We start from the raw sequence: 115,343 nt of genomic DNA on the forward strand, positions 1-115,343 counted from the left end.
AGGCCGCCGACGCCGCACTGCGGGCCGCCGTCGAGGCGCAGATCGAGGCCGAGTCGCTGCCGATGTTCCTGTCCGGCCGGTTGTACGACGACGGGGTGATCGATCCCCGGGATACCCGCACCGTGCTGGGAATGTGCCTGTCCGCCATCGCGAGTGGCCCGATCGAGGGGACGTCGAACTTCGGCGTCTTCAGGATGTGAGCGAACAGTGATTACGAGAGTCCTCGTCGCCAACCGCGGCGAGATTGCCCGACGAGTCTTCGAGACCTGCCGCCGTCTGGGGATCGGCACCGTCGCGGTCTACACCGACCCTGACGCCGGTTCCCCACACGTCGCCGAGGCCGACGCCCGGGTACGTCTGGAGGGCAACAACGGCTACCTCGATTCCGCCCAGATCATTGCCGCGGCCCAGGCTTCCGGTGCCGATGCGATTCACCCCGGTTACGGGTTCCTCTCGGAGAACGCCGATTTCGCCGCCGCGGTGATCGATGCCGGGCTGACGTGGATCGGTCCGCCGGTGAATGCCGTGCAGGCCATGGGCTCCAAGATCGAGGCCAAGAAGATGATGGCCGCTGCCGGCGTTCCGGTGCTGGCCGAACTCGATCCGTCGACCGTGACGGCCGATCAGCTGCCGGTCCTGGTGAAGGCATCCGCCGGTGGTGGTGGCCGAGGTATGCGCGTCGTGCGTGAACTGTCGGATCTGCCAACCGAAGTGGCCGCCGCCCAGCGTGAGGCGCAGTCGGCGTTCGGCGACCCGACGGTGTTCTGTGAGCGCTATCTGGCCGCCGGTCACCACGTCGAGGTGCAGGTGCTGGCCGATCAGCACGAGACGGTCTGGGCGGTCGGCGAGCGCGAGTGCTCCATCCAGCGTCGCCACCAGAAGGTGATCGAGGAGGCCCCCTCTCCTCTCGTCGAGCGCACCCCGGGGATGCGGGAGAAGTTGTTCGACGCGGCCCGCCTCGCTGCCGAGGCGATCGGCTACGCCGGTGCCGGCACGGTCGAGTTCATGGCGGACGAGAAGGGTGACTTCTTCTTTCTGGAGATGAATACCCGCTTGCAGGTGGAGCATCCGGTCACCGAGGCCACCACCGGCCTTGATCTCGTCGAACTTCAGATCCTGGTCGCCGACGGCGGCCGGCTGGACAGCGAGCCCCCGTCGTCAAAGGGTTCTGCCATCGAGGCCCGCCTCTACGCCGAGGATCCGGCCAAGGGCTGGCAGCCGCAGGCCGGCTCGGTGCACCGGTTCGACGTGCCCGGGCGGGTGCGCGTCGACACCGGTATCGAGGACGGTTCGGTGGTGTCGATCTTCTACGACCCCATGCTGGCCAAGGTCATCTCCTACGCCCCCACCCGGCGTCAGGCCGCGACCGTGCTCGCCGATGCGTTGGCCCGCACCCGGATCCACGGGCTGCGCACCAACCGGGATCTGCTGGTGAACGTCCTGCGGCATCCGGCGTTCCTGGACGGCGCCACCGACACGGCGTTCTTCGACACGCACGGTCTCGACACCCTGGCCGCTCCGCTGGCCGATGCGGGAGTGGTGACACTCTCTGCGATCGCCGCCGCCCTGGCTGGCGCCGCGCACAATCGCAGCAGCGCACGAGTTTTCGCCCCCGCCCCGAGCGGTTGGCGCAACCTGACCTCGGGCTACCAGTCGCGGACCTACCGCGACTCCGCCGGCGATGACGTCCCGGTGCGCTACCGGTTCAACCGCGCCGGCGTCGAGTTGCCCGACGACGACAACGTTTCCCTCGTGTCGGCGACACCGGACCGCGTGGTGCTGGCCATCAGCGGCGTTGAGCGTGCGTTCGAGGTGGCGACGTACGACGATCAGGTGTTCGTGGACTCGCCGCTGGGCCCCGTGCAGCTCACTGCACTGCCCCGCTTCCCCGATCCGGACGACGCCGTGGCGCACGGCTCACTGCTGGCCCCGATGCCCGGTTCGGTGGTGCGGGTCGGCGCCGCTGTCGGCGATACCGTCACGGCCGGACAACCCCTGATCTGGCTCGAGGCCATGAAGATGGAACACACCATCGCCGCCCCCGAAGACGGGGTGCTGGCCGAACTCAATGTCGCCGCAGGCCAACAGGTCGAGGTCGGCGCCGTACTTGCCCGGGTAGAAACAGCTGAAGGAGAACAGTCATGAGCTTCATCGAGACCGAAGAACAGAAGGCACTGCGCCAGGCGGTGGCCGCGATGGCCGCCAACTACGGGCAGGACTACTACCTGGAGAAGGCCCGATCGGGCCAGCACACCACCGAATTGTGGGACGAGGCAGGAAAACTCGGCTTCATCGGGGTAAACCTCCCCGAGGAGTACGGCGGCGGAGGTGCCGGCATGTACGAGCTGTCCACGGTGATGGAAGAGATGTCAGCAGCCGGGTCGGCGCTGCTGATGATGGTGGTCTCCCCCGCGATCAACGGCACGATCATCTCCAAGTTCGGCACTGAGGAGCAGAAGAAGCGCTGGATCCCGGGTATCGCCGACGGGTCGATCACCATGGCGTTCGCAATCACCGAACCTGACGCGGGTTCCAACAGCCACCGCATCACCACTACCGCGCGCCGCGACGGCAGCGACTGGATCATCAAGGGCCAGAAGACGTTCATCTCCGGCATCGACCAGGCCCAGGCCGTCCTCGTCGTCGGCCGCACCGAGGACCACAAGACCGGAAACCTCAAGCCGGCGCTGTTCGTCATCCCGACCGACACCCCGGGCCTGAGCTGGACCAAGATCGAGATGGAGATCATCAGCCCGGAAAGCCAGTTCCAGGTGTTCCTCGATGACGTGCGTCTGCCCGCCGACGCGCTGGTGGGTTCGGAGGACGCCGCGATCGCGCAGCTGTTCGCCGGGCTGAATCCCGAACGCATCATGGGTGCAGCCAGCGCGGTGGGTGTGGGCCGGTTCGCCATCAACAAGGCCGTCGACTATGTGAAGACCCGCCAGGTCTGGAAGGTGCCGATCGGCTCGCACCAAGGTATCTCGCATCCACTGGCGCAGAACCACATCGAGGTGGAGCTGGCCAAGCTGATGATGCAGAAGGCCGCGACGTTGTACGACGCCGGCGATGACTTCGGTGCGGCCGAAGCCGCCAACATAGCCAAGTATGCGGCAGGTGAGGCGTCGGTGCGGGCGGTCGATCAGGCCGTGCAGTCCCTCGGAGGCAACGGCCTGACCAAGGAGTACGGCATCGCCGCCGCGGTGACGGCATCGAAGCTGGCCCGCATCGCACCGGTGAGCCGGGAGATGATCCTGAACTTCGTTGCGCAGACCTCGCTGGGTCTGCCTCGCTCATACTGACAGGCCGTACTGACGATGACGTCTTTAGTCCACTACCGGGTCCACGGCGCCGTTGCGCGCCTGACGCTGGATTCCCCGCACAACCGCAACGCGCTGTCCACGGCCCTGGTCGAGCAGTTGCTCCAGGGCTTCTCCGATGCCGCCGACGAGCCCGACGTCCGGGTGGTGGTCCTCGATCACACCGGTGGAACCTTCTGTGCGGGAGCCGATCTCGCTGAAAGTTCGAGTGGCAGCCGTCCTTCGAATCCCGGGGACATCGCTGTTGACCGAGCCCGGGAGATGACCAAGCTGCTGCGGGCCATCCTGGAGTTACCGTTGCCCGTGATCGGTGCGATCGACGGACATGTGCGGGCCGGCGGGATGGGGCTGATCGGTGCGTGCGATCTCGTCGTCGCCGGTCCGAAGTGCACGTTCGCGTTGACCGAAGCCCGTATCGGCGTTGCGCCGTCGATCATTTCGCTGACGCTGCTGCCGAAGATCTCGCCGCGGGCAGCGGGACGCTACTTCGTCACCGGCGAGAAGTTCGGCGCCGCCGAGGCGGCCGAGATCGGGCTGATCACCGTAGCCGCCGATGACGTCGAAGACACCGTGGCCGCACTGGCGGGTGAGATCGCGAAGGGTTCACCGCAGGGCCTGGCTGCGTCGAAGGCGTTGACGACGGCCTCGATCCTGCGTCGGTTCGACGAGGACGCCGAAGCCCTGACGCGGCAGTCGGCGCAGTTGTTCGTCTCCGATGAGGCACGCGAAGGCATGACGGCGTTCCTGCAGAAGCGTCCGCCGAATTGGGTGGGCTGAGATTCAGCACTCCGGCCAGAGTTGGACGCTGAACCACGCGCGTTTGTGCCGCTCGCGTGAGGTCATCAGCGTCGAACTGCCCGCGCAGGCTCCGCCGCACGTGGTGAAACCGCGCATCGCGTGGGAGCAGAACTCTCAGTCATTCCCGGCGGGTCAGCTGTCCCGTGCAGCGATGCCGTTGAGCAGCCTCTCAAGGGCAGCAATCGAATCCCGGCTCTCCCGCTCGGGGTCCGCGGAGCGGGCGACTGTCATCGCGGCCTCGCACATCGCGCCGTGGAGGAGATGCGCGAGGGGTTCCACGCGCTGCTCGGGTAGGTGACCGTCGGCGATCACCTGGGTCAAGCCCAGCCGTAGCAGTGACGTGACGTGCTCATCTTCGAGGTCCCGCATGGCCTCCCACCCCAGCACCGCGGGCGCGTCGATCAACGTGATGCGCTGAACTCCCGCATCAAGGACCGCGTCGAAGAACCCGCGACAGCCCCGCAGGAATCGCTGCCAGCTGTCTTTGGTGCCACCTGCCGCACGGTTCACCGCTTCACCGATTGCCCGCTGCTCGTTCTCGAAGACCGCGGCGAAAAGACCGCGCTTGCCCTCGAAGTGGTGGTACAGCGCACCTTTGGTCATGCCGGCGCGTTCGGCGACGTTGTCGACGAACGTGTTGTCGTAACCATCGGCGGCGAACAGATCACGTGCCACCACCAGGATCTGGTCGATGGTTGCGCGCGTGCGTTCGGCCTGGGTGCGCGGTCCGGGCATATCGCCAATCTACACGATTCATACTTGAAGTACATACCTCGCGTATGTTAATACTCGAGGTATGCAAGTTCAGCGGCACGTCTGCCCGCTCTGCGAGGCCGGATGCGGGCTTGAGAGCAGCGTGGAGGCCGGTGAGGTCCTGACCATTCGGGGCAACCGCGAGCACGTCCTGAGTCACGGTCACTTGTGCCCGAAAGCGTTCGGGCTCAAGGAACTTCACTCCGATCCCGACCGGCTGCGCACGCCCCTGGTGCGCACGCCAGACGGGCGACTCCAAACCGCGTCCTGGGATGACGCCTTCAGCACGATCGATCTACGCCTCACCTCGATCATCGATCGCCACGGTGCCGATGCCATTGCGGTATATCTCGGCAATCCCGTCGCGCACGACTTCGCGACGACGCTCTACGCCAGTGCCATGATGCGGGCGCTGGGATCGCACAATGTCTATACGGCGAACACGGTCGATGCGATGCCCAAGTTCGTCTCCTGCCAGCTCATGTTCGGCGGGATGTACACCGTGCCGCTCCCCGACATCGACCGCTGCTCGTATCTGCTGATCCTGGGCGCTAATCCGCTGGTGTCCAACGGGAGCCTGCTGACTGCACCGGGCATGCGGGCCCGGCTACGCGCACTGCGTCATCGCGGGGGACGTCTGGTCGTCGTGGATCCAAACCGAACGCAGACCGCACAGGAAGCCGACGAGCACCTCCCCATTCGCCCCGGCGCCGATGCCCTGCTGCTGCTCGGTCTGATCCACGTGTTGGCCACCGAGGACCTCATCAATCTCAGGGGCCTGGAGCCTCATGTTCGCGGCGTCGCGACCGTCAAAGGACTGGCTCGTGACTTTTCCCCCGAAGTCGTTGCGCCGCACTGCGGAATCGCAGCCGAAGCGATCCGCCGCCTGGCCCGCGACCTGGCAGCGGCGCCGGTCGCCGCCGCCTACGGCCGCACCGGCACCTGCACCCAACGATTCGGCACCGTGACGAACTGGCTGATCGATGTGCTCAACATTCTGACCGGCAACCTCGACCGGCCGGGCGGCGCCATGTTCGCCCGGCCGGCCGCCGACCTCCGGCGGCTGAACACCCGTCCGGGCACCGCAATCGGACGCTGGCACAGTCGGGTCCGCGGCGCTCCCGAATCTCTGGGTGAGCTCCCGCTGGCCTGCCTGGCCGAGGAGATCGACACACCTGGACCGGGCCAGGTGAAAGCGTTGATCACCGTGGCCGGCAACCCGGCGCGGTCGGCCCCGGACAGCGCACGGCTGACTGCCGCGTTGGACCACCTGGACCTGATGGTCAGCCTGGATCTCTATCGCAGTGAGACCTCGACGCATGCCGACATCGTGCTGCCGGCACCGTCACCGCTCACAAAACCGCACTACGACCTGTTCTTCGGGCACTTCGCGATCCGCAACACCGCGACGTATTCACCCCCGGTCCTCCCGTCGGGGCCCGACGACACACCGGACTGGCAGTCCCTGCTGCGGCTGATCGGAATCGTTGCCCGGCAAGGCGCTTCGGCAGATCTCGACGCGATCGACGAGATGGTCGCAGGGGCACTTGCCCAAACCCTCGGCGTTGACCGTGACACGGATACCGCCGCACCGCGCGGCCCTGAACGTCTCCTGAACCTGTTGCTGCGGGCCGGGCCCTACCGCGACGCCGGTGCGCCGCTGACCGTCGCTCGCTTGCGTGAGTATCCCGACGGGCTCGATTTCGGGCCCCTCGCTCCGCAACTGCCCGACGTGCTGAACACCCCGTCGGGGCTCATCGAGCTGGCGCCGGACCTGCTGGTAGAGGACGTCGCCCGGCTGCGTTCCTGCCTTGGCGCGCCCCGGTCAGACAGCATGGTGTTGATCGGTCGACGTCATCTGCGCTCCAACAACTCCTGGATGCACAACCTGCCGACGTTGGCCAAGGGGCCGGAACGCTGCACACTGCACGTCCACCCCGTCGACGTCGCGCGCCTGAAGCTCGGGCCGTACGCCAGGGTGACATCGCGTACGGGCGTGATCGAGGTCGCCGTGGAGGCCACCGACGCCGTCTCCCCCGGAGTCGTGTCCCTTCCGCACGGCTGGGGACACGACGAGCCCGAGGCATCCGTGCACGTCGCCGCACAACGTCCGGGCGTCAACAGCAATGTGCTGGCCGACGGCACGGAGCTCGATCCGCTGTCCGGCACCGCGGTGCTCAACGGCATCCCGGTCCAGATCTGTACGGCACCAGTGAAAGGAAAGTTCGATGAGTACTGACAACGCCGCCGCTCTGCGCAACTACGCCGAGGCCAAGAACCGACATGACGTGGACGCCATCGTCGCTGCGTATACCGCTGATGGGTGGTACCGGGATTCCGCTGTTCGCCAGCCGGTTTCCGGCCACCCTCAACTGAGAACGTTCTACGAGGCGGTGTTCGGCTCGATCCCCGACTATCGGGGCCTGTTCGACGGCGCGGCGTTCGGTGAAGACACCGCGGTGGTGTGGGGCCGGATGACCGGCACGGTCGGCGACGAACTTCTCGGATTGCCCACGACTGCGGGGAGCCGCATCGACATTCCTGTCACCTTCGTCTGCACCTTCCACGACGGTCAACTGGTCAGTGACACTGGATATTTCGACACCCGCCGCCTCCATCAGCAAGCAGGGGTCCGCTCGTCGGACCCCGGGATCGAGTCCTTTGTCGCAGGCTGGGCTCGGTTCTGGGCAGCACCAGGAGATGCCAGTGGGGTTCATGATCTCGTCACCGACGATGTAGCCCTGCACTGGCCGGCAGCCACCGAGCCACTCCGCGGACGTGACGCGTACGCCGGCCAACTGGCCGCCGCCGTGCAGCTCATCCCGGATCTGACGTTGTCGGTCGTAGATCATGTCTATCGCGACGGACTCCTCATGCTCGCGTGGGAAGGCCACGGAACGATCGACGGCGAGCTGCGCCACTGGCCGGGGGTCGACCGGTTCCGACTACGCGGAAACCGAAGCGCCGAAACCACTGTCGTGTTCGATAGCCGGGCCGTGGTGTCCGCCGGTACCTCAACCCGTCACTGATCGAGGAGGCATTGATGCGCGCCATCATCCAGCACGAATGGGACGGCCCAGACTCCGTGCGCCTGGTCGAGGTGCCGGAACCTCATCCCGCCCCCACCGAAGTGAAGGTTCGGGTCCACGCCGCGGGAGTCAACCCCGTCGACTACTACACAAGCGGAGGCCTGGCCTACAACCGCGTGCTCGACCTGCCCTTCATCCACGGTTGGGACGTGGCCGGGGTGGTCGAAGAGGTCGGCTATGGCGTCAGTCGGTTCCGGGTCGGCGACCGCGTGTTCGGAATGCCGTGGTTTCCCCGGCAGGCCGGCGGGTACGCCGAATTCGTCACCGCGCCGTCCCGCCACTTCGCCTCCATCCCAACCGGACTCAGCTTCGCCGAGGCAGCGGCGCTCCCGCTGGCCGGGTTGACCGCGTGGCAGATGCTCATCGACGTGGCCCGCCTGGCACCCGGCGAGCGTGTTCTGGTCTCCGCGGCTGCGGGCGGCGTGGGCCATCTTGCAGTGCAGATCGCCAAGGCGCACGGCGCGTACGTCATCGGCACCGCCCGCGCTGCCAAGCACGACTTCATCCGCAGCATGGGCGCCGACGAGGTGCTGGACTACACGACGACTCCGGTCCACGAAGTCGTCACCGACGTGGATGTCGTGATCCAGATGTTCGGCGGCGCTGCCGGACGTGACGCCTTGCACTGCCTCCGCGAGGGTGGCTCCCTGGTCAGCGCTCAAGCCGCCTGGACACCCGGTCTTTTCGACCAGGCTCGCGAGTCGCATGTCCACGCATACGACTACCTCGTCGAGCCCGACGCGGCCGGCCTGCAGTCCATCGCCGAGCTCGTGACGGACGGGCGACTACGGGTACACGTCGCCGCCCAGTACCCGTTATCGGAAGCGGCACAGGCACTGAAGGTGATCGGTGATGGCCGCACCAGCGGCAAGATCGTGCTCATCGTCGAGCAGTAGAACGGACGGGCCGAAGCGATGCCATCCGGCAGTGGCGACGACGGGAACAGCGCAGGTCAGCCGGTGCACGCGGGGTCATCGTTAATTGCCAGTGCCAGCACACGCCACGGCGCGTCTGTCGGATCAGCGGCCGCAGTTCTACCGTTTCCTGTGCGGACGTTATCTGCCGTGCGGTGACCCCCGGAAAGGCCGGAATCATGGCCGATAATCAGAACAAGGCGATTTCCCGACGAGTGTGGGAGGTATTCGCCTCCGGTGAACTGAGTGAGCTGGACGATCTCGTCGCTCCAGGTGCCGCCTATCACGACACACAGGATCCCTTCGGGGACCAGCGTGGCCCCCAGCACATGAGGAGCCTCATCGAGATGTATCGGAAGTCGTTCTCCAACATGAAGTTCGACATCAAGATGCAAGTCGCCGAGGGCGATTACGTCTGCACGATGATCGAGGCGCAGGGCGACAACACCGGTGAGATCATGGGACAGCCGGCCACCGGCAAGCACGCCCGTATCAACCTGACCGACACCACGCGGATCGAAGACGGCAAGATCGCCGAGAATTGGGTCACCTGGGACACCCTCGGCATGCTGCAGCAGCTCGGCCTGATCCCCGCAGGCGCGCAACAAACAGCGCCCGCCTGAGCTGGTTGCAGAGAAAAGGGTCCAGGGCCGGCCGCGGCCCTGGACCCGCATCCGGGCGGGGCGTCAACCATCCGCACGCCCGGTGATCCAGCGCTCCGGATGGTGTTAGTCGTTGACCCGTTACGGCCCATCCCCGTCGCCCGACTCGTTGCTGTCGAGGTTGAAGTGCAGGGTGCGCACTGTGTCAGAGTGAGCGCGCAACCGCTCACCGACAGCAGCGTTCCGTGACCGATCAGGCAGTTTGTGGCGGTTGTTGCCGACGTGCGAAAAATTCTTTCGCATTTGCAATCAGATGGCTATTTCCGCAATCAAACCGGTCGGACGAGATCAGGTCGACGGGTGCAACACCCCCCGGAGTGCCTGGGGTGGAACATCCTGCCCCGCTGGCCATACGCGTCGATCGACGACGGATTCCGCAGCAGACACCGCCGGGAATTGAATTCAAGATCGCCATCTGGGCAAATTTGTCACGTGCGAAAAATGTGTTGCTACAGTATGCAAGCACTTTGTCGGCCAGATCACACATTGAAGGCGGCGCGCTTGATGTCACAGCCCACTCCTCCCCGTCTGCACACCGCCAAAACAGCAGCCACCGCGGCGGCAATCGTCGCGACTACGGCAGCGCTGACCGCGGGCGTCGCATCCTCCGCGCCAGAGGCGTTGGCAGCCCACAACCGCAGTGTGCAAGCGGATGTCGAGCTGACGGCCGGCGTCGGCCAGGTCCCCGATATCGTCGGGATCTACGGGGTCGGCCCGATCTTCTGGACCGCGCAAGCCCTCGGAATCACGCCCGAGAACGTGATCAAGGCCGCCGGCGGGCTGACCGGCAACACGGCGTTGGCCGACACCGTCATCGGGCTGCTGAACTTCCTCGACGCCGTGTCGCCGGTCGAGGCCGGCGTCAAGGGCCCGCTGCCCAGTGATGCGTACGACGCGGTCAAGGATCTTGACTACACCACCACCGGTTTGGCTCAGATGCTCGGCCTGGACGACAACGTCATCACAAAGAAGTTTCTCGACTGGGTGGTCAACCAAGCCCCCATATTGAATCAGCGTCGCGACATCATCCTGTCCGAGAGCCTGGGTGGGCTCACCACCTCACTCGCCTACCGCGACATGATCGAGGCCGTCACATCCGACAGCGACGATTGGGAGGTCGGGGTCACCGGCCAGTGGCTGATCTTCGTCAACAACCCCAGCCGGCCGGGTGGGGGATTATTCGCGCTGGCAACACCTTTCACCAACCTGTTCGGAGTCAACTTCACCACGCCGGACGCGGGCAGCTACACCAACGCTGATGTGACCAAGGTCCTCAACACGTCGATCCTGGACATCACCTGGGCCTACAACCCGCTCTCGGATGTACCCACCACGCTGAATCCATTGTCGTGGGCCAACTCGGCCGCCGCCGGGGTGTTCCTGACCTATCTCCTGCCCGACGAGGACAACAACATCGGCAATCACGTGCTGCCGCAGCTCGTTGCCGGAATCCTCGACGGCACGAAAGTAATGATCGACCCTACTGGGGGTCAGGGCCTGGACATGCTTCCAGGGTGGAAGAAGTTCGTCGACAGCCTGGACTGGATCCCTGTCGTCCGCGATTTCCTGAACGATGTCACCAACGCCACCAAGTTCCCCGGCAACGCCACGTACATCACCTATGACTCGGGCAATCTCCCGTTGCTCGAGCCGTTCCGGATGGCCCCGCATCTACTCAACCTCGTTCCGGGCGTTGACATCCCGACCCCGCTGACCGACAGCATCGAGCCTGCGCTGCGGAAGCTGGTCAACATGGGGTACCAGGACGTCGACCCCAACACCCTGGAGCGCACATTCGGTGAAGCCGGCGACCAGGCGTACCTGTGGCACTCCCCGCTCACCCCGACCCAGCAGCTGGCCGCCAACCAGATTGTGTTCGACGCGTTGATCGACGGTATCCAGGACAACGCCCTGAACCCGGACGCCTGGAGCGCAAAACTGCCGGGCGCGAACCTCGAGCCGATCGTGAAGAACGCGGTGTCGGTGGCAGTCGCCAAAGCGCTGTCTGACGCCTTGGAGGCCGTGCAGAAGGGTGCCGACCCGGTCTTCGATGCCGTCGAGAAGGGTCTGGCCCCGGTCACCCATGCGCTCGATGACGCGAATGCTCAGATGGAAGCCGCCATCGACAACATGCTGAAGGTCAACGGCTCCACCGCCAACAAGAAGTCGGGCACCCAGTCGATCAACTCCCTCCCGTCGACCGGCAGCCAGTTGAAGACGTTGAGCATCGAGGCGCCCGATACGGACACCGATGCCAAGCCCGCACCGCTCAAGGACGCGCTCAACAACCTTGGTCTGGACCAGGATTCGTTGAAGGACAACGAGGTCTCCAAGAACATCACGAAGCTCTCGGACTCCGTGAAGACCAAGGCCAAGGCCCGTCATGCCACCGACGCGAACAATCCGCTCAAAAAGTCGGTGAAAGAGACCATCGCCAAAGTGGACAAGGCCGGCAAGGACACGGTCAAGAAGCTCGACAAAACGGCCGATGACACCAAGGCGAAGGTCAAGGAGTCGAAGAAGCAGGCCAACAATGCGAAGGCCGAGAAGAAAGCCAAGTCGGCCGCGTAATCGCTGACAGCCCCGGTAACGCGTCGGTAGCGTGGCCAACATGCCACGCACTGTGCTCGTCACCGGGGCGACCGGCAGTCTCGGTCACCATGTGGTGCCTGAGGCGATCGATGCCGGTCATCAGGTCCGCGCATTGAGCCGCCGTGAGCGGGTCGGTTACACGGGCGTGCACTGGCATCAGGCCGACCTGCTGTCCCCCGGCAGTTTGGATGCCGCACTCGACGACGTGGACGTCGTCGTCCATTGCGCCACGCAACCCACCGGAGGCAAGGACGTCCGTGCGGCCAGGAACCTGATCGAGGCCGTACGACGCAAAGGCGTCGAGCATCTCGTCTATATCTCGATCGTGGGTGTCGACGACATCCCGTTGCCCTACTACAAGACCAAGCTCCGGGTCGAGCAGGCGCTCGAGACGTCCGGGGTCGGGCACACGATCCTGCGTGCGACGCAGTTCCACGAGCTAATCGAAAAGATGTTCTCGGCGCAGCGATTTTCGCCCGTTTTGTGGGCGTTACGCGACGTCCGATTCCAGCCGATCGACACCCGGGATGTGGCCGCCCGACTGGTCGCGCTGATCGATTCCGAGCCGTCCGGGCGGGTGCCCGACATCGGCGGCCCCAGCGTCCACAGTCACCCAGAATTGGGACAGATGTATCTGTCAGCACACAACAGCGTGCGCCGGGTGGCCAGATTCACGATCCCCGGCCGGATCGTCGCCGGTTACAGGTCGGGGGCCAATCTGACCCCGGAAAATGCGGTCGAGGGCGTTTCCTTCCAGGACTATCTGGGCACCGGCGGATAGATCACCGGCGCCGGATAGCGGCAACTACCGCACCCCCGGCGACGCAGTTTGGCTACTGGTCTTGCATGTGACAGCGATCGTCGTAGGCTCGACAGCGATGAGCACTTCAGCGCCGCAGGACCGGTCGATGCGGGCTGCCGACACCGACCGCATCCAGGTGGCGCAGCTGCTCACGGATGCTGCCGCCGCGGGCCGGCTGCCGATGAACGAATACGAGGACCGGCTAGCAAAGGCCTACGCGGCGCAGACCTATGACGATCTGGCCCGGCTCAGCCGCGACCTTCCCGGCGCGGTGAACTGTTCGGCCAGCCAGTGTCGCCCCGCCCCGTCGACGCTGCTACTGGCGATCATGAGTGGGTTCGAGCGCCGCGGCCGATGGAACGTGCCGAAAAAGCTGACGACGTTCGCACTCTTCGGTGGCGGAGTGGTCGATCTGCGCTACGCCGATTTCACCGCACCCGACGTCGATGTCCGCACCTATTCGATCTTCGGCGGGCAGACCATCCTGGTACCATCCGAGGTGAATGTGGATGTCGATGGTGTGGGCGTGATGGGGAACTTCGATCACAGCGTCGACGGGGCCGGCACGTCCGGGGCACCGCGGGTCCACATCCGCGGTTTCTCCCTGTGGGGCAGCGTCAGCGTCAAACGCAGGAAGCGCCGTAACCAGATCGATTGAAAGACAGAACGGGCGGGCCAGAAGGCCCGCCCGTCGTGGTATCCGGTAACTGTCAGCAGCTGGCTGCCTGTGCGCTCACCTTCATGCCGCCCGCCGCAACGCAGTTCGACGGCTTGACGGTGGAACCCAACTTGGCCGCGACCGTCGAGGTATTACCACCGGCCAGCTTGGGCAGGACGCCCGGCAGGTTCTTCTCCTCAGGCAGCGCAAGGCCGCGCGCCTGGAGGTCGTCGTAGTAGTACTTGCCGGCGTTCACGTTCAGCTCGCCCTTGACGACCCCGTTGGTGCCGGGATCGACCTTGCCGGTCTTGGGGTCGACGACGCCCGTGCTCGTGGTCCCGTAGTTCAGGTGGTAGACCTTGCCCAGATCGCTGTCGTCGAGGGCCTTGTTGACAGGGGTCTTCTGGTTGAAGATGTGATCGCCGACGGCCTGCGTGACGCGGACGCCCGGCGCCGGGTTACCCAGATCGGGACGCCCGACGGAATCAGCGGACGGGTTACCGGTGTGGGTGGGCACAGCGAGCGCCATCCCGGCCGGCCCGGTCATCGCCAGCGCACCGCCCGCGAGGATCCCACCTACCAAAGTCCGGCCCCGTACCGACCGCTCGGAGATCTTCCGATGTTTTGCCATGCCTGTAACCTCTCGTGATTGGCGTTGCGCCACAGCTGAATTGGAGCCCGCCGCTGAACATTGCCACTGGCCCGCCAGCGAACCTAAGTCACCGCGAGCAGGCGCGATAGGTACTGGCGACGTTGTTCATTTGCTGTTCGACGCTCGATCATGAGAATTCACAGGGCCTACACAGGTACCGGCCAAGCGTGTGAAAACGCAACGGCCCCCTCCGTTTTGGAGGGGGCCGTGACGTAAAGGAGCTGTTGCTAGTCCTTCTTATCCTTGCTGCCGCTGCTGTCGCTGCCGGTATCGCTGGACCCGGAGCTGGAGGTGTCAGTCTTCGACTTGCCCTTCTGGTCCGCACCGGCCTTGGTCTTGGGCTTGAAGGCCTTCGTCAGATCCTTGGTGGCCTTCTCGACGAACTTCTCACCGGCCGACTTCTTGCGCTCGGTGGTACGCGACTTGGGCGTGAACTTGTTGGCAGACCCGCGGGTGGCACCGGCGCCAGCCGACTCGGTATCGCCGGCCTTCTGTTCGGTCTTGCCCGACGTCTCGTCGGTCGCGCTTGGCTTCGGCTCGGCTTCACCGGTCTTCTCTTCAGTCTCACCGGACTTCTCTTCGGACACAGGCTCTTTGACCTCTTCGACCGCTGCGGGCACCTTGACGGCGGTCGCGGGGTTGAGAGTCAATTTCAGGTTCGACAGCTTGGGAAGCTCGAACTTCGGCGCCTCAGGCTGTGAAACATCCGTGGCCGGCGTGGTGGTCTCGGCACCGTCCTCGGTGGCGCTCTCGGTCTTGTCGACCGTGGCACTGTCTTCGACGGCCTGCTTACCGTCCTCGGTGTCGAGTTTGAGGTTGATGAGCTTGTCCAGAGCCGGCAACGCCTTGCGAGCCGAGGCAAGGACCGCGGTGCCACTCTTGGTGCTCGCGGCGTCCGCGCCCTCCTCGTCGGGATCCGCAGGTTCCGCGCCGGGCGCCGGTGCACCGAGAACCCGATCGACGACGTAGTTGATGATGCCGTCGATCCCCTGGTTGTATTCCTTGCCGTCGGTCTCCACGGGACCGCCGAAGAAGAAGATGCTCGTCGCGGCGGCCAGATCAGGGCCGGCCAGGGGGACACCGCTTGCGGCCAGAGTGAGTATCGCCCCGGTGTAGGTGAGCCAGTTGTGCGACAGATCCTCCACGGTGGCCAGCGCCTGGCCGACCAGACCATTGGCTCCGCCGGTCAGCTCGGAAGCGACAACCTTGATGGTCTCTTCGATTCCCGCCTCGAACAGGTAGCTGGTGAAGTTGAGGTAGGCAAAATCGGCGGCATCCGAGATCAGCGGCACACCGGCACTCGCGATCTCGTCCAGGATCTGGTCGCCCAGGTAATAGGCAACGCCCACTAGCCCATCACGGGTGATATTGCCCGGAATGTATCCGGTTCCGTAGTTCGGCTCGTCTCCCTCCCCGTTAACGAGCTTGAGGTTGCCGTTTTCATCCTCCACGTACACGGGGATTCCGACATAAGGAACCCCGTCCGCATCCAGCTGCGTAGTAAGCGCTTGCCCGTTCGCATTCAGCGCTCGCACCCAACGAGGCTTGCCGTCCTCGCCCACTCCGTCTTGAACGTAAAGCTCGTACGAGCCTCCGTAGTACGGGTCGTACGAGCTGCCGACGTGGCCGCCATAGCCGTCAACCCGGAAGAAGATGTCGGAAAGATAGTTGATATCTATATCGCTGAGCCCGAGCAGGTTCAGCTCACTGACAGTGACCGACTTCTTCGACTGCATCGCCGCCGCATCGCTGGCGGCGATCGCGATGTTCGGCGGGGTCATCAGCCCTGGTGTCGCCGCGATAATGGCACCAGCACTCGCGAGCACAACGCCGGTGGTGAGGAGCGGACGGACTGCCATGTGGGTGTGGCCCCTTATCTCAAGCGCGAGCCGGATTCCTGAGAATCCGGCTCGGTATCTGCGTACTACCTTAGAAGTCTTTGAGAAGGGTAATTCCCGTCACCACCTCCCGCAACCCGTCTCGAGGCCGGACAGGAGCTTCCGATGCGCCCCCGCAGCGCCGTTTTTGCGGGGCGACTCCGACAAATATTTGGATACCGAACGAGGCATTCCGGAGCGGTTCACTTTCAGCTAATTTCGAATATCGTTGCCGCCGCGCTCACTGGACCCAAAAGTGCGTGTTACGGCGGGTGGAATCCGTTGCGTGACCGCCGGGCGTACCGGTCCGGCACACTCGCGCGCGTGGTTCGATCAAGTCGGCGCAAACCCGCGGCGCGCCCCTCATATCCCTAGGTCAACGCGCTTGATTCCGGTGGAAGGCCGCCACCGATCCACCGGAACTCGACGTGGGCCGTCCCAGGCGACGCGGCCGCGGTGCGGAACTACGGACCACGTCGATCGGCCTGCCAAAAGCCATCCGCTTAAAGTCGTTGCCCGCCGCCTCGAAAAACGATCGCTGCTGCCATTGATTTGGGTCGAGGTTTACCGAGTGAGAACGGCCCCGAGAAACGCCGTCCAGGCTTCGCCTTACGAATCGGTCAATAAGACCAGGTCACGGGCCCGAGCGAACATCCTGACCGTCGTCACACCCTGAGAAAAAACTGAGATCGCACTCAGGTTCCCGGCCGTGGCTACTTGTCGCCGCTGCCGCCGTCGGTCCCCTTGTCCTTGCCGCCGCCAGTGGCATTCTGGACGGCCTCGCCCAACTTCTTCAGGAACTTGCTGCCGTTGGACTCGCCCTTCGGCTTGCCGTCACCGAACAAGATGGGCGGCGTGAACTTGTTGCCGGTCTTGGTGTCGGTACCGGCTTTCGCGTCGTCGTCCGCAGTGATCTCTTTGTCCCTGATCGTGCTCTTGGGAGTGAGGGCGGGCTTCAACTCCGGCGCCTTCAACTCGGGGACCGTCACCTCGGGCGCCTTAACCTCAGGCAGCTCAACCTCGGGCGCCTTAACCTCGGGAAGTTTGACCGCGGGCGCCTTGAACTGAGGCAGCTTGAACTCAGGCAGCTTGGGCGCCTCGAACTTCGGGGCTTCCGGCGTAGGAAGCTCGACACCCAGCGGGGTGGTTTCGGTGCCGCCCTCGACCGAGTTCTCGGTGCCGTCGGTCACGAGTCCTTCGGTGGCGTCGAGATCTTCGACAAGTTTCGTCTCGTCTGCAGCGGGCGCCTTGAACGGCAACTTCACCAGGCCCTTGAACGGCGAATCGAACTTCGTCGACAGGTTCAGCAGCGATGCCGGCCCGGGCAGGCTGGTCAAGGCCGGGCCCGTCTCCTTCTTGGCCAGCAGCGTGGTGCTCTCAGGGCCCGACTCATCGAGCGTCTGAACACCGGGGCCGGAGTCGAGTGGGTTGATCAGGTTCGGGTTGGGCGTGGGGGTGCCCTGCGCGATCGCATCCACCACATAGGTGAACGCCGCGTAGATACCGGTATTGGCGCCGTACCCGAAGAAGAACGAGTTGGTCAGCCCGTAGGCGTAGCCGTCCTGTGGCAGGTTGTCGAGCAGCAGGTTGCCGACGAGTTGTGTTGCGCCGCCCTCGAAGAAGTCGTCGACACGGTTGGTCAGATCCAGCCGACCGGTCGGGTCCACCGCATCGATGGCAACGGCGACGGTGCGGATGGCTTGATGCGCGAGCTCGGTGAAGCCGCCCTCGAAGAAGATGTTGTCGATATCACCCAGAGGCAGGATGTTGTCACTGAGGTAGTACGCCAGGCCGGTGAAGCCCTTCTGGCACACCGCGCCTTCTGCGGTGCAGTTGCCGGGATCGTCCTGCGTGACGATCTCGCCGTCCTCACCGATCTCGTAGACGGGGGCGCCGGTGTTGTTGTAGTACTGGGCGCCGGGGACGACGGGTCCCGTGGCACGGGTCCCGTCTGCGTTGTAGAGCGGCGTGCCATGCGCGTCGACGAGGTTCCCGGTGTCTGGGCCAGTTGTGACGAGGATGCCCTCGGCCGGCTTGGGGCTTTGGCCCGGGAACCAGAGACCGCCGTAGCCCTGGGTAAAGGACTGCCAGGCACCCTGCAGGGACAGCGCGAGCAGATTGATCTGCTCCTGCGTCAGCCTGGTCGGCGCCGGGACCACGGTCGTGGCGGCCACGGTGATCTCGTCACGGGGGACGAACAGTGCCGGAGTCGCGGCGACGATTGCGCCGGCGCTCAGGAGTGCCGCACCAGTAGTGACAAGCGGACGTACAGCCATGTGCATCGGCCCCTGCCTAGAAGTTGACCAGTGGATTTCCGAGCACTCCGGCACCGGTAGGCAACTTAGAAACTCCCGAGAAGACTAAGGGCAGGTACCACCCGTCGCAACCGATATCGACCAATTCTGAATTGGCCGATCCGTCAAAGGACGGGCCTTTGTTGTAAACGCAAGAACTACGAAATGTAGCGATACAGAAACCTCCGGATGCCGCTCGGCCGATGTCCCATCGGTCGCACCAGCAAGAAGTGTGCTGGCTATCGATACAGACCTCATCAAGATCCGCCAATCGGGTAGCCCTGATGGCAGACTCCGAACGCGGCCAGATTCGGACAGCCAGCAGGTCACGGCTTGTTTACGGTCACCATGAATACGCACTCCCGCCGCGGCCACCGCGAGCCCGATCAGGTTCGGCAGCAACCATGGCAGCCGCTGCTACCGCCCGGCGGTCCGCGGCAGTGCACCCGTTGCACGGTCTCGGCAATGAACTTGCGTATTCACATTTCATCTCCCGAGAAAAGACCCTTGCCTGATCAAGGTTTATCACCGCGCAATGATTTGAATAGATCTGGGCCGAATACCCGCATTCCCGCATTTGCCCACACGCCGCCCACACCTTATAAGCGGCTGAGTTTGGCTCAGCGCGGCATCGCGATCCGCAATCCCGCCAGCATCACCTGCGCGTCAGCCATGAAGGTCGGATTGTTGGGCGCCGTGCTCTGCGCCAGCGCCACAATGTTCCAGACCTTCGCCCCGAGGGGCACCATCACGGACACGGAGGTGACGTAGCTCGTCTTGCTGATCTTGTCGTCGGGCGGGGTCGTGTAGTTGACCATCAACGCGGGGAAGCCACAGATCTCGGACGGCACCTGGGTGATGTTCTGCGCGCCAATGGATTGGAAGCCCTTGATGGTCTCATTCAGCAGGTCCTTGGGCGGCCGATCCCCGTCCGTCGCGTCTCCGATCGACACCGAGATGGCCGGATTCGTCACACCGTCGGTGAGGGATTCATTGCGTAGCACCAATTTGACTGGGCCCTTGGCGAACTCAGGCACAGGCACCCAGCCCGGCGGCTGCGCGACACGCACCCGCGGCTCGTCGGGCCCGGTCCCGGGAACTTCGATCCAGGCATCCGAGTGCAACTGCTCGCAGGTTTGGGCCTTGTACCCGGGTTCTCCCGACGCTGCCCCCGACGACCCCCCGGGTGGTTCGAATCCGGCCGTTACGGTGCCGTCGGTCATCTGCGTGCACCCACTGAGGATCAGCCCGGCTGCCAACACGACCACACCCGCAACGCGCTTCATGACCCCCATCGCCCCCAGAGACTACGCGAGCGGCAAGAAGCTAGCGGCGACGCGAGTGCAGGTAGTCGCCGACGACGGCTGCGCCCAGGCCATCGAGATCAGGCACCACCACCCGGCCCTGCACGCGGCGGGCCACCTGGTCGATGAACCGGGCCAGACCGGGATCGGAGCCCAGCCGGAAGATCGTCACCTGTGCGCCGAGGCGGGCCACCTCGTCAAAGCCACGCACGGTATGGGCAATGGTGCGCGGGTGGGGCGGGTAATCAAAAAACACGGACGAACCCTCGCCATTCCCGAAATCCTCCAGATGTGCGGTGGGCTCGCCATCGGTCACCACCAGCACCACCGGCTGGGCGTTGGGGTGGCGACGCAGATGCCGCGACGCCAGGGCCAGCGCGTGGTGCAAGTTGGTGCCCTGCTCGTACACGCCCTCCAGACCCGTCAGCTCACCCGCGGTCACGGTGCGGGCGTACCGGCCAAAGGCGATGATCTGCAACTCATCTGACCGGAACCGGGTACTGACCAGATGGTTGAGCGCCAGCGCCGTGCGCTTCATCGGCAGCCAGCGGTTCTCCATCACCATCGAGAACGAGGTGTCCACCAGCAGCGCCACACACGCCTGGGTGCGGGTCTCGGTCTCCGAGATCTCCACATCCTCGACCGCGAACCGAATGGGCCGTTCCACCGTCCCGGTGCCCGCTTGGCGCAGCACCGCGTTGGTCACCGTGCGGGTGACGTTCCACGGCTCGGTGTCGCCGAACTGCCAGGGCCGGGTGGCCCCGGTCAATTCCCCGGCCGCGCCGGCGCGACGGGTGTCCCGCTCGCCGTGCCGGCCCGAAAGCTGTTGGGCCACATCACGCAGAGCGGTCTGGCCGAGCTGCCGCATGGCCTTGGGCGAAAGCCGCCACTGCCCATCGGAGCCGCGGTCGATGAAGCCCTGGTTGACCAGGGCCTTCTCCAGCTCGGACAGGGTGCGGGCGTCGATCGCGGCGTCGTCGCCGAGCTGGCGGGCCAGCGCCTCCAGATCGACGTCGTCCATCGACGCCCCGGCGTAGCTCTGCGACAGTGCGTCGGCCAGCTGCTCCAACTCGCCGATGTCGGACAGCGCCTGAGCGCCCTCCCCCATGCCCAGCGGGTCGCCGCCGGAGAACCGTTCCGAACCGTTCCAGTCCTCACCGGGGCGGGCAGCCTGGAGGTGCGAGTCGAGCCGGTTCAATGCGTTCATCAACGACGGTGAACCGAAAGCCTGCTGCGCCAAGGCATCCAGCTCGGCTCGCTGCTCGGCCGACAGGCTGTTGCGGAACCGCTGCGCGGCGGCGGCGCGCTTGGCCAACGCATCCAACAGTTCGTCGATGTTCTGCGGATCTTCCGGGAAGTACTCGCCGTGCTTGTCCATGAAGTTCTGAAAGTCCTCAGGCGAGTCATTCCCCTGAGCGTGCTTGTCCAGCAGATCGTTGAGGTCATCGAGCATGTCGTTGACCCGCTGCCGGTCCTCGTCGGTGGCGTTCTCCAACGCATCCTTCATGCCGGCGAAACGCTGATCCAGCATCTCGCGGCCCAGCAGATCCTTGATCTGCTCGTACTTCTGTCGCGCCTCGGGGCTGCGCCAGTCGTAATCGGCGAGCTCCTGTACGGCCTTGGCCGGTGACGGCGAGAGCGCCTCCATCTGCAGTTCGCCGAACCGTGCGTTGTCGTCGAGGGCGCGGGCCAGCTCCTTGCGCTCGGCGAGCACAGCCTCGTCGAGCAGCTTCTTGATCTCCTGCAGGGTGCCGTCAAGGTTGTGCCGCTGCAACAACTCCCGGCGTTTGCGGTTGGCCTCGGCGGCCAGCCGATCGGTGCCACGCATGCCCTCGGTGCCGCGACGCATCAGCTCCGAGAGCGCGCGGCGCGGCGAGCTGCCCTCCATGACGCTCTGACCGATCTGCTCGAGCGCATCGCGCAGATCGATCGGCGGTGCCAGCGGGTCGGGGCCACCTGTGTATCGCGAATACCGCGAGGTGTGCCCGTGCGCCCGACCGGGATCAGCCATAGACGGTCTCGCCCTCCCCGGTCACCTTGTCGACACGCTTGGCCAGATACAGCGCCTCCAAAGCCAATTCGATGGCCGCGGCCCGCTGACCGACCGACACGGCGCCCAACCTGGAGGCGAGCGCGTCGACCACGGCCAGATCCGGCAGGGCAGCCAGGACGTCCTTGGCCGACACCCGCTCACCGGTGGTCACCGGCGAACCCTCCTCGACCGCAGCCACCAACGGGGCGACGTCGATACCGCCCAGCAGTCGCTGTGCAGTGTCGGCGGTGGCGCGGCGCAGCAGGTGCTCCAGCACCGCCTGCTCGCGGCCCTCCTCGCCGCTCTCGAACTCCAATTTGCCGCGCAGCACGTCGATCACGGTGGACAGATCCGCCACCCGAGCCACCGGATCGTCCTCGCCCAGGATTGCCGAGCGATGCCGCGCCGAGGCCGCCACCGTCTCGGCCGCAGCGATAGCGAACCTGGCCGACACACCGGAACGCTGGTCGATCGAGCTCGACTCACGCAGATTGCGGGCGAACCGGGCCAGCACACCGAGCAGGTACTCCGGAACCTCGGCGGCCAACTGGGCCTCCTGGCGGATCACCCCGACCTCGTCGTCGATCTCCAACGGGTAATGCGTGCGGATCTCAGCACCGAAGCGGTCCTTGAGCGGGGTGATGATCCGGCCGCGGTTCGTGTAGTCCTCGGGATTGGCGCTCGCGACGACGAGGACGTCGAGCGGCAGCCGCAACGTGTAGCCGCGGACCTGGATGTCGCGCTCCTCCATCACGTTGAGCATCGACACCTGAATCCGCTCGGCCAGGTCGGGCAGCTCGTTGACGGCCACGATGCCGCGGTGGGCCCGCGGGATCAGCCCGTAGGCGATCGTTTCCGGGTCACCCAGGCTGCGACCCTCGGCCACCTTGATCGGATCGATGTCGCCGACGAGATCGGCCACGCTGGTGTCCGGGGTGGCCAGCTTCTCGGTGTAACGCTCACTGCGGTGACGCCACTCGATCGGCAGATCGTCGCCGGAATCGGCGGCCCGGCGGATCGACTCCGGCGTGATCGGGCTGTACGGATGCTCACCCAGCTCAGACCCGGCGATCACCGGCGTCCACTCGTCGAGCAGCCCCGTCAGTGCCCGCAGCAGCCGCGTCTTGCCCTGGCCGCGCTCCCCGAGCAGCACCACGTCGTGCCCGGCGATCAACGCCCGCTCCAGCTGCGGGATCACAGTGTCATCAAATCCCAGGATCCCCGGCCACACGTCGCGGCGGTCGGCGAGTGCAGAAAGCAGATTCTCCCGAATTTCGACTTTGACGCCCCGCTCACGGTGGCCGGAGGCGCGCAGCTCACCGACGGTACGAGGCAGATCCTTGGGTTGGCTCACCACTCCACGCTACGACTGAACCCGCCCGTGCACATCGCCACCCGGCAGAACTAGCATCCGGCACGCGCGAGCCACTCCCCCGGCATAGTCGTTGCGCGAGCGTTGCTACCGGTAGTCTGCGCTCCATGCCGTTGGCTAGCGGTCAGGAATTCGCAGGGTTCACCATCGTGCGGTTGGTGGGCACTGGAGGCATGGGCGAGGTCTATTTGGCGTCCCACCCGCGGTTACCCCGCGAGGACGCTCTCAAAGTGCTGCCCATCAGCGTCAGCTCGGACAACGAATTCCGGCAGCGGTTCATCCGCGAGGCCGACATGGCGGCCACCCTGTGGCATCCGCACATCGTCGGCGTGCACGACCGCGGCGAGTTCGAGGACCGCTTGTGGATCTCGATGGACTTCGTCGACGGACACGACGCCGCCCGGCTTCTGCACGATCAGTATCCGAAAGGCATGCCGGCCGAGGACGTCATCGAGGTCATCACCGCCGTCGGCGACGCGCTGGACTACGCGCACCAGCGCAAGCTGCTGCACCGTGACGTCAAACCCGCCAACATCCTGCTCACCAGCAAACAGGGTTCCAAGCGTCGCATCATGCTGACCGACTTCGGCATCGCACGCCGCGCCGACGAGGTCAACGGGCTCACCTCGACCAACATCACCGTGGGGTCGATGTCCTACACCGCACCCGAGCAGTTGATGGGGCAGCCGCTGGACGGCCGGGCCGACCAGTACTCGCTGGCCGCTACCGCCTACCGCCTGTTCACCGGCACCCCGCCGTTCGCGCACAGCAACCCGGCCGTGGTGATCAGTCATCATCTGAACTCGCCGCCACCCAAGCTCGCCGACACGAAACCCGAACTGGCCGTGTTCGATTCGGTGATGGCCAAGGCACTGTCCAAGGACGCCAAGGACCGCTACGACACCTGCCACGACTTCGCCGTCGCATTGGCCGAGGCAGCCACCGGCACCACCCCTGAGGTGCGCACCCCGACACCGACTCACGAGCCGGCGCCGCCCACCACCCCGCTGATCATCCCGAAGCCGGTAAATCCGCCGCCGACGCCGCCCTCGCCGTCGAACCCGCGGCAGGCACCCCCGTCGGAACCACCGGTGTTCACGTCGTCGTGGGTAGGTAACGAAACCTCATCCCACAAACCCATGGCGGGCAATACACCGGTCGGTATGCAGGGCCTCGGCGGGCCGCCGGGACCGGTTGGGCCGCCGCAGACCAACTTCGGGCCACCCCCGCTGCCGCACACCCCGATTCCGCAGAAGCAGAACAACCGGCGCAACCTCGTCCTGGCTGCGGCCGCGATCGCCGGGGTGATCCTGCTCGTCGGCGGTATCGCGTTCGCGGTCACCTCGGGAGGCCAGGAAGGCAACAACGGCGGCGGCGGCGAGACCACGTCGGCGATCGCCACGGATACATCCGGCGAGGAGACCACGACCTCGCCCAAGCCGGCCGGACACGCCTTCACCATCGCCGACTACATCAAGCAGAGCGGCGTCGTCGAAACGCCGGTCCATCGCGGCGATCCGGGCGCGCCGGTGTTCAACTGGCCGACTCCGCCTGGATGGATCGACGCCGGCACCCGCACACCGGCGTGGGCCTACTCGGCGATGGTCAACGACCCGACCAACCCGCCGGATCCGCCGTCGGTCATCTCGTTGATCTCCAAGCTGACCGGTGACGTCGACGCCAACAAGCTGCTTGAGTTCGCCCCCAACGAGCTGCAGAACCTGGCGGACTACAAGCCGAACGGTGACGTGGCCCGTGGAGAGATCAGCGGGTTTCCCTCGGTCCACCTGGCCGGCACCTATGCCAAGGGTGAACAGCGCCGCGCGATCACCCAGACCACCATCGCGATCCAGGCGCCCGGTGCCGTGTACGTGCTGCAGATCAACGCCGACGCGCTGGAACGCGACAAGGGGGCGCTGACCGATATCAACAAGGCGATCGACGCCCAGGCCACCATCGCGCTGCCCTGAGGTCCTGCCGGGCTTCCGTCGCCCCGACCAGAAGAGCCGACCGCCAAAGGCGGCCGGCTCTTGCCATCTGACCCGTTGGGCCGCGGTGGCACTCTAGATCACGCCGGAGATTTCGGCTTCGAGTGGAATGTTGCAGCGGTTTCGCAGGTCCACGGCGGGTGCGCGGATCGCGTCGAGTTCGGCGCGCACCTGCGGATTGTCATTCAGATACGTCTTCGTCTGCTCACCAGTCGTCTTCTTGCCCTGCCCCTGCAGCCCCGTGAAGAACGCATTGACGTCGGGATGACTGAACAAGTAGGCGGTCATGTTCGTCGAAACACCCGCCATCACCGAGGTCACGTCAGCAGTGGTGCAGTTCGGGGGTTCGGCGGCCGCGATTGCCGGTGTGCCGAGGAGTACCGCGCCGGCCCCCAGCACCGCAGCGGCACAGCTACGTGAACGCGTTACAAGTTTCATGGGACTCCTCGATCAGTGGATCCAGTCGTGAACGATGGTCTATGTTTGCCGCAACCATAACGTGCGCGACAAAATTGCGTGCGGGGTCGACGCAACGTCGGCCCGGACGAAAGGAAGACACTCGCCATGTCGCAGATGCGTAACCTCTTGGTTCTCAGTGCCGCTGGATTCGGCGCCGCCGTGGCGATTCTGGGCGCACCGGCCGCAGCCGCCGATCCGTCACTGCTGCCGCAGTGTGAAGTGACGGGTGGAAGCTCGATAGCCGGTGGCCAGACGACCGACTGCGCATCCGAAGGCAACACCCAAATCGACGCGACGCCACCGGTGTACCCGGGCGAGGAGGAGTTCTACGGCTTCCCCGGCTTCGGCTTCATCTGAGCGTGAGCGAGCGCGTCCGGGTCGGCGAGTAGGTAGGCGCCTGCCCGGAACGCTGCCCTCATCGGGTACCCAGTACCCTCGGTACCGTGAATTCGCTCGATTGGCGTAGCCGGCCGTCCACCGTCCACTTCGGCCCCGCATCCCTGCAGTCCAAAGCGCTCGGCTTCGCCACCGCAATCTTCATCCGGCCATTGCTGGGCCTGCTGACCCTGGTCGGGATGGGCATCAACCGTGTCGCCCCCGCGCTGCTGCAGCGCGCCCACCTCGACGTCATCGACCGGCCGCTACGAGTGATCAAACCGCTGCCCGGCACCGAAGTGACACCGGTGGCACTGCCCAACTGCCCGGCCGAATGGGTTGTCGCTGACTCGGCGCGCGACTCCGATCTCGTGATCGTCTATTTGCACGGCTCGGCGCTGGTGACGCTCGGCCTGAACTCACACCGGCGCTTCGTGTCGAAGCTGTCGGCCACCACCGGAGCACGCGTGCTCAACGTCGGATACCGGCTGGCTCCCCAGGCCGACATCGACGACGCTGTCGCCGACGGCCTTGACGGCTACCGCCTGGCCCTGTCGCTCGGGTACGCACCCAATCGGATTGTCCTGGCCGGTGACTCAGCCGGCGGACTGATGGCCGCTGACATCGCTATCGCGGCCCGCGACGCCGGCTTTCCGGTGCCCGCCGGGCAGGTTTTGCTCTCACCGCTGACCTCATCCGACATGGACCTGAAATACCGTGCATTACAAGAACATCGCGATGTGATGTTCCCGTTCATGACAGTGAAGTTCATCTACGACGTCTTCGCGACGGTCAACGGCACCCGGCCCACCCCCGTCATGCCGCCCGAAGCCGATCTGCACGGGCTCGGCCCATTCCTGCTGCAGGTCGGCACCCACGAAATGCTGCTCAACGACACCTTCGCCCTGGCCGACAAGCTCCAGGCCGCCGGCGTTCCGGTATGGGTCCAGGTGTGGGACAAGGCAATGCACATGTTCCAGCTGAGCTTCGACATCAATCCCGACGCCCGGAAAGCGGTCGACGAGATCACGTCGTTCATCGCGTACGCGACCGCCGACGCCGAGGATGGTGAGGTCAGCGCCTAGTTTCGGTCACAGCCCCCAGGTAGAAACGGCGAACAGCGCAAGCGCAAGCTAGTGCGCGAAATGCCTTGCACCGGTGAGGTACAGCGTGATGCCCGCAGCCTCGGCGGCGGCAGTCACCTCGGCGTCACGCACCGACCCGCCCGGGTGCACGATGGCCTTGACGCCCGCGTTGGTCAACGTCTCCAAGCCATCGGGGAACGGGAAGAACGCGTCGGAGGCACCGACCGAACCGGGCACGCGGTCACCCGCACGCTGCACCGCCAGCCCGGCTGCGTCGACGCGATTCACCTGTCCCATACCGACACCCACGGTGGCGCCGTCCTTGGCGACCACGATCGCGTTGGACTTCACCGCGCGGCAGGCCCGCCAGGCGAACACCAGATCGCTCAGCGTCTGCGGGTCGGCCGGCTCACCGGTGGCCAGCGTCCAGTTCGCCGGATCGTCGCCCTCGGCGTCGAGTGCGTCGCGCTGCTGCAGCAGCACTCCGCCACTGATCTGGCGCAGCTCGATACCGCCGACCAGCGGCTCGGACGCCACCAGGATGCGGATGTTCTTCTTGCGCGCCAGGATTTCGACGGCACCGGGCTCGTACGCCGGGGCGATGATGACCTCGGTGAAGATGTCGGCGACGGTCTCGGCCATCTCGACGCTGACCTCAGTGTTGGAGGCGATGACGCCGCCGAACGCGCTCAGCGGATCGCACTCGTGCGCCTTGCGGTGCGCGTCGGCCACCGACTCCGAGGAGATCGCGATGCCACACGGGTTGGCGTGCTTGATGATCGCCACACAGATCTCTTCGTGGTCGAACGCCGCGCGCCACGCCGCATCGGCGTCGGTGTAGTTGTTGTAGGACATCTCCTTGCCGTGCAATTGCTCGGCCTGCGCCAGTCCGGGCCAGGCGGCATCGTCGCGGTACACCGCGGCCTGCTGATGCGGGTTCTCGCCGTAGCGCAGCACAGCGCTGCGCTGCCAGGTACCGGCGAACCAGGCCGGCAGCGGCTGCTTGGGCTCTTCCGGCGCCAGGGTGGAACCCATCCAACCGGCGACGGCGACGTCGTATTCGGCCGTGTGCCGGAACGCCAACGACGCCAGCTTCTTCCGCTCGTCGAGGGTGAACCCGCCGGCCCGGACCGCGGCGAGCACACCGTCATAGCCCAGCGGATCGACCACGACGGCCACACTCGGATGGTTCTTGGCGGCCGCACGCACCATCGACGGCCCGCCGATGTCGATCTGCTCGACACACTCGTCCACCGATGCGCCGGACTCCACGGTCTCGGAGAACGGGTAGAGGTTCACCACCACGAGTTCGAACGCCTCGACCTTGAGTTCGGCCAGCGCCGCAATATGTTCGGGCTTGCGGGTATCGGCCAGCAGGCCGGCATGCACGCGCGGGTGCAGGGTCTTTACCCGGCCGTCGAGCACCTCGGGGAAGCCCGTCACCTCTTCCACCGGCGTAACCGGAACACCGGCGGCAGCAATCGTTTTGGCGGTCGACCCGGTGGAGACGATGGCCACGCCTGCCTCGTGCAGGCCACGGGCCAGATCGGCCAGGCCGGTCTTGTCATAGACACTGATCAGCGCTCGCCGGATCGATTTCTTCTCGCTCACCCTATGGTCGCCTTCCGTCCAGTCCAGGTCACGCCGCGGGTTGCCAGCGCGGCCAACACATCCACCAGCAGTCGTCGTTCGACCACCTTGATGCGCTCATGCAAAGTCTCTTCGATGTCATCATCGAGCACCTCGACGGCGTGCTGGGCCAGAATCGGCCCGGTATCCATGCCGGAGTCCACAAGATGGACGGTGCAGCCCGTCACCCGCACGCCGTACGCCAACGCCTCGGGTACCGCATGCGCCCCCGGGAATGCGGGTAGCAACGCCGGATGCGTGTTGACGACGCGGCCGGGGAAACGGGAAAGGAACTGGCTGCCCAGAATTTTCATGAACCCGGCCGAGACCACCAGGTCGGGCTCGTGTTCGGCGGTGGCTTCGGTGAGCGCGGCATCCCAGGCGTCGCGGTCGTCATAGTCACCCAGCCGCACGGTGTAGGACGGCAGCCCCGCCTCCGCCGCGATGTCGATCGCGGCACATTTGCGGTCGGTTCCGACCGCGACCACGCGCGCCGGATAGTCGTCTGAGGCGGCAGCCAGTAGCGAGGCGAGCAACGACCCCGTCCCCGAAGCCAGCACTACCAGCCGTGCCGGTGCACTCGGAGGCACTTGTAGCGGTTGCTGCACGCGCAGCAGCCTAGTCGCCCGCGCGGCGCGGCTGATCGCCGGTCGCTGGGTCGTCGGGGAGGTCGTCCACGATGAAGTGGTCCTCGGGATCGTCATCGAGGGCTTCATGACGCGGAGGGCGACGCTCGTAGACGGTTTCCTGCACGTCGTCGTACTCGACGTACCTGTCGACGTACTCGACGGGCTCGACGGGCTCGTCGTCTGCCGGCTCGTCGGCTGCGGGCTCCTCCGCCGACCACGACACCAGCGGTTCGTCGGGTTCGGGCTCGGGTTCGGGGTCCGGTTCGACGTACTCGATGTCGTCCTCGTCGACGACGTCGTCTTCGGGCTCTTCCTCACCCTCGGGCTCGGGCTGCAGGGTTACCGGCTCCGGATTGGGCGGGGCCACCGGCCGGGGCTTGCGGGTCAGGCCGCCGGACATCGCCACCGTCAGCCCGCCGATACCGACGAACCACAGGAACACCGCCGGAGCGAACGTCGCCTGATCGACCCCGACAGATCCGAAATTGCCCAGCCGGCCGCCGCCGGCGAATCCGGCCAGCGCCATCGTCACCGCAGCCAGCGCCGAGGCCACCAGCAACTTCCCGGTGGCCGCCCCGATCGGGAGCGGGCGTCGTGCACACTGCTGACCCACCGCTACCGCCGAGGCTGCCCCCACGATCAGGAGCGCCACCCAGATCGGGCCCAGCGGCGGCGTGGGCACCGCGGCCAGCACCGGCACCGCGGGGATGTCACCGCCGAACACGGTGAATGAACTGAACGCGGCCAGCCCGACATGGGCACTGGATCCGACCGCGATGGCCGAGGCCCCGACAATCACGTTGGGGATATAGAGGATCGACAACAGGGTCAGGCTGAGCTGGCCGAACAGACTGTCGGTGATCGCGAACAGGTCGTGCATCGTGCCCCAATGCACCACCAGGGACACCGCTGTCACCGCACCGGAAAGCCCGAACAGGGCGAGCACACCGGCGACAGCGGCCCGAAACGCATCGGGCAGCCAACCCGGCAGCGGCGAAGCGGCCAGGGTACGTCGGCCCACCTTCGAACCGACGCCGATCAACGCGCCGATCACATGCACCACCAGCACGCTGCAGAACGCACGCAGGGCGCTGGGGGTCTGCAGTTCGCTGATCACCGAGGCTGCGTCGTGAATGACGGCCAACAGGATGGCCGCGATCAGAATGGGCCCGCCCAGCGCCGAGGCGACGACCCAGCGGGTGACGAACCAGGAGGAATTCGGGGCGGTGGCCGCGGCCGTCGTGCGGGCGGTGCCCCAGATCATCGCCATCACCGGCAGCAACGGCATCACGCCCAGCTCGCGGCCGCCGATCGAGACCGGTACCTGGTGCACGCCCAGCCACATGCTGGCGATCGCACCGAGCGCGCCCGTCATATCGCTGTTGGCGATCAGCAGTTGCAACAACACAACCGCCGCGATGACCACCAGTGCGACGACGGACGGCCCGAACGCGACCCGAAGCAGCTCACGTGCTTGGCGGGTGCCGACTGGCCGGTTACTCACTTGGTGGGCTGCTCCTCGCAATGATCGGCGCATGCGCGGGAAGCGCACGCGCCGATCAGCTTACGACGGTGCAGGGCCAGATTGCTGTGAAGGCGGCTGCTGTGCCGGGCCGCCGGCGGGCGCCGACGAGCCGGACTGCGGCTGACCATAGGTGGGGTAGCCGGTCGGAGGGGTCGGCGGGCCGCTCGGCTGCTGCCCCTGCGGGGACTGCGGGGACTGCACGGGGTAACCACCGGTGCTCGGGCCGCTGGCGTAGCCGCCGTACTGCGACGGGTAGCTGGGCTGCGACTGGGCCTGCTGGTAGGGCTGGCCACCGTGCTGCGGCTGGTGCTGCTGTCCGTAGTACTGCGACGGGCCACCGTACTGGCCGTACTGGGGCTGCTGATCGAACTGCGGCTTGGGCGCTGGGGGGGTGATGATGCCCGCTTCGAAGAGGAGCGCGGCGATCGCGGCACCGGCCTGGATCAGGGTGAGGACCAGCATGGCGTACAGCGCCCAATCCGAGTCGCTACCAGGCGCGGCCAGCACGACCGGGATCGAGAGCAGGAATGCGACAGTGGACAGCACAACAGCCGCGGTGACGCGGTTCTTCTGCTTGGGCAGCACACTCACTCCGGCCACGAGCCCGGCGGCCAACGCCAGCGGCACTATGAAGGTGCCCACCACGATCGCAATGTCGAGGGCGAAGCTCACGAAGTAGGTGAGCAGACCGGTGACGGCCACCACGGCCAGCAGGATCTCAGGCAGCTTGTTCTCACCGGGCGCCGCAGCGGCCGGGGCCGGGGCTGACGAAGCCGGAGCGGGGACCGCCTTGGCGAACTGCTGGGTCGCATCGAACTGCGAACCCGATTGCGGGGCCGGCGGGTATCCGGGATTACTGGGCGGGTAGGTCATGACCTCTCCTGTGCTATCAAGCTTCGCGACGTGTGTTCACGCAGGCATGAATACCGACCACGTGAGCGATTCGAGCTTCCACGCTAGCGCACCCGGCTGGGTGCCGGGCGCGCGTGCGGGGTGTCAGAGCGGTCTCAAGCCGATACCAGGACGGGCTTGTCGGCGGAATCCGTTTCAGCTGCCTCGATTTCGCGGACCAGCGGCAGCACGTTGGCGCCGAAGTATTCGATTTCCTCTTGGAAATGCAGGAATCCGCCGAGGATCAGATCCACGCCACGTTTGCGGTAGGCGGCGATGCGTTCGGCGATCTGCTCGGGTGTGCCGATCAACTGGGTGCGGAAGCCGTCGTTGTACTGCACCAGATCCTCGAAACTGGAATCGGCCCACATGCCCTTCTTGTCTCCGGTGGAGCTGCCGGCCTGCTGCACCGCGCTGCGGAAGCCTTCGACAGCGGGCTTGTTCGCCTTGGCCACGATTTCGCGGAGGACTTCCTTCGCCTCTTTCTCTGTGTCGCGGGCGATGATGAACCCGTTGAGACCGAACTTCACCTCTCGGCCGGCTCCTGCCCCATTGCCGGCTCGGCCGGCGTTGCGAGCGTGATCGCGTACCTCGACGAGCTGTTCGGTGAGGCCGTCGAAGTCCTTGCCATTCGAGAAGTACCAGTCGGCGTAATAGCCGCCGTTGCGGCGGGCCGCGGTGGAGTTGCCGCCCTGGAACAACTCGGGGTTGGGGCGCTCGGGAGTGTTGAGCGGTTTGGGTTTGAGGGTGAAATCGTGGATCCGGTAGAAGTCGCCGCGGAAATCAACGTCATCCTCCGTCCAGATCTTGCGGAGAACCTGCAGAAATTCTGCGCTGCGCCGGTAGCGCTCGTCGTGCTCGAGCCACGGTTCGCCCAAATGGGTGAATTCGTCTTTGAACCAGCCCGAGACGACGTTGACGGCGAAGCGGCCATTGCTGAGATGGTCCGCGGTGGCACCGAGTTTGGCCAACACCGCCGGTTGCCACAGCCCAGGATGAACTGCGGCGATAACTTTGAGTCTCTCTGTGGCCAGCAACAGGGCGAGGCTGAAGCTGGTGGATTCGTGCTGGTACTCCGCGCCGTAACTGGCCTCATAGCGGACCTGCGACAGCGCGTACTCGAAGCCGTTGTTCTCCGCGGTCTGCGCGAGTTTTTTGTTGTATTCGTAGTTCCAGTCGGTGCGCTGTTCGATATCGCTGGTGACCAGGCCGCCACTGACATTGGGTACCCAGTAGGCGAACTTGACGTGGTCAACGATGCGTTCAGTCGTCATGACGGTGATCCCAGCAAACGCATGGGCGGCCGTCGCGGGTATCGCTCGCGATGAAGTTTTCTTCTGTCCGACACACTTAACGAGACGGTCCGTCTTGCTACTGAGACTGAAACACGTTCTAATTCTGGTCATGGACTACGGGCTTGTTCTCTTCACCAGCGACCGCGGCATCGCCCCGGCCAAGGCCGCCAAACTCGCCGACGATCACGGCTTCACGACGTTCTACGTCCCCGAGCACACCCACATCCCGATCAAGCGCGAGGCCGCTCACCCCACCACGGGTGACGAGTCGCTGCCCGACGACCGCTATATGCGCACCCTCGATCCGTGGGTGTCGCTGGGCACCGCGTGCGCGGTGACCTCGCGGGTGCGGCTGTCGACGGCCGTCGCGCTGCCCGTCGAGCACGACCCGATCACTCTGGCCAAATCGATCGCCACCCTGGACCACCTGTCCGGCGGACGAGTGTCGTTGGGTGTCGGATTCGGTTGGAACACCGATGAACTCGCCGATCACAAGGTTCCCCCGGGCCGTCGCCGCACCATGCTCCGCGAATACCTGGAAGCCATGCGCGCGCTGTGGACCGAGGAAGAAGCCTCCTACGACGGCGAATTCGTGAATTTCGGGCCGTCCTGGGCCTGGCCCAAGCCCGTGCAGTCGCACATCCCGATTCTGGTGGGCGCGGCCGGCAACGAGAAGAACTTCAAGTGGATCGCGAAGTCGGCCGACGGCTGGATCACCACGCCCCGCGACTTCAACATCGACGAGCCGGTCAAGTTGCTGCAGGACACCTGGGCCGCGGCCGGGCGCGACGGAGCACCGCAGATCGTGGCGCTGGACTTCAAGCCGGACCCGGAGAAGCTCGCACACTGGCGTGAACTGGGTGTGACCGAGGTGCTGTTCGGCCTGCCGGACAAATCCGAGGCCGAGGTGTCGGCGTACGTCGAGCGCCTCGCGGGCAAGCTCGCAACGCTGGTCTAGTTCTTCAGCTTTGGCGCTGCGTGGTGCGCCGATTTTCACCCCAGGGTCGTGGAGATTTCGCGATGACGACCCTGGCGTGGAAAACGGTGACGACGTAGCCGCTGAGAGCCCTATGCCAGCGTCGCGGTGTTCCGCTTATCGCCGGACTTCACGATGATCGACGCACCCAGCGGTTCCCCATCGGAGAGCAACTGCACCAGCGCCTCGTCCGTCGTCGTCGCCAGGAAGCGGCTGCCGTCGGAGTCCAGGCGCCCGATGATGATGCCGGTGCGCGGCGTCCAGTCGTAACGGACGGTGTAGGTCTCGATTGTCGCTGGGCCATCGGGCTTTTCGGTGATGGTGACGCGCTGCTGAGCGTTGAACTCGTCCTGCAAAGTGGCGCTGCCGTCGGCCGCCCAATCGGCCGGATCGGTGGAGTAGATACCGACCGAGTACTTGCTCGCGATACCGCCGTTGCCCCCGACAAGCGCGAATTGACCTGGCTTGTCCCGCATTTCATTGACGGCCTCGGCGATGCCGTGCATCGAGTAGTTGTTGCCCGGGCCGCCGAAGAAGGGCAGGCCACCGGTGAGGGTCAAGCCGCGCTCGTCGTCGGGCGCCAGACCGGTGCCGTCGCAGATGTTGAACACCGGGAAGGGGAAGCAGCTGTACAGATCGAACGCCGCGATGTCGTCGAGCGTGATACCGGCGCCCCGCAGAGCCTCGTTCACCGCGATCACCGCGGCCTCGCTGTAGCCGAGTTCAGCGCGCTCCAGCAGCTTGATTTCCTTCATGTCGGCGTGCCCGCGCAGGTAAACCCACTTCTCTTCGGGCACGCCGAGTTTCCGGGCGGCCTCGACCGACATCAGCAGCACTGCCGCACCTTGGTTGACCTGATCGCGCGCCACCATCATGCGCGGGTACGGATCACAGATCATCCGGTTGCTCTCGGTGACGGTGGCCAGCTCCTGGGCCGAACGCTCCACCGGGGCAGACGAATACGGGTTCTTCTCGGCCACTTTCGAGAACGGCGCGAACAGTTCGGCCATCTGGGTGCGATAGTCGGAGACCGACAGGCCCAAGCGGGCCCGGCGCGCGTTCTCCAGCAGACCGTACTGCACCGGGGCGCCGATCAGGCCGTGCTTGATCGTGTACTCGTCGAAGATACCGTCGTATCCGTAGCCGCGGTCCTCCAACTGACCCTCGACGGTCTCAGAGTGATCCGGCTTGTCGTCGCGTTTGGAGAAGTGCCGCAGCGTCGAAGTGTTCTCCGAGCCGAACAGCAGCACCACCTCGGCGTCGCCCGCCGCGATAGCCGCCGAAAACTCGGTGACGAGATGCTGGGGACTCTGGCCGCCGATCACCTCGAGGATCGCCCGAGCCGGTTCGGCGCCGACGTTGCGCGCCACCGAACGCGGGTAGTTGTTGGACACGCCCAGTGTTGCCGACTGCGGACCCGAGATCTCAAACTGCCGCGTGCCCGCCACGGTGTCGATGGCCTGCGCCACGGCGGCACTGTCGGCGCCGCAATCGTGCAGCGCCGCCCTGGCAGCCTCAGCGGCCAGTTCGACCGAGGACATCCCGCGGTAACCATCGAGGTCGATGCGTTCGGTGAACTGTCCGACGCCGACGATGACGGGGGTGCGCGGATCGACCATGACCATCTCCTTGACAGCTGTTAATTCGTGAGGCTAACCGATTGCTGTTCCGCGAGGGAAATCGGCGCATATCGGCCCTCAACAGCGGCGTTAGGGTCAATGCGTGCTCAGCCGGAAGTGCCTCGTCGTTACGTGCGCGGCAACGGTTACCTGCCTCGGCCTCCTAGCACCCAGCTCCAGCGCTGAACCACCCGGGTTTCCCGACCTCAGCAAGTTCACGGAAGTCGACGCCGCACAGTTCAGCCGCCCGTTTTCATACGCCGAGCGCTGGGCGAATGTCTATTCGTTCTTCCGAACGCTGGACGGGATCAACTGCACCATCGGGCCCGGATCGTGGTGCAGCGGAAACATTCCCGGACTACCCCAGGACCGAGGTTCCGCATGCAAATCGGTCGACCAGGAGGCCAACGACCAGCAGTTCACCTTCACCGCGCACGACAGCAGGTGCGAACCCACCAAGGACAAGGTGCTCAATCCCGGCCAGAAATTGACCGACTCGCTCACCGGCACTAAGTGCGTGGTGGGTGAGAACCGGCTCACCGCGTGCGTCAGCACCCAAGGCAAGCACGGCTTCGTGCTGCAGCCGTCGGGCAGCTGGGCCTTCTGAGCGCGCCGTTTCCTACACCTGGGTCGTCCGGCACGCCGTAGAACGACCATGGCGTGGAAACCGACGCCCTCTGACCTGTACGCCTTGACGACTCTGTCACTTAGTGACACATTGGATCTGTCACTAAGTGACAAGTTCTGGAGGTGAGGGCGATCGGCGCAAAGCAGGACCAGGCCCGTCTCGAGGTGTCACGACATGCCTGCAAGTTGTTCTGGGAGCAAGGCGTCGCCGCTACCAGCGGTGACGATATCGCCGCGGCCGCAGGGCTTTCGACCCGCACGATCTGGCGTTACTTCCGCGCCAAGGAAAGCTGCGTCGAACCGGTGCTGGCCAAATCCGCGGACCGGTTCATCGGGATTCTGAACCGCTGGCCGCATGAGTTGTCATTGGCTGAACACCTTGCCGCCGACGGGATTTCACATCCGATGACGCCCCAGGACGTAGCCGATGAAATCAGCGCAATGCGAATCGCCACCATGACCCCGTCCGAGCCCGCCCTGCGCACGGCTTACCTGATGGTGCATGACCGGATGGAGCAGGGCTTCATCCCGGTGATCGCCGACCGATTGCACCTGCCCGCCGACGATCTCACCGTGCGACTCTGCGCCGCCGCTGTCACGGGGGCGTTCCGCGTCGTCGATGAGGACGTCAGCGTGGCGGTGATCGTCGAGGGCAAGAAAGTCACCGAAGAGCAGGCTCTCGCCCTGATCGACCGGGCGATCCGCGATGCCACCAACGGGCGATTGGGCGGACCTGTCGAATCCTGATCGGCCGCAACCGAAAGAGCTTGTCCGCACCCGCGAAAGGAGCGTCATGGCGTTGCCCGAACTCATCTCGGTGGAGGATTTCTTCAACCCACCCGAGCGCGCAGCCGCAAAGATCTCGCGCGACGGAACCAGAATCGCCTACCTGGCGCCGTGGAAGAACCGCCTCAACGTGTGGGTCCAGGACCTCGACGGCGACGCACCTCCGCGCTGTGTCACCGCCGACGAAACCCGCAGCGTCTACATCTACGAATGGACCGACGAACCGCGGTGGCTGCTCTACATGCAGGACAACGGCGGCGACGAGAACTTCCATCTGTACCGCATCGACCTGAACAACCCCGGCACTGCCGCAGTGGATCTCACACCGTTTCCGGGCGCCAGAGCGAGTTTCGATCTCGCCAAGGGGCGGCCCGGGAAAGCGATCGTGCAGACCAACAACCGCGATCCCCAGCTGGTCGATGCGTACGAACTCGACATCGCCACTGGCGAACTCACCCTGCTGGCCGAGAATCCCGGGAACGTCATCACCTGGCTGTGCGCCCCCAACGGCGACCTGTTCACCAACACGCTGACGGCCGACGGTGACGTCGAGATATCGCAATGGGATTCGGCCACAGCGTCATTGCGGACCATCAAGGTCTACGACGGCACCGACTACCCGCTGGGCATCTTCCCTCTTGTCATCTCCCCGGACGGCACCGGCATCTGGTTGGGGTCGAATGAGGGCAGCGACCGCACCCGGCTGGCCCGTCTCGACGTGGCCACCGGTGTGGAGACCGAGGTGGACAGCCACCCGACATTCGACCTCGGCAATCAGATGGTGTTGCCGTCACCCTTCATCCTCAGCGAGCGCACGGGGGAACTGATCGGTGCCCGCTTCTACGGGGAGCGCCAGGTGATCCATGCCCTCGACCCGAATTTCGCTGCGGTACTCGAGAATCTGACCCGACTGTCGGAGGGCGACCTCGCCGGGATCTCGTCGGACGACTCCGGGCAGCGCTGGGTCGTCAACTTCACTCACGACCGCGCCCCGGGCGCCACGTACTTCTACGACCACACGACCGGCGGGAGCCGGCTGCTGTTCCGGCCATATCCGAATCTGAATTCAGATTCACTTGCACCGATGGTCCCGGTGACCATCCCCTCGCGCGACGGCCTCGACCTCCACTCGTATCTGACCCTGCCCGTCGGGGTCCAGCCCACCGACCTGTCGATGGTGCTGCTGGTGCACGGTGGACCCTGGTCACGGGATTGCTGGGGCTTCCAACCCGACGTGCAGATGCTGGCCAACCGCGGATATGCGGTGCTACAGGTCAACTTTCGCGGCTCGACGGGCTACGGCAAGGCCTTCACCAAGGCCGCGATCGGCGAATTCGCCGGCAAGATGCACGACGACCTGATCGATGCGGTGGACTGGGCCGTCAAGCAGGGGTACGCCGACCGCGACAAGGTGGCGATCTTCGGCGGCTCCTACGGCGGCTACGCGTCGCTGGTCGGGGTGACCTTTACCCCGGACGTCTTCGCCGCGGCGATCGACTATGTCGGCATCTCCAGCCTGGCCAACTTCATGCGAACCCTGCCGAATGTGGCCCGGCCGTTCCTGGCGACCAACTGGCACCTGTACGTGGGGGACCACAACGATCCGGTGCAGGAGGCCGACATGCTGGCCCGCTCCCCCATCACGAAGGTCGACCAGATCCGCACACCACTGTTGGTAGTCCAGGGCGCCAACGACTCTCGCGTCGTCCAGGCCGAATCCGACAACCTCGTCGAAGCCCTGCGCAAGCGCGGCGTCGAGGTCGAATACATGGTCAAGGAGGACGAGGGGCACGGATTCCTCAACCCGGACAACCAGATCGACATGTACCACGCTGTCGAGCGGTTCCTGGCCGAGCATCTCGGCGGTCGCCTTCCCTGACGAACAGTCCCCCGCAAGCGGGAGGTGCCCCCAGCAAAAGCCCCCGAAATCCAGTGATTTCGGGGGCCTAAGCTGGGGGTCCCTCCCGCTTTGCGGGGGACTGCTCGCGCAGAGAGACTTACAGGTTGGCGAGCAGCTCGCGCGCCTTCGCGGCGGTCTCGGACGGCGTCTTGCCGACCTTCACGCCCGCGGCCTCCAGGGCCTCCTGCTTGCCGGCGGCAGTTCCCGCACCGTCGGACACGATGGCGCCGGCGTGGCCCATCGTCTTGCCCTCAGGAGCGGTGAAGCCCGCGACGTAGCCGACGACCGGCTTGGTGACGTTGGCCTTGATGTAAGCGGCGGCCTTCTCCTCGGCGTCGCCACCGATCTCACCGATCATCACGATCAGCTTGGTCTCGGGATCCTTCTCGAACGCCTCGATGGCGTCGATGTGGGTGGTACCGATGACCGGGTCGCCGCCGATGCCGATGGCGGTGGAGAAGCCGAGATCGCGCAGCTCGTACATCATTTGGTAGGTCAGCGTGCCCGACTTCGACACCAGGCCGATCGGGCCCTTGCCGGTGATGTTGTTCGGCGTGATACCGACCAGCGACTCGCCGGGGGTGATGATGCCGGGGCAGTTCGGCCCGATGATGCGGGTCTTCTCACCCTTTTCGACGTTGTAGGCCCACGCATACGCGCTGTCCTGCACCGGGATTCCCTCGGTGATGACGACCAGCAGCGGGATCTCGGCGTCGATGGCCTCGATGATGGCGTCCTTGGAGAACGCCGGCGGCACGAAGGCGATCGACACGTCGGCGCCGGTCTCCTTCATGGCCTCGGCGACCGAGGCGAACACCGGCAACTCGACGTCGTTGCCATCCTTGTCCTTGTGCGACACCTTGGTGCCGGCCTTGCGCGCGTTGACGCCGCCGACCACCTGGGTACCGGCCTTGAGCATCAGAGCGGTGTGCTTGGTGCCCTCACCACCGGTGATGCCCTGGACGATGACCTTGGAATTTTTGTTCAGGAAGATAGACATGGGTCATGAATCCTTAATTACTTGTTCGCCAGCTCGGCGGCCTTGTCGGCGCCGGAGTCCATGGTCTCGGCCTGGACAACCAGGGGATGGTTGGCCTCGGCGAGAATCCGGCGGCCCTCTTCGACGTTGTTGCCATCCAGGCGGACGACGAGCGGCTTGTTGGCCTCGTCACCGAGCTTCTTCAGCGCGCCGACGATGCCGTTGGCCACCGCGTCACAGGCGGTGATGCCGCCGAACACGTTGACGAACACGCTCTTGACCTGGCTGTCATTCAGGATGACGTCGAGGCCGTTGGCCATGACCTCAGCCGAAGCGCCGCCGCCGATGTCGAGGAAGTTGGCGGGCTTCACGCCGCCGTGCTTCTCGCCCGCGTAGGCGACCACGTCCAGCGTCGACATGACCAGACCGGCACCGTTACCGATGATGCCGACCTCGCCGTCGAGCTTGACGTAGTTGAGGTCGTTCTCCTTGGCCTTGAGCTCGAGGGGATCGGTGGCGTCCTTGTCCTCGAACTCGGCGTGGCCGGGCTGCCGGAAGTCGGCGTTGGCGTCCAGGGTGACCTTGCCGTCCAGGGCCAGGATCTGATCGTCGGGCGTGCGCACCAGCGGGTTGACCTCAACCAGGGTGGCGTCCTCACCAACGAACACCTCCCACAGCTTCTGAATGGTCACTGCTGCAGCGTCGAGCACCTCGGCGGGCAGGTGACCCTGCTCGGCGATCGAGCGGGCGAAGGCCAGGTCGACACCCTTGACGGCGTCGACGGGAACCTTGGCGAGCCGCTCGGGCTTGGTCGCGGCGACTTCCTCGATCTCCATGCCGCCTTCAACCGAGCACATGGCCAGGTAAGTGCGGTTGGAACGATCGAGCAGGAACGAGATGTAGTACTCCTCGGCGATGTCGCTCGCCTCGGCAACCAGCAACTTTTTGACGACGTGGCCCTTGATGTCGAGACCGAGGATGTTGGTCGCGTGCTCGAGGGCGTCATCGGGGGTGGCTGCGTACTTCACGCCACCGGCCTTGCCGCGGCCGCCGACCTTGACCTGTGCCTTGATCATCACGGGCTTGCCGATTTCGGTGGCGATCGCCTTGGCGTCCTCGGCCGAGTCGGTCACGCGGCCCGGGGTCGTAGGGACGTTGTGCTTGGCGAACAGCTCTTTTGCCTGATATTCGAAGAGATCCATGTGCTTCCTAGATAGGCGTTGTCTGTCTGCTTGGGGCTTCGAACACGATTCGAAGCTGCCCGGTCCGCTACCTCTGACGGGCCCGCTGGCACTTTATCCACCACTGAGTGATGGGTTAGCATCGCCTCCGGCTCATGTGGTAGATCTCACCGCCCATGGGAGGTGATACGGATCACATTCCGGCGCGGAATAGACCCATAAGTTGCCACCATCATTTGGATTTGGTTAACGTGCCTCTGGTCCAGATAACGTTCAGGTCACGACGAAGAAGGATTCTCGAGTCTTGCCGCAGCATCGTTCGTCCGCAGCCCCGCAAGGGGTGCCGACGAACGCGCGCCGCCACAGACGGCCCGTTTCGCCTGTTGAGCTGGACGCCGCCGAGGTCACGGATGTCATCCCGTTCAGCGCCTTCGAAGCGTTCGATGACCACTTCGACCAGGATGAGCGCGGATCTGACGATCACGAACCCGGCGTTATCCATGCCCCGGAACTCGACGATCTAAACGACACCGACGATCTGGTGCCCGTCCGCCTCGCCGTCCCGTCACGCTTCCGCCCCGAGGCCGACGATGAGCGCGGCTCCCGTTACGCGTACCGGGACAGCCACACCGACGTGAGCGACGGCGTGGCCGCCACCGACGTGATCAACCTGTCCGGCCGGCGCGGTGCCCACCGCAAGGAGCACGCCGGGGCCGTCAAGAGCCGCCTGATGATCGCCGCCATGGCCGCGGGTGCCACTGCCGCCGGCGCCTACTCGCTGGGTAACCCCACCGAGACCAACGCTGACGACACGATCCTGGCCTCCGAGGGCAATCACATCGAAGGCGCCTCCGTCACCGGTTCGGTGGACGGCATGCAGATCGTCTCGGTCTCCTCGAACGCCGACACCTCGGTGCACGCCGAAGAGATCACGAAGGCCGCCGCCTTCGCCCAGGAACGCGCTGAACGCGAGGCCCGGCTGTCGCGCCCGCTGTTCGTCATGCCCACCAAGGGTTACGTCTGGACCTCGAACTTCGGCTACCGCTGGGGCGTGCTGCACGCAGGCGTCGACCTCGCGAGCCCGATCGGCACCCCGATCGTGGCCGTCTCCGACGGCGTCGTCATCGCCTCGGGCCCGACCGCCGGCTACGGCGCGTGGGTCAAGCTGCGCCACTCCGACGGCACCGTCACCCTCTACGGTCACATCAACACGTGGCTCGTCAGCGTGGGCGACCGGGTGATGGCCGGGGATCAGATCGCCACCGTGGGAAATCGGGGCTACTCCACCGGCCCTCACCTGCATTTCGAGGTTCTGCAGAACGGCACCAGCCGCATCGATCCGGTGCCGTGGCTGTCCAAGCGAGGCCTCAGCCTCGGCAGCTATGTTGGCTGAGTGAGTGACGACGGTCAGATACCAGCCGATCACCCGGACGAAGACGACGACCGCACCCGCATCATTCGGCGTCATCCCACTGGCGCCATTCCCACCGCGGGTAGTGCGGAGCCGCAGACCAGCCTGATCGGCCCCGCGGACGACGACGCCAATACGAGCTATGTGCCCCGTGCCCGGCCGATGATCGTCCCCCACCCCTCGGCGGGTGCCAACCCGCGCATGGCCATCGCGGCGGCCACGTCGGCCATCCTCAGCGGCTGGGCCACCGGCGTCATCGCCACCGATCTGATTGCCGGCTGGTGGCGCACCGACCGATTGTTCTGTGTGGCCATCGGTTTCCTGGCGGCGATCTCCGCTGCAGCAACCATCGGTGGACTCGTTGCATTGTTGCTGAGGCGCCGGATGGGCCGGCTGCTGGTCGTCGTCGGCGCGGTCATCGGCCTGCTGATCTTCGGCAGCCTGTTCATCGCCGGGGCCAGACTGCATCCCGTCGTCTACGCGATGCCGGCCCTACCCTTGGCCACCATTGTGTTCACCGTGTTGCCCTCGACCGCGCGCTGGAGTGCGCGCCGATAAGTGCCCGGCCTGCCTCACAGGGACCTTCCAGTCAAGCTGAGCCAAACCGTCGACCCAAAATCGGGGCCCGGAGTCTACTGGGGCGGATTCGCGTGTGTGTTCACGCAATGACACCCTTCGGAGGCCCGCTCCATGTTCAACCGCCTGTTGCGCACCGCATTTGCGCTCACCCTCGTCACCGCGGCAATCTCCTGCAGCAGCAACGACGACAACGCCGAGGGCTACACCCTGCGTGTCGGCGCGACGTCGGTGACCGGGACTCCCGCGGGCTCGCTGGGCTGGGGCGACCGGCAGGGCATCCTCACCGAACAGCTGAAATCCGCCGGGGTCGGCAAGATCGAATACTCGTTCTTCCAGTCCGGCAGCGACGTCGCCTCGGCCCTGTTCGCCGGCGCCATCGACGTCGCCGCCATCGGCGACAACCCCGCCCTGCGGGCCCGCAGCCGCGACCCGAAAGTGGTTCTGCTGTCGCTTGATTCGATCAACGGCGACGCCTGGCTGGTGGGCGCCAAGGGCGGGCCCACCGACATCAAGGGTCTGGTCGGCAAGGACATCACCGCCCCGCAAGGCACCATCCGCGACCGCGCCGCCCGCCAACTCATCGACGCCGCGGGTCTGGGCGGCCAGATCCACGTGCGCGACGTCCCGACACCCGAGTCCATCGCCGGGCTGAGTTCGGGCAAGATCGATGCGGCCATCCTGACCGGCGCCAGCGCAGCCGAGCTGGAATCCAAGGGCTTCCCGATCATCGACAGCCTGTCGCGGCACGGGTTCGGCAGCACCGGCACCAACATTGCCCTCACCTCGTTCACCGACGCCCATCCGGAGTTCATCGGCGCCTGGCAACAGGCCGTCACCGCCGTCAACCGCGACATCACCGAGAACTTCGGCGACTACCTGGCCTGGGTCGCGAAAACCGACGACACCGACCTGACGTTCGTCCAGAAGTCCACGCAAGCCGACGAATTCAATACCGAACCGTTCCCCCAGGTCGGTGTGGACCAACTCGAAGCCGCCTACAAGTTCCTCAACGCCGACGGGTCGTTCGACAACGAATATTCGGTCCGGGAATGGGCCGGGGCGAAGTCGTGACCGCGGCAGCGAGTATCGCCACCGCCGTCCGGCCCCCGGCCACCCAGCCCGAACTCATCGAGGTGGTCGGCGGCCGCGAACGGCGAAAAGGCCTGTGGGCCCGCATTCCCCGGCCGGTGCGCCGGCTGGTGAGCCCAGCACTGATCCTGGCGGCCTGGACCATCGGCTCGACGACGGGTCTCCTCAACACCGACCTCTTCCCACCCCCTACCGAGGTGGCGGCCACCGCGTGGCGGCTGCTCGGCGACGGACAACTCGCCACCCATGTCGGCGCCTCGGCCATCCGGGTACTCACCGGCACGGTGCTGGGCATCGTCATCGGCGTCGCGCTCGCGGTCCTCGCCGGGCTCACGCGCACCGGTGAGGACCTGCTCGACTGGACGATGCAGATCCTCAAGGCGGTACCGAATTTCGCATTGACCCCACTGCTGATCATCTGGATGGGCATCGGTGAAGGCCCCAAGATCGTGTTGATCACCACGGGCGTGGCGATCGCGATCTACATCAACACCTATTCCGGAATCCGCGGTGTGGACCGGCAACTCGTGGAGATGGCGCAGACTTTGGAAGCTTCGCGGCGGACCCTCATCTCGCAGGTGATCCTGCCCGGGGCGATGCCGAATTTCCTGGTCGGCCTGCGGCTGGGCCTCTCCAGTGCGTGGCTGAGCCTGATCTTCGCCGAGATGATCAACACCACCCAGGGCATCGGCTACCTGATGTCACGAGCCCAGACCAACCTGCAGTTCGACGTCTCGCTGCTGGTGATCGTCATCTACGCGGTGGCAGGTCTGCTGTCCTACACGCTGGTCCGGGTGCTGGAACGACTTCTGTTGTCCTGGCGCAACGGGTTCGAGGGTCTGGGAGCGCCGGCATGAGCACCGTCGTCGACGTGCACGGCCTCACCCGGGCCTTCGGTGATCAGCAGGTCCTCAAAGATCTCGAACTGCAGATCGAGGACGGCGAATTCGTCGCGATGCTGGGGCGGTCGGGTTCGGGCAAGAGCACCCTGCTGCGGGTGCTGGCCGGCCTTGACGGTCAGGTCGCCGGCTCGGTGAAGGTGCCCCGATCGCGGGCGGTGGTGTTCCAGAACCCGCGGCTGCTGCCGTGGCGGCGCGCCCTGGCCAACGTGACCTTCGCACTGCCCGACGCCGGACCCGACGCCCCCAGCCGAACCGCGCGTGGGCGGTCCGCGCTCGAAGAGGTAGGCCTGGCCGACAAGACGCGAGCGTGGCCGTTGTCGCTGTCCGGCGGTGAGGCGCAACGGGTTTCCCTGGCCCGCGCTCTGGTCCGCGAACCTGACCTGTTGCTGCTCGACGAGCCGTTCGGCGCACTCGACGCGCTCACCCGGCTCAAGATGTACGGCCTGCTGCACGAACTGTGGTCCCGCAGGCACATGGCGGTCCTGCACGTCACCCATGACGTCGACGAGGCGATCCTGCTGGCCGACCGGGTGGTGGTGCTCTCCGACGGACGGGTATCCCTGGACCGTCGCGTCGAGTTGCCCTTCCCCCGCACCCGCAGCGACGACGGTTTCGACGATCTGCGCCGCGCGCTGCTGGCCGAACTCGGCGTCCGAGAGGAAGTAGGCCATGACCGCTCTCACTGACTCCGGTCTACTGAGCACCGACGTCCTGGTGATCGGCGGCGGTCCAGCAGCCGCTTGGGCCGCCATCTCCGCCACCGAATCCGGCGCCCGGGTCGTCCTGGTGGACAAGGGCTATTGCGGTACCAGCGGGGCGACGGCCGCCGGCGGCAACAACCTGTGGGCGATCGGGCCTGGGCCGCGGCGCGAGGATACGGTGCGCGAACGTGAGCTGGCCGCAGGACGGATCACCGACTCCGAGTGGATGTTCCGGGTGCTGGCCACCTCGTGGGACCGGCTCGAGCAGCTCTCCGAATGGGGGTACCCGTTTCCGGTGGGCGCTGACGGCCGGGAGATGCGCAGCAGTCTGCAAGGTCCGGAGTACATGCGCCGGATGCGCCGCAAGGCTCATCGCAGTGGAGTGCTCATCCTCGACCACCACCCGGCGCTGCAGCTGACCGCCGACCGCGACGGCGTCGTCACCGGCGCCACCGGCATCGCCCGCCAGGACGACGGCCGGCTCTGGCAGATCACCGCCGGTGCCGTCGTGCTGGCCACCGGCGGAACCGCCTTCCTGTCCGGAACCTTCGGCACCAACGTCGACACGGGCGAGGGTCTGCTGATGGCCGCCGAACTCGGCGCGCATCTGTCGGGCATGGAGTTCTGCACCGCCTATGCACTGGCCCCCGAATGGGGCGTACACACCAAGGGCCGAATGCTGCAGTGGGGCAGCTTCTACGACGAGCACGGCCGACCGTTCACCACCCAGCGTGGGCTGAGCGGACGCCAGGACGCACAGCTGGCACTGACCCGCGGCGAGCGGGTGTTCGCCCGGCTCGACCGCGCCCCCGAACACCTCCGCCAGACCATGCGTGACGCTCAGCCGAACTACTTCCTGCCGCTGGACAAGGCCGGCATCGACCCATTCACCACGGCCTACCCGGTCCGGATGGTCTACGAGGGCTCGGTGCGGGGTACCGGTGGCCTGCGACTGGTCGGGCCGGATTGCGCGACGACGGTTCCCGGACTGTATGCGGCAGGCGATGCCGCGACCCGCGAGCTCATCACCGGGTCACTCTCCGGCGGCGGCAGCCGCAACGGCTCCTGGGCGATCGCCTCGGGAACGTTCGCCGGCCGGGGCGCCGCAGAGTTCAGCCGCACCCGACGGCTCCACCCGGCTACGACACCGTCCACCCGGCCGTCACGCCCCGGCGCGCCCACCGTCGAGGAGGTGGTCGCCGTGGCCCAGTCGCATGTCCTGCCGCCGCAGCGTAGCTATCTGAAATCGGCTGAGCGGCTTCATGAGTCGGCCGATGTGCTCGAAACGGTGTGGCGCGACATCGCCGACGGCCTGGCCCCGGTGGCGGCGCGGGATGTCTACAAGCAACGCCAGGCGGTGGCCATGGTGGCCGCGGCGCGGTGGATCACCGCGGCATCCCTGGCCCGGCCCGAAACCCGCGGCCTGCACCGTCGCGAAGACCTGCCCGAATCGGATCATCGCTACGAGCACCGCATCCTCGTCGGCGGTCTCGACGAATTGTGGACCGCACCTGATCCCGTTGCCCCACAGCTCATCTCCTCGGAGGCCGTAGCGTGATCGAGATCGTCAGCCCGACCGCATGCATCAAGTGCGACGTCTGCGTCAAGGTGTGCCCCACCGACGTCTTCGATCGGGGCGCCGACGGGGTACCGGTGATCGCCCGCCAGTCCGATTGCCAGACCTGCTTCATGTGCGAGGCCTACTGCCCCACCGATGCGCTCTACGTCTCCCCGGTCTCCGCACCCGTCGGCGCCGACAGCGCGCACGCGTCCGAATCCGCGGTCAGCGCCGCAGGGCTGCTCGGCGGCTACCGGGAGATGGTCGGCTGGGGCCGAGGCCGGTCCCCCGGGTCCCGCCTCGACCAGAATCCCGTGCTGTCCACCATTCCGCCCCTGGCGGAGCCGCGGCTGAGCGCCCCGGCGGTGTTGGCCGACGGGCCCTGGAATCACCCTGCGGGCTAGAGCTTTTGCACCGGTGCGTGATTGTGCATGAGCTTGACGCGGCCCGCACTGCCGAAGTCGATCAGTGACATCGCCGTTTCTCCCATGCCCGAGACTTCCTCGACGCGACCCAGGCCGTACTTGTCGTGAGTGACCCGGTCGCCGGGCTCCAGCGTGATCACCGGACGGTTGCGGGCGGGCGCCGGCCGTGATGGCGACGGGCGCGGCGATCCGTAGCGGCCGGCATTCCCGACCGGGGCACTGAGCGACGACGACGGCTGCTCGATACGCCGCCAGTTGATCAGGTCCTCCGGAATCTCCCGCAGGAACCGCGATTCCGGGTTGAGCATGGGCTGCCCCCACGACGACCGCACCTTGGCCCGGCTCAAGTAGAGGCGCTTACGGGCCCGCGTGATGCCGACGTAGGCCAGCCGGCGTTCCTCGGACAACTCGTTGGGATCGCCCAATGCCCGCATGTGCGGGAACATGCCGTCCTCCCAGCCGGTGACGAACACCGCCGGGAACTCCAGCCCCTTGGCCGTGTGCAGCGTCATCATCGTCACCACGCCCGCGCCGTCTTCGGGGATCTCGTCGGCGTCGGCCACCAGTGACACCCGCTCCAAGAACTGGGCCAGCACCCCGGTGTCGGGGATGTCCTCGTCGACCGGCTCCCCCTCGCCCTGTTCTGCCAGAGCCTGGGCATTGGCCAGGTCGGTGCTGAATTCGTGTGCAACGCTGACCAATTCGTTGAGGTTGTCCAACCGGGCCAGATCCTGCGGATCGCTGGAGGCCTCCAGCTCACGGCGGTAGCCGGTCCGTTCCAGCACGGCCTCGACCAGATCGCCCAGCTCGTCATCGAGCTTGCCACGCAGCTGGTCCAGCATCTGGACAAACGAGGCGATGGCCTTCTCCGAGCGGGAGTTGAGCATCGGCACCCGTCCTTCGGCGGCGGCCTGCAACGCGTCGTTGAAGCTGCCCCCGGCGTTCTCGGCGTACACCGCAACGCAGGCCTCGGCCCGGTCGCCGATGCCGCGGCGCGGGGTGTTGAGGATGCGGCGCATGCTCACCGCGTCACCCGGATTGTCCAGCACCCGCAGGTAGGCGACGATGTCGCGGATCTCGCGACGCTCATAGAACCGCACCCCGCCGACGACCTTGTACGGGATACCGGCACGGATGAACACTTCCTCCAGCGCGCGCGAGGAGTTGTTGGTGCGGTAGAAGACCGCGACGTCACCGTATTTCACGCCCTCGCGGTCGGCCAGCGCGTCGATCTCCTCCGCGACGAAGCGGGCCTCGTCGTGCTCGTTGTCGGCGACATAGCCGACGATGAGCTCACCCTCGCCTTCCTCGGTCCACAGCCGCTTCTCCCGGCGGCCCGTGTTGCGGGCGATCACCGAGTTGGCCGCGTTCAGGATGGTCTGGGTTGAGCGGTAGTTCTGCTCCAGCAGGATGGTCGTCGCGTCCGGGTAGTCGCGCTCGAAGTCCTCGATGTTGCGGATCGTCGCACCGCGGAACGCGTAGATGGACTGATCGGCATCACCCACCACGCACAGTTCCGATGCCGCCACCCCGTCGTTCTCGTCGAGGTGGTGTCCGACCAACTCCCGCACGAACATGTACTGCGCATGGTTGGTGTCCTGGTACTCGTCGACCAGGATGTGGCGGAAGCGGCGCCGGTAGTACTGGGCGATCTGCGGGAAGGCCTGCAGGATGCCGACCGTCTCACCGATCAGATCGTCGAAGTCCAGGGCATTGGCCGCACGCAGCCTGCGCTGATACTCGCCGTAGACCTGGGCGACGATGCCGGCCATCTCCTCAGCCGCCTCCGAGGCCTCGGCTGCCGCCTGCTCGGGACCGATCAGCTCGTTCTTGAGATTGGAGATCCCGTTGGCCAGCAGCCGCGGCGAATACCGCTTGGTGTCCAACCCCATGTCCTTGCCGATCATCATCAGCAGGCGCCGCGAATCGTCGGAGTCGTAGATCGAGAAGTTGGAGTTCAGGCCCGGCACCAGCGATGCCTGGTTGCGCAGGATGCGTACGCAGGTGGAGTGGAACGTCGAAACCCACATGTTGCGGGCCCGCGGGCCGACCAGCTGGACCACGCGTTCCCGCATCTCGGCGGCGGCCTTGTTGGTGAAGGTGATGGCCAGGATCTGCCCCACCCCGACGTCGCGCGCGGCAAGCAGATAGGCGATACGCCTGGTCAGCACCGCCGTCTTGCCCGACCCGGCCCCAGCGACGATCAGCAGCGGCGACCCCTCGTGCAGCACCGCTTGGCGCTGTTGCGGGTTGAGACCGTCGAGAAGGTGGTCTACGTCGACGGCGGCCGGAAAGGTGGGAGTAATGCTCATATTGCCCCCAAACCTACCGCTGACCGGGGACAGTTTTGCGTTGGCACGGGCCCGCCTGGGACGATCAGACCGTGCCCGACATCGATGACCTGCGCCGCGAGATCGACGAACTCGACGCCACCATCCTGGCCGCCGTGCAGCGCCGCGCCGAGGTCTCCAAAGAGATCGGCAAGGCCCGGATGGCCTCCGGCGGCACCCGGCTGGTGCACAACCGTGAGATGCAGGTCATCGAGCGCTACAGCGTGCTCGGCCCCGAAGGCAAAGACCTGGCCATCCTGCTGCTGCAGCTCGGCCGCGGCCGACTGGGCCACTAGAACTGCTCAGCGCCCCGGCGGTTTGGCCGGCATCTTGAGCGAGTCGAGCAGCCACGGCGTCAGCCACTGGACCGCCTCGGACGTCGGGTGCACCCCGTCGCTGCGCATCCGGACCCCGTTGATCTTCGCGGTGTACTTGCCGTCCGGGTTGAGCTTGTCGTTGAAATCCAGCACCGACACATTGGACCGTTGTCCGACCACACTGCGAAGCATGGTGTTCCAGGCCTGCACCCGGCCCGGCTGATCCTCGGGGTACAGCGTCCCATCCGACCGCTCGCCGCGCCGGTTGTACGGCGCCGTGGTCACCACTACACGGGCACCGGTCGCGCTGAGAATGTCCAACGCCCGCTGCAGCTCACCTTTGAGATAGGTGTCGTAAGCGTCGTTGCCGACGTGCATCCACCGCCCGTGCCAGGTCCGGTCCACAACCTCCCAGCGCCCGATCATCAGCAGCACGGTGTCGGGACGATCATGGGCGATCCGCTGGGCCCAGCGCTCCGGCCAGGAATCGCACTCCGGCTTCTGGTTCAGCGTCTCCCCGGCTGACCGGTACGGACCGCCGCGGGCGATGCCGCAGCCGATGGTCGTGTAATCGCTGAAATGAAAACCCGGTGTGGCGGGCAGATACCGCATCAACGTCCACGCCACCGAGTCGCCGAACACCGCGACGCTCCGCGTGCCGGGCGGAAGCGCCGGCGCCGGTCCCACCGGGACGGCCCGCTCCGCACCGATGTCCTGCTCGGACGCCGCGGCGGCCATCACGTCCGGGCCCGCCGGGCGGGTTGGGACGCCGACCGGGACGACCGCCATCGTGACCACCGCGGCGGTCGCCACCGTGGCCGCCGCCAGCCGCAGCATCGGGACGTGCTGAGGGCGCCAGTGCCGGACCGGCTGCTCGATCGCCCACCAGGACACCCACGACACCGCGATCGTGACTGCGCACCGCAGCGCCAGCAGTGACCAGCCGGCCAGGCCGGTGCGTTCGCCGTTGAGGATCAGGAAGATCGGCCAGTGCCACAGGTAGACGCCGTAGGAGATGACGCCGAGCGTGACCAGCGGGGACCAGGCCAGCGCGCGGGCGACGTAGCCGTCCTGGTCCAGTGCGACGGGGGCGACGACGAGCACGGCGCCCACGGCCACCACGATCAGCAGCCCGTGGTGGAATTCGTCGGCGCTGCCGGTCGCCAGGTGCGCGGCCAGCGCCAGCACCGCGATACCGATCACCGGCAACGTCCAGGCGACCCAGCGCCGCCACCGGGTGCGGATCAGCGTGCCCGACATCGTCAGCGCCGACCAGTCACGGACCAGCAGTGCCGCGGCAGCCGCACCGATCAGCAGCGCCTGCGCCCGGGTGTCGGTGCCGAAGTACACGCGGTTGAGCTCAGCGGCGTCGCCGGACAACAGGATCGCCGCCACGGCCGAGCCCACCACGCCAAGTACCGCCAGCACGAAGACCACGGCGCGGGTCGCGCCAATCAAACGGGGGTGCGGACGGTCCGTCGTGAAACGACGCACCAGCAGCGCCGCGGCCAGCACCAGCAACGGCCACAGCAGGTAGTACTGCTCCTCGACCGCCAGCGACCAGGTGTGCTGCAACGGCGAGGGAGTGGCACCCTGGCTGAAGTAGTCGGTGTCCGCTGCGACGAACACCCAGTTGGCCATCCAGAAGAACGCCCCGACCGCGTCCTCGCGCAGCGAGGTCACCGCTTCGGAGGGGAACAGCGGCCGGGCGATCACGACGGCCAAGGTCATCAGCACCATCGCCGGCAGCAGACGCTTGGCCCGGCGGATCCAGAAGCCTTTGAGGTCGATGCGCTCGGTACGGCGGAACTCGTCGAGCAGCAGTGAGGTGATCAGGAATCCGCTGAGCACGAAGAAGACGTCGACGCCGATGAAACCTCCGGCCACACCCGGCACCCCGCCGTGGCCGGCCAGCACCAGGGCCACCGCGATCGCGCGGATGCCGTCGAGTGCCGGGATGTCACGCCGGATGGAGGCACGCCGACGACGACTGGCAGCACGGACCGGCGCCGCAGTCACGTCATGCCCTCCCGTCTTGGCGTCCGAGCCCCAGAGTTTAGGGGGCGCCGGTCGCCGAATCGGGAAGGCGCGGCGGGAAAATCCTCGCGAACAGACGCGCCGGTACCCCGTTCGCGCGTTTTCCGGGTACCGGCGCGTCTGTTCGCCGGTCTTGCAATCACGGTGGCCGGAACTATTCAGTCCGACGGGCGGGCGCGGCCACAATCGCCTCAGGCGAGGGTGGCGGATCCGATGAGCATGCAAGTGAGTGACAACGGTGGGGGTGGCGCGGTACTGCGCGCGGTGCTCGAGTTGGGTGCCGCGCCGCGCAGCCTCATCGCCCGGCATGCCGGGCTGTCCCCGGCCACGGTCACCACGGCGGCCCGCAGGCTGATCCAGGCCGGACTGGTCGTCGAACTGCCCGACACCACCACTGCCGGCGTGGGCCGTCCGTTCGTGCCACTGGCCGTCAACGCTGCGGGCAACATCGCGCTCGCCCTGCACATCGCCGCACAGCACATCACCGTCGCGGCCGTCGACATCGCCGGAACACTGCTCCACCACAAGCGCGTCCGCCACACCAGCAACGACCCCGACCAGATCCTGCACACCGCCGCCGCCGAGATCGCCCACGTTCGCGATTCGATGAACGGTTCGACCCGCATCATCGGCCTCGGGGTGGCTACCGGCGGCTGGGTCGACACCACGGGCGGAACGGTGATCGAACACGGCTTCCTGGGCTGGAAGAACGTCCCAGTGCGCGAGGTGTTGTCCGCGCAGACCGGACTGCACACCGAAATCGACAGCCATGCGCGCGCACTCGTGCACGCCGAGCACCTGTTCGGCCGAGAGCGCGGCGCCGCCAGTACCTTCGCCCTGTTCGTCGGCAACGTGATCGACACCGCCTTCGCGGTCCACGGCCAGGTCCACTACGGGCGGCGGGCAGCCGCCGGTTCGATCGCCGGCCTGGCAGCAGGTGCGGGCGAGGCCACCCGGCTCCACCAGTTCTCCGACGCCGCGCTCAGCGCACGGGCGGTGCGTATGGGCCTGCTGCCCTTACCGGATCCCGCCGAACTCGCTTCGGCTGCGGCAACACCACATTCACCGGCGAACGCCCTGTTCGTCGAACGCGCCACCGCACTCGGCCGAATGGCGGCATCCCTGATCGATCTGCTCAACCCGGATACCTTCATCGTCTCGGACCGCGCCTTCGACGCCCCGGGCGTCGGGGAGGCGTACCGGGCGGCCATCCGCGCCCACTCCGTCACCGGTGCCGATCCAGGCACCCTGGTCGGCAGCTCCTTCTCCGGATGGGTGCTCTCGGCCACCGCCGCCGCGGTGATCCTGTGGCCGTTGTACGCCGCGCCATTGGCGATGACGGCCTCTGCCGCCTGAGCCGTTTTCGCGTATTCGAACTGCCCCCGAAACGGCCAATTTCATTCGCACTTATTTTAATTGGAATGAATGTTGACGCCGCGTGGTGCATCGGCAAAAGTCTGGGAATGTCAACGGAATGCCGTGTCGAGCCGACTCGACGAGCTCGGCGGATAGTCGAAATCTGCTGTTGTCGCCCATATTTCACCGACTGAATCCAATTCTTAAGCCAGACAAGGGACAACATGCAACATTTACTTCATCGTCTGTCGCTGGTGGCGGCCATGGTGGTCGTTGCCTCCGCGACCGCGTGCGCCACCGATGACTCCGCCGGCACCAGCCTCGATGCGCCGTTGCCGACCGAGATTCCTCCGGGCACATCGCTGCACGCCTCACTCGACGAGACGAAGGTCTATCTGGAAGTCACCAACCAGAAGCTGCCGTTCACCGTCTCGGAATGGGCGAAGGTCACCGCAGGGCCGGACGTCACCGAAGCCTTCCGGGGCGATGCGCTCGACATCTCCTCCAACGCCGGCATCCCGCCGATCCAGGCCCATGCCACCGGCGTCGACACCAAGATCGTCGGCGTCAAGGTACGCAGCCAGCCCACCTATCAGTTCGCCGCCGCTCCGGGAGCCAACGTCAACACCGTTGCCGACCTGCGCGGCAAACGCATCGGCTTCTCCCCCGGCCAGGCCCAGGGCGTGATCGTACTGCGCACCCTGGCCGATGCCGACATTCCCCTCGACCAGGTCGAACTCGTCGAACTCGAGAGCACCCAGTTCCTCACCGCACTGCAAGGCAAGCAGATCGACGTCGCCCCGATGGGCGGCACCAACCTGGCCAAGTACCTGCACCAGTACGAAGCCGAGGGCGCAAAGGGAATCAAAACCGAGGCGATCGACGCACTTTCGATCCTCTGGGCCCCCACCAAGACCCTCAAGGATCCCGGCAAGCTCGCGACAGTCGCCGAACTGGTCAAGCACTGGGCCCGAGGTGAGGTCTACGCGTACGAACATCCCGAGGAATGGGTGCAGAAGTTCTACGTCGGAAACGAAGGACTCACACCCGAGGGCGGCAAGATCGTGCTGCAGGAGCAGGGCAAGCCGTACTTCCCGCCGAATTGGGACGACGCGATCACCTGGGAGCAGGAAACCATCGACCTGGTCACCAGATCGGGGTGGTTCGGAGAACCGTTCCCCGCCGGAGAACTCTTCGACCGCCGTTTCGAAAAGATTGCCTCCGAGGCGGTTTCGGAAGAGTACCGGGCGGAGACCAACGCATGACCGCGGTACTGACCCGGCCCGCTCCCAACGCTGCGGCGGCACCGGATCCAGCCGACGGGTTCCTCGCACGACGCGGCATCCGGCGATTGGGCCTGCGTAAGCCGGTGCCGTTCGCCCGGTTGCTCGGCGTGGTGCTGCTACTGGCCGCCTGGTCGGCGGGGGCGTACTTCGGGCTGCTCGACCCACGCAAGCTCGCCGCTCCGTGGACCGTGGTCACCACCGGTTGGGAACTTCTGCTCGACGGTTCCCTGGTGGAGAACATCGCGGCTTCGCTGCGGCGGGCCGGGATCGCGCTGGCCATCGGCGTGACGGTGGGCACCGTGCTGGCCCTGGTGGCCGGCCTGTCCCGGCTGGGTGAATCCCTGGTCGACGGGCCGGTGCAGCTGAAACGGGCGATCCCCTCGCTCGGATTGATCCCGCTGATGATCCTGTGGCTCGGCATCGGCGAGACCTTCAAGATCGCGCTGATCACCCTCGGTGTGGTCGTGCACATGTACATCCAGATGCACGCCACGCTGACCACCATCGACCAACGTTTCGTGGAGTTGTCCGAGATCCAGGGAGTCGACCGCGCCACCTTCATCCGCCGCGTCGTTCTTCCCGGATCCCTGCCGGGATGGTTTCTCGGCCTGCGGCTTTCGGTCACAGGGGCCTGGCTGTCCCTGATCGTCGTGGAGACGGTGAATGCCACCGACGGCCTGGGCAAGATGATGTCCAACGCGCAGAACTACGGGCGGGCCGATGTCATCCTGCTCGGGCTGGCCTGCTACGGCATCTTCGGCCTGGCCTCCGACAGCGCCATCCGACTGTTGGAGAGGAGGGTGCTGCGATGGCGCCGAACGCTCGCGGGGTGAGCAGCGGCGGCATCGAATTGCGGGATCTGAGTCGAGGTTTCTGTGATCGCACCGTCCTCGACCGGATCACGCTGAGCATCCCCACAGGACAGTTTGTGGCTCTGCTGGGCCGGAGTGGCTCGGGCAAGAGCACCCTGTTGCGGGCCCTGGCCGGCCTGGACTACGACGTCGACGGATCGGGAAATCTCCGGGTCCCGTCGAAAGTCGGTGTGGTGTTCCAGGATTCACGCCTACTGCCGTGGCAGAACGTGCTGCAGAACGTGTTGTTCGGTCAGCCCCGGTCGGCCCGCGCCGCAGCCGTGCGGGTGCTGGCCGAAGTGGGCTTGGCCGGCCGCGAGCGAGCCTGGCCCGCCGAATTGTCCGGCGGAGAGCAGCAACGGGTTTCGCTGGCTCGCTCACTGGTCGGTGCGCCCGAGCTGCTGTTGGCCGACGAGCCGTTCGGAGCCCTGGACGCCCTGACCCGGATCAAGATGCACGATCTGCTGCGGGATCTGATCCGGCGCCGTGACCCGACCGTGCTGTTGGTCACCCACGACGTCGACGAGGCGGTGGCGCTGGCCGATCGCGTCCTCGTTCTCGACTCGGGGTCCATAGTGCTGGACACCCCGGTCGACCTGCCCGCTGTGCGTGACCCCACCGATCCCGAATTCCAACGAGTGCGCCGGGCCCTGCTCGACGCACTCGGTGTCGAACCACTCGCAATCTGACCCGCGCCGAAAGGAAATCCCATGGGCAATCGGAAGCAACTGCACCTCAACGCATTCCTGCACAGTGTCGGACACCACGAGGCAGCCTGGCGGCTGCCCGAGTCCGATCCACACGCCAACGTGTCGATCGACCACTACGTCAATCTGGCCCAGATCGCCGAGCGTGGGAAGTTCGATTCGATCTTCTTCGCCGACAGCCCGGTGCTGATGAGCGATCCCGGCCGACGGCCCACCGGCAAGCTCGAACCCACCATCCTGCTGGCGGCGATCGCCCGCGAGACCGACCGGATCGGGCTGATCGCGACCGCATCGACCAGTTACAACGAGCCGTACAACCTGGCCAGACGATTCGCCTCGGTGGACTGGGTGAGCAACGGCCGGGCCGGGTGGAACATCGTCACCACCGCCGGCGCCGACGCGGCCCGCAACTTCGGGCTCGACGACACGCCTGATCACCGGCAACGCTATGAGAAGGCCGCCGAATTCGTCGACGTGTCGACCAAGTTGTGGGACAGCTGGGACGACGACGCCGTCATTGCCGACAAGGAGGCGTCCATTCACGCCGACGCCGAGAAGGTCCGCAAGATCGCCCACCTCGGCGAGTTCTTCAAGGTCGACGGTCCACTCAACATCCCGCGCTCCCCTCAGGCGTACCCGCTTCTCGTGCAAGCCGGTTCATCCGAGGATGGCAAGAACTTCGCGGCCCGCTACGCCGAGGCGGTGTTCACCGCCCAGCAGACCCTGGAGGACGGCAAGGCGTTCTACACCGACGTCAAAGAACGCACCCGCTTGCTGGGCCGCGACCCCGACACCATCAAGATCCTGCCCGGCATCGTGCCGGTGATCGGCGACACCACCGAGCACGCCCGCGAACTGGACAACGAACTGGCCCGGCTGATCTCACCGGAGTACGCCCGAGCGCAGCTGGCCAACAGGTTCAAACTCCCGGTCGCCGAACTCGACCTGGACAGCGAACTTCCGGAGGATCTGCCCACCGAGGACGACATCCAGGGCGCCAAGAGCCGCTTCACCTTGATCGTCAATCTGGCTCGCCGGGAACGTCTCACCTTGCGGCAACTGATCGAACGCCTCGGCGGCGGCCGCGGCCACCGTACCTTCGCCGGTACCGCCGTAGAGGTCGCCGACACCATCGAGGAATGGTTCGAGGCCGGTGCGGCCGACGGGTTCAACGTGATGCCCGCGGTGCTGCCGGCCGGACTCGAACTCTTCGTCGAGCGGGTGGTCCCGATCCTGCAGGAGCGTGGCTTGTTCCGCACCGACTACGCCGAGACCACCCTGCGCGGCCACTACGGCCTGGCCCGGCCCGAAAGCCAGTTCGGGGAGAGCGCCGCGCTCGCCACCGCCCGATGAATCGCGGCGCAGCCACACCGGACCCCGCAGCGCAGAACTGGATACGCTATCTCGCCGGGCGATGCGTCGCGCACCGTTCGACCGCGGTCGCGGCAATGTCTGCTGCCGTCGCAGCGGCAATCTGTACCGCCCTGCTGCCGTTGATCATTCGCCATGTCGTCGACACCCTGACCCAGGCAGCGGCGTCGGTACTGAGCTGGATGGCGGTGCTGTGGGTGGTCGGTATCGTCCGGTTCGCGGCGTCGTGCACCCGGCGGGTGTCCTCGTCGAGGCTGTCGCTGGGTGTGCAGCACGACCTGCGCCGCGACCTCTTCGCGGCCCTACTGCGGCTGGACGGCCGGGCCCAGGCCGACCTTCAGACCGGTCAGGTGGTGAGCCGCGCCATCACCGACGTCACGCTGATTCAGATGTTCCTGCAACTCATTCCGATGGTGGCCGGAAACGTCGTCCTACTGCTGAGTTCATTGGTGCTCATGCTGGTGATGTCGCCGCCGTTGACGGTCATCGCCGCGGTGATCGTCCCGGTGCTGTGGTGGATCACCCGCCGCAGCCAGCGAGACCTGTTCCCGGCCAACTGGGATGCCCAGGCGCGGGCCGCGGAGGTAGCGATGCGGGTGGAGGCCGCGGTAGCGGGTGTGCGAGTGGTCAAGGCGTTCGGCCAGGAGGAATACGAGCTGGACAGGTTGGATGCCAACGCCCGCTACCTCTACCGGTCACGCCTGCGCATCGCCCACATCACCAGCAAGTTCACCCCGGCCATGCAGGCCGTACCGGCGATCGGGCAGGCGCTCGTCCTGATCGTCGGCGGACTGCTGGCTCTGCGGCAATCGATCACCCTGGGTACGTTCTTGGCCTTCATGACCTACCTGGGTTCGTTCGTCAGCCCCGTCCGGCAGTTCGCGATGCTGCTGACCGTCAGCCAGCAGGGCAAGGCCTCACTCGACCGCGTCCGCGAGGTGATATCCGCCCCGGTGCCCCCGCAGCGACCAAACCGGTGTCCGGCGCACTTCGACGGGCCGCCCAGCGTGGAGTTCCGCGACGTCGAGTTCTCCTTCGGAACCGCAAAGGTGCTCGACGGTCTGACCCTGCGCGTCGAGCCGGGTGAGACGATCGCGATCGCCGGAGGTGCCGGCTCCGGCAAGTCGATCCTGATGCAGTTGCTGCCCCGGCTGTTCGACCCGGATTCAGGTTCGGTTCGCCTCGGCGACAACGATATCCGCGACCTTGCCGACGCCCGCTCCCAAGTGACGGTGGTGTTCGAGGACACCCACCTGATGGCCGACACGGTGCGGGCCAACGTCGCCTACGGCCGGCCCGATGCGACCGACGAGGAGATCTGGCACGCCTTGTGGCTGGCCGCCGCCGACGGGTTCGTCAGCCGGCTGTCCGAGGGGCTCGCGACCCGTATCGGTGAACGCGGACAACGGCTTTCCGGTGGACAACGCCAACGCATCGCGCTGGCCCGGGCATTGCTGACCGATGCTCCGATCCTGGTATTGGACGACGCCACGTCGGCGATCGACGCGAAGGTCGAGGAGGAGATCTTCGTCAGGGTCCGTGCCGAAGTGCAACGCCGCACCACCCTGGTGGTGGCGCACCGCATGTCCACCCTCGCCCTTGCCGACCGGGTCGCCGTCCTCGATGCCGGCCGGGTGGCCGAACTGGGTACCCTGCAAGAACTTCAGGGCACGGGCGAGCTGTTCCGGGCCCTGTTCACCCCTCCAGACGTCGCCGAGATCGGGGCGGCGCCCGCCCGCGGCGAGCGACGACCGCCTTCGGCCACCGCCGACCTGTGGATCGAGCCCGTCGACGACGACGGGCCCAACGTACTGGCGCAGGTGGCACGCGCATTCTCGCAACGCGCAGCCGGCGGCGGCGGCGCCATCGGGCGTGCCGGTGGCGGAGCGGGAATGCTCGCCTCGGCACCGCCGAGTGGTGACGTACAGGCGCTGATCGACGGGCTACCGCCGGCGACCGGATCACCCGAGGTACCGGATTCGTTCACCCGTACGCCTGATCCGCAGTTCTCGTCCGGGCGCCTGCTGCGTCCCTTCGCGGCTCCGCTGCTGGCCGGGTTGGGACTCGTCACCCTGGATGCACTGGCCCAGATCCTGGTCCCGTTCCTGGTCCGGTTCGGCATCGACCACGGTGTGCTGGCACAGGCCCACACGGTTCTGCTGCTGGCGGCCGCATGCGCGGTCGTCGTGGTGATGCTCGACTGGGCGATCAGCGTCGGGCAGGTACGGGTCATGGGCCGGTCCTCCGAACGGCTGTTGTTCGGACTGCGGGTCAAGACCTTCGCTCAATTGCAGCGGCTCGGATTGCCCTACTACGAACGGGAACTCGGCGGCCGGATCATGACCCGCATGACCTCCGATGTCGACGGTCTGTCGAACTTCCTGCAGACCGGGCTGGCGACAGCGCTCACCAGCACCCTGACCATCGCCGGCGTCGTCGTTGCGTTGACGGCCATCAACCTGCGGCTCGCACTGGTGGTACTGGTGCTGCTGCCGGTCCTGTTCGTGACCACAGTGCTGTTCCGCCGGGCCTCGGTGCCGGCCTACAACCTGGCCCGTGATCGGGTGAGCGCCGTCAACGCCTACCTGCAGGAGAACGTCGACAACATCAGGGTCACCCAGGCGTATCAGCGAGAAGCGGTCAACCAGAACGAGTTCGAACGTCGATCCTGGGGATATCGAAATGCCAGGATGCGTAGTCAGACGTTGATGGCGATCTTCTTCCCGTTCGTCGAACTGATGTCGGTGGTGGCCACCACGCTGGTGCTCGGTGTGGGCGTGCACGATGTGCGGCACGGCGTCATCACGGCCGGGACGCTCATCGCGTTCCTGCTCTACATCGAACTGCTGTTCTCGCCCATTCAGCAGTTGTCTCAGGTGTTCGACAGCTACCAGCAGGCCGTCATCGGCGTCGATCGCTTGAGTGGTCTACTGCGCGAGACGATCTCGACACCCGACCACGACGACGCCGTTCCGGTCGCGCGCCTGGAAGGGGCGATCGAGATCCGTGGGCTCGGGTACTCCTATGCCACCAGTACCAAGCCGGTACTCGCGGATATCGACCTGCGGATCAACCCCGGACAAAAGGTGGCGCTCGTCGGCGAAACGGGTGCGGGCAAGTCGACCCTGGTCAAACTGCTGGCCCGGTTCTATGACCCCACGGAGGGCTCCATACTCGTCGACGGCATCGACATCCGCCGGTACCGGCTGCAGGACTATCGAAAACGACTCGGCGTGGTTCCGCAGGAGGCGTATCTGTTCGGAGACAACGTGCGCGACGCCATCGCCTACGGCAAGCCTGCTGCCACACCGGCCGAGATCGAATGGGCGGCACGGGCAGTCGGCGCACACGAGATGATCGCCGACCTCGAGCACGGCTATTACCAGCCGATCGGCGACAACGGACAGAACCTGTCCGCGGGCCAGCGTCAGTTGCTCGCGCTGGCCCGGGCCCAGCTCATCGAACCTGACATCCTCATCCTCGACGAGGCCACCGCGTCGCTGGACCTGGCGACCGAGGCCAGGGTGCGCGCGGCCGTCGACATGCTGACCGCCGGCCGGACCACGATCGTCGTCGCACACCGCCTGGCTACCGCGGCCGACTCCGATCTCATCGCCGTCGTCGGCGAGGGCCGATTGCTGCAATCCGGAACCCACGCAGAGCTACTCGCCGTCGCAGGGCCCTACCGGCAGTTGTGGGCGGCCTACGTCAGCGGGGGCCAGGACGGCGGCAGCGCGTCCGATCACAACCAGTTGAGCACCGCGCAATCCGCGGTAGCACCGTAGAGAGGGGCACCCTATGACCGAATTCCTTTGGTACATACCGAACCATGCACAGCCCGGGCATCGCGGCGATGACGTCGTCGAGGACCACAACAGCCTGGCGACACTGACCGCCCACGCCCGGACCCTCGAGGACAACGGTTGGGGCGGTGCGCTACTCGGTACCGGTTGGGGACGACCGGACACCTTCACCGTGGCCGCGGCACTGGCCGCCCGGACAACGACGTTTCAGCCCCTCATCGCGATCCGGCCCGGATACTGGCGCCCCGCGAATTTCGCAGCGGCCGCCGCAACTCTCGACCACCTCACCGAGGGCCGGGTGCTGCTCAACATCGTGTCCGGCAAGGACAATCTCGCGGCGTACGGCGACGCCGAAGGCGATCAATCACATCGCTACGCCCGTACGAAGGAATTCCTGCAGATCGTGCGCAAGCTGTGGACCGAGGACAACGTCACCTATCACGGCGACCACTTCAGCGTGACGGACTCCTCGGTCGCGCATCGACCGGTGGTACGCGGTGACCGCAAGCATCCCCGGCTCTACTTTGGCGGGGCATCCGAGGCCGCCGAGCGAGTGGCTGCCGGCGAGGCCGACGTCCAGTTGTTCTGGGGTGAGCCGCTGGACGGCGTGGCCGAGCGGATCGATCGGCTGAAACGGCTCAGCGACGAGATCGGCCGCGAACATCCGCCCCTGGAGTTCGGCCTGCGCGTCACCACGCTGATTCGCGACACCACCGAGCAAGCGTGGGCCGACGCCGAGGCCAAGGTGACGGACATGGCCGCCGGCAAGATAGTGTCCCGGCGGGACCCCAACCGACCGGTCGCCGTCGGCCAGCATCGACTCCTGGAACTGGCGGCCCAAGGCGAGGTTCTCGATGACAACCTCTACACCACACCCGGCAAGTACGGCGGTGGCGGCGCCGCCACGACCTGGTTGGTCGGTTCGGCCGAGGACGTGGCGAAATCGCTGCGCAAGTACCAGGATCTCGGCATCACCCACTTCGTACTGTCGGACACCCCGTACCTGCGCGAGATCGAGCGCCAGGGCCGACAGTTGCTGCCGCTGCTGCGGGCGGGTTAACGAGTCAGCGCAATGTACTTCGTGTCGAGGTATTCCTCGATGCCCTCCGACCCGCCTTCACGCCCGAATCCGGATTCCTTGATACCGCCGAACGGTGCGGCCGCATCCGAGATGACACCGCGGTTGATGCCGACCATCCCGGATTCGATGCCCTCGGCCACCCGCAACGCGCGGTCCAGCGACTGGGTGTAAACGTAAGCAGCCAAGCCGTATTCGGTGTTGTTGGCGGCCTTGACCCCGTCTTCCTCGGTGTCGAACCCGGTGATCGGGGCGACCGGGCCGAAGATCTCCTCTTTGAGGATGCGGGCGTCGGCGGGCACGTCGGCGAGCACCGTGGCCGGGTAGAAGTTGCCCGGCCCGCCCGGCGCGACGCCGCCGACCGCGACGGTCGCACCGCGGGATACCGCATCGGAGACGAGTTCGGTGACGGTGGAGACCTGCTTGGAGTTGATCAGTGGGCCCAAGGTGGACGCGGGGTCGATGCCCTTGCCGAGGGTGAACTCGCTCATCCTCTTGACGAGCTTCTCGGTGAACTCCTCGCGCACCGAGTTGGCCACGTGGAATCGGTTCGCCGCGGTGCAGGCTTCACCACCGTTGCGCATCTTGGCCAGGATCGCGCCGTCGACCGCGGCGTCGACATCGGCGTCGTCGAACACGATGAACGGGGCGTTGCCGCCGAGCTCCATCGACGTGCGGAGCAGCTTGTCGGCGGACTGCTTGACCAGTGCCTTGCCCACGCCGGTCGAGCCGGTGAAGGTCAGCTTGCGCAGGCGGCCGTCGTCGATCAGCGCGGTGCTCACCGCGCCGGGGTTGCTGGTCGGCAGCACCGAGAGCACGCCCTTGGGCAGGCCGGCCTCATCCATCAGCTTGGCGAGCAGCAGCATGGTCAGCGGGGTTTCCTGCGCGGGCTTGACGATCATGGTGCAGCCCGCGGCGAAGGCGGGCCCCATCTTGCGGGTGCCCATGGCCAGCGGGAAGTTCCACGGTGTGATCGCGTAACACGGGCCGACGGCCTGTTTGGTGACGAGTATCCGGCCGGTGCCCGCCGGCGCCGGGGTGTAGCGACCGGCGATGCGCACCGCCTCTTCGGAGAACCAGCGGAAGAACTCGGCGCCGTAGGCGACCTCCCCCTTGCTCTCGGCGAGCACCTTGCCCATCTCCAGGGTCATCAGCGCGGCGATGTCGTCGGCGCGTTCGGTGATCTTCTCGAACACCGAACGCAGGATCTCGCCACGCTTGCGCGGCGCAGTTGCGGCCCATTCGGCCTGCACCGCACACGCGGCGTCCAGCGCGGCCACGGCATCGGCGGCGGTCGCGTCGGCCACGGTGGCCAACACCTGATCGTCGCTCGGATCGAGCACGTTGAACGTCGACGCGGCCTGGCGTTCCTCACCACCGATCCACAGACCCGTGGGCACGGATGAAATCAAGTCTTCAATGGCCATACATCCATCATGTACACCTTCAAATCACGCGCCGCACTAAGGTCGGGAGAATGAGTGCTGACATCACCGCAACCCCCGCCTGGCAGGCTTTGTCGAAGCACTACGACGAGATCCGCGACATCCATCTGACAGAGCTTTTCGCCGAGGATCCGACCCGCGGGACCGAACTTGTGTTGACCGTCGGCGATCTCTACATCGACTACAGCAAGCACCGCGTCACCCGTCGGACGCTGGAATTGCTGGCCGACCTGGCGCACACCTCGGGGCTGGAGGCCCGGCGCGATGCGATGTTCGCCGGGGAGCACATCAACACCTCCGAGGACCGCGCGGTGCTGCACACCGCGCTGCGGTTGCCTGCCGACGCGTCGTTGACTGTTGACGGCCAGGACGTGGTGGCCGACGTGCACGAGGTCCTCGATCGCATGGGCGGGTTCACCGACCGGCTGCGCAGCGGCGAGTGGTCCGGCGCCACCGGCGACCGCATCAAGGCCGTGGTCAACATCGGCATCGGCGGTTCCGATCTGGGCCCGGTGATGGTGTACGACGCGCTGCGTCACTACGCGGACGCCGGCATCAGTGCCCGCTTCGTGTCGAACGTCGACCCCGCCGACCTGGTGGCGACGCTCGCCGATCTGGACCCGGCCACCACGCTTTTCATCGTCGCCTCCAAGACATTCTCCACGCTGGAGACGCTGACCAATGCCACCGCCGCGCGCCGCTGGCTGGTCGATGCCCTCGGCGAAGATGCCGTCGCCAAGCATTTCGTGGCGGTGTCCACCAACGCGAAGCTGGTGCAGGAGTTCGGCATCGACACCGACAACATGTTCGGGTTCTGGGACTGGGTCGGTGGCCGGTACTCGGTGGACTCGGCGATCGGGTTGTCCGTGATGGCCGTGATCGGCCGCGAGCGGTTCGCCGAATTCCTCGCCGGTTTCCATCTCGTCGACGAGCACTTCCGCACCGCGCCGCTGGCCGAGAACGCTCCGGCACTGCTGGGGCTGATCGGCCTCTGGTACTCGAATTTCTTTGGCGCGCAATCGCGTGCGGTGCTGCCGTACTCCAACGATCTGTCCCGGTTTGCGGCCTACCTGCAGCAGTTGACCATGGAGTCCAACGGGAAGTCGGTGCGTGCCGACGGCACCGCCGTCACCACCGATACCGGTGAGATCTTCTGGGGCGAGCCGGGAACCAACGGCCAGCACGCGTTCTATCAGCTGCTGCACCAGGGCACCCGGTTGGTGCCGGCCGACTTCATCGGCTTCTCGCAACCCACCGACGACCTGCCGACCGCCGACGGCACCGGCAGCATGCATGACCTGTTGATGAGCAACTTCTTCGCCCAGACCCAGGTGCTGGCATTCGGCAAAACGGCCGAAGCCATTGCATCTGAACTTCCGGATGGGACTTCCGCTGCGGTTATCCCGCACAAGGTGATGCCCGGAAACCGACCGACGACGTCAATCCTGGCAACCAGGTTGACGCCGTCGGTGGTAGGCCAGCTCATCGCCCTCTACGAACACCAGGTGTTCACCGAGGGAGTGGTGTGGGGGATCGACTCCTTCGATCAGTGGGGCGTCGAGCTGGGCAAGACCCAGGCAAAGGCACTGCTGCCGGTGATCACCGAGTCGGAATCACCGGGCGAGCAGTCTGACTCGTCGACCGATGCGCTGGTGCGCCGGTATCGCGTCGAGCGCGGGCGGTCTGCCTAGATATGTAGGCCCTAGAGGTCGCCTACGGCGCCGGGATGGAGGCGCAACCCACGTTCGGGATGCAGCCCTCGGCGCCGCCGGGTCCTGCAGTGCCGCCAGGTCCACCGGGAATTACGCCGCTGGCACCACCCGGCCCTGCCGTGCCGCCCGGGCCACCGGGAATCACACCCGTCGCGCCTTCAGGACCAGCCGCGCCGCCCGGGCCGCCCGGAATTACGCCGCTGGCACCACCCGGGCCTGCCGTGCCACCGGGGCCACCCGGAACTTGGCCGGTGGCGCCGCCAGGCCCGGCAGTTCCCATGTCGGAGCACGCCGTGCCGTCGGCATTGACACAAGGCGGTGGAGCAGGCTCAGCCATGGCCACGGGGCCAAAGGCGACAGCACCTGCCGCAGCGCCTGCAAAGAGCATCGAGGCAATCAATTTTGTGGTCATGAAGGCGGGCTACCCAGATTCACCCCGTGCTGAAACCCCGGCGGCCTAGCAGCGACTTTTCAGCGACAATCGCCCATGGATACCCCGCGCCACTCTGGCCCCACGATTGATCAGTACTTGCGTCACTTCAGTGAGCTTCAATCACTTCAGCAACAGAATTCGGGTTGACCGGTTGTCAGCGACAGTGTCGCTGACAACCGGTCATTGGACAGACGAGCCTGGAGAGGCCAATGGTGCCGATGTGCCGACAACGGCCAGCGACAACGTGTTCAGCGATGCTGATGTTGCTCAAGTGGCGATTGTCGCTGAAAAGTCGCTAACAGCCGGGCACATCGACACCCCGCGAAAATCTCGGGTGTGATTGTCTGCGACGAGGCGCCCCGAAAGGCCCGGACTAGGCGAAACGCTTGGTGTACTTCGGCGGCAGCAGCCGCATCACCTGGGTCAGCGGCGACCACGGCCAGCGCGGCACGACGGCCCGGCCCTTCTCCTTCTCGATGGCCTCGACCATCGCGCGCACGCCGGTCTCGTTGTCGACCATGAGCATCGTGGTCGCCGACTTGGCGGTCATCTCCGACTCGATGTAGCCCGGCTCGATCACCGTCACCCGGATCGGTCCCTTGTCGTACTCTGCGCGCAGCGACTCTCCGAGTGACGTCATCCCGGCTTTCGACGCGCAGTAGGCGGCCTTGCCGCCGGGCACACCGGTGTTGCCCAGCACCGACGAGATCAACACGAGGTGACCGCTGCCGGACTTCTTGAACATCTCCAGCGCCGTCTCGATCTGCACCAGACCCGCGATCAGGTTGGTCTCGATGGTGGCCTTGTTCGCCCACGGCTTGCCCTCGCCCAGCGGCCAGCCCTTGCCGATCCCCGCGTTGACAATCACCCGGTCGATGCCGCCGAGTTCCTCGGACAACTCACCGAACACCTGTGGCACGGCCTCATGGTCGTTGACGTCCAGCGCAGCGACCGCGACCTTGACGTAGGGGTGCCGGTCGGCCAGCTCGGCCTTGAGCTCGTCGAGGCGCTCGGTACGCCGGGCACACAGCGCCAGGTCCCGGCCCTTGGCCGCGAATTGACGGGCCATGCCCGCGCCCAGTCCGGAGCTGGCACCGGTGATGAGGATCTTCTGACGGGTCATCGCTGCAGGATAACCGAGTTAGACAACTGTCAAAAACGCGGTCTATTTGAGTAGTCGCGACATCCGCCGGTCGGCCAGCACCTTGCCGCCCGTCTGACACGTCGGGCAGTACTGGAACGACTTGTCGGCGAAAGACACCTCCCGCACGGTGTCCCCGCACACCGGGCACGGCAATCCCGTGCGGGCATGTACGCGCAGGCCCGACCGCTTCTCCCCCTTGAGCGTCGCGGCCTGCTGACCCACCGACCGCGTCACCGCATCGGTGAGCACCGAGAGCATCGCGTCATGCAGCGCGCCGAGTTGGGCATCGGTCAGCTTGCCCGCCGTGGCGAACGGCGACAGCTTGGCTACGTGCAGGATCTCGTCGCTGTAGGCATTGCCGATGCCGGCGATCACCTTCTGATCGGTGATCACCGTCTTGATCCGCCCGCCTTGCCCGGCCAGCACACCAGCCAGCCCGGCCGAATCGAGCGACAGCGCATCAGGCCCGAGCGAGGCAATCTGTGGCACATCGAGAGGATCGGCGACAATCCAGACCGCCAACCGTTTCTGGGTGCCGGCCTCGGTGAGGTCAAAGCCCACCGCAGGACTGGATGTCGCCGCCGGGGCGGCTCCGTCGCCAAGGTGTACGCGCAGGGCGATCGGGCCCTTCCCTGACGGTTTGAGCGGCGTCGGCGCCAACTTGTCCGACCAACGCAACCAACCCGCCCGGGACAGGTGCGTGATCAGGTGCCAGGGGCCTACTTCCAGGCCAAGGTACTTACCCCAGCGGTTCGCCCCGGTGACGGTCTGGCCGTGCAACGCCGTCGTCGGCGGATCGAACGTCTTGAGCACCGACAACGCGGCCACGTCGATCCGGGTGACCACCCGGTCCGTCGCATGCCGGCGCAGATAATCGGCCAACGCCTCGACTTCGGGCAGTTCAGGCATGGCTCCAGTGTGTCAGCGAAACGCCGAGCATGCTGTAGACATGTCCAATCGGCCTGCTCCCCGGGCGACCAACCCGCTGCAGCACATCTTCGTGATCAACAGCGTGCCGCGCCGGTGGCCGTTCGCGCTGCGCGCCGGAATCTGTATGGCCGTACCGGTTCTGGTGGGCTGGCTGGCCGGCGACACCACGGCCGGGTTGATCGCCACCATCGGCGGATTCACGTCGCTGTACGGCAGTGGCCGCCCATACCTGAACCGCGGCGCGTTCCTGGCGGTGGTCGTCGTGAGCTTCGCGGCCGCGGTGGCACTCGGGGACTGGGCATCGTCGACCCCCTGGCTGGGCGTGCTGACTGTGACGGTGATCGCCGCGGTGGCCACCCTGGTCTGCCACGCCCTGAGCGTCGGACCGCCCGGGGCCTACATGTTGGTGCTGGCCTGCGCCGCGGGCACCGGCACCCCGGCCACGCTGCACCTGAGCCCGGCTCATCACGCGACGCTGGTCCTCGCGGGCGGCGCGTTCTCCTGACTGGTGCACATGTCGGGCGCACTGATCCGTCCACGTGGACCGGAGAAGGCTGCGGTGGCCGCAGCTGCCGGCGCCGTCGCCGCCTACATCGAGAACCCCTCGGCCGACACTCGCCACCGGGCCGCGCTCCTGCTGCACACCGCCTGGGTCACGCTGGTCACTTATCAACCGGTGCAACCGAAACCGGATCAGGCGCTGTATCGGTTGCGGGTCGTCAACCGTCGGCTGCATGAGCTGTTCGCCGAGGCCATGCGGGCCGCTGATACGGGCGCGCCGGCTCCCGAAGGCGGCGCGGACCTGGCCCGGCACCTGGCCACCGTGCCCGCCGACGCGATCGCCGATGAGCATGGCGCCGAAGGAGTTCCGCTCGGCAGGCCCAGCGTCGCGCGATTGCTGCGCCGCGCTCTGACGCCGGGCTCGGTGTCGCTACAACTGGCGGCGCGGGTCGCCGTCGCGGTGTTGTTCTCGGGCGTCATCGCCGTACTGATCTCGCAGGCCCTGACCATGACCCACGCGTACTGGGCGATGGCCGCCGCGGTGCTGATGCTGCATCAGGGCTTCGACTGGCAACGCACGGTGGCCCGCGGGATCGAACGGACGCTCGGCACGTGGCTCGGGCTCGGTGTGGCCGGCTCGATCCTCGCGTTGCACCCGCAAGGCCTCTGCCTGGTACTGGTGATCGGGGCGCTGCAATTCACCATCGAGATGTACGTGCTGCGCAACTACACCCTGGCCGTCGTGTTCATCACGCCCGCAGCCCTCACCATCGCCTCCGGCGGCCAACCTGTCGACAATCTCGGCGAACTGCTGCTGACCCGCGGTAGCGACACCCTGATCGGGTGTGCGGTGGCCCTGGCGGTGTACTGGGCGACCCAGCGTCTGCGCCACCCGACCGGCGTGCCGAGGGCGATCACGGGCACACTCGACGCGGTCACCGCGACCCTGCCGCACCTGGCGGCCGGCGACGCCACCTCCCCGACGGCCCGCACCGAGCGGCGCGATCTGCAACTGCGGGCCATGGAACTACTGCCGGCCTATGACGCGAGCGTCGGCGGATCCCCCGCGCAACGCCTTGGCGCCGAACGGATGTGGCCGACAGTCGTGGCCACCGAACAACTCGCCTACCGCACACTGGCGGCCTGCTGGGGCGCCGAACGGGACGGCACTACCGAGGCCGGCGCCGCCGCCGCGACAGACACCACGGCGGCGCTGACCGAGCAGGCGTGCGCCCTACGCGAGAGCCTTGACGAACGACAGTAGCCAGCTCACCAGCGACAGCACGATCGCCGCCCAGATGGCGGTCCACCAGAACTGGTCGATGTGCAGGCCCCAACCCGTGGTGTTGTCGGTGATCCACGAGGTGATCCACAGCATCAGCGCGTTGATCACGATGTGGATCAGGCCGAGCGTGAGGATGTAGAGCGGGATCGACAGGATCTGCACGATCGGCTTCACGAACGCGTTGACCAGACCGAAGATCACCGCGACGACGAAGATGATGCCCACCCTGGCGATGGTGGTGTCACCGCCGATGAAGTAGATCCCCGGCACGACGAGAGTGACCACCCAGAGCGCGAATCCGGTTATCGCGGCGCGCAGGAGAAATGAGCTCATGGCGGTCTAGTCTGCCGATCGCAGCAGGTATGTGTCCATGATCCAGCCGTGACGGGTCCTGGCTTCGGCACGCGCAGCAACGATTTCGGCGCCGATCTCGCCGACGGTTCCCGCGTACAGCAACTCGTCGGGCGTGCCCAGGTAGGCACCCCACCAGATGCGGGTCTGCGGCGGGCACTGGGTGAACGCGCAGTCGGCGTCGAGCATCACCACGGCGCTTCCTGTCAGCCCGTGCTCACGTAGCTGACGTCCGGTGGTGATCAGCACCGGTTCGCCGACGTCATTGAGCGGGATGCGGTGCCGAGCGGTCAGCACCTGAATCGCGGTGATGCCGGGGATGACGTCGTAGGCGAACTCGACGTGCTCACCGACCATCTCCAGGATCCGCAGGGTGCTGTCGTACAACGACGGGTCTCCCCAGGCCAGAAACGCCCCGACGCCGTCAGGGCCGAGTTCGGTTTCGATGGCCTCCGCCCAGATCCGGGCCCGCTCCGCATGCCAGTCCGCCACGACCTGGCGGTAACCCGGTGCGTCACCGGCCGCGGCGCGGGGCGGGTCGACCAGCTCGACGAAGCGGTAGTCGGGTTCGGTGATAAAACGGTCGCAGATCAGCTTGCGCACCGCGACCAGATCGTCGGCCGCACCCCGGCGCGGGCCCTTGTCCATCGCGAAGAACACCTGGGTGTCGTTGAGCGCGGAAATGGCCTGGGCCGTGACGAAGTCCGGATCACCGGCTCCGATTCCGATGACATGGATGCGACGCACCGTCGAAGGTTATCCGAACCGGAACCGGGTACCCCAAGTATCCGGTACCCGGGGTATTGACATCATGCATTGTCGGTACCTACCGTCGGAAAGAGGGGGACCACAAACGAAGGGAACGTCAACGGTGACAACTTCGGTCAGACCCGGCGAAGGCTCGGCCAACGCCGCGCGGCGGGACGCGTTCTCCGAACGCCTGCTCAAGGGTTCGGTTCGCAAGTCGTACGCGCCGGTGGTGGACATCGACTGGCAGGCGCCGATCGATCCGGACAAGTTCTTCCTGCCGCCGACGATCGTGTCGCTGTACGGAACTCCGTTGTGGGACAGCATGACCCGCCAAGAGCAGATCGAGCTGTCACGCGAGGAGCTGGCCAACACCCTCTCGGCGGGCATCTGGTTCGAGAACATCCTCAACCAATCGCTGCTGCGCAAGATGATGCATCAGGACCCCACCTCGAATTCCACGCACTACGAGCTCACTGAACTCGGCGACGAGACCCGGCACATGGTGATGTTCGGCAAGGCCATCGACAAGATCGGCGCCAAGCCGGTGCGGCCGCGGCTGTACCAGCGCATGATCATCAACTCGCTGCCCTTCTTCTTCCGCGGCTCGGTGCTGTGGGTGGCCGCGCTGATCGGTGAAGAGATCTTCGACTCGCTGCAGCGGCAGATGATGGACGACCCCGAATTGCAGCCGATGGTGCAGCGCCTCATGCGCATCCATGTCACCGAGGAAGCCCGCCACATCCAGTTCGCGCGGGACGGCCTGCGCGGGCGCACTCCGTCGATGCGCTGGTACCAACGCATGTGGGTGGCCAACCTCAACGGGATCGGCGGATTGTTCTTCCGCTATCTGTTCACCAACAAGGTGCAGTACGCGCGCGTCGGTCTGAACGCCCGCGCCGCCCGCCAGATGGCCCGGGCCAGCGCGCACCGTCGCGAGGTGCAGATCTCCGGATTCGCCTCGCTCGCGGCCTTCCTCGAAGAGGTCGGGTTGATGGGCCGCATCGGGCGCCGGATGTGGCGGCGTTCGGGCTTCCTTCCGGCGAAGGCTCCGCGTGGCATCGCCGGGTCAGCGGGTACTCCCGAGATTCCCGGGACCGGCATCACCGAAGAAGTGTTCGGCGGGCTCGCCATCCTCGACACCGGTGACGGCGATCGCCGGGTGAATGTGCGGCTGGCCGGCCATCTCGATCCGATCGACGGGAAATACCACTGGCGCGGAACGATTCTCGATGCACCGAGCACCGTCGCCCCCGGGCCGGTGCGGCTGAGCATCGGCAACCGCACCGTCGACGCCCGCATCACCGAGCGCACTTCGCAGGGCACACACTCGATCGCCGGCGTCGGTCAACCGCCCTTTGAACTGGACGACGTCGACGGGTCCGACGTCAGCGTCGCCGGATAAGTACCGCGCGGCCGAGCAATCCGACGGCGAACACCGCCCCGCCGATCCCGGAGATCAGCAGTGGCAGCTGGCCGGCCCACTGCCCTGCAGGTCGGAGCCGACCAGCGAGGACACCCAGGCCTTGCTCACCCCGTCGGTGCAGCCCGTGAACAGGCCATAGGCCCGATCAGCAGCCAGGCCAGCAGCGGATCGGTCGCCAACCCCAGCCCAGCCGGGAAACTGGAGATGGCATACACCACGTTGTAGGTGACGTAGGCCAGGATCACCTCGACAACCGAGAAGCCGATCTCGTTGAGCCGCAACAACAGCAGCGCGTCGGGGAAATTCACCAAGCCGAATGCCACCAGCACGGCCGTCACGCGCCAGTATCCGCCGGGCAGGTCCCGCACCCGGGCGAACACCGGCTGGCGCTCCTTACGCGGCTCGGCCCGACGTTTCTCGGAAACCAGGAACACCAGGGCGACGCTGAGCACCGCGGGCACCACAGCCACCCACAGCAGCGGCGCGATCTGATGGTCGAGCAGCTCGTAGCCGGCCAACCCCAACAGCGGCCCGACGACGGCGCCCGTGGTGGCCATCGCCCGGTGGAATCCGAAGACCCGGCCGCGGGCGGCGTCGTCGACGTCGGCGACCAGCAGGGCATCCCGCGGCGTACCGCGGATCCCTGTGCCAAGCCGGTCCACCACGCGACCCGCGAGCACGCCCGACCACGCACCGGCACCCGGCCATCTTGCCTGCCCGATCCGCCCCACAGAACTAGAACACGTTCTAGTGTGGACGCCATGCGGTTCACCTACGCCGAAGCCATGACCGACCCCACCTACTACATCCCGCTGGCCCAGGCGGCCGAGGCGGCCGGCTATCACGCCATGACGATTGCCGACAGCGTCGCCTACCCCTTCGAATCCGACTCCAAATACCCGTACACCCCTGACGGCAACCGGGAGTTCCTGGACGGCAAGCCATTCGTCGAAGCTTTCGTGATGGCCTCGGCCCTGTGCGCGGTCACCACCACGCTGAAGTTCAACTTCTTCGTACTCAAATTGCCGATCCGGCCACCGGCCCTGGTGGCCAAGCAGGTCGGCTCACTCAATGCGTTGTTCGACAACCGCCTGGGGCTCGGGGTCGGCACCAGCCCGTGGCCCGAGGACTACGAGTTGATGGGCGTGCCGTTCGCACGGCGCGGCAAGCGGATGGACGAGTGCATCGACATCATCCGCGGACTGACCAGCGGTGAGTACTTCGAATACCACGGCGAGTTCTACGACATCCCCAAGACCAAGATGACCCCGGCGCCGTCGAAGCCGGTGTCCATCCTCGTCGGCGGGCACGCCGAAGCGGCCCTGCGCCGCGCAGCCCGCAACGACGGCTGGATGCACGGCGGCGGGACCGACGATCTCGATGTCCTTCTGAAGCGGCTCAACGAGATTCGGGCCGAGGAAGGTCAGACCGGACCGTTTGAAGTCCACGTGATCTCGGCTGACGCGTACACGCCCGACGGCATCAAACGACTCGAGGACAAGGGCGTCACCGACGTGATCGTGGGCTTCCGCCTGCCCTACATCAAGGGCGACGACCCCGAGCCGCTGGATCGCAAGATCCGCCACCTGGAGAAGTTCGCCGAGAACGTCATCGCGAAGGTCTAGGGCTGGGGCCGCGGGAAGTGGGGATTCCCTGCACCGTCTTCTACACCTGGGTCGCGTTCGGCGCCGACCGACCGCCCGGGTGTGGAAAACGGGACCATCGAACCACGGTTTGAGGGAACACTCGCCGCCCCGTTAGCGTTGCACCCGCCGTTCTCGCCCAACGCTGCCCGAGAGCTCAGTCCGGCAACCCCCGAAAGCCGGAGACCCAGAACTCGGAAAGCCTACGAATGACGACCTCCCTCGAACGTGCGCGCTCAATCGTCGCTCCCGACCCCACGGTGCGCCTGCTCGCAGTGTTCGCCCTGGCCCTCGGCGGCTTCGGGATCGGCACCACGGAATTCGTCGCAATGGGCCTGCTGCCCGACATCGCGACAGGGTTCGGCATCACCGAGCCCACGGCAGGCCATGTCATCTCCGCGTATGCGCTGGGTGTCGTCGTCGGCGCGCCCATCATCGCCGCCCTCACCGCGCGGTGGCCCCGCAAGGCGCTGCTGCTCACCCTCATGGCGGTCTTCACCCTCGGCAACGTGGCCAGCATGCTGGCGCCGACCTACCTGACCCTGGTGATCGCCCGGTTCGTCACCGGTCTGCCGCACGGCGCGTTCTTCGGGATCGCTGCGCTGGCCGCCGCCCATCTGATGGGTCCGCAGAACCGGGCCAAGGCCGTGGCCTACGTGCTGTGCGGCCTGACCGTCGCGACGGTGCTGGGCGTCCCGCTGGCGTCCTGGCTCGGTCAGGCGCTGGGTTGGCGCAGCGCGTTCGGCCTGGTCGTCGGCGTCGGTCTGGTCACGCTGGCCGCTCAGTGGCAGTGGCTGCCCGAGCATCTCCGGTCCATGCACGTCACCAGTCCGCTGACCGAACTCGGTGCGCTGCGCCGTCCCCAGGTGTGGCTCGCCGTGCTCGTCGGCATGATCGGCTTCGGGGGCATGTTCGCGGTCTACACCTACATCAGCACCACGATGACCGACGTGACCGGACTGCCGCGGTCGCTGGTTCCCGTGGCGCTCATGGTGTTCGGCCTGGGCATGGTGGTCGGCAACCTGATCGGCGGCCGGCTGGCCGACATCTCGGTGATCCGTGCGCTGTACCTGGCGCTGGGCTCGCTGGCCGTACTGCTGGCCGTGTTCTCGGTGGGATCGCACAATCCGTGGACCGCGCTGCCGCTGTTGTTCGGGGTCGGTGTGGCGGGCTCCGCCGTCGGCCCCGCCCTGCAGACCCGGCTGATGGACGTCGCCCACGATGCGCAGACGCTGGCCGCCGCGCTCAACCACTCCGCGCTCAACATCGGCAATGCCACGGGCGCCTGGGTGGGCGGTCTGGTGATCGCGGCCGGCTTCGGTTACACCGCCCCCGCAGCCGCGGGCGCAGTGCTCGCTGTCGGCGGCCTGCTGGTGTTCACCGTGTCGGTGGCACTGCAGCGCCGCAGGCCTACTCCTCGATGATGTGGACCGCGGCCTCTTCCGCAGAGGCCGCCCCGCCGTCGATGCCGACGTCAGTCCCCAACAGCTCCGCCTCTTCGTCCGCGCCGAACCCGGCGTTGGGAGCGACCAGGCGACCGGACCGCCGGCCCCCGACCTCGTCATCACCGGCCTGCTCGTCGGGGTAGTCAGTATCGTCGAGCTGCATCGCGGGATCAGGCTCTTCCTCGGCCAGCAGCTCATCGAGGGTCTCGTGGTCGCGCGGTTCGCGCCAGCGATCGGGCGGCGAGTAACCCTCGTCGAGCAGATCATCGACACCCCGGTCGAGCAGGGTGTCCTCCTGAGTCAACTGGTCGTCGTCATCGACGCTGTACCCGTCACTACTCATACTTCAACGATGGCACAGCTCGCGCCCACCTGAGCCCGTCTTCGCAGTTGGAGTGGTCACAGAGATCGACTGATGATCTCTTTCATGATTTCGCTTGTACCGCCATAGATCTTGTTGACCCGCGCCGCGGCGTAGGCCCGACCGATCGGGTACTCCATCATGTAGCCGTAGCCGCCGAAGAACTGCACGCAGCGGTCGACGACGGCCACCCCCTTGTCTGCGGCGATCAGCTTGGCCATCGATGCGGTGGCCGGGTCGTTGTGCCCGTCGATATAGGACTGCACGCAGTAGTCGACGGTGGTCTTGATCGACAGGACCTCGGCTTTGAGCTCGGCGAGGGCAAAGCGGTTGTGCTGAAAACCGATCAGCGGCTTACCGAAGGCCTCACGTTCCTTCGTGTAGCGGATCGCCTCCGATACCGCGGCTTCGGCCATGCCGGAGCACACCGATGCGATGGCCAGCCGCTCGCGGGCCAACTGCTCCATCAGCTGGTAGAAGCCCAGTCCCTCTTGTCCACCGAGCAGGTTCTTCACCGGCACCCGCATATCGGAGAAGAACAACTCGCGGGTGTCCTGGCCGTGCTGGCCGACTTTCTCCAGCACCCGTCCACGTTCGAAACCCTGCAGGTCGTCGTCGGTCTCCGCGACGATCAGGGAGATGCCTGCCGCGCCCTGCGACGGGTCGGTCTTGGCGACGATCACCACCAGGTCGCAGTGAGTTCCGTTGGAGATGAACGTCTTCGACCCGTTGATGACGTACTCATCGCCGTCGCGAACGGCCGTCGTACGCACCGCCTGCAGATCCGATCCGGTTCCGGGCTCGGTCATCGCGATCGCCAGCACGGCCTCACCGCTGATGATCTTCGGCATCCAGCGCTGCTTCTGCTCGGCATCGGCGTAGGTGTTGATGTAGTGCGCGACGATCGGGGAATGCACCACCCAGCCGGAGGCCGAATCGTGGGCGAGCGCCAGTTCCTCGGCGACCACCGCTGAGAATCCGAAATCCCCGCCGGCACCGCCGTACTCCTCCGGCAGGTCCAGACCCAGCAGCCCGGCGTCGCCGAGTTTGTTCCAAAATTCCCGCTCGACCTGGTGGTTTCGGGCCCAGCGTTCCTGATTCGGCGTGGCTTCCCTCCGGAAGAACTCCGCGGCGTGCCGGCGGAGTTCACGGTGCTGATCGGTCTCCCAGGACGCCCGGTAGTCGGGGAACAGTTCAGACATCGTTGTTACCTCATCTTTGTCACCGTCGAACGATTACGATACAACTGTATTGTTCTAGGGTCAGGTGTACAGGAGGCGAGTGGCATGGTCAACCCGCGGGCCACAAACGAGGACCTGACAGCGAAGGCCCGGATCCGCAACGCCGCCCTGGACCTCTATTCGAAGTCCGGCCCGGACCGAATATCGCTGCGCGCCATCGCCTCCGAAGCCTGCGTCACGCTCGGCCTGGTGCAGCACCACTACAAGACCAAGGCCGGGCTGCGCGATGCCGTCGACCAGCTGGTGGTGGACTACTTCGCGGCCGCGCTCGCGGAGGTTCCCGAGGCCGACCATCCGGCCGATCTCGCCGCCGCCCGCGACGAGGCCGTCCGCCGCATGCTGCGGGCGAACCCGCCGGTGGTCGATTATGTGCGCCGGGCCCTACTGGACCCGTCGGGCGAGAATCTGCATCTCCTCGATGTCCTCGTCGACCTGACCGCGCGAGAGGTCAACACGCTGCGGAAGACGGGGCGCGCATCGACGAGACGCCGCGAGTCGACCCAGATCGTGGCGGTCCTGGTGCGCCAGATGGGTGAGATGCTGCTGGCGCCACTGGTGGATGCGGTGTGGGATCGCGTGGACAGCCCCGAGTCCGAGCGCAAGCCGCGTCTCCGGGTCACTGTCGAGGAGAGCTGAGCCGAAACCGGCCCGACACCGGCAATACTGAGAAAATTCGCATATTCACCTGAGAATTCTGGAATTTTCGAACTCGATTCCCAATTGGACGTAATAGGTAGCAACCGGAAGTAGTGGGACTTCCGGTGCGGCCTGCAACGGAGGGTTGGGAAATGAAGTCATATACCATCGCCACATTGGCCGCGGGCGCGCTGGCCGCGGGAACATTCCTCGGGGGCATCGCCGCTGCCGCCCCGACCGGACAGTCGGCCGAACAAACCGTGAAAAGCCTGCAGACCAGCGGCTATCACGTCATTGTCAACCGCACCGGCGCCGCGCCACTGGCCAACTGCACCGTGCTCGGCGTACGCCAGGGGCATACCATTGCCACCAATGACTCCAGGGGCGGAAGTTCGATCAATACCACCGTCATTTCAAAGACGGCCTACGTCGACGTCGCCTGCTGAGTTGGGAATAAAACAGGGCACGCGTTTGTTGAATGCGCTGAACCCGATTTAGCGGTTCGCGCGAGAATCAATGCCCACATCGGCCGCACAATGTTGTGCGGCCGATTTGTTTTGGCCGAGGCCCTGCAAACGCCTGGCTTGTCGGTGGGTCGGCGTACGGTACCGAACATGAGTTCGATATTGGTTTCCGAGAGAGACATCGAGCGGACGGTCGTCGGTGATGCCCTCGATCACCTGAACGCCGCCTGCAAAGAGATCGACGCGCTGTCGGTGCATGCCCTGACGCGGGCGGAGCTCCACGAGGTTCTGAGCCGGCTCGACGCAGGCGAGAAACGGCTGGCGACCGCTCAACAGCGGCTGCTCGGACGGATGGTCGCCACCGACAACGCTTCGCCGCCGCGGTTCGACCCGGCCGGGGTTCTCGCCAGGAGGCTGCGCATTTCGCCGGCCGAAGCGCGACGGCGAATCGCCGACGCCGGCCAGACGTCCGGCTGAGGTGCACACGGCGGACCGACGGGGCGGATAGATTCCACGTCCATGACCGTCACCGTCGACGAGCTCGAGGTCGCTGACCCGCCGGACACCTGGACGCGAGCGGGATTTTTCGTCGACTCCGACGCCGTCTGCCGGGTGGGTGAGGTTCGCATCAGACTGGTCGGGCGCGACCGCGGCACCGGCATCATCGGGTGGTCGTTGGGTGACCTGCCAACAGGTGACACCTTCGAAGTCCTCGATGGTGTCCCCACCACGCGATCGGATGCGGTCACCGCACAACCGGCCACCCACCCGAACGGCGTCACCGCGATCGACCACATCGTGCTGCTGTCCCCTGACCTGGACCGCACGGTCGCCTCAATGGCGGCCATCGGAGTGGAACCGCGCCGGGAACGGGACACCGAACTCGGCGGACGACGGATGCGTCAGATCTTCTTCCGCTTCGGAGGGGCGATCATCGAGGTCGTCGGTTCGCCGGAGACGGCCAGTGACGGTCCCTCGAAGCTCTGGGGAATCACGTACGTCGTCGACGACATCGATGCGAGCGCCGCGTTCTTCGGCGACCACACCGCGCCGGTCAAGGACGCGGTCCAGCCCGGGCGCCGGATCACCACGGTCCGGCACCGCGACCTCGGCATATCGGTGCACACAGCCGTGATCTCGGCGACTCTGCGTCCTTGACGTGTGTCGGGACGCCGCTCGCCCGAAACAGTTCCCTATCCTCAGCGCATGACTGACGCCGGACACTCGAGCACCGACGTCGTTGTCGTCCATACCGACGGCGGGTGCCGACCAAATCCCGGCCCCGGCGGCTGGGGCGCGGTGCTGCGCCACCGCGAGCGTGTTCGCGAGATGTACGGCGGCGAGCCCGGAACCACCAGCAACAACCGGATGGAGCTGATGGCGCCCATCATGGCGCTCGAGGCACTCACGAGGCCCGTAGTGGTGCACCTGCACACCGACAGCACCTATGTCCGCAACGGCATCACCAAGTGGGTGCTCGGCTGGGAACGCAATGGCTGGCTGACCGCCGCCAAGCAGCCCGTGAAGAACGTCGACCTCTGGCAGCGGCTACGGGCCGCCTGCGCCCAACACCAGGTCGAGTGGTTCTGGGTGAAGGGTCACTCGGGTGTCGCCGACAACGAGCTGGCCGACGAGCTGGCGACTCGGGGGCTACGGGAAGCGCTCGACGGTTCGGGCGATCTGGTTCACTGACGACGCCCAGGTTCCGCGATCGTCGCAAGCAGGCTGTCGATGAGCTCGTCAGCCGTGGTGTGCCACTTATCGGTATCAAGCAGACCGCTGGTTTCCAAGCCGCAGGCGCCGTGGGCGGCGGTCAGCAGGATGGCCGCATGACGATTCGCGTTCTCCTCCCCGGCGGCAGCGGAGACGATGGCGAGAAACTGATCGCACATTCGTTGTGCCGCACGCGCGATGGCCTCGGGGTCGCCGAGCGGCGGGCTGAACATCAACCGATACAGATGAGGCCTTCGCCGGCTGAGAGCGACGACGGCCAGTAACGCCGCACGTAGGGTCTCCGCGGGCGAAAGGCCCGAATCATGGTGCAGTGCTTGCATTTCAGCGCCGAGGCACTCCCACCCTTCGGCGGCAACTGACGTCAGCAGCGTTTCCTTGTCGGCGAAGTGGCCGTAGGGCGCACCCCGGCTGACGCCGGCCCGCGCGCCGACCTCGCGCAGTGTCACCGCGGCCGGACCTCCGGCATCCAGCAGCGCTGCGGCCTCGTCGAGCAGGGCGCGGCGCGTCGCGGCGGCCGTCTCGGTGCGCGTCACCCCGCGGCCGGAAGCGCGCCGAACACCCCGGGATTTCCGGTCTGAATCCGAGAAGTGAGCTTCAGCTTGGAGATTCGCCAACCGTCGACGGTTCGGACGAATGCGTTGGTGTAGTACCCGTACACGGTCTGCTCGGTACCGCCGTCGGCCGCCGCGTTGTAGTGGATGGCCCGGACGTATGCGTCGACGTTCGCGTGATCCTCATCCTCGAAGGTGATCACCAGGTTGGTGATCATGTGCTGGGTCGCGGTCAGCACGGTCATCACCGGTGCGATCATCGCGACGAATTCGTCGGCGCTGAGACGGGCGGGCGGGGTGCCGAAGACGGAGCTGTAGTCGCCCTCGACCTCGTCCGCGAAGCACGTGCGAAACAGTTGCCAGTCGCGCGAATCAACCCCGGTCGCGTATCGGAGTTGCACGTCGGTGATCGCTTCGCGATCGAACAGACGCTGCAGGCGGACAGCATCGATGGCATCTTCATGTGACGTTGTCATATGAAGGATGATGCCCCATTCATATGACAACGTCAACTGGAAGTCTCCGGCGCACTGGCAAGTCAGACCTTGACCGCAATCTTGAAGATGAGGGTGACCAGGGCTCGCGAGAACCGCCGGGCCGAAGCGCGCACGGAATTACGCATCGCCCACGAAATGTTTCTCCAGATGGGCTCCGACGGCTTCGCCGAGCGGACGCGCCGCGAACTCCGAGCGGCGGGCGAGTCATTGGGGAAAGAGCGCAGAGGCGGATCGACGGTGACATTGACGACACAAGAAGCTATATCGCCCGCCTGGCGGGCGAGGGCTTAACATCTTCGCCAAACTCGGGGTATCGTCCCGTCGGGAGTTGAGGCGCCCCCGCGGGTGACGGGGCAACGCGGCGCCGAACCACGTACACCACACTTCTTTTCAAAATGTGCTATTCCCACACCACTTCATCCGGCGTTTTGTCCGGACGCAGCCCACGCCAGCTGGGTTGACGCAGCCGGTGGTCTGAGGTCCGCTCGCTGTACCGCACCTCCCCCACCAGCTCGGGTCGCACGAACGTGACCCCCTTGGCGTCGAGCTTCGGCAGAGGCTTGTCGAATGGCGATTCCTTGGTGTGCAGGGGTTTCAGCATGCCCTTGAGCTTGGCCAGCTCCTTCTCGGTGAACCCGGTGCCGACCCGCCCCGCGAATTGCAGGCCGTCGGAACCGGGCACCCCGAGAACCAGTGCCCCGATACCGCTGCTGCGCCCGCCCTCTCCTTGCCGCCAGCCGCCGATCACCACTTCCTGGGTGTTCCAGATCTTGTCCTTGATCCACGACGCCGACCGCCGCCCGGGCTGATAGGTCGCATCCCGTTTCTTGGCGACCACGCCCTCGAACCGGTTCTTGCGGGCGTGTTCCATGGCCTCCGGACCATCACCCGCCAACGGCTCCGGCACGATCAGGCCACCACCGGATGCCAACGCCTCCAAGAGCTTTCGCCGATCGGTGTACTTGGCTCGCAACAAGGACCGGCCGTCGAGCCACAGAATATCGAAGGCCCAGAACTCCACCCGGGTGGAGCGGGCCCGGTTCTGCATCTCGCCGAAGTTGGGCACCCCATCGGAATCGAGTGCCACCGCCTCGCCGTCCAGCACCACGTGGTGATCGGCGAGGTCCGCGGCCAGCGCCTGGAATTGGGGGTATTCGGCGGTCACATCACGTCCGCGGCGAGAACGCAGTTGCAGCCGGCCATGATTGGCCTCGACCAGCAGTCGGTAGCCGTCCCATTTACCCTCGAACGCCCATTGCGTGGCTTTGAGTTTCGCGACCGATCCCTCGGTGGCCAGCATGGGGGCGAAATCCTTGGGCTCGGGCGTCGCCGCTTTCTGGTCCTTCATCCGGTGCGCCAGCCAGTTCTTGCCGTCTGTCTGGATGAGCACATAACGCCCGGATATCCGGCCGCCGTGGAGTGTGACGATCACTTCCCCACCCCGCTCAGGGCCGTCGGGCGGATGGTCATTGAACTTTTCGGTCTCGTAGGTGCCGGTATCCCAGATGTTGACCTCGCCCCCGCCGTACTCGCCCTTCGGAATCTCGCCGTGGAACGTGAGGTATTCCATGGGATGGTCCTCGGTATGTACCGCAAGATGATTCACCGATGTGGTGTCGGGCAGATTTTTCGGCACTGCCCAGCTGACCAGTACCCCGTCTCGCTCGAGGCGGAAGTCGTAGTGCAGCCGCCGGGCATGGTGTTCCTGGATGACGAACGCGTCGTTGTTGCCTGTCGTCGGCGACGCCTTCGGGACCGGTTCGGGAGTCTTGCCCGCATCGCGCATGCTGCGGTAGGTGGTGAGTTTGTCGGCCACCGGTGCGTCATCGTCAAGCCCGGCCAGCAGGTCGCCGTGGCCGGAAACCCGTTGCAGCACTTCGTCGAATCGCAGGTGACGCAGATCCGGATCGCCGATCTCATCCCACGAGCGCGGCGCGGCGACGGTCGGGTATTCGCGTCCGCGTAGCGAATACGGGGCGATCGTGGTCTTGGCCGCGTTGTTCTGGCTCCAGTCCAGGAACACCTTGCCGGCCCGCACGCTGCGGGTCATGGTGGCGGTGACGAGTTTGGGCATCGCCTGTTCCAGCTGCACGGCCACCCGCTTGGCCAGCACCGAAGCACCCCGAGAGCTGATCGCTTCGGCCAGTGGCACATACAGGTGCAGTCCCTTGCTGCCGCTGGTGAGCGGGTACGTCGTCAGGCCGATATCGCCCATGAGTCCCCGCACCGCCTGGGCGACCTCGCACAGCTGCGGCATGGTGACGCCCTCACCCGGATCGAGGTCGAACACGATGCGAGTGGCCGAACCCTGGCTGCCGTCTGACGAGAACCTCCATTGCGGCACATGCACTTCGAGCGCCGCCTGCTGCGCAATCCACGCCAGGCCCTCGCGGGTGTTGATGATCGGGTACGTGGTGGTGCCGGACTTGTGCACGATGGTGCCCCGCTCAAGCCAGTCCGGGGCCGAGGATGCCAGCTGCTTTTCGAAGAACGACGTCTCCTCGACCCCGTTGGGCCAACGTTTGCGGGTGACCGGGCGGCCGGCGATGTGGGCCAGCATCACCTCGGCGATGCTGAGGTAGTAGTCGAACACCTCGGCTTTTGTCGTGCCGGTGGCGGGGTAGAGCACCTTGTCGGGGTTCGTCAGCCGTACCCGCTCATAGCGCTCCATGACGCCCTTCCATGTGGCAAACGTATACCCACACCCAAGACGCCGGCCCAGTTGACGTGTGAGCATGGCCGAATGGCGTTGAACAGAGTGCTCAGCCCGCTCCTGCGATTGGCCGCGGCCGTGTTGATGCCCGCGGCCGCCATTTTCAGCGGTCCGGCACCGGCGGCATCGGCCGATCCCTGCTCGGACGTCGAGGTGGTTTTCGCCCGCGGCACCGGTGAGCCGCCCGGGATCGGCCGGGTGGGTCAGGCGCTGGTAGACCAACTCGGGCCGCGTATCGCGCCGCGCAGCCTCGGCGTGTACGCGGTGAACTATCCGGCCGGGATCAACTTCTTGACCACCGCCGACGGAGCGAATGACGCTGCCGGCCACATCGCCTGGCTGGCCGACCAATGCCCGGGCACCCAGGTGGTGCTCGGTGGATTCTCACAAGGCGCGGCGGCAGTTTCGATGTTGGCGGGCGTACCGCCGATCGGTGACCGGATCGGCACGATCGGCTCGGCTCCGGCGCTGCCGCCGAACAGCGCTGACCGGGTCTCCGCCGTGGCGGTCTTCGGTAATCCCGGCAACCGGTTCGGCACCCCGCTGTCGGGCACCGGCCAATTCGCCGGCCGGACCATCGACCTGTGCAGCCCCGGTGATCCCATCTGCGTGCTGGGTGGACGCCTCCGCGCCGCGCACAGCGCATACGAACTTCCGCCATATCCCGATCAGGCAGCGGGGTTTATCGCCGGACGGCTCTAGCCCAAGCCACCTACGATGGAGCCATGAGCCGCGCCCTGGTCATCGGCGAGGCCTTGATCGACATCGTCGAGCGAGGTCACGAGCGAGCATCCGGTACAGCGCGGGGTGACCGCACGGAATATGTCGGCGGCAGCCCCCTCAATGTCGCGGTCGGTCTCGGCCGGCTGGGCCGCGGCGTCGACTTCCTCACCCACATTGCCGACGACGACCGCGGCAAGCGCATCGTCGACTACGTGGAAAACTCTGGGGTTCAACTGGTTTCGGGCAGCACCAGCGCCACCCGGACACCGACCGCAATGGCGACCCTGGACGCCGCAGGATCGGCGCACTATCAGTTCGATATCGACTGGCAGCTTTCCGGCACGCCCGAGGTGGCGACCCCGCTGCTGCTCCACACCGGCTCGATTGCCACCGTGCTGGAACCGGGATGTCGCGCCGCCGCCTCCCTGCTGGATGCCTACCGGATGTCGGCGACCATCAGCTTCGATCCGAATATCCGGCCGGACGTGATCCGAGACGACGACATCGCTCGCGGGCGCATCGACCGGCTCATCGAGCGCGCCGACATCGTCAAGGCCTCCGAGGACGACCTGCGCTGGCTGGACCCCCGGCACTCCCCCGAGCAGATCGCGCGGGCGTGGCTGGAGGCCGGCCCGTCCATCGTCACGGTGACGTCGGGTGAGCGTGGTGCGTTCGCGGTATGCCGGGCCGGTTTGGTGTCGGTCCCGGCCCGGTCGGTCCAGGTGGTGGACACCGTCGGGGCCGGCGACGCCTTCATGACGGGCCTGCTCGACGCGGTGTGGTCATTGGGCCTGCTCGGCGCGGACCGCCGCCGTGACCTGTCCCGGATCGACACTGAGACTCTCGAAGGTGTCCTGAGGTCCGCTGTGCTGTCGGCGGCGTTGACGGTGGCTCGGTCCGGCGCCGATCTGCCGGATCGGGCGGCACGAGACGCCGCAGCACAGTCCTGAGTGCCCTCGTGAAAGGCATCTGACGCGGCGCACCGACCCGGTGGTTCTTCGCACCCGCGGCCATATCAAGCCATACTGGGCAAATGCGATCCATCTGGAAGGGTTCGATCGCCTTCGGCCTGGTGAACGTGCCGGTCAAGGTCTACAGCGCCACCGAGGACCACGACATCAAGTTCCACCAGGTCCATGCCAAGGACAACGGGCGCATCCGCTACAAGCGGGTCTGCGAAGTGTGTGGCGAGGTCGTCGAGTTCCGAGACATCAACAAGGCATTCGAATCCGACGACGGGCAGATGGTGGTGATCACCGACGAGGACATCTCCACGCTGCCCGAAGAACGCAGCCGCGAGATCGAAGTCGTCGAGTTCATCCCGGCCGACCAGCTCGACCCGTTGATGTACGACAAGAGCTATTTCCTGGAGCCCGATTCCAAGTCGTCCAAGTCCTACGTGCTGCTGGCCAAGACGCTCGCAGAAACCGAACGCGTAGCCATCGTGCACTTCTCACTGCGCAACAAGACGCGGCTGGCGGCCCTGCGGGTCAAAGATTTCAGCAAGCGCAACGTCATGGTGATCCATACCCTGCTGTGGCCCGACGAGATCCGCGATCCCGACTTCCCCGTGCTGGACAAGGAAGTCGAGATCAAACCGGCCGAGTTGAAGATGGCCGGGCAGGTGGTCGAGTCGATGACCGACGACTTCAAGCCCGATCGGTTCCGCGACGACTATCAGGAGCAACTGCACGAGCTGGTCCAGGCCAAACTCGAAGGCGGAGAAGCTTTCTCAGTCGAAGAGCAGCCGACCGATCTCGACGAGACCGAGGATGTGTCCGATCTGCTGGCCAAACTCGAGGCCAGTGTGAAGGCCCGCGGTGGCGCCGCCAAGGAGCCGGCCAAAAAGGCGCCCGCAAAGAAGGCGGCCAAGAAAGCGCCGGCCAAGAAAGCCACCAAGAAGGCTGCCGCCAAGAAATAGCTCAGCGCCGGCAGTCCAGATCCACGTACACCGTGGTGTACTGCAGATTCTGTCCCGGGTTGAACGACGTGATGCTTGCCGCTCCGGCCGGCACCTGCGGGCCGGTGACCGAGCGGCCCTGGCGCACTGCGCTCACCGTGCAGTCGTCGATCGCTTTGGTGCCGACCTTGCTCAAGATCACCCGGAAGCCCTGACTTTGGAGGTCACTGATGGTTTGGCTCGCCGTCGACTCGGTGGGTGCGGCGGCAGCCGGCCCGGCCAAGGCCGCCCCCAGCCCACACAGCCCGGCACCGGCGACACACAAAACTTTCAAGTTCCGTTTCACTGGGTTCAGCCCATCCTTCCGATTCCGTTCAAGTGGGCTAAACCTAAAACGCCGAATTCCGTTGTCCGACACACTCATACCGAACGCATACGGGTTAATCCGCAGCGAATACTGCCGAAACACGGCGTTAACATCGACCCGCTCGAAGCGTCGCTAAACGCTCATATCGACGCGCAAGGCCTCGTGTTCGTCCAGAATCCGCCGCAGTGCCGCATCCATGGGATGGGCGGATTCGAGATCATGGCTGCACCGACGATCGACCGCGACCACCGAGCCCAAGCTCAGCGGGGTGTGCTCGATCTGGTCGACGAACGCATCGAACATCGTATGTGGAGTGGCCAGGTAGTACAGCCCATGACGGGCGTCGGCGAAGCGGGCGCCGTACATCAGGCCGCACTGGGTGATCACGAACAGTTCCGACGCCGGGTGCACGTGGCCGGGGTGACCCAACTCCTGCTCCCCCCACACCTCTGCCGCCAGGCGGGCCTGAGCCAACCGGTCCTGCAGGTCATCGGTGCAGGCGAGAAGGCGGTGGATGAGCGTGCCCGCCGTCGACGGGTACTCATCGATCGCGGGTTTGAAGTACCGCGCGAAAACATCGCCGAAGAAGTCGTATCGCTGCTGGGTCATTGCCGCTCCCCACCTTGAACTGACCCCTCAATTGTGCGCCCCTCACCACGGCCGTGAAGCGGCTTTGGGCGACGCGCCTGCGACACTCGCGAGAGGCACAAGACAACTAGAACGTGTTTCAGAAACACCTCACATGCGCTCGCTCACCCTGCTAGCGTGGCGCCGAGCAAGCGAACGGAGCGCACGTGATTCTGGACAGATTCCGACTGGACGACAAGGTTGCGATTGTCACCGGAGCCGGCCGTGGATTGGGCGCAGCCACCGCCCTGGCATTCGCGGAAGCCGGTGCGGACGTGGTCATCGCGGCCCGTACCCAGTCCCAGCTCGACGAGGTTGCCGAGCAGATCGCCGCGACGGGGCGGCGGGCCCACGTCGTCGTCGCCGACCTGGCCCACCCCGAGGCCACCGCGGAGCTCGCGGCCGCTGCGGTGGAAGCGTTCGGGAAACTAGACATCGTCGTCAACAACGTCGGCGGCACCATGCCGGCACCCCTGATGAACACCTCCACCAAGGATCTGCGCGACGCCTTCACCTTCAATGTCTCGACTGCGCACGCGCTGACCTGTGCGGCGGTGCCGCTGATGCTCGAGCACTCCGGCGGCGGCAGCATCATCAACATCACCTCGACGGTCGGGCGCCTGGCCGGGCGCGGGTTCGCCGCGTACGGCACCGCGAAGGCCGCCCTCGCGCACTACACCCGGCTGTCCGCACTGGATCTGTGCCCGCGCATCCGGGTCAACGCGATCGCACCCGGCTCGATCCTGACCTCGGCCCTGGACATCGTGGCCTCCAACGACGCACTGCGCGACCCGATGGAAAAGGCCACCCCGCTGCGCCGGCTCGGCGATCCGGCCGACATCGCTGCAGCCGCGGTGTACCTGTCCTCGCCCGCCGGCGGCTATCTGACCGGCAAGGTGCTCGAGGTCGACGGTGGCCTCAACATGCCCAATCTCGACCTGCCCATCCCTGACCTCTGAGGAGAAGCATGACCATTCGTGTAGCGGCGATCGGCACCGGAAACGTCGGCAAGCATGCGCTCAAGCACCTCGTCATCAACCCGGACTACGAACTCACCGGCGTGTGGGTGTCCTCATCGGCCAAGGTCGGCAAGGACGCCGGAGAGCTTGCCGGCCTTGATGTTTCGACGGGTGTCCTGGCGACCGACGACCTCGGCGCGATCCTGGCCGACAAGCCGGACTGCGTGGTCTACACGGCCCTTGCCGACAACCGGCTGCCCGAGGCACTTGAGGACTACCGGCGCATCCTGGCCGCCGGGGTCAACGTGGTGGCCAGCTCCGCGGTGTTTCTCCAGTACCCGTGGGAGGTACTGCCGGCCGAGCTGATCGAGCCCATTGCCGCTGCGGCCGAGGCGGGCGGCGCCAGCATTTTCGTTAATGGCATCGATCCCGGGTTCGCGAATGACCTTCTGCCCCTTGCCCTTGCGGGCACCTGCCAGCAGATCGACCAGATCCGGTGCATGGAGATCGTCGATTACGCCACCTATGACAGCGCGGCGGTGATGTTCGACGTGATGGGCTTCGGCAAGCCGATCGACGAAACCCCGATGCTGCTGCAGCCCGGGGTGCTGACCCTGGCTTGGGGTTCGGTGGTGCGGCAGCTGGCCGCCGGCCTCGGCATCGAACTCGACGAGGTCACCGAGGAACACACCCGGGTGCCGGCGCCCGAGGATTTCGACATCGCCGCCGGGCACATCCCGGCGGCCACCACCGCAGCACTGCGTTTCGAGGTGCGCGGTATGCGCGACGGCAAGGCAGCCGTGGTGTTGGAGCACGTGACGCGGCTGCGCGACGACCTGTGCCCCGAGTGGCCGCAGCCCGCGCAGGAAGGCGGCTCCTACCGAGTCGTGGTGACCGGTGAACCGTCGTACACCCTGGACCTGTGCCTGAGCAGCCCCAACGGTGATCACAACCACGCGGGCCTGGTCGCCACGGCGGCGCGGGTGGTCAATGCGATCCCGGCGGTGGTGGACGCCGAGCCCGGTATCCGGACCACTCTCGATCTCCCGTTGATCACCGGTAAGGGTCTGTACGCTGACCAGCGCTGACAGCGCCGTTCAGACGTAGACTTACTCCATCGATCGGAGTAGGTCATGAGCAACATCGTCCGGTATGTGGCCGCGTTGCTGGCGGTGCCATGTTTGGCGATTCTCATCGCCCCGGACGGCTCGGCCGCACCGAAGTGCAACCACACCGGACCGACCACCACGCAATGCCAAACCAATGGCAGCACCCAGATCGTCACCTCCCCGCCGGCCATGAACAATTACGGTCCCTGGTACGGCGGGGTATTCGGCTTCAGCGGTATCTCCGTCGGTCGGTGACACCCGATTGACCACCCCCGATGTTGGCTTCACCAACAGATTTCGGCTAGCCTAACTTTTCTATTCGCACACCCGGATAGGGAGCTGGCAGTTGTTGGAGGACACCAAGGCGCGCACGACGCCGAGCTGGATGCTGCTCGGGCCGGCATTCGTCGCCGCGATCGCCTACGTCGATCCGGGCAACGTCGCCGCCAACGTCAGTGCGGGCGCGCAGTTCGGCTACCTGCTGGTCTGGGTGATCGTGGTGGCCAATGCCATGGCCGGGCTGGTGCAGTACCTCTCGGCCAAGCTCGGCCTGGTCACGGGCCGCTCGCTCCCCGAGGCGGTTGCCGACCACACCCGCACCCCGACCCGCATCGCGTACTGGATACAGGCCGAGTTGGTCGCCGTTGCAACCGATCTCGCCGAGGTGGTCGGCGGAGCGATCGCCCTGTACCTGCTGTTCGACCTGCCGCTGCTGCTGGGCGGGGTGATCACCGGGGTGGTTTCGCTACTCCTCCTCAGCCTGCAGAACCACCGCGGCCAACGGGTATTCGAGCGGGTGATCACCGGACTGCTGATGATCATCGCGATCGGCTTTCTCACCAGCCTGTTCGTCGAGGCTCCCCCGGCGGCCGAGGTCGCGGCCGGGCTGATCCCCCGGTTCCAGGGCACCGAAAGCCTGCTGCTGGCCACCGCGATGCTCGGTGCCACGGTGATGCCGCACGCGGTCTACCTGCACTCCGGGCTGGCCCGCGACCGCCACGGACACCCCGAACCGGGCGCCCCGCGGCGGCGTCTGCTGCGGGTCACCCGCTACGACGTCGGGCTGGCGATGCTGGTGGCCGGCGCGGTGAACCTGGCGATGCTGCTGGTCGCGGCCATCAACCTGCAGGGACGCGACAACACCGACTCCATCGAAGGCGCTTACGCCGCGGTCCGCGACGCCCTGGGCCCGACGGTTGCCCTGCTGTTCGCCATCGGACTGCTGGCGTCGGGCCTGGCGTCCACCTCCGTCGGTGCGTATGCGGGCGCGATGATCATGCAGGGACTGCTTCGTCGCTCCTACCCGCTGCTACTGCGCCGGGTGGTCACCCTGATCCCGGCCCTGGCCATCCTGGCCATCGGCGTCGACCCCAGCCGGGCCCTGGTCCTCTCACAGGTCGTGCTCTCGTTCGGCATTCCCCTGGCGCTGATCCCGCTGGTGCGGTTGACCAGCAACGCAACGCTGATGGGCGACGACGTCAACCACCGGCTCACCACGACGCTCGGCTGGGGTGTGGCCGGATTGATCAGTGTGCTCAACGTGATGCTGATCTATCTGACCCTCACGGGCTGAACGCTTGACCCGTACTTCGCCTACGGCTCGCGTTTCTGGGCGCTGGGCGAGTTAGTCACTGGTCACGGCAGACGCCAATTCGATTATCACATCCGCGATTTCACCCCGGCTTCGCCAGGCGCGACGCTGCCGGACCGCGCCGTTGCCCTCGGCGACGACGCGGGCGAGTTCGGCACCCACCATCTCGTAGTCGTCCAGCGCCACCAAGGCCGGCCGCACGGTCTCGACGAATCGGCCGAGCAGATCCACTGCCGGGATCGTCGACTGATCCCCCAGTAGATCGATGCCGTCGCCGTTCAGGCCGTCGTGAGCGGCCTTCCAATGAGCTGCCCGGATTTGGTAATCCGCCAGGCGCCCCATCGACTCGCCTTCGTCGTGCGCGCGCAGCGCCGTCATCACCCCGGCACGAATCAGCGTGGCGAGCAACACCGTCTCGGCCACCGTCGCCGGTACATCGCAGACCCTCACCTCCACGGTCGGGAAGCTCGCCGACGGCCGGACATCCCAATAGATCATGCCGTCGTCGAGCGCAGCACCGGCCTGCTCCAGCAAGTCGACGGCGGCGTCGTACTCTGCCACCGAGTCGAAATGTGGCGGAGGCCCCGAACTGGGCCACCGCGACCACAGCACGCTACGGAAGCTGGCGTAGCCGCTGTCGGCGTTGCGGTAGATGGCCGAGTTGGCGGTCAGCGCCAACAGCACATGCAGCCACGGCCGCAGCCAGTTGCTGACGTGAATCGCGGCGTCCCGGTCCGGCACCGCGACATGGACGTGGCACCCGCAGATGCCCTGTTCGTGGGCGATCATGCCGAATCTGTGCCCGATCCTGCGGTAGCGCGCGGTCGGTGTCACCGGGAATTTGCGCGGCACGGTCGGTGGCAGGCCGACAGCCAACAACTGCGCCCCATTCGCCAAGGCGGCCTCGGTGGCGACTCGGCGCAACCTGGTCAACTCGGCGCGCAGCGCCCTGCTGGTGTCCATCACGTCCGTGGTGGTCTCGACCTGGCAGCTGGTCAGCTCCAGTTGCAGGTCGACCCCGTGCTCGGCGGCGCAGGCAGCGACCTGCTTGTTACGGGCGATCGGTTCGCCGCGCTGCGGGTCGACGAGCAGGAACTCCTCCTCTACGCCCACCGTCGGAAGACTTGCCACGGCTCAGAATTGCCCGCCGTAGACGACCCCAAACCTGCAGCCGCCGTGCCTAAGATCGGGTGATGCCCAACGATTTCCGCTTTGGCGTCAGCCTGCGCGTCGCCGAGTCCCAATCGCAGATCGCCGACGAGGCCCGGCGTGCCGAAGACCTCGGCTTCGACGTGCTCAATGTTCCCGACCATCTCGGTGCGCCCGCCCCCGTCTCTTATACCCCTCTGTCGCTGCCGACGAAGAGGATAGCGGAGATCTCGAGCACGCTGCGCGTCGGGACGTTCGTGCTCAATGCCGGGTTCTACAAACCGGCGCTGCTGGCGCGCGACGCCACCGCTCTGCGGGATCTTTCCGGCGGCCGGTTCGACCTCGGGCTCGGTGCCGGCTACGTGCGCGAGGAGTTCGAGGCCGCCGAACTCCCGTTCCCCAGTGCGCGCGACCGTATCGGCTATCTGCGCCACACCACCGAGTACCTGCGCGAGCATGCGCCTGACATCCCGATCCTCATCGCGGGCAACGGCGACCGACTGCTGACAGTGGCCGCGCAGACTGCCGACATCATCGGCCTCACCGGTGGCGATCAGGTCGACGGGGATCCGTTGGCTGACCGAATCTCCTTCCTGCGCAACGCCGCCGGCGACCGATTCGACCAGCTGGAGCTCAACATCGCGGTCACTGCAATGCCCGCTCCTGGCAGCGAGATGCCCATCCTCAACGTCCCCCGCCATTTCCTGCCGGGGCTCAGCGACGAGGAACTCCTGCGCCACCCCGGGGTGCTGTCCGGTTCGGTCAGCGCGATGGCCGACCGTATTCGCGGCCTGCGCGAGAAGTACGGGATCACCTACATCATCGTGCAGATCGCCCATGCCGAGGCGTTCGGGAAGGTGATCGCCGAACTCCGATAGTCAACGCCCTACTCGACGCCATCGGGCTGGAGCGTCCGGCCTGAGTTCTCGCGCTGCGGCGGAGCCGGATCCGGAATCCGCCGCTTCAGACGCGCGCTGCGCAGTATCTGCATCGCCATGTTGGTCGAGGTGAGCATCGGGAAGACGCCGAGAAAGGTTCGCTCCGACGGGGTGTGCCCGTGCAGCTGTTCGAGGCTGCCGAAGACATAGAAGCATCCGATGCAGAACAGCGTGGCGGGAACCGCGAGCGCCAGGATGCTGCCGCGATCGGCGAGGATCTGCCGGGCGAGGGCCAGTTCGTCATCGGTAAGTGCTTCGCGTTTGCGGACCTTGCGCAAGGTGGCCGGCAGGGTCCCGATGGCGAGCTTCGACGTGACGTGCGGGTGGCCCCTCATCCGCCTTGTGAAGACGAAAGCGACGACGGCGAACACCCAGATCAGTGCGAAGAAGATGATCGACAGGACGCCGTACAGAGTCGATGTCGTCATGTCACACCTCCGCCCGCTGCTGTTGCGGCACCTGGGGCCGCTGCCTGAGCGGTCGCTGGCGGATGAACGTGGGCCACCAGAACCACGGGCCGAGGAAGCGCAACAAACACGGCACCACGAACGAGCGGACGATCAGGGTGTCGAGCAGCAGACCGATACACACCGTCGAACCCACCTGGCCGATGGTGCGCAGATCGCTGATCAGCATGGCCAGCATGGTGAACGCGAACACCAGACCCGCGGAGGTCACCACGCCACCGGTGCTCCCGAGTGCGCGGATCAGCCCGGTGTTCAACCCCGCACCGGACTCCTCCTTGACCCGGGAGATCAGCAGCAGGTTGTAGTCGGAGCCGACCGCAACCAGGATGATGAAGGTCAGCGGCAGTACCAGCCAGTGCAGGTGCAGTCCGATCAGGTGCTGCCACACCAGGATTGACAGTCCGAAGGCGCCGGCATACGAGAATGCCACCGTGCCGGGAATCACCATGGCCGCCACCAGGCTCCGGGTCAGATACAGCATGATCAGGAAGATCAACACGAAAGCGGCGATCGCCACGATCAGCAGGTCGGACGCCGCATAGGCCTTGATGTCCTTGTTGTTCGACCCCGCGCCGCCGATGTAGATCTTGGAGCCGGCCAGCGAGGTTTCCTTGAGGGCCGCCTGGATCGCGTCCGGGAACTGTTCGACGTGGTCGATTCCTTCGGGGCCCATGGCATTGCCCTCGTGGGTGACGATGAACCGGGCGGCCTTGCCGTCCGGCGACATCATCAGTTGCATGCCGGTCTTGACATCCTCGTTGTCGAACGCCTCCCTGGGGATGTAGAAGAAGTCGTCGCTGCGGGATTTGTCGAAGTCGTTGCCCACGTTGATCAGGTCGTAGTACGTCTGGTCGGTCTGGGTGGACTGCAGATGCGCCGGACCGTAGTTGTTGGTGATGACACCCAGCAGCGCGCGGGTATCGGCCATCATCCGCTCCAGCTGCGAGATCATCTGCGGCAATAGCTTGTCGATGGCCTCGAAGGACGTGACGGCATTGGCGATTTGGGTGTCGAGGCTGTCGATACCGTCGAGCGAGTCGAACAACGAGCGCATCGCCCAACACGCCGGGATGTCGAAACAGTGTGGTTCCCAGTAGAAGTAGCTCTTCAACGGCCGCAGGAAGTCGTCGAGGTTGGAGATTCCCGCGTTCATGTCGTCGGTCACCTGTTTGAGGTTTTCCAACGTCAGGACCGTGGAATGTAGTTCGTCGGCCATCTGCTGGGTCAGCCCGATCACCTTCTGCAGAACCTCGACCGAACGCGCCTGGATCTCGGCCTGCTTGTCGGTGTTCTCGTTCTGCTGCTCGGTGAACGGCAACTGCTGTCCGCTTCCGCTGCCCTGGGTGGTGAACAGGTAGGGAATCGTGGCGTGCTCCAGCGGCCTGCCCAAGGGCCGGGTGATGCTCTGCACCATGGCGACGCCGGGGAGCCGGATGAGACTTTTCGCGACGCGATCGAGCGAGATGAAATCGGCCGAGTTACGCATGTCGTGGTCGCTCTCGACCATCAGCATCTCGCTGAACAGCTTGCTCTGCGAGAAGTGCCGATCCGAGGCCTCGAAGCCGAGATTGGCTGCGCCGTCGGCAGGTTGGTAGGCGCGGTCGTCATAGCTCACCTGGAAGGTGGGGACGAATACCGCTCCGATCATCACGACGGCGGTACTTGCGACGAAGACGGGTTTCGGCCAACGCACCACGCTCGTCGCGATCCGCCGGTACAGATGGCCCTTGGTCATTCGCTTCGGGTCGAACAGCCCGAAGAGACTGCCCAATGTCAGCAGCGCGGGCGCGAGCGTCAGGGCAGCGGCGATGGTGAACAGCATGCTGATGGCCACCGCTGGACCCATGGTGTGGAAGTAGTCGAGCCGGGCCAGACTCAGGCAGTAACACGCGCCGGCGATCGTCAGTCCGGAGCCGATGATGATGGGGGCGACGCTGCGGTACGCGGTGAAGAACGCATCCTCGCGGCTCTCGCCGTCCTGTCTGGCCTCCCGATAACGCCCCATCAGAAAGATGCCGTAGTCGGTTCCGGCCCCCAGTGTCAGTGCGACGACGATGTTCACTGCGAACGACGACAGCGGGATGACGCCGAAGTGCCCGAGTGTCGCGATGACGCCCTTCGCGACAAGCATTTCGATCAGCACGCTGACGAGCGGCACCAGCACGTTGGCCAGCGACCGGTAGACCACCAGCAGCATGATCACGATCAGGACGATCGTCAGGATCGTGATGTTGTTCAGGCTGGAGTTGGCGATGGTGAGGGTGTCCGATGCCAGTGGCGCGGCGCCGCTGACGTAGACCTTGAGGCCCGGTGGTGGGGTGTCGTTGGCGATGATGTCCCGCACCGCGTTCACCGACTCGTTGGCCTGGAGCTGCCCGATGTTCCCGGCGAGCCGCAACAGCACGAAAGTCGCCTTGCCATCGACACTTTGGGCTCCGGCCGCGGTGATCGGCTTGCCCCACAGGTCCATCACGTACTGCACGTGCTCGGGGTCCTGCTTGAGCCGGTTCATCAGGTCGTCGTAGTACCGGTGGTCACCGTCGTCGAGCGGGCGGTCGGCCTCGAACACCAGCATGGTGAGGCTGGTGGATGTGGACTCCTGGAACTTCTCCCCGATACGCAGCATCGCGACCTGCGACGGCGCATAGCTCGGGATCATGGATCCCGCGAGTTGCTCGGCCACCCGCTCGACCTGCGGAATGAACGTATTGGTGGTGACCGCCAGAAGCGCCCAGAACACGATGATCGGCACCGCCAGGATGCGCACGGACCGCGCGACGAAGGGTCTGTTGGCGCGATGTGTGCTCATGCGGACTTCACCCGGCAGGTGACATCGGCTTCGGCATGGGTGGACGATTGTTCGTCGCGCACAACGCCGTTGACCAGCATCCGGCACCCGACTTCGCCACCGTTGACTTGCACGGAGATGCTGCCGGACACCACGGTCAGGGTCGTCGTCTCAGTGTGCGTCCAGGGCAGCTCGGTGACATCGACCTTGTGCGGGTGCCCGTCGATGTCGACGTAGCTCAGCATCCCGCCGTCACCGACGGAGCCGAACACCTCGTAGGTGAGTTGTTTCGGGGTGAACTGCTCGGGTGCCTGCGCGGCAAGGACGGTGGGCACGGGTCCGGGTTCGGACATCTGGTGCACCTTCCAGACACCCAGTGCGCCGACGCCGACCGCGATGACGGTGACGACCGGGAGCCATCCCTTCTGCACAAGCCTTCGACTTCGCGGTTCCCCGATCATGACTGACAGATATATCGCATATGGGATGCACTTCTCAAGCCGCCAGTTGGCGCTTGCCGCACACTCACAGCAAGCTGACAGCTTGATCCTGAGCGACGGAGGAATGACTGAAGGTCGGCGTTAGAGCGGGAATCGAGACCACCTGATCGTTGACATTGACATCGCGCGATGTCCGCACCGGGAGTAGCCAGCCTGCCGACTTTCTGCGAATTACTTCCTATTGCTGATATAACTGAGCCGTGGGCAGCGCATCCTTCGACAGCAGCGTGGAAGCCATCTCGTCGATGCTCGTGTCGAGCGCGGATCTGATGTGGCGGCATCTCGCTGATCGCAAAGGGCTGAGCGCGAGTGCGACGCTGGTCATGGTCCGCCTCAACCGCGAGGGGCCGATGCGGGTCACCGCGCTCGCCGAAGCGGAGGGCGCGAGTCAGTCGGGCATGACGCAACTGGTCCAGCGTCTGGAACAGCAAGGGCTGCTGGAGCGCTGCAGCGACCCCGATGACGGGCGCGCTTGTCTGGTCAAGGTCAGCGAGGGCGGTCGGCGTCTGTGGGAGGAGCGGGCCGTCCTGCGCAAGCAGCGGATAACCGAACTGTTGGCCGGTTTGCCGGATGACGACCAGGCGGCGTTGTGGCTCGCCGCTCAGGTCGCGGGACGACTGGTCGACCAGATGCGCGAGATCGCCGACACCCGAGCAAGCACCGATGGATAGCGTGGCCCGGGAAACGCTCATGCGTCGACCGTCACACGGCCACCAGGCACCACGAACCCCGGAAAACCCGTAGTCCTTGTCCACGCCGGTGTTACGTTGACGCCATTGCCCCTGAGGAGGCGGACGACATGTCCATGGAAGGCTCAGCAACCGTACGCATGTCCGCGCCGGCGGACCGCATCTGGAATCTCATCGCCGACGTGCGCAATACCGGGAAGTTCTCGCCGGAGGTGATGGAAGCCGAATGGCTCGGCGGTGCCACCGGCCCCGCCCTGGGCGCGCGGTTCCGCGGGCACGTCAAGCGGAACGAGATCGGGCCCGTCTATTGGACGACCTGCGAGGTGACCGCCTGCGATCCCGGGCGTGAGTTCGGCTTCGCCGTCTTGTTGGGCGACCGAGCGGTCAACAACTGGCACTACCGGCTGGAACCGGCCGGCTCCGAGACCGCTGTCACCGAATCCTTCCGGATGACGCCGGGAGCGTTCACCACCGTGTTCTCGATGCTCGGCGGACAGCTCCGCACACGCCGGAACATCCGCGACATGCGCAAGACTCTCGAACGGATCAAGGCTGTCGTGGAGACCGGCGAGCAATAGCCGAATACAGCACCTTCCTGTGAATCCCTGTGCCACAGCTATGCGTTGATGAGAATTCCGGCGCGATGGCGGCGTCCGCGGTGGGAATAAATAGAATTTAGCTGCACTTAGCAGTTGTGGTAAGCATTAAGTACCGGGCAGCACAACTGAGCTCCGGGACATCTGGATCCGCGCGGTCGGGAGCGGCGCGATCACGGCCATCGGCCGTAGTTGAGGAGTTCGACATGACGATCCTCGGGCCCCGACTGGTCCCCGAGAATGTTGTGGAGTATGCCGAGCCTGTGCCGAGGTGGCGAAGGTTCGTGCCCCGTTCTCGCCGAGGCAAGGCCACCGTCGCCGCCGCCATGGCCGGCGTGCTGGTGGTGGGCCTACTCGGCGCGGCGTACGAGACCTCACCCGGTGGTTCTCTGTGGGGCGTCACGCGGACGGTGTTTCCGGGACACGCCCAAGACGTCGCCTTGACCGCTGTCGTAGCTGACCTGAAGAAGGCTCAGGACATTCTCGGTAGCGGGCAGCAACCCACCGCCGATCAGCTGACCGACGCCCGCACCGCGCTCAATCAAGCCAAGCAGGACCTTGACTACCTGTCGCCGTCACCTGAGCGAACCAGTATGCAGAATCTCTATCTTCAACTGACACAACAACTTCTGCAATACACACCCGATTCAGTGCAACGGCTCGCGCCGTTGCCCGCCCCGCCTCCGGCGCCACCGGCCGGCGACCCGCAACCGGACGCTGTGGCACTGACCAGCGCGACAGCGCCGACGTGGGGATATGGTGCGCCCGACGACTATGTCCCAGCACCGCCCGGCGTTCCGGATTCCCCGATGGCCGATTGGCCGCAGCCAATTGATCCGCCGTTGACGCCCAACCTCACAAACCTGGGTTACTACGACCCGTCCTGGGGCCAGCTCTACGGCTACGACACCGGCAATTGGTACAACTACGACCTCAGTGGCTACAACCGGTACGGGTACGACTTCATCGGCTTCGACCGGTGGGGATATGACCGCTGGGGCTACGACCGGTGGGGATACGACCGCTGGGGTTACAACTGGGCAGGTTACAACTGGTCGGGCTACGACCGCCGCGGCTGGGACCGCAACGGCTGCAACGAATGGGGCCAACACCGCGACCGCCCTTGGGAGGGCCGCAACCAGGGCTGGTACGACCGCCACCATCCGTACCAGCAGTACTACGAGTGGAAGTTCCAGAACCACAACCCGGTGTATCGCCGCGCGCACTGGGACCGGGCCCACGGATTCAACCCGCACCTCTACCAGAACTGGAACATGAACCGGGACTGGCACAATCCGCGCAACCGCGATTGGGCGCCGCCGGCCGTCGCGGCGAGCACCGCCGTCAACATCCACATCACGTCCCCAGTCGTGAGCCTGAATGCCTCACTGACACAGTTCATCTCCAATGACAGGGCGACACGTACCTCCGGTCCCCTGATGAAAGACCTCGCGGACAAGTCCGCACGTACCTTCGCCAGGGACCTCACCCACCCCACCCCTCGGACCAATCCCCTCATCGGGTGGCAGCCGCCGTCGACGCTGGGGCAGCGACCCGATACACCCAAGGAGCGCCACCAAACATCGTCTGCGCCACAGGCGTTAACGGCACCACCGGAATTGGCGGCACCAGCACCAGCTGCGCCGCCGTCGAAGGTGTCGCCCGGGTTTACCGCACCCAAGCTGTCGCCGGTGCCTGCCTATACGCCGCCGACGATCGACAAAGCGCGCGGAAAGCCGGGGACTGCACCGGCGCCGGAAGCAGGCCCGGATCCTTTCCCGGGGTTACCGGCGACGCCCCCGCACGCTGACCGGCCGAACCCGGCCGCAGCGTCACCGGACCAACCGGAACCGGCAAGCCCACCCAACCCTGCACACGATCGTCCCGACGAGGTCCCGGCGCCGCGCCAGACCGCTCCCGATCCGCAGGCGCCGGCGTCAGACGCGCCCGCAGCCCCAGAGACACCGAGACAACAGGAGCCTCCGCAGCGGCGAAATGCACCGGAAGAGCCTCCGGCGCAGCGCGATCCTGCCCCCAAGGTCCAGGTCCCCGAGGCCGAAGCGCCGGCCCCCAAGACCCAGGCCCCCGAGCCACAGGCGCCGGTGTGGCAGGAACCCCCGCCCGCGCCCAAACGCGAGGCCCCGGCTCCCAAGGAGACCCCGGCTCCGAAGTACCAGGCCCCCGAGCGCCAGGCCCCCGTCTGGCAGGAACCGGCTCAGCAAGCCCCTCCGCAAGAGGCTCCTGCACGGCAACAGCCTCGTTGGGAGGCGCCCGCCCGACAACAGCCCTCTCGGGAGGCGCCCGCCCGACAGGAACGGCCGACACGCGAGGCCCCGGCCCCGCGGCAAGCTCCTCAGCCACGTTCGGAGCCCGCGTCACCGAAGGGCCCGAAGTGTCCACCGCCGATGTGTTCGGGTCACGGATAACAACGTGACGGCGGCCCCCAGCGGTCACCGGCCGTGAAGAAACGCGATGACTGCCTGGACCCGCCGATGGTCATCTCTGGTCTCGGGGATCCCGAGCTTGGTCATGATGCTGTGCACATGCTTCTCGATGGTGCCTTCCGCCAGGAACAGCCGGCGTGCGATGCCGGTGTTCGAGCGGCCTTCGGCCATCAGTCTGAGCACCTCGTGCTCCCGCGCACTGAGAGCGGCAAGCGGATCGTCATTCTGTCGCACCGACACCAATGCATGGGCGACTGCGGGGCCGATGATGCACGCGCCCTTGGCGATGCGTTTGAGGATGTCGACGAAATCCTCGATGTCAGCTACCCGACTGTTGAGCAAATAGCTGATCCCGCCGCCGCCGGACAGCGCGTCGATCGCGTGTTGAACTTCAACGTGAGCGCACAGCACCAGCACACCCGTCCCCGGGAACTCGGTACGGATCAACCGAGCCGCCTCGTATTCCTCTGGGTGATCAGCCGGTATCGGGATGCTGATCACCACGAGCTCAGGCGCGGTGGCCCGCACCAGCGGTAGTAGCTGGGTTACCCCGCCCGCCGTCGCCACGACGTGGAAACCCCAATGTGAGAGAAGGCACGCCAAGCCCTCGCGGAACAGTACGTCATGCCCCGCCACGATCACCCGGTCCGCGGCGGCTGCCACGGGGCCCGCCAAGTCGGGTCGGCTATCGGTCGGATCCGTCATCGCTCCCCTCCACTCAAACCGCTCAGCGCTTGTCGTCGGGTCAGGAAATACCCGGTACGGGCCTATTTTCCTCCTCGCCGTCTGATCTTTGTCTCCTGGTTCCCGGTTGGCGGGGTATCGGGGATATCGGCCGGTCGGCCATCGAGACTCCTCCGGGGCGCCATACCGGCTGTCCGGGTGCCATTTGGGGGCCAGCACCAGTTACATCGCGTCGCGTCGCGGGAACTCTGGAGTAGAGAGTGAGATCAGCAACCGAAGGAGCGTGGACTCGTGAACAGGACGTCCAGACGATCGATGACGAGGTCAAAGTCAGTTGCTGTGATATCAGTGTTGGCGGGCGCCGCCGCGGCGGCGGCCATTGCCGTGGCACCAAATGCCGTGTCAGCCCCTACGGCCACCTGCAGGAATAGTGGCGGTTCGGTGGTGTGCCAGAGTCCCGGCAACGCGCAGGTGTACTCAGAGCCGCCGACTACCAGCCCAGGAATGGGTATTGGCGCCAACGGGCCGTACGGGCCATGGGGCAATGTGCCACCGCTGAGGTAGCACCAGATCAACGATTATCCAACTGACGCGATTGCAGAGCCAATCTTGTTGTTAAACAGTGTTATTGGGCGGCTTAGAGGTCGCGTTCAGGAGGTCGGGGATATGGCAGCCGGTAACCAGCTGGAGACACTGTTGGATCGTCACCAGCCCCCTAGTGTTCGGCACGAACGCATCGACCAACGACGGTTCGGCGGCGGCATACCCCAAGTGCCGGCCCGGTTCCCGTCGATACGGCTCGGCAGCCGCTGGGTCAGTGCCTTGTGGTTGCTGCCCATTGGGGGGCTCACGCTGATCATCGTCATCGCGGTGGCCCAACAACTCCGCCAGTACAACTGGATACAGGACTTCATCGCACGCTATCCGGGCACATCATCGAGCTTTGCGTCGCCGGTGCACAACGGATTCCCCGCCTGGCTGCGCTGGCAACACTTCTTCAACATCATGTTCATGATGTTCATCCTCCGATCGGGATTACAGATCCTGGCCGACCATCCACGGCTGTATCTGAACTCGGGCTGTCGGCCGGGCAGTGAGTGGATGCGGATGCGCGCTGAAGTACCCAAAGACCGGATGGACAAGAGCGACCCGCCGCAGGTGTGGACTTCCAAGGACGATGCGGTGGCTCTGCCGAAATGGCTGGGAATACCGGGTTTTCGTCATTCTATCGGCCTGGCCCGCTGGTGGCATCTCAGCTTCGACCTGCTCTGGCTGCTCAACGGTGCAGCGTTCTATGTGCTGCTGTTCAGCACCGGGCAATGGCACCGCATAGTCCCCCGGTCGTGGGATGTCTTTCCCAACGCGCTGTCCACCGCAGTGCAATACGCCTCGCTACAGTTCCCGGACAACCTGGGTTTCACCCTGTACAACGGCCTGCAAGTGTTGGCGTACTTCATCACGGTTTTCATCGCCGCACCACTGGCATTCGCGACCGGCCTGCTGCAGGCACCAGCGGTCGCCGCCCGATTCGGCACCGGACGCGGGCCGCTCAACCGCCAGGTCGCCCGCACCGTGCACTTCGGAGTCTGGTTGTGGATGGTGACCTTCATCGTCGCCCACGTCACCATGGTGATGACCACCGGTGCGGTGGAAAACCTCAACCACATGACGCTGGGCACCGACACCCATTCATATTGGGCTCTGGCGATATTCGGCCTGGCAGCCGCGGTCGTCATCACGCTGTGGCTGGCCGCCTCGCCGCTGACAATTCGGTATCCCCGGCTGGTGCAGAACACCGGACGGCTCATCGTCGGGTGGGCCAAAGCCTGGATGGAACGCGCCCACCCCCGCGCTTCGTACACGGACAAGAACATCTCGCCCTACTTGTGGGCCAACGGCACCCTGCCCGACTCCGAGCACTACCGCAGATTGCAGCGCGGAGCCTGGTCGCAGTACACGCTGCCCATCAAGGGCTTGGTGGCCACCCCGATCGAGTTGTCCTACCGAGGATTGCTGACACTGCCCAAACACGAACAGATCACCGGGCACTACTGCATTCAGGGCTGGTCGGGGGTGGCCAAGTGGGGCGGGGTCCGGATGGCCGACATCCTGACGATGGTGCAGCCGCTGCCCGAGGCGCGATGGGTGGTGTTCTACTCGTTCGCCGACGGTGCCGAACCCGGCCATGGGCGCTACTACGACTGTCACCGCATCGAACACATGCGTGAGCCGATGGCGTTGCTGGCCTACGAGATGAACGGCGAACGGCTCAGCGAGACCCACGGTGCGCCACTGCGCCTGCGCAACGAGCTGGAACTCGGCTTCAAACAAGTCAAATGGATCGAGGCCATCGAATTCGTTGCCGATTTTCGCGACGTCGGATGGGGCTGCGGCGGGTACAACGAGGACCACGAGTACTACGGCTACCGCATGCCGATCTAATTGGCCGCCAAGGTGTCAGCGGTTATAGGCGACGGTGAATGCCGCGGCCCCGGCCAGCAGCTGGTCACGTTCGCGGCCGCTCATCTGCTCGATGACCGCATCAAAGCGCGCCACGCGCTGGGCGACCAGTTCATCGAGGATGGCCTGGCCGGCGTCAGCAAGTTCGAGCTGGGTGGCGCGTCGATTGTGTGGAGCAACTCTGCGCGTGATGAAGCCGGCCTCGGCCAGCCGGTCGCTGAGCCGGCTGGCCGTCGACGGCGGCAAGGCAAGGTCGGCGCCGAGTTCGGTCACCAGGCACGGACCCAGACGTTGCAACGATTGCAGAGCGCGCAGTGTGGCCGGCCCGACACGCTTTTCCATGTCCTCGAGCACCGCCACAGTCAGCGACAACAGTCCGCGGGTGGCCAGCTCCAGGTCAGCAGCGTAGGCAGTCGGCGTCGGCGGTTCCTGTGAGGCGGGAAGCGTGGCGGCCATGGTCATCAAGTTACGCCCATTGTGGGAGACATGCGGTAGTCCACGTCTGCACGTTTGGATGTTCTCCCGTTTGGCTATCCACCGGTAGGACGGCCTCAGCGTTGTCTTTCGACGTATCAGGGCCGCGAATTCGGCAGGCAGGCAATGCATGTGGCGCGAGACAACAAGGATAGGGCGCGGCCATGACCGCTGAGCTCGGGCAGCCTCGGGTGCTGCGCGACTACGCCCTGTTGGCAGACGGCCAGCGTGGGGCCTTGATCGGGCCCTACGGCGATATCAGCTGGCTGTGTGCGCCCGCCTGGGATGACGACGCCGTGTTTGCCACCCTCATCGGTGGCCGCGGCATGTACGCCATCACCCCGGTTGGCCGGCATGTATCGGGCGGGCACTACGAGGATCGCAGCCTGATGTGGCGTTCCCGCTGGGTGACCACCGACGGGATCATTGAATGCCGCGAGGCGCTGGCCTGCCCACCCGATCGACATCGGGTCATATTGCTGCGGCGCCTGATCGCGGTCCGCGGCGACGCCCACGTGAGGTTCATATTCGCCCCAGCGGCCGGATTCGGACGCCACGGGATGAAGCATCTGACGCGTGACGACGACGGTTGCTGGCACGGCTGGACCGGGGGGCTGCGGGTGCGTGTACGGGGCGTGGCGCTGGCCGACTGCGCACGCGAGCCCAGCGGCATCGCCTCCTTGCGCACCGAACTCGAGGTGGCGCAGGGATCCTTCCGCGACGTCGTTGTCGAGCTGTCCGACGCCGCGCCGGCGGCCTGCCTTCCCGAGGCCGACACCTTATGGCGAGACACTGAAACATTCTGGCGCAACGCGGTTCCCAAGGACGACAGTGGTGTCGCAGCGGGTGAGGCCGCGCATTGCCGGGCCGTACTGCGCGGCTTGACCTCGAGCGGCGGGGGCATGGTGGCCGCGGCCACGATGAGCCTGCCCGAGCGTGACGAGACCAGCCGCAACTACGACTACCGCTACGTCTGGATCCGCGATCAGTGCTACGCGGGACAAGCCGTCGCCGTCGACGCGCCCCACCCCCTCCTCGACGACGCCGTGCACTTCGTGGGCGAGCGCCTGCTCGCTGACGGACCCGACCTCAAACCCGCCTACACCATCACCGGGGCCGCAGTGCCGCAGGAACGTTCGCTGCGACTGCCGGGGTATCCCGGCGGCACCGACATCGTCGGCAACCACGCCCACAGCCAATTCCAGCTGGACACTTTCGGTGAAGCACTGTTGCTCTTGGCCACCGCCGCCCGCCACGACCATCTCGACAGCCAGGGCTACCAGGCCGCCACCATCGCCTACGACGCGATCGCGGCACGGTGGCACGAACCGGATGCGGGCATCTGGGAACTCGACAACCAACCGTGGACGCACTCGCGGTTGACCTGTGTGGCCGGCTTGCGCGCGATGGCCCCCCACCTCCCCGCCACCGCCGCTGCCGACTTCGCCGCGCTCGCCGAAACGGTGCTGTGCGACACCGCCGGCACCAGTACGCACCCCAGCGGTCGGTGGCAACGCAGCGCGACCGACCCACGCGTGGATGCTGCCCTGCTGATTCCGGCGATCCGCGGAGCAGTTCCTGCCGCTGACCCGCGCACCGCCGCCACCTTGCACGCCGTGACCACCGAACTCGAACACGAAAACGCCGGCTACATCTACCGTTTCCGCCACGACGAACGGCCCCTGGATCAGGCCGAAGGCGCATTTTTGCTGTGCGGGCTGTGGACCGCACTGGCGTGCCACCGACAGGGCGACGCTGTGGCGGCCATGCGCTACTTCGAACGCACCCGGGCGGCCTGCGGACCGCCGGGACTGTTCGGCGAAGAGTACGACGTCCTGGAGCGGCAACTGCGCGGCAACCTGCCGCAGGCTTTCGTCCATGCCCTGCTCATCGAGACTTCACGGCGATTGGCCGACCCCATTGCGGGTACACCTCGCGAAACAGGAGACACGCGCCGTCACCCGACCCACCCCCGGAAGGAGACGTCATGAGCGCCACGGCACGCACGGTGGTGATCACCGGCGCCAGCGCCGGTATCGGGCGCGCTGCCGCCCGCGAATTCGGGGCACGCGGTGACCGGGTCGCCCTGTTGGCCCGCGGCGCCGCGGGGTTGGCCGCAGCCGCCGACGACGTGCAGGAGGCGGGCGGAACAGCGGTCTGCATTCCCACCGACGTCGCCGACTACCAACAGGTCGACGCCGCGGCGACGCACACCGAGAACGTGTTCGGACCGATCGATGTCTGGGTGAATGTGGCGTTCACGTCCGTGTTCGCCCCGTTCACCGAGATCGCCGCGGACGAGTACCGGCGGGTCACCGAGGTCAGCTACCTCGGGTTCGTCCACGGCACGATGGCTGCCCTGGCCCGGATGCGCCCGCGGGGCAGAGGAACCATCGTCCAGGTCGGGTCTGCACTGGGAGAACGTGCGATTCCGCTGCAGTCGGCCTACTGCGGAGCCAAACACGCCATCAACGGTTTCACCGAGTCAGTACGTACCGAACTTCTGCACGACCACAGTGGCGTCCACATCACCATGGTGCAGATGCCCGCGCTGAACACCCCACAGTTCTCCTGGGTGCGGTCACGGCTACCGCGCCACCCGCAGCCGGTGCCGCCCATCTATCAACCTGAGATCGCCGCCCGTGCAATCAGTTTCGCCGCCGATCACCCCCGCCGCAAGCAGTATCTGGTCGGTGCGAGCACGGTGGCCACCATCCTCGGACAGCGGGTGATGCCGGCGGTGTTGGATCGCTACCTGGCCCGCACCGGCTACCAGTCCCAGCAGACCGGGCAACCCGTCGCACCCGGACGTCCCGACAACCTGTTCGTCCCTCTCGATGACCAACCTGGCACCGACCACGGCGCGCACGGCGCCTTCGATGACCGGGCCCACCGCCACTGCGTTCAACAGTGGCTCGCCGCGCGCCGGCGGTCGCTGGCGATCACCGCAACCGGGGTCGTCCTCAGCGGCGCCGGTGCCCTGTGGGCACAGCGACATCGCTGAAAGCGCGCCCGCCACGGCACCCGAACCTGCATCAGTCCAACAGCGGAAAGCAACGACCGGAAGGAAAAGAAGATGTCACAGACCGTGGGTGATTTTCTCCTCGCGCGGCTGCGCGAATGGGACGTGGCACAGGTGTTCGGCTATCCCGGCGACGGGATCAACGGACTGCTGGCAGCCTGGCAACGCGCCGACAACAAGCCACAGTTCGTGCAGGCGCGCCATGAGGAGATGGCCGCTTTCGAGGCGGTCGGCTATGCGAAGTTCTCCGGAAACGTCGGGGTCTGTGTCGCCACCAGCGGCCCCGGCGCCGTCCATCTGCTCAACGGCTTGTACGACGCCAAACTCGACCACGTGCCAGTGGTGGCGATCGTCGGACAAACCGAACGATCGGCGATGGGCGGGTCCTATCAGCAGGAGATCGATCTGCTCAGCCTCTACAAGGACGTGTGCAGCGACTACATCCAAATGTGCACCGTGCCACAGCAACTGCCCAACCTCATCGACCGAGCCATCCGCATCGCGCTGTCCGAGGGTGCCCCCACCGGCATCATCGTGCCCTCCGACGTCTTCGAATTGGAGTATGAACCTCCCAAGCACGCCTTCAAGCAAGTGCCGTCCAGCCTGGGGCTCAGCCCGGCGTTCACCACACCCGATGACAGCGCAGTGTGCGCGGCCGCCGATCTGCTCAACAGCGGCACAAAGGTCGCGATGCTCGTCGGCCAGGGCGCGCGCGGTTGCGTGGCGGAACTCACTGAGGTCGCCGACCTGCTGGGCGCCGGGGCGGCCAAGGCGCTTCTGGGCAAGGACGTACTGCCCGATGATCTGCCGTGGGTGACAGGTTCGATCGGGCTGCTGGGCACCACCGCCAGCTGGCGACTGATGCGCGGCTGCGACACGCTGCTCACCGTCGGCTCCAACTTCCCCTACACCCAGTTCATGCCTGATCTTGATGCCGCCCGTGCGGTGCAGATCGACCGATCCGGCAAGTGGATCGGCATGCGCTACCCGTACGAGCTCAATCTGGTCGGCGACGCCAAAGCCACTCTGCGTGCCCTGATTCCGCACCTGCACGCCAAAACCGATCGCTCGTGGCGCGAGCAGATCGAAGACGACGTCGCCGACTGGTGGACCACGGTGCAACGCACCGCTATGACCGACGCCGACCCACTGAACCCGATGCGGCTGTTCTGGGAGCTGTCCCAACGTATGCCCGCCGACGCGATCATCGCCGCCGACTCCGGATCGTCGGCCAACTGGTATGCCCGGCATCTGAAATTCACTGCCGGGGTGCGTGGTTCGCTGTCAGGCACACTGGCCACGATGGGACCGGGCGTACCGTACGTCATCGGCGCCAAATGGGCCCATCCGGACAGGCCGGCCATCGCATTTGTCGGCGACGGGGCCATGCAGATGAACGGTCTGGCCGAGCTGATCACCATCGCCAAATACTGGCCGCAGTGGACTGACCCCCGGTTGATCATCGCCGTGCTCCACAACAACGACCTCAACCAGGTCACCTGGGAGATGCGGGCCATGGAGAACTCACCGAAATTCGAAGCCTCCCAATCACTTCCCGACGTCGACTACGCCGCATTCGCCCGGAGTCTGGGCCTTTACGGCGCCAACCTCGATGAGGCCGGCCAGCTCGCTGGGGCATGGGAGCGTGCTCTGGCCGCCGACCGGCCCACCGTGCTCGATGTCCGATGCGACCCGGATGTGCCGCCGATTCCTCCGCACGCCACGTTCGAACAAGCCAAGTCGCTTGCACATGCCGTGTTCGGCGGCGATCGCGACGCCGCCGGATTCATCAAGCAGGGCGCGAAACAGAAAGTCCAGCAGTACTTTTCTCGCGAAAAAGAGGACGAATCGTGAACGTGGTCGCGACCGCGGTCCATGATATCCGCACCGGGCGCTTCGAACGCAGCCTCTCGGCGCTGACCGCGGCCGGCGCGGCCATCACCACAGCAGAGATCTATCTTTCCCACGACGGAGCCAGTTTCGGCAACAAGATGATGTACTGGCCGGTCGTGGTGGTGCCGCTGGCGGTCCCCGCCGGGGTTGCCGGATTCTTCTCCGGCCGGGCGGCGCGCACAGTGCTGCCCGCAGCCAGCGCGCTGATCGTGGCCAACGGCTTGCAGGGCACCTACCTGCACATCCGAGGCGTGCACCAGCGCCCAGGCGGCATCACCAAATACAACATGGAGGCCGGGCCGCCGGTCTTCGCGCCGCTGTTGGCGTCCCTGGTCGGCGGGATGGGACTGCTGGCCGCGCTGCTGCGCCGCGAAGACCTGCCGCACCTGCCCGCAGGCGCGCACTGATGGTCACCGAAACCTCGACGGCACACGCGGTGACGCCCCAAAACCGGGGCCGCTACCGGGGTTTCGACGTGCTCGATCAGGCTCACCAATGGGACCCGGCAACCACCGAAGTCGTCGCGGCACGGCTGCACCCGCCGGAGTCACCCCCGTTCTTCAGCCCCGATGAAGCGGCCGTGGCCGCAGCACTGCTGGACCTGCTGCTGGCCCAGGACAGTGAACCAAAGGTGCCGGTGCTGCCCCTGATCGAGACCCGCCTGGCCACCGGGGAAACCGACGGCTGGCACTACGACGACATGGCGCCCGACGGGCAGGCCTGGCGCGCAAGCCTGGCCGGGCTCGATGACGACGCGCGCCGTCACTACGGGATCGGTTATGCCGACCTGTCCCGGGCACGCCAGGCCCGGCTGCTCACCGATGTGCAGGATCTCGGCGAGCGGGGCGACACATGGCGCGACTGGTCGGCTGGCCACGTGTGGAGTCTGTGGACGCGGTATGCGTGCACAGCGTTCTACTCTCACCCGTGGGCGTGGAACGAGATGGGTTTTTCCGGCCCGGCCTACCCGCGTGGCTACCTCAATCTCGGGGTCAATGCCCGTGAACACTTCGAGATCGCCGACCGCGACGACACCGACCCGGTGGGATTCGCCGACCGCGTGGAGCGCGCTCGGCACGCCGATGACGACCTGCCCGACAGAGGCCCTCATGCGTGATCTGGCTGCGGTGAAGGCGCGCAATGCCTCAGCTTGGTTGCTGCCCAACGACGGTACCCGCGCCAACCACCGGCTGCGCACCGACATGCATCGCTATCACCCCAGCGATGTGGTCGATGTCGTCATCGTCGGAGCCGGCGCCGGCGGTGCCACCCTGGCTCAACGGCTGTCCCGATGCGGCTGGACTGTGGTGCTGCTCGACGCCGGCCCCTTCTGGAATCCCGACACCGACTGGGTCAGCGACGAACGCGGTTCCCATCACCTGTACTGGACCGAACCCCGCCAGATCGGTGGACAGGATCCGGTGCCGTTGGGATCCAACAATTCCGGACGCGGTGTCGGCGGATCGATGGTGCATTACGCCGGCTACACACCACGGTTCCATCCCTCCGATTTCCACACCGACAGCCTCGACGGCGTCGGCGCGGACTGGCCCATCACCTACCACGACCTCAAGGGCTACTACGAGCAGATCGAGGCCGAACTGCCTGTGGCCGGCGAGCACTGGCCGTGGGGCGACCCGCACGCCTACCCGCACCGCCCCCACCCGGTCAGCGGCAACGGCCTGGTGGCCCTGCGCGGCGCCCGGGCGCTGGACATCGAGATGCGGGTCGGGCCGGTGGCGATCCCCAACGGCCGGTTCGGCAACCGGCCGCACTGCATCTATCGCGGATTCTGCATCCAGGGCTGCAAAGTTAATGCCAAAGCCAGCCCATTGATCACCCACATCCCCGATGCGCTGGCCCACGGCGCCGAGGTCCGACCCGACTGCCACGTCAGCCGCGTCCTGGTCGACGACGCCGCCGCACGCGCCACCGGAGTGGAGTACCACCACGGCGGACGGCTGCACCGGCAACGCGCCCACGCCGTGGTGGTGGCCGGTTACTCCATCGAAACCCCACGGCTGCTGCTGCTCTCGGCCACGGGCCGCTACCCCCGCGGGCTGGGCAATGACCATGACCACCTCGGGCGCCACCTCATGGTGCAAGGCGCCCCCCAGGTCGCCGGCCGATTCGACGACGAGATCCGCATGTACAAGGCCCCGCCACCGGAAGTCAGCAGCGAACAGTTCTACGAAACCGACCCCGTCCAGGCCTACCGGCGCGGCTTTTCCATCCAGACGGTCAGCCCGCTACCGATCACCTGGTCCGAACACGTTGCCGCCCAAGGGCACTGGGGACAAACCCTGCGCGAGTACATGCGCGATTACAACCATTGGGCCACCCTGGGTGCGCTGTGCGAACTGCTATCCCAGCCCGATAACCGCGTCACCCTGGCCGACGAGACCGACAGTCACGGCCTACCAGTAGCCCACCTGTCCTACACCCAGTGCGACAACGACAAACGCCTCATCGCCGCGGCCACCGACATCATGGGCGAGCTGCTGCGCGCCGCCGGCGCCAGCGAAGTCATCGCCATCGAGCGCTACGCCCACCTCGTGGGCGGCGCCCGGATGGCCCGCAGCGCCGAGCACGGAGTCATCGATGCCCAGCACCGGGTGTTCGGCATCGACCGGCTCTACGTCGTCGACGGCAGCGTCATGCCGACTCAAGGCGCAGCCAATCCCGCGCTGACCATCATGGCCCTGGCCGCCCGCGCCGCCGGCCTGATCACCACCCACGCCGCCCGATCATGACCCCCGGAAAGCTCGCGCCATGACGGGCCACACCATCGAGCACCTCGACGTGGCGACCTATACGGTGCCCACCGACGGTCCCGAAGCCGACGGCACGTTGCGCTGGGATGCCACCACCGCCATCGTCACCCACGTCCACGCCGCAGGTGCCACCGGAGTGGGATGGACCTACAGTTCACCGGCTGCCGCCGCCGTCATCACCCACCACCTGCGTGACGTACTGGTGGGCCGTCCGGCACACGACATCACCGCCGCGATGCACGCAATGCGCTGCGCCTGCCGCAACTACGGCACCCGTGGTCTGGTCGGTCAGGCACTCAGTGCCCTCGACATCGCGCTGTGGGATCTCAAAGCCCACCTGCAGGACCTACCGCTGAACGCACTGCTGGGCCGCTGTCACAGCGCCGTACCCATATACGGCTCAGGCGGATTCACCAACCTCGACGACGACGGCCTCGCCGCCCACGTGCAACAGTGGCGCGCCGCCGGATGCACCGCCATGAAGATCAAGATCGGTCAAGACTGGGGCCGCCACGTCGAACGCGACCTGGCCCGCATCCAGCGATTAGGCGAACTGGCGGGCGATCGCGTCGCACTCATGGTCGATGCCAACGGCGGCTACACCCAAGCCCAGGCCCGTCGGGTCGGCGCGGCCCTCGACGATCTGGGAGTCAGCTGGTTCGAGGAACCGGTCAGCAGCGACGACACCGCCGGCCTGGACATGGTGCGGCGCAGTGTGCGCTGTGACATCGCCGCCGGCGAATACATCGGCGATCTCGACGAAACCCGTCGGCTGGCACCGGTCGTGGACTGCCTGCAACTCGACGTCACCCGATGTGGCGGGTACACCGGGTGGCTGGCCGCCGCATCCGTCGCCGCCGCGGACCACCTCGACGTGTCCGCGCACTGCGCCCCCGCCCTCCACGTGCCCGTGGCCGCGGCCATCCCGAGGCTGCGCCACCTCGAATACTTCATCGACCACGTTCGACTGGAAGCGCAGTTGTTCGACGGTGTTCCGACACCGCAGCACGGGCAGCTTCACGTCAACGACACGGGACCCGGTCACGGCCTCACCCTGGCGACCCGCGCCGAGCGCTACCGCGCCCCCTCCTCGGTTTAGCGCTAGGCCGACCGGGCAATGCGAACGGTGTGCGCTCAGCAGCCCTGGTGCACCCATCCATGCCGTGATCACCCACGCTGAGCACGAGGAACAGGACGAATTCGCCAAACTTGGTGCCGCGCTGTCGCCCGAGGAGCTTGAGCGGATGCGGCGAGTCGCCAAGCTGGCCGAGGCCGTCGCGCCGACACGGCCTCACGCCGGTATCGAATCGCAAGCCGCCAACCTCATGGTGGGGCCGTTCGTCGCGATGCTGGACCGAACGCGCGACATCCTCTCCGGCAAGGCCTGAGCCGACAATCCCCTGTGGTGCAAGCAGGTCGCCGCAGCAGCGCACAGCCGACCACGACCATGCCCACCGTGGCGAAGGCCGCGGCGCATGTTCATACGTTACGAAGCCCCGATACCGCCGAATCGCCGTTCGCCGTCTAGCATGAATCGTCCCTTAGGGTTGTAGACACCTATTCCGATAGGTCCCGAGCCCCCGTAGCTCAGGGGATAGAGCACGGCTCTCCTAAAGCCGGTGTCGCAGGTTCGAATCCTGCCGGGGGCACCCAGGTCGCTGTATAACCTCGAGTGACGCTTGACGTTTTGCCTCCGGTTGATGGGTGACTGTGTTTCGGCTGATGCCTTACACCCACTTCGGTTGATCCTTGACACTCCCTGGATGAGGGAGTTGAGCGTGGTCGAGCAGAGGTATCAGGCCGTGCTGGCGGTGATCAGTGACGGTCTGTCGATATCGCAGGTGGCCGGCAAGGTGGGGTGTCGCGGCAGACGCTGCATGCCTGGTTGGCCCGGTAAGAGGCCCAGGGCCTAGACGGGTTGGCGGATCGGTCGCATCGGCCGGTGTCGTGTCCGCATCAGATGCCGGCGGCGGTGGAAGCTGCAGTGGTGGAGTTGCGACGCTCGCGGCCGTAGTGGGGGCCGCGCCGGCTGGTGTTCGAACTGGCCAAGCGCCACTCTTTGTTTTCGCAGTTCGGCGCGGACCGGCGTCTGCCCTCAATTCCCCACGAGCGGCCGACCACTGGCCTGCCAGGCCTTCATCCCACCCTTGAGTTCGACCACATCGGTATAGCCCAGCGATTTCAGCGCTTCGGCGGCAGTCGCGCTCATGGGGCCGGTTCGGCAGTAGATCGCGATCGGAGCACCACGATCGGCGGGCAGCCGATCAGCCTGCTCGGCGATCCGATCGAACGGAATCGACAGGTCCGTACCGGCGATGTCGCCTTCGAAGGGTACGTGGACGTTGATTGTCATCCGGTCGGATTCACCTATGGCAGTGGCGAATTCATCAGGGCCGATCAGTCGATGCTGCACAACGCTGACTGCCGCGGCTTCAGTAGAGGTGGCCGGCCGCACCTCGGCCGGTGAGCCACACGATGCCAGCGACACCGAGCCAACGATCGCCAGTGCACTGATGCACGTCCTTGTGAACATGCCGAAAGAATACCCCTAGGGGGTACTTGCGCTCCAGTCTTCGCCGGTGCTACGTTCGCCGTGTCAGATACCCCCTGGGGGTATGCAACGAAAGGAGCGGAATCGATGACCACTTCATCGACGCAGGTCGATTGGCATTTGCGCGGAGAATGGTTCGACGTGTGCAGCTGCAAGTTGCCTTGCCCGTGCAGCTTCGCCCAGGAGCCCACGCACGGCGATTGCTTGTTCACCTTGGTGTGGCACGTCCGCAAAGGCCATTACGGTGACACCGATTTGGCGGGTCTCAGCGTGATTGCCCTCGGCGAGTTCGCCGGCAACATGTGGATCGGCGATCCGAACGCGACGATGAAGTTGATGTTCTACATCGACGAGAAGGGCGACGCCGCCCAGCGAGACGCGCTCGAGCGGATCTTCACCGGCGCGGAAGGCGGCTGGCCGGCCGAGTTCGGCAGCCTCATCGAGGAGATGCGCGGCATCGAATACGCCCCGATCAATTTCGAGGCGGCCGACGATCTTGCCCACTGGCGCGCCGAGAT

At 66.0% G+C, this 115,343-nt stretch carries 104 protein-coding genes, 1 tRNA gene and 3 pseudogenes (2 of these 108 cut by a window edge); 68 read left to right on the forward strand and 40 right to left on the reverse strand.

What is annotated here, in order from left to right; genetic code table 11:
• The 4 genes in view from HBE63_RS19830 to HBE63_RS19845 are tightly spaced (at most 15 nt apart) and all read left to right on the forward strand, a layout consistent with a single transcriptional unit that may run on beyond the window.
• Window positions 1–200 carry the final stretch of an acyl-CoA carboxylase subunit beta gene (locus HBE63_RS19830; RefSeq protein ID WP_208301481.1) on the forward strand. 1,333 nt of this gene lie to the left of the window's left edge, so only the last 200 of its 1,533 coding nucleotides appear in the window; its start codon lies off the left edge, out of view; the stop codon is at window positions 198–200.
• Between the two features lie 7 nt (window positions 201–207).
• Window positions 208–2,145 (forward strand): biotin carboxylase N-terminal domain-containing protein, encoded by a 1,938-nt coding sequence (locus HBE63_RS19835; protein ID WP_166906269.1) that lies wholly within the window; start codon window positions 208–210, stop codon window positions 2,143–2,145.
• On the forward strand, window positions 2,142–3,299 hold the full coding sequence (locus HBE63_RS19840) for an acyl-CoA dehydrogenase family protein (protein ID WP_166906270.1): 1,158 nt from the start codon (window positions 2,142–2,144) through the stop codon (window positions 3,297–3,299). The genes HBE63_RS19835 and HBE63_RS19840 overlap by 4 nt, the downstream gene beginning before the upstream one ends.
• A 15-nt stretch (window positions 3,300–3,314) precedes the next feature.
• Entirely contained in the window at window positions 3,315–4,094 is a 780-nt protein-coding gene (locus tag HBE63_RS19845; RefSeq protein WP_166906271.1) for an enoyl-CoA hydratase family protein, read from the forward strand.
• Between the two features lie 153 nt (window positions 4,095–4,247).
• On the opposite strand, the gene HBE63_RS19850 is transcribed toward HBE63_RS19845, so the two are convergent.
• A complete protein-coding gene (locus HBE63_RS19850; RefSeq protein ID WP_166906272.1) occupies window positions 4,248–4,850 on the reverse strand; it encodes a TetR/AcrR family transcriptional regulator in 603 nt (200 codons plus the stop codon).
• Window positions 4,851–4,911: 61 nt separating this feature from the next.
• On the opposite strand from HBE63_RS19850, the gene HBE63_RS19855 reads away from it, so the two are divergent.
• The 7 genes from HBE63_RS19855 (at window position 4,912) to HBE63_RS19885 (ending at window position 13,585) form a co-directional block, all read left to right on the forward strand.
• On the forward strand, window positions 4,912–7,107 hold the full coding sequence (locus tag HBE63_RS19855; RefSeq protein ID WP_166906273.1) for a molybdopterin-dependent oxidoreductase: 2,196 nt from the start codon (window positions 4,912–4,914) through the stop codon (window positions 7,105–7,107).
• The gene (locus HBE63_RS19860) at window positions 7,097–7,897 is read left to right on the forward strand and encodes a nuclear transport factor 2 family protein (protein ID WP_166906274.1); all 801 of its coding nucleotides are present in this window, start codon (window positions 7,097–7,099) and stop codon (window positions 7,895–7,897) included. The genes HBE63_RS19855 and HBE63_RS19860 overlap by 11 nt, the downstream gene beginning before the upstream one ends.
• A 14-nt stretch (window positions 7,898–7,911) precedes the next feature.
• On the forward strand, window positions 7,912–8,853 hold the full coding sequence (locus tag HBE63_RS19865; RefSeq protein ID WP_166906275.1) for an NADP-dependent oxidoreductase: 942 nt from the start codon (window positions 7,912–7,914) through the stop codon (window positions 8,851–8,853).
• A 197-nt stretch (window positions 8,854–9,050) separates the two neighbouring features.
• Complete coding sequence (locus HBE63_RS19870; protein WP_166906276.1) at window positions 9,051–9,494, forward strand: ester cyclase; 444 nt, start codon at window positions 9,051–9,053, stop codon at window positions 9,492–9,494.
• 543 nt (window positions 9,495–10,037) lie between these two features.
• Window positions 10,038–12,104: a PE-PPE domain-containing protein gene (locus tag HBE63_RS19875; protein ID WP_166906277.1), complete on the forward strand. Its 2,067-nt coding sequence runs from the start codon at window positions 10,038–10,040 to the stop codon at window positions 12,102–12,104.
• A 40-nt stretch (window positions 12,105–12,144) separates the two neighbouring features.
• The gene (locus HBE63_RS19880) at window positions 12,145–12,906 is read left to right on the forward strand and encodes an SDR family oxidoreductase (protein ID WP_166906278.1); all 762 of its coding nucleotides are present in this window, start codon (window positions 12,145–12,147) and stop codon (window positions 12,904–12,906) included.
• Window positions 12,907–13,003: 97 nt separating this feature from the next.
• Entirely contained in the window at window positions 13,004–13,585 is a 582-nt protein-coding gene (locus tag HBE63_RS19885; protein ID WP_166906279.1) for a DUF1707 domain-containing protein, read from the forward strand.
• 52 nt (window positions 13,586–13,637) lie between these two features.
• Here the strand turns inward: HBE63_RS19885 and HBE63_RS19890 are convergent, their stop codons facing one another.
• From HBE63_RS19890 to HBE63_RS19915, 6 genes are all read right to left on the reverse strand, one after another.
• Complete coding sequence (locus tag HBE63_RS19890) at window positions 13,638–14,216, reverse strand: hypothetical protein (RefSeq protein WP_166906280.1); 579 nt, start codon at window positions 14,214–14,216, stop codon at window positions 13,638–13,640.
• Window positions 14,217–14,464: 248 nt separating this feature from the next.
• Entirely contained in the window at window positions 14,465–16,096 is a 1,632-nt protein-coding gene (locus HBE63_RS19895; RefSeq protein WP_166906281.1) for a hypothetical protein, read from the reverse strand.
• 731 nt (window positions 16,097–16,827) lie between these two features.
• Window positions 16,828–18,390: a hypothetical protein gene (locus HBE63_RS31500; protein WP_243858175.1), complete on the reverse strand. Its 1,563-nt coding sequence runs from the start codon at window positions 18,388–18,390 to the stop codon at window positions 16,828–16,830.
• A gap of 638 nt (window positions 18,391–19,028) precedes the next feature.
• Window positions 19,029–19,694, reverse strand: coding sequence for a hypothetical protein (locus tag HBE63_RS19905; RefSeq protein WP_166906282.1), 666 nt, complete (start codon window positions 19,692–19,694; stop codon window positions 19,029–19,031).
• A 40-nt stretch (window positions 19,695–19,734) separates the two neighbouring features.
• On the reverse strand, window positions 19,735–21,723 hold the full coding sequence (locus HBE63_RS19910; protein WP_166906283.1) for a VWA domain-containing protein: 1,989 nt from the start codon (window positions 21,721–21,723) through the stop codon (window positions 19,735–19,737).
• Window positions 21,716–23,098: a sigma 54-interacting transcriptional regulator gene (locus HBE63_RS19915; protein ID WP_166906284.1), complete on the reverse strand. Its 1,383-nt coding sequence runs from the start codon at window positions 23,096–23,098 to the stop codon at window positions 21,716–21,718. The genes HBE63_RS19910 and HBE63_RS19915 overlap by 8 nt, the downstream gene beginning before the upstream one ends.
• Window positions 23,099–23,223: 125 nt before the next feature.
• Here HBE63_RS19915 and HBE63_RS19920 point away from each other — a divergent pair, with 125 nt between their 5' ends.
• Entirely contained in the window at window positions 23,224–25,086 is a 1,863-nt protein-coding gene (locus HBE63_RS19920) for an LpqN/LpqT family lipoprotein (protein ID WP_166906285.1), read from the forward strand.
• 93 nt (window positions 25,087–25,179) lie between these two features.
• Here HBE63_RS19920 and HBE63_RS19925 read toward each other — a convergent pair whose 3' ends face one another.
• Window positions 25,180–25,542, reverse strand: coding sequence for a heme-binding protein (locus HBE63_RS19925; RefSeq protein WP_166906286.1), 363 nt, complete (start codon window positions 25,540–25,542; stop codon window positions 25,180–25,182).
• A gap of 126 nt (window positions 25,543–25,668) precedes the next feature.
• Between HBE63_RS19925 and HBE63_RS19930 the strand changes: the two genes are divergently transcribed.
• A complete protein-coding gene (locus HBE63_RS19930) occupies window positions 25,669–25,920 on the forward strand; it encodes a hypothetical protein (RefSeq protein WP_166906287.1) in 252 nt (83 codons plus the stop codon).
• An 86-nt stretch (window positions 25,921–26,006) separates the two neighbouring features.
• A complete protein-coding gene (locus HBE63_RS19935; RefSeq protein ID WP_166906288.1) occupies window positions 26,007–27,023 on the forward strand; it encodes an alpha/beta hydrolase in 1,017 nt (338 codons plus the stop codon).
• A gap of 48 nt (window positions 27,024–27,071) precedes the next feature.
• Here HBE63_RS19935 and purH read toward each other — a convergent pair whose 3' ends face one another.
• The 5 genes from purH to sfnG form a co-directional block, all read right to left on the reverse strand.
• Window positions 27,072–28,634, reverse strand: coding sequence for a bifunctional phosphoribosylaminoimidazolecarboxamide formyltransferase/IMP cyclohydrolase (gene purH / locus HBE63_RS19940; RefSeq protein WP_166906289.1), 1,563 nt, complete (start codon window positions 28,632–28,634; stop codon window positions 27,072–27,074).
• Entirely contained in the window at window positions 28,631–29,260 is a 630-nt protein-coding gene (gene purN / locus HBE63_RS19945; RefSeq protein WP_166906290.1) for a phosphoribosylglycinamide formyltransferase, read from the reverse strand. The genes purH and purN overlap by 4 nt, the downstream gene beginning before the upstream one ends.
• Window positions 29,261–29,270: 10 nt before the next feature.
• A complete protein-coding gene (locus tag HBE63_RS19950; protein ID WP_166906291.1) occupies window positions 29,271–30,785 on the reverse strand; it encodes a DUF6350 family protein in 1,515 nt (504 codons plus the stop codon).
• A 60-nt stretch (window positions 30,786–30,845) separates the two neighbouring features.
• Window positions 30,846–31,679 (reverse strand): DUF5336 domain-containing protein, encoded by an 834-nt coding sequence (locus HBE63_RS19955; protein WP_166906292.1) that lies wholly within the window; start codon window positions 31,677–31,679, stop codon window positions 30,846–30,848.
• 134 nt (window positions 31,680–31,813) lie between these two features.
• The gene (gene sfnG / locus HBE63_RS19960) at window positions 31,814–32,971 is read right to left on the reverse strand and encodes a dimethylsulfone monooxygenase SfnG (RefSeq protein WP_166906293.1); all 1,158 of its coding nucleotides are present in this window, start codon (window positions 32,969–32,971) and stop codon (window positions 31,814–31,816) included.
• Window positions 32,972–33,101: 130 nt separating this feature from the next.
• Between sfnG and HBE63_RS19965 the strand changes: the two genes are divergently transcribed.
• Window positions 33,102–33,950, forward strand: a complete 849-nt coding sequence (locus HBE63_RS19965; RefSeq protein WP_166906294.1) for an LLM class F420-dependent oxidoreductase — start codon at window positions 33,102–33,104, stop codon at window positions 33,948–33,950.
• 110 nt (window positions 33,951–34,060) lie between these two features.
• Here HBE63_RS19965 and HBE63_RS19970 read toward each other — a convergent pair whose 3' ends face one another.
• Entirely contained in the window at window positions 34,061–35,587 is a 1,527-nt protein-coding gene (locus tag HBE63_RS19970) for an acetyl-CoA acetyltransferase (RefSeq protein ID WP_166906295.1), read from the reverse strand.
• A gap of 103 nt (window positions 35,588–35,690) precedes the next feature.
• On the opposite strand from HBE63_RS19970, the gene HBE63_RS19975 reads away from it, so the two are divergent.
• The 3 genes from HBE63_RS19975 (at window position 35,691) to HBE63_RS19985 (ending at window position 38,879) form a co-directional block, all read left to right on the forward strand.
• The gene (locus HBE63_RS19975; protein WP_166906296.1) at window positions 35,691–36,194 is read left to right on the forward strand and encodes a hypothetical protein; all 504 of its coding nucleotides are present in this window, start codon (window positions 35,691–35,693) and stop codon (window positions 36,192–36,194) included.
• 152 nt (window positions 36,195–36,346) lie between these two features.
• Complete coding sequence (locus tag HBE63_RS19980) at window positions 36,347–36,961, forward strand: TetR/AcrR family transcriptional regulator (protein WP_208301482.1); 615 nt, start codon at window positions 36,347–36,349, stop codon at window positions 36,959–36,961.
• A gap of 46 nt (window positions 36,962–37,007) precedes the next feature.
• Window positions 37,008–38,879 (forward strand): S9 family peptidase, encoded by a 1,872-nt coding sequence (locus HBE63_RS19985; protein ID WP_166906297.1) that lies wholly within the window; start codon window positions 37,008–37,010, stop codon window positions 38,877–38,879.
• Window positions 38,880–38,997: 118 nt separating this feature from the next.
• Here the strand turns inward: HBE63_RS19985 and sucD are convergent, their stop codons facing one another.
• Both sucD and sucC read right to left on the reverse strand, forming a co-directional pair.
• Entirely contained in the window at window positions 38,998–39,900 is a 903-nt protein-coding gene (gene sucD / locus HBE63_RS19990; RefSeq protein WP_166906298.1) for a succinate--CoA ligase subunit alpha, read from the reverse strand.
• Between the two features lie 17 nt (window positions 39,901–39,917).
• Window positions 39,918–41,081, reverse strand: a complete 1,164-nt coding sequence (gene sucC / locus HBE63_RS19995; RefSeq protein WP_166906299.1) for an ADP-forming succinate--CoA ligase subunit beta — start codon at window positions 41,079–41,081, stop codon at window positions 39,918–39,920.
• Window positions 41,082–41,364: 283 nt separating this feature from the next.
• Between sucC and HBE63_RS20000 the strand changes: the two genes are divergently transcribed.
• The 7 genes from HBE63_RS20000 to HBE63_RS20030 all read left to right on the forward strand — a co-directional run bounded on the left by HBE63_RS20000 (window position 41,365) and on the right by HBE63_RS20030 (window position 47,704).
• Window positions 41,365–42,453 carry a M23 family metallopeptidase gene (locus HBE63_RS20000; RefSeq protein ID WP_166906300.1) on the forward strand — a complete coding sequence of 363 codons (1,089 nt, stop codon included), beginning with the start codon at window positions 41,365–41,367 and terminating at the stop codon, window positions 42,451–42,453.
• Entirely contained in the window at window positions 42,454–43,029 is a 576-nt protein-coding gene (locus HBE63_RS20005) for a hypothetical protein (RefSeq protein WP_208301170.1), read from the forward strand. It abuts the gene before it with no gap.
• Window positions 43,030–43,161: 132 nt separating this feature from the next.
• Window positions 43,162–44,121, forward strand: coding sequence for an ABC transporter substrate-binding protein (locus tag HBE63_RS20010; RefSeq protein ID WP_166906301.1), 960 nt, complete (start codon window positions 43,162–43,164; stop codon window positions 44,119–44,121).
• Window positions 44,100–44,996 carry an ABC transporter permease gene (locus tag HBE63_RS20015; protein WP_166906302.1) on the forward strand — a complete coding sequence of 299 codons (897 nt, stop codon included), beginning with the start codon at window positions 44,100–44,102 and terminating at the stop codon, window positions 44,994–44,996. Before HBE63_RS20010 ends, HBE63_RS20015 begins: the two co-directional genes overlap by 22 nt.
• On the forward strand, window positions 44,993–45,727 hold the full coding sequence (locus tag HBE63_RS20020; RefSeq protein WP_166906303.1) for an ABC transporter ATP-binding protein: 735 nt from the start codon (window positions 44,993–44,995) through the stop codon (window positions 45,725–45,727). Before HBE63_RS20015 ends, HBE63_RS20020 begins: the two co-directional genes overlap by 4 nt.
• Complete coding sequence (locus HBE63_RS20025) at window positions 45,711–47,300, forward strand: FAD-dependent oxidoreductase (protein WP_166906304.1); 1,590 nt, start codon at window positions 45,711–45,713, stop codon at window positions 47,298–47,300. Before HBE63_RS20020 ends, HBE63_RS20025 begins: the two co-directional genes overlap by 17 nt.
• A complete protein-coding gene (locus HBE63_RS20030) occupies window positions 47,297–47,704 on the forward strand; it encodes a ferredoxin family protein (protein WP_166906305.1) in 408 nt (135 codons plus the stop codon). The genes HBE63_RS20025 and HBE63_RS20030 overlap by 4 nt, the downstream gene beginning before the upstream one ends.
• On the opposite strand, the gene pcrA is transcribed toward HBE63_RS20030, so the two are convergent.
• Window positions 47,701–50,037 (reverse strand): DNA helicase PcrA, encoded by a 2,337-nt coding sequence (gene pcrA / locus HBE63_RS20035; protein WP_166906306.1) that lies wholly within the window; start codon window positions 50,035–50,037, stop codon window positions 47,701–47,703. The genes HBE63_RS20030 and pcrA overlap by 4 nt on opposite strands.
• Before the next feature lie 35 nt (window positions 50,038–50,072).
• On the opposite strand from pcrA, the gene HBE63_RS20040 reads away from it, so the two are divergent.
• A complete protein-coding gene (locus tag HBE63_RS20040; protein ID WP_166906307.1) occupies window positions 50,073–50,351 on the forward strand; it encodes a chorismate mutase in 279 nt (92 codons plus the stop codon).
• A gap of 6 nt (window positions 50,352–50,357) precedes the next feature.
• Here HBE63_RS20040 and HBE63_RS20045 read toward each other — a convergent pair whose 3' ends face one another.
• On the reverse strand, window positions 50,358–52,391 hold the full coding sequence (locus HBE63_RS20045) for an acyltransferase family protein (protein ID WP_166906308.1): 2,034 nt from the start codon (window positions 52,389–52,391) through the stop codon (window positions 50,358–50,360).
• 231 nt (window positions 52,392–52,622) lie between these two features.
• Here HBE63_RS20045 and HBE63_RS20050 point away from each other — a divergent pair, with 231 nt between their 5' ends.
• The 7 genes from HBE63_RS20050 (at window position 52,623) to HBE63_RS20080 (ending at window position 62,843) form a co-directional block, all read left to right on the forward strand.
• Window positions 52,623–53,765, forward strand: coding sequence for an ROK family transcriptional regulator (locus HBE63_RS20050; RefSeq protein WP_166906309.1), 1,143 nt, complete (start codon window positions 52,623–52,625; stop codon window positions 53,763–53,765).
• Between the two features lie 224 nt (window positions 53,766–53,989).
• Entirely contained in the window at window positions 53,990–55,030 is a 1,041-nt protein-coding gene (locus tag HBE63_RS20055) for an ABC transporter substrate-binding protein (protein ID WP_166906310.1), read from the forward strand.
• On the forward strand, window positions 55,027–55,884 hold the full coding sequence (locus HBE63_RS20060; RefSeq protein WP_166906311.1) for an ABC transporter permease: 858 nt from the start codon (window positions 55,027–55,029) through the stop codon (window positions 55,882–55,884). Before HBE63_RS20055 ends, HBE63_RS20060 begins: the two co-directional genes overlap by 4 nt.
• Window positions 55,860–56,591, forward strand: coding sequence for an ABC transporter ATP-binding protein (locus tag HBE63_RS20065; protein WP_166906312.1), 732 nt, complete (start codon window positions 55,860–55,862; stop codon window positions 56,589–56,591). Before HBE63_RS20060 ends, HBE63_RS20065 begins: the two co-directional genes overlap by 25 nt.
• A 21-nt stretch (window positions 56,592–56,612) precedes the next feature.
• The gene (locus HBE63_RS20070; protein ID WP_166906313.1) at window positions 56,613–57,962 is read left to right on the forward strand and encodes an LLM class flavin-dependent oxidoreductase; all 1,350 of its coding nucleotides are present in this window, start codon (window positions 56,613–56,615) and stop codon (window positions 57,960–57,962) included.
• A gap of 95 nt (window positions 57,963–58,057) precedes the next feature.
• On the forward strand, window positions 58,058–61,765 hold the full coding sequence (locus HBE63_RS20075; RefSeq protein ID WP_243858179.1) for an ABC transporter ATP-binding protein: 3,708 nt from the start codon (window positions 58,058–58,060) through the stop codon (window positions 61,763–61,765).
• A 13-nt stretch (window positions 61,766–61,778) separates the two neighbouring features.
• A complete protein-coding gene (locus HBE63_RS20080) occupies window positions 61,779–62,843 on the forward strand; it encodes an LLM class flavin-dependent oxidoreductase (protein WP_166906315.1) in 1,065 nt (354 codons plus the stop codon).
• Here HBE63_RS20080 and HBE63_RS20085 read toward each other — a convergent pair.
• A complete protein-coding gene (locus HBE63_RS20085) occupies window positions 62,840–64,288 on the reverse strand; it encodes an NAD-dependent succinate-semialdehyde dehydrogenase (protein WP_166906316.1) in 1,449 nt (482 codons plus the stop codon). The genes HBE63_RS20080 and HBE63_RS20085 overlap by 4 nt on opposite strands.
• Before the next feature lie 50 nt (window positions 64,289–64,338).
• Between HBE63_RS20085 and pgi the strand changes: the two genes are divergently transcribed.
• Window positions 64,339–65,997: a glucose-6-phosphate isomerase gene (gene pgi / locus HBE63_RS20090; RefSeq protein ID WP_166906317.1), complete on the forward strand. Its 1,659-nt coding sequence runs from the start codon at window positions 64,339–64,341 to the stop codon at window positions 65,995–65,997.
• A gap of 22 nt (window positions 65,998–66,019) precedes the next feature.
• Here pgi and HBE63_RS31505 read toward each other — a convergent pair whose 3' ends face one another.
• The gene (locus HBE63_RS31505) at window positions 66,020–66,406 is read right to left on the reverse strand and encodes a hypothetical protein (protein ID WP_371815047.1); all 387 of its coding nucleotides are present in this window, start codon (window positions 66,404–66,406) and stop codon (window positions 66,020–66,022) included.
• Between the two features lie 154 nt (window positions 66,407–66,560).
• On the opposite strand from HBE63_RS31505, the gene HBE63_RS20100 reads away from it, so the two are divergent.
• A complete protein-coding gene (locus HBE63_RS20100) occupies window positions 66,561–66,791 on the forward strand; it encodes a hypothetical protein (RefSeq protein ID WP_166906318.1) in 231 nt (76 codons plus the stop codon).
• A 33-nt stretch (window positions 66,792–66,824) separates the two neighbouring features.
• Here HBE63_RS20100 and HBE63_RS20105 read toward each other — a convergent pair whose 3' ends face one another.
• The 3 genes and pseudogenes from HBE63_RS20105 to HBE63_RS31515 form a co-directional block, all read right to left on the reverse strand.
• Window positions 66,825–67,574, reverse strand: coding sequence for an SDR family oxidoreductase (locus HBE63_RS20105; protein ID WP_166906319.1), 750 nt, complete (start codon window positions 67,572–67,574; stop codon window positions 66,825–66,827).
• Window positions 67,575–67,616: 42 nt separating this feature from the next.
• Window positions 67,617–68,084, reverse strand: coding sequence for a zinc finger domain-containing protein (locus HBE63_RS31510; protein ID WP_243858758.1), 468 nt, complete (start codon window positions 68,082–68,084; stop codon window positions 67,617–67,619).
• Between the two features lie 222 nt (window positions 68,085–68,306).
• Window positions 68,307–68,504: pseudogene (locus HBE63_RS31515) on the reverse strand (DNA-formamidopyrimidine glycosylase family protein); the annotation flags it as partial.
• Between the two features lie 40 nt (window positions 68,505–68,544).
• Between HBE63_RS31515 and HBE63_RS31520 the strand changes: the two are divergent.
• Window positions 68,545–69,030 carry a hypothetical protein gene (locus HBE63_RS31520; protein ID WP_243858182.1) on the forward strand — a complete coding sequence of 162 codons (486 nt, stop codon included), beginning with the start codon at window positions 68,545–68,547 and terminating at the stop codon, window positions 69,028–69,030.
• A gap of 9 nt (window positions 69,031–69,039) precedes the next feature.
• Entirely contained in the window at window positions 69,040–70,290 is a 1,251-nt protein-coding gene (locus HBE63_RS20115) for an FUSC family protein (RefSeq protein WP_243858184.1), read from the forward strand.
• Here HBE63_RS20115 and HBE63_RS20120 read toward each other — a convergent pair.
• Together HBE63_RS20120 and cobF are read right to left on the reverse strand one after the other, a co-directional pair.
• On the reverse strand, window positions 70,261–70,644 hold the full coding sequence (locus HBE63_RS20120) for a phage holin family protein (RefSeq protein WP_166906321.1): 384 nt from the start codon (window positions 70,642–70,644) through the stop codon (window positions 70,261–70,263). The genes HBE63_RS20115 and HBE63_RS20120 overlap by 30 nt on opposite strands.
• A 6-nt stretch (window positions 70,645–70,650) precedes the next feature.
• Window positions 70,651–71,409 (reverse strand): precorrin-6A synthase (deacetylating), encoded by a 759-nt coding sequence (cobF, locus tag HBE63_RS20125; RefSeq protein WP_166906322.1) that lies wholly within the window; start codon window positions 71,407–71,409, stop codon window positions 70,651–70,653.
• Between the two features lie 124 nt (window positions 71,410–71,533).
• Here cobF and HBE63_RS20130 point away from each other — a divergent pair, with 124 nt between their 5' ends.
• The gene (locus tag HBE63_RS20130; protein WP_166906323.1) at window positions 71,534–72,814 is read left to right on the forward strand and encodes a diiron oxygenase; all 1,281 of its coding nucleotides are present in this window, start codon (window positions 71,534–71,536) and stop codon (window positions 72,812–72,814) included.
• A 125-nt stretch (window positions 72,815–72,939) separates the two neighbouring features.
• On the opposite strand, the gene HBE63_RS20135 is transcribed toward HBE63_RS20130, so the two are convergent.
• Window positions 72,940–73,515 (reverse strand): MFS transporter, encoded by a 576-nt coding sequence (locus HBE63_RS20135; protein ID WP_371814788.1) that lies wholly within the window; start codon window positions 73,513–73,515, stop codon window positions 72,940–72,942.
• An 81-nt stretch (window positions 73,516–73,596) separates the two neighbouring features.
• On the opposite strand from HBE63_RS20135, the gene HBE63_RS20140 reads away from it, so the two are divergent.
• Both HBE63_RS20140 and HBE63_RS20145 read left to right on the forward strand, forming a co-directional pair.
• Entirely contained in the window at window positions 73,597–74,460 is an 864-nt protein-coding gene (locus tag HBE63_RS20140; protein WP_166906324.1) for an LLM class flavin-dependent oxidoreductase, read from the forward strand.
• Window positions 74,461–74,687: 227 nt separating this feature from the next.
• Complete coding sequence (locus HBE63_RS20145; protein WP_166906325.1) at window positions 74,688–75,902, forward strand: MFS transporter; 1,215 nt, start codon at window positions 74,688–74,690, stop codon at window positions 75,900–75,902.
• Here the strand turns inward: HBE63_RS20145 and HBE63_RS20150 are convergent.
• Window positions 75,889–76,266 (reverse strand): DUF5709 domain-containing protein, encoded by a 378-nt coding sequence (locus tag HBE63_RS20150; protein ID WP_166906326.1) that lies wholly within the window; start codon window positions 76,264–76,266, stop codon window positions 75,889–75,891. The genes HBE63_RS20145 and HBE63_RS20150 overlap by 14 nt on opposite strands.
• 56 nt (window positions 76,267–76,322) lie before the next feature.
• Window positions 76,323–77,486, reverse strand: a complete 1,164-nt coding sequence (locus HBE63_RS20155; protein WP_166906327.1) for an acyl-CoA dehydrogenase family protein — start codon at window positions 77,484–77,486, stop codon at window positions 76,323–76,325.
• An 84-nt stretch (window positions 77,487–77,570) separates the two neighbouring features.
• Here HBE63_RS20155 and HBE63_RS20160 point away from each other — a divergent pair, with 84 nt between their 5' ends.
• From HBE63_RS20160 to rnhA, 5 genes are all read left to right on the forward strand, one after another.
• A complete protein-coding gene (locus HBE63_RS20160; protein WP_166906328.1) occupies window positions 77,571–78,161 on the forward strand; it encodes a TetR/AcrR family transcriptional regulator in 591 nt (196 codons plus the stop codon).
• A 152-nt stretch (window positions 78,162–78,313) separates the two neighbouring features.
• Window positions 78,314–78,607, forward strand: coding sequence for a hypothetical protein (locus HBE63_RS20165; protein ID WP_166906329.1), 294 nt, complete (start codon window positions 78,314–78,316; stop codon window positions 78,605–78,607).
• Between the two features lie 168 nt (window positions 78,608–78,775).
• Window positions 78,776–79,102, forward strand: coding sequence for a hypothetical protein (locus HBE63_RS20170; protein WP_166906330.1), 327 nt, complete (start codon window positions 78,776–78,778; stop codon window positions 79,100–79,102).
• 42 nt (window positions 79,103–79,144) lie between these two features.
• Entirely contained in the window at window positions 79,145–79,783 is a 639-nt protein-coding gene (locus HBE63_RS20175) for a VOC family protein (protein ID WP_166906331.1), read from the forward strand.
• A 48-nt stretch (window positions 79,784–79,831) separates the two neighbouring features.
• Complete coding sequence (gene rnhA, locus HBE63_RS20180) at window positions 79,832–80,317, forward strand: ribonuclease HI (RefSeq protein ID WP_166906332.1); 486 nt, start codon at window positions 79,832–79,834, stop codon at window positions 80,315–80,317.
• Here the strand turns inward: rnhA and HBE63_RS20185 are convergent.
• The 3 genes from HBE63_RS20185 to HBE63_RS20195 all read right to left on the reverse strand — a co-directional run bounded on the left by HBE63_RS20185 (window position 80,311) and on the right by HBE63_RS20195 (window position 84,078).
• On the reverse strand, window positions 80,311–80,892 hold the full coding sequence (locus tag HBE63_RS20185; RefSeq protein ID WP_166906333.1) for a TetR/AcrR family transcriptional regulator: 582 nt from the start codon (window positions 80,890–80,892) through the stop codon (window positions 80,311–80,313). The genes rnhA and HBE63_RS20185 overlap by 7 nt on opposite strands.
• Window positions 80,889–81,386, reverse strand: a complete 498-nt coding sequence (locus HBE63_RS20190) for a nuclear transport factor 2 family protein (protein WP_166906334.1) — start codon at window positions 81,384–81,386, stop codon at window positions 80,889–80,891. The genes HBE63_RS20185 and HBE63_RS20190 overlap by 4 nt, the downstream gene beginning before the upstream one ends.
• A gap of 421 nt (window positions 81,387–81,807) precedes the next feature.
• Entirely contained in the window at window positions 81,808–84,078 is a 2,271-nt protein-coding gene (locus HBE63_RS20195; protein ID WP_166906335.1) for an ATP-dependent DNA ligase, read from the reverse strand.
• 126 nt (window positions 84,079–84,204) lie between these two features.
• Between HBE63_RS20195 and HBE63_RS20200 the strand changes: the two genes are divergently transcribed.
• The 3 genes from HBE63_RS20200 to HBE63_RS20210 all read left to right on the forward strand — a co-directional run bounded on the left by HBE63_RS20200 (window position 84,205) and on the right by HBE63_RS20210 (window position 86,764).
• Window positions 84,205–84,822, forward strand: coding sequence for a cutinase family protein (locus HBE63_RS20200; protein WP_166910003.1), 618 nt, complete (start codon window positions 84,205–84,207; stop codon window positions 84,820–84,822).
• A gap of 23 nt (window positions 84,823–84,845) precedes the next feature.
• Window positions 84,846–85,793 carry a carbohydrate kinase gene (locus HBE63_RS20205; RefSeq protein WP_166906336.1) on the forward strand — a complete coding sequence of 316 codons (948 nt, stop codon included), beginning with the start codon at window positions 84,846–84,848 and terminating at the stop codon, window positions 85,791–85,793.
• Between the two features lie 83 nt (window positions 85,794–85,876).
• Complete coding sequence (locus HBE63_RS20210) at window positions 85,877–86,764, forward strand: Ku protein (protein WP_166906337.1); 888 nt, start codon at window positions 85,877–85,879, stop codon at window positions 86,762–86,764.
• 1 nt (window position 86,765) lies between these two features.
• Here the strand turns inward: HBE63_RS20210 and HBE63_RS20215 are convergent, their stop codons facing one another.
• Window positions 86,766–87,089: a hypothetical protein gene (locus HBE63_RS20215; protein WP_243858186.1), complete on the reverse strand. Its 324-nt coding sequence runs from the start codon at window positions 87,087–87,089 to the stop codon at window positions 86,766–86,768.
• Between the two features lie 153 nt (window positions 87,090–87,242).
• A complete protein-coding gene (locus HBE63_RS20220) occupies window positions 87,243–87,719 on the reverse strand; it encodes a glucose-6-phosphate dehydrogenase (protein WP_166906338.1) in 477 nt (158 codons plus the stop codon).
• A 185-nt stretch (window positions 87,720–87,904) separates the two neighbouring features.
• Between HBE63_RS20220 and HBE63_RS20225 the strand changes: the two genes are divergently transcribed.
• From HBE63_RS20225 to HBE63_RS20240, 4 genes are all read left to right on the forward strand, one after another.
• Window positions 87,905–88,696, forward strand: coding sequence for an SDR family oxidoreductase (locus tag HBE63_RS20225; protein ID WP_166906339.1), 792 nt, complete (start codon window positions 87,905–87,907; stop codon window positions 88,694–88,696).
• Between the two features lie 8 nt (window positions 88,697–88,704).
• On the forward strand, window positions 88,705–89,784 hold the full coding sequence (locus HBE63_RS20230; RefSeq protein WP_166906340.1) for a diacylglycerol kinase: 1,080 nt from the start codon (window positions 88,705–88,707) through the stop codon (window positions 89,782–89,784).
• A 45-nt stretch (window positions 89,785–89,829) separates the two neighbouring features.
• The gene (locus HBE63_RS20235) at window positions 89,830–90,060 is read left to right on the forward strand and encodes a hypothetical protein (protein ID WP_166906341.1); all 231 of its coding nucleotides are present in this window, start codon (window positions 89,830–89,832) and stop codon (window positions 90,058–90,060) included.
• A gap of 130 nt (window positions 90,061–90,190) precedes the next feature.
• Entirely contained in the window at window positions 90,191–91,378 is a 1,188-nt protein-coding gene (locus HBE63_RS20240) for an Nramp family divalent metal transporter (protein ID WP_243858759.1), read from the forward strand.
• A gap of 51 nt (window positions 91,379–91,429) precedes the next feature.
• Here the strand turns inward: HBE63_RS20240 and HBE63_RS20245 are convergent, their stop codons facing one another.
• Window positions 91,430–92,527 (reverse strand): glutamate--cysteine ligase, encoded by a 1,098-nt coding sequence (locus HBE63_RS20245; protein ID WP_166906343.1) that lies wholly within the window; start codon window positions 92,525–92,527, stop codon window positions 91,430–91,432.
• Between the two features lie 62 nt (window positions 92,528–92,589).
• Between HBE63_RS20245 and HBE63_RS20250 the strand changes: the two genes are divergently transcribed.
• The gene (locus tag HBE63_RS20250) at window positions 92,590–93,423 is read left to right on the forward strand and encodes an LLM class F420-dependent oxidoreductase (RefSeq protein ID WP_166906344.1); all 834 of its coding nucleotides are present in this window, start codon (window positions 92,590–92,592) and stop codon (window positions 93,421–93,423) included.
• 8 nt (window positions 93,424–93,431) lie between these two features.
• Here the strand turns inward: HBE63_RS20250 and HBE63_RS20255 are convergent, their stop codons facing one another.
• From HBE63_RS20255 to HBE63_RS20265, 3 genes are read right to left on the reverse strand one after another with little or no spacing between them, the layout of a single operon-like run.
• On the reverse strand, window positions 93,432–93,911 hold the full coding sequence (locus HBE63_RS20255) for a hypothetical protein (RefSeq protein WP_166906345.1): 480 nt from the start codon (window positions 93,909–93,911) through the stop codon (window positions 93,432–93,434).
• 1 nt (window position 93,912) lies between these two features.
• Window positions 93,913–96,759 (reverse strand): RND family transporter, encoded by a 2,847-nt coding sequence (locus HBE63_RS20260; RefSeq protein WP_166906346.1) that lies wholly within the window; start codon window positions 96,757–96,759, stop codon window positions 93,913–93,915.
• Window positions 96,756–97,199, reverse strand: a complete 444-nt coding sequence (locus HBE63_RS20265; RefSeq protein WP_208301173.1) for an MmpS family transport accessory protein — start codon at window positions 97,197–97,199, stop codon at window positions 96,756–96,758. Before HBE63_RS20265 ends, HBE63_RS20260 begins: the two co-directional genes overlap by 4 nt.
• A 239-nt stretch (window positions 97,200–97,438) precedes the next feature.
• Here HBE63_RS20265 and HBE63_RS20270 point away from each other — a divergent pair, with 239 nt between their 5' ends.
• The 3 genes from HBE63_RS20270 to HBE63_RS20280 all read left to right on the forward strand — a co-directional run bounded on the left by HBE63_RS20270 (window position 97,439) and on the right by HBE63_RS20280 (window position 100,949).
• Entirely contained in the window at window positions 97,439–97,909 is a 471-nt protein-coding gene (locus HBE63_RS20270) for a MarR family winged helix-turn-helix transcriptional regulator (protein WP_243858187.1), read from the forward strand.
• 134 nt (window positions 97,910–98,043) lie between these two features.
• Complete coding sequence (locus HBE63_RS20275; protein ID WP_166910010.1) at window positions 98,044–98,505, forward strand: SRPBCC family protein; 462 nt, start codon at window positions 98,044–98,046, stop codon at window positions 98,503–98,505.
• Between the two features lie 302 nt (window positions 98,506–98,807).
• Entirely contained in the window at window positions 98,808–100,949 is a 2,142-nt protein-coding gene (locus HBE63_RS20280; protein ID WP_166906347.1) for an FIVAR domain-containing protein, read from the forward strand.
• A gap of 24 nt (window positions 100,950–100,973) precedes the next feature.
• On the opposite strand, the gene HBE63_RS20285 is transcribed toward HBE63_RS20280, so the two are convergent.
• On the reverse strand, window positions 100,974–101,672 hold the full coding sequence (locus tag HBE63_RS20285; protein ID WP_166906348.1) for a response regulator transcription factor: 699 nt from the start codon (window positions 101,670–101,672) through the stop codon (window positions 100,974–100,976).
• Between the two features lie 645 nt (window positions 101,673–102,317).
• On the opposite strand from HBE63_RS20285, the gene HBE63_RS20290 reads away from it, so the two are divergent.
• Window positions 102,318–104,093, forward strand: coding sequence for a molybdopterin-dependent oxidoreductase (locus HBE63_RS20290; protein ID WP_166906349.1), 1,776 nt, complete (start codon window positions 102,318–102,320; stop codon window positions 104,091–104,093).
• 15 nt (window positions 104,094–104,108) lie between these two features.
• Here HBE63_RS20290 and HBE63_RS20295 read toward each other — a convergent pair whose 3' ends face one another.
• A complete protein-coding gene (locus tag HBE63_RS20295) occupies window positions 104,109–104,567 on the reverse strand; it encodes a MarR family winged helix-turn-helix transcriptional regulator (protein ID WP_166906350.1) in 459 nt (152 codons plus the stop codon).
• A 182-nt stretch (window positions 104,568–104,749) separates the two neighbouring features.
• Here HBE63_RS20295 and HBE63_RS20300 point away from each other — a divergent pair, with 182 nt between their 5' ends.
• From HBE63_RS20300 to HBE63_RS20345, 10 genes and pseudogenes are all read left to right on the forward strand, one after another.
• The gene (locus HBE63_RS20300; protein ID WP_166906351.1) at window positions 104,750–106,576 is read left to right on the forward strand and encodes a glycoside hydrolase family 15 protein; all 1,827 of its coding nucleotides are present in this window, start codon (window positions 104,750–104,752) and stop codon (window positions 106,574–106,576) included.
• Complete coding sequence (locus HBE63_RS20305) at window positions 106,573–107,589, forward strand: SDR family oxidoreductase (RefSeq protein ID WP_166906352.1); 1,017 nt, start codon at window positions 106,573–106,575, stop codon at window positions 107,587–107,589. Before HBE63_RS20300 ends, HBE63_RS20305 begins: the two co-directional genes overlap by 4 nt.
• A gap of 72 nt (window positions 107,590–107,661) precedes the next feature.
• Window positions 107,662–109,461, forward strand: a complete 1,800-nt coding sequence (locus HBE63_RS20310) for a thiamine pyrophosphate-requiring protein (RefSeq protein ID WP_166906353.1) — start codon at window positions 107,662–107,664, stop codon at window positions 109,459–109,461.
• Window positions 109,458–109,907, forward strand: a complete 450-nt coding sequence (locus HBE63_RS20315) for a hypothetical protein (RefSeq protein WP_166906354.1) — start codon at window positions 109,458–109,460, stop codon at window positions 109,905–109,907. The genes HBE63_RS20310 and HBE63_RS20315 overlap by 4 nt, the downstream gene beginning before the upstream one ends.
• Entirely contained in the window at window positions 109,907–110,617 is a 711-nt protein-coding gene (locus HBE63_RS20320) for a gluconate 2-dehydrogenase subunit 3 family protein (protein WP_166906355.1), read from the forward strand. The genes HBE63_RS20315 and HBE63_RS20320 overlap by 1 nt, the downstream gene beginning before the upstream one ends.
• Window positions 110,618–110,702: 85 nt before the next feature.
• Window positions 110,703–112,253 carry a GMC family oxidoreductase gene (locus HBE63_RS20325; RefSeq protein WP_243858760.1) on the forward strand — a complete coding sequence of 517 codons (1,551 nt, stop codon included), beginning with the start codon at window positions 110,703–110,705 and terminating at the stop codon, window positions 112,251–112,253.
• A 19-nt stretch (window positions 112,254–112,272) separates the two neighbouring features.
• Complete coding sequence (locus HBE63_RS20330; RefSeq protein ID WP_166906357.1) at window positions 112,273–113,373, forward strand: enolase C-terminal domain-like protein; 1,101 nt, start codon at window positions 112,273–112,275, stop codon at window positions 113,371–113,373.
• A gap of 61 nt (window positions 113,374–113,434) precedes the next feature.
• Window positions 113,435–113,662 (forward strand): annotated as a pseudogene (locus HBE63_RS20335) (hemerythrin domain-containing protein); the annotation flags it as partial.
• Window positions 113,663–113,850: 188 nt separating this feature from the next.
• Window positions 113,851–113,923: transfer RNA gene (locus HBE63_RS20340), tRNA-Arg, on the forward strand.
• A gap of 114 nt (window positions 113,924–114,037) precedes the next feature.
• Window positions 114,038–114,285, forward strand: a pseudogene (locus HBE63_RS20345) (helix-turn-helix domain-containing protein); the annotation flags it as partial.
• An 84-nt stretch (window positions 114,286–114,369) separates the two neighbouring features.
• Here the strand turns inward: HBE63_RS20345 and HBE63_RS20350 are convergent.
• Window positions 114,370–114,807 (reverse strand): rhodanese-like domain-containing protein, encoded by a 438-nt coding sequence (locus HBE63_RS20350; protein WP_166906358.1) that lies wholly within the window; start codon window positions 114,805–114,807, stop codon window positions 114,370–114,372.
• A 105-nt stretch (window positions 114,808–114,912) separates the two neighbouring features.
• Here HBE63_RS20350 and HBE63_RS20355 point away from each other — a divergent pair, with 105 nt between their 5' ends.
• On the forward strand, window positions 114,913–115,343 hold the 5' portion of the coding sequence (locus HBE63_RS20355) for a DUF1326 domain-containing protein (RefSeq protein ID WP_166906359.1). 289 nt of this gene lie beyond the right edge of the window; 431 of the gene's 720 nt are visible here — the first part of the coding sequence; the start codon lies at window positions 114,913–114,915; its stop codon lies beyond the right edge, outside the window.

This window comes from Mycobacterium sp. DL440 (assembly GCF_011745145.1).
Lineage (GTDB): Bacteria > Actinomycetota > Actinomycetes > Mycobacteriales > Mycobacteriaceae > Mycobacterium.

Bases quoted from the DNA above. Each gene is read 5' to 3' on its own strand.
- HBE63_RS19850 (WP_166906272.1), bottom strand. From the start codon at position 4,850: ATGCCCGGACCGCGCACCCAGGCCGAACGCACGCGCGCAACCATCGAC.
- HBE63_RS20325 (WP_243858760.1), top strand. From the start codon at position 110,703: ATGCATCGCTATCACCCCAGCGATGTGGTCGATGTCGTCATCGTCGGA.
- HBE63_RS20265 (WP_208301173.1), bottom strand. From the start codon at position 97,199: ATGATCGGGGAACCGCGAAGTCGAAGGCTTGTGCAGAAGGGATGGCTC.
- HBE63_RS20260 (WP_166906346.1), bottom strand. From the start codon at position 96,759: ATGAGCACACATCGCGCCAACAGACCCTTCGTCGCGCGGTCCGTGCGC.
- HBE63_RS20275 (WP_166910010.1), top strand. From the start codon at position 98,044: ATGGAAGGCTCAGCAACCGTACGCATGTCCGCGCCGGCGGACCGCATC.
- HBE63_RS19895 (WP_166906281.1), bottom strand. From the start codon at position 16,096: ATGGCAGTCCGTCCGCTCCTCACCACCGGCGTTGTGCTCGCGAGTGCT.
- HBE63_RS19880 (WP_166906278.1), top strand. From the start codon at position 12,145: ATGCCACGCACTGTGCTCGTCACCGGGGCGACCGGCAGTCTCGGTCAC.
- HBE63_RS19985 (WP_166906297.1), top strand. From the start codon at position 37,008: ATGGCGTTGCCCGAACTCATCTCGGTGGAGGATTTCTTCAACCCACCC.
- HBE63_RS20235 (WP_166906341.1), top strand. From the start codon at position 89,830: ATGAGCAACATCGTCCGGTATGTGGCCGCGTTGCTGGCGGTGCCATGT.
- HBE63_RS19930 (WP_166906287.1), top strand. From the start codon at position 25,669: ATGTCGCAGATGCGTAACCTCTTGGTTCTCAGTGCCGCTGGATTCGGC.
- HBE63_RS20350 (WP_166906358.1), bottom strand. From the start codon at position 114,807: ATGTTCACAAGGACGTGCATCAGTGCACTGGCGATCGTTGGCTCGGTG.
- HBE63_RS19970 (WP_166906295.1), bottom strand. From the start codon at position 35,587: ATGGTCGATCCGCGCACCCCCGTCATCGTCGGCGTCGGACAGTTCACC.
- HBE63_RS20330 (WP_166906357.1), top strand. From the start codon at position 112,273: ATGACGGGCCACACCATCGAGCACCTCGACGTGGCGACCTATACGGTG.
- HBE63_RS20115 (WP_243858184.1), top strand. From the start codon at position 69,040: ATGTCGGGCGCACTGATCCGTCCACGTGGACCGGAGAAGGCTGCGGTG.
- HBE63_RS19965 (WP_166906294.1), top strand. From the start codon at position 33,102: ATGGACTACGGGCTTGTTCTCTTCACCAGCGACCGCGGCATCGCCCCG.
- HBE63_RS20255 (WP_166906345.1), bottom strand. From the start codon at position 93,911: ATGACGACATCGACTCTGTACGGCGTCCTGTCGATCATCTTCTTCGCA.
- HBE63_RS20145 (WP_166906325.1), top strand. From the start codon at position 74,688: ATGACGACCTCCCTCGAACGTGCGCGCTCAATCGTCGCTCCCGACCCC.
- HBE63_RS20300 (WP_166906351.1), top strand. From the start codon at position 104,750: ATGACCGCTGAGCTCGGGCAGCCTCGGGTGCTGCGCGACTACGCCCTG.
- HBE63_RS19870 (WP_166906276.1), top strand. From the start codon at position 9,051: ATGGCCGATAATCAGAACAAGGCGATTTCCCGACGAGTGTGGGAGGTA.
- HBE63_RS19925 (WP_166906286.1), bottom strand. From the start codon at position 25,542: ATGAAACTTGTAACGCGTTCACGTAGCTGTGCCGCTGCGGTGCTGGGG.
- HBE63_RS20310 (WP_166906353.1), top strand. From the start codon at position 107,662: ATGTCACAGACCGTGGGTGATTTTCTCCTCGCGCGGCTGCGCGAATGG.
- HBE63_RS20170 (WP_166906330.1), top strand. From the start codon at position 78,776: ATGAGTTCGATATTGGTTTCCGAGAGAGACATCGAGCGGACGGTCGTC.
- HBE63_RS19890 (WP_166906280.1), bottom strand. From the start codon at position 14,216: ATGGCAAAACATCGGAAGATCTCCGAGCGGTCGGTACGGGGCCGGACT.
- HBE63_RS20085 (WP_166906316.1), bottom strand. From the start codon at position 64,288: ATGGCCATTGAAGACTTGATTTCATCCGTGCCCACGGGTCTGTGGATC.
- HBE63_RS19840 (WP_166906270.1), top strand. From the start codon at position 2,142: ATGAGCTTCATCGAGACCGAAGAACAGAAGGCACTGCGCCAGGCGGTG.
- HBE63_RS20155 (WP_166906327.1), bottom strand. From the start codon at position 77,486: ATGTCTGAACTGTTCCCCGACTACCGGGCGTCCTGGGAGACCGATCAG.
- HBE63_RS31520 (WP_243858182.1), top strand. From the start codon at position 68,545: ATGTCCAATCGGCCTGCTCCCCGGGCGACCAACCCGCTGCAGCACATC.
- HBE63_RS20015 (WP_166906302.1), top strand. From the start codon at position 44,100: ATGGGCCGGGGCGAAGTCGTGACCGCGGCAGCGAGTATCGCCACCGCC.
- HBE63_RS20250 (WP_166906344.1), top strand. From the start codon at position 92,590: ATGCCCAACGATTTCCGCTTTGGCGTCAGCCTGCGCGTCGCCGAGTCC.
- HBE63_RS20160 (WP_166906328.1), top strand. From the start codon at position 77,571: ATGGTCAACCCGCGGGCCACAAACGAGGACCTGACAGCGAAGGCCCGG.
- HBE63_RS20290 (WP_166906349.1), top strand. From the start codon at position 102,318: ATGGCAGCCGGTAACCAGCTGGAGACACTGTTGGATCGTCACCAGCCC.
- HBE63_RS20200 (WP_166910003.1), top strand. From the start codon at position 84,205: ATGCCCGCGGCCGCCATTTTCAGCGGTCCGGCACCGGCGGCATCGGCC.
- HBE63_RS20220 (WP_166906338.1), bottom strand. From the start codon at position 87,719: ATGACCCAGCAGCGATACGACTTCTTCGGCGATGTTTTCGCGCGGTAC.
- HBE63_RS20195 (WP_166906335.1), bottom strand. From the start codon at position 84,078: ATGGAGCGCTATGAGCGGGTACGGCTGACGAACCCCGACAAGGTGCTC.
- pcrA (WP_166906306.1), bottom strand. From the start codon at position 50,037: ATGAGCATTACTCCCACCTTTCCGGCCGCCGTCGACGTAGACCACCTT.
- HBE63_RS20305 (WP_166906352.1), top strand. From the start codon at position 106,573: ATGAGCGCCACGGCACGCACGGTGGTGATCACCGGCGCCAGCGCCGGT.
- HBE63_RS20205 (WP_166906336.1), top strand. From the start codon at position 84,846: ATGAGCCGCGCCCTGGTCATCGGCGAGGCCTTGATCGACATCGTCGAG.
- pgi (WP_166906317.1), top strand. From the start codon at position 64,339: ATGAGTGCTGACATCACCGCAACCCCCGCCTGGCAGGCTTTGTCGAAG.
- HBE63_RS20150 (WP_166906326.1), bottom strand. From the start codon at position 76,266: ATGAGTAGTGACGGGTACAGCGTCGATGACGACGACCAGTTGACTCAG.
- rnhA (WP_166906332.1), top strand. From the start codon at position 79,832: ATGACTGACGCCGGACACTCGAGCACCGACGTCGTTGTCGTCCATACC.
- HBE63_RS19910 (WP_166906283.1), bottom strand. From the start codon at position 21,723: ATGGCTGATCCCGGTCGGGCGCACGGGCACACCTCGCGGTATTCGCGA.
- HBE63_RS19885 (WP_166906279.1), top strand. From the start codon at position 13,004: ATGAGCACTTCAGCGCCGCAGGACCGGTCGATGCGGGCTGCCGACACC.
- HBE63_RS20230 (WP_166906340.1), top strand. From the start codon at position 88,705: ATGACCATTCGTGTAGCGGCGATCGGCACCGGAAACGTCGGCAAGCAT.
- HBE63_RS20050 (WP_166906309.1), top strand. From the start codon at position 52,623: ATGAGCATGCAAGTGAGTGACAACGGTGGGGGTGGCGCGGTACTGCGC.
- HBE63_RS19875 (WP_166906277.1), top strand. From the start codon at position 10,038: ATGTCACAGCCCACTCCTCCCCGTCTGCACACCGCCAAAACAGCAGCC.
- HBE63_RS20080 (WP_166906315.1), top strand. From the start codon at position 61,779: ATGACCGAATTCCTTTGGTACATACCGAACCATGCACAGCCCGGGCAT.
- HBE63_RS20190 (WP_166906334.1), bottom strand. From the start codon at position 81,386: ATGACAACGTCACATGAAGATGCCATCGATGCTGTCCGCCTGCAGCGT.
- HBE63_RS20020 (WP_166906303.1), top strand. From the start codon at position 44,993: ATGAGCACCGTCGTCGACGTGCACGGCCTCACCCGGGCCTTCGGTGAT.
- HBE63_RS19955 (WP_166906292.1), bottom strand. From the start codon at position 31,679: ATGACCTACCCGCCCAGTAATCCCGGATACCCGCCGGCCCCGCAATCG.
- HBE63_RS31505 (WP_371815047.1), bottom strand. From the start codon at position 66,406: ATGCTCTTTGCAGGCGCTGCGGCAGGTGCTGTCGCCTTTGGCCCCGTG.
- HBE63_RS20060 (WP_166906311.1), top strand. From the start codon at position 55,027: ATGACCGCGGTACTGACCCGGCCCGCTCCCAACGCTGCGGCGGCACCG.
- HBE63_RS20140 (WP_166906324.1), top strand. From the start codon at position 73,597: ATGCGGTTCACCTACGCCGAAGCCATGACCGACCCCACCTACTACATC.
- HBE63_RS20065 (WP_166906312.1), top strand. From the start codon at position 55,860: ATGGCGCCGAACGCTCGCGGGGTGAGCAGCGGCGGCATCGAATTGCGG.
- HBE63_RS31500 (WP_243858175.1), bottom strand. From the start codon at position 18,390: ATGGCTGTACGTCCGCTTGTCACTACTGGTGCGGCACTCCTGAGCGCC.
- HBE63_RS20070 (WP_166906313.1), top strand. From the start codon at position 56,613: ATGGGCAATCGGAAGCAACTGCACCTCAACGCATTCCTGCACAGTGTC.
- HBE63_RS19920 (WP_166906285.1), top strand. From the start codon at position 23,224: ATGCCGTTGGCTAGCGGTCAGGAATTCGCAGGGTTCACCATCGTGCGG.
- sucC (WP_166906299.1), bottom strand. From the start codon at position 41,081: ATGGATCTCTTCGAATATCAGGCAAAAGAGCTGTTCGCCAAGCACAAC.
- HBE63_RS20025 (WP_166906304.1), top strand. From the start codon at position 45,711: ATGACCGCTCTCACTGACTCCGGTCTACTGAGCACCGACGTCCTGGTG.
- HBE63_RS20120 (WP_166906321.1), bottom strand. From the start codon at position 70,644: ATGAGCTCATTTCTCCTGCGCGCCGCGATAACCGGATTCGCGCTCTGG.
- HBE63_RS20285 (WP_166906348.1), bottom strand. From the start codon at position 101,672: ATGACGGATCCGACCGATAGCCGACCCGACTTGGCGGGCCCCGTGGCA.
- HBE63_RS19865 (WP_166906275.1), top strand. From the start codon at position 7,912: ATGCGCGCCATCATCCAGCACGAATGGGACGGCCCAGACTCCGTGCGC.
- HBE63_RS20240 (WP_243858759.1), top strand. From the start codon at position 90,191: ATGCTGCTCGGGCCGGCATTCGTCGCCGCGATCGCCTACGTCGATCCG.
- HBE63_RS20055 (WP_166906310.1), top strand. From the start codon at position 53,990: ATGCAACATTTACTTCATCGTCTGTCGCTGGTGGCGGCCATGGTGGTC.
- HBE63_RS19905 (WP_166906282.1), bottom strand. From the start codon at position 19,694: ATGAAGCGCGTTGCGGGTGTGGTCGTGTTGGCAGCCGGGCTGATCCTC.
- HBE63_RS20075 (WP_243858179.1), top strand. From the start codon at position 58,058: ATGTCTGCTGCCGTCGCAGCGGCAATCTGTACCGCCCTGCTGCCGTTG.
- HBE63_RS20210 (WP_166906337.1), top strand. From the start codon at position 85,877: ATGCGATCCATCTGGAAGGGTTCGATCGCCTTCGGCCTGGTGAACGTG.
- HBE63_RS19860 (WP_166906274.1), top strand. From the start codon at position 7,097: ATGAGTACTGACAACGCCGCCGCTCTGCGCAACTACGCCGAGGCCAAG.
- sfnG (WP_166906293.1), bottom strand. From the start codon at position 32,971: ATGACGACTGAACGCATCGTTGACCACGTCAAGTTCGCCTACTGGGTA.
- HBE63_RS20295 (WP_166906350.1), bottom strand. From the start codon at position 104,567: ATGGCCGCCACGCTTCCCGCCTCACAGGAACCGCCGACGCCGACTGCC.
- HBE63_RS20320 (WP_166906355.1), top strand. From the start codon at position 109,907: ATGGTCACCGAAACCTCGACGGCACACGCGGTGACGCCCCAAAACCGG.
- HBE63_RS20175 (WP_166906331.1), top strand. From the start codon at position 79,145: ATGACCGTCACCGTCGACGAGCTCGAGGTCGCTGACCCGCCGGACACC.
- HBE63_RS20165 (WP_166906329.1), top strand. From the start codon at position 78,314: ATGAAGTCATATACCATCGCCACATTGGCCGCGGGCGCGCTGGCCGCG.
- sucD (WP_166906298.1), bottom strand. From the start codon at position 39,900: ATGTCTATCTTCCTGAACAAAAATTCCAAGGTCATCGTCCAGGGCATC.
- HBE63_RS20010 (WP_166906301.1), top strand. From the start codon at position 43,162: ATGTTCAACCGCCTGTTGCGCACCGCATTTGCGCTCACCCTCGTCACC.
- HBE63_RS19845 (WP_166906271.1), top strand. From the start codon at position 3,315: ATGACGTCTTTAGTCCACTACCGGGTCCACGGCGCCGTTGCGCGCCTG.
- HBE63_RS20105 (WP_166906319.1), bottom strand. From the start codon at position 67,574: ATGACCCGTCAGAAGATCCTCATCACCGGTGCCAGCTCCGGACTGGGC.
- HBE63_RS19855 (WP_166906273.1), top strand. From the start codon at position 4,912: ATGCAAGTTCAGCGGCACGTCTGCCCGCTCTGCGAGGCCGGATGCGGG.